The 115343-nt window shown below is 63.4% G+C and carries 106 protein-coding genes (2 of these 106 running past the window's edge); 52 read left to right on the top strand and 54 right to left on the bottom strand.

Going from position 1 to position 115343, the window contains the following annotated elements; all coding sequences use genetic code 11:
- The 8 genes from CCK88_RS12955 to dgcA form a co-directional block, all read left to right on the top strand.
- A protein-coding gene (locus CCK88_RS12955) for a GNAT family N-acetyltransferase (protein WP_086471950.1) crosses the window boundary here: on the top strand, positions 1-156 show its final stretch. Its footprint begins 336 nt before the window's first position; 156 of the gene's 492 nt are visible here — the last part of the coding sequence; its start codon lies off the left edge, out of view; its stop codon occupies positions 154-156.
- Positions 156-1178, top strand: a complete 1023-nt coding sequence (locus CCK88_RS12960; RefSeq protein WP_086471032.1) for a glycoside hydrolase family 3 N-terminal domain-containing protein — start codon at positions 156-158, stop codon at positions 1176-1178. The genes CCK88_RS12955 and CCK88_RS12960 overlap by 1 nt, the downstream gene beginning before the upstream one ends.
- 35 nt (positions 1179-1213) lie before the next feature.
- Positions 1214-2884: an ABC transporter substrate-binding protein gene (locus CCK88_RS12965; protein WP_425290637.1), complete on the top strand. Its 1671-nt coding sequence runs from the start codon at positions 1214-1216 to the stop codon at positions 2882-2884.
- Positions 2885-3081: 197 nt separating this feature from the next.
- On the top strand, positions 3082-4059 hold the full coding sequence (locus CCK88_RS12970; protein WP_086471034.1) for an ABC transporter permease: 978 nt from the start codon (positions 3082-3084) through the stop codon (positions 4057-4059).
- A gap of 13 nt (positions 4060-4072) precedes the next feature.
- Positions 4073-4951, top strand: coding sequence for an ABC transporter permease (locus CCK88_RS12975; protein WP_086471951.1), 879 nt, complete (start codon positions 4073-4075; stop codon positions 4949-4951).
- Positions 4948-5766 (top strand): ABC transporter ATP-binding protein, encoded by an 819-nt coding sequence (locus tag CCK88_RS12980; protein ID WP_086471035.1) that lies wholly within the window; start codon positions 4948-4950, stop codon positions 5764-5766. The genes CCK88_RS12975 and CCK88_RS12980 overlap by 4 nt, the downstream gene beginning before the upstream one ends.
- Entirely contained in the window at positions 5763-6668 is a 906-nt protein-coding gene (locus tag CCK88_RS12985; RefSeq protein ID WP_086471036.1) for an ABC transporter ATP-binding protein, read from the top strand. The genes CCK88_RS12980 and CCK88_RS12985 overlap by 4 nt, the downstream gene beginning before the upstream one ends.
- A 3-nt stretch (positions 6669-6671) precedes the next feature.
- Positions 6672-7658: an N-acetyl-D-Glu racemase DgcA gene (gene dgcA, locus CCK88_RS12990; protein WP_086471037.1), complete on the top strand. Its 987-nt coding sequence runs from the start codon at positions 6672-6674 to the stop codon at positions 7656-7658.
- A gap of 127 nt (positions 7659-7785) precedes the next feature.
- Here dgcA and CCK88_RS12995 read toward each other — a convergent pair whose 3' ends face one another.
- Positions 7786-8637 (bottom strand): MurR/RpiR family transcriptional regulator, encoded by an 852-nt coding sequence (locus CCK88_RS12995; RefSeq protein WP_086471952.1) that lies wholly within the window; start codon positions 8635-8637, stop codon positions 7786-7788.
- Positions 8638-8889: 252 nt separating this feature from the next.
- On the opposite strand from CCK88_RS12995, the gene CCK88_RS13000 reads away from it, so the two are divergent.
- From CCK88_RS13000 to CCK88_RS13060, 13 genes are all read left to right on the top strand, one after another.
- On the top strand, positions 8890-10404 hold the full coding sequence (locus CCK88_RS13000; RefSeq protein ID WP_086471038.1) for an ABC transporter substrate-binding protein: 1515 nt from the start codon (positions 8890-8892) through the stop codon (positions 10402-10404).
- A 58-nt stretch (positions 10405-10462) separates the two neighbouring features.
- Positions 10463-11422 (top strand): ABC transporter permease, encoded by a 960-nt coding sequence (locus tag CCK88_RS13005; protein ID WP_086471039.1) that lies wholly within the window; start codon positions 10463-10465, stop codon positions 11420-11422.
- The gene (locus CCK88_RS13010) at positions 11422-12264 is read left to right on the top strand and encodes an ABC transporter permease (protein WP_086471040.1); all 843 of its coding nucleotides are present in this window, start codon (positions 11422-11424) and stop codon (positions 12262-12264) included. The genes CCK88_RS13005 and CCK88_RS13010 overlap by 1 nt, the downstream gene beginning before the upstream one ends.
- A complete protein-coding gene (locus CCK88_RS13015; RefSeq protein ID WP_086471041.1) occupies positions 12261-13991 on the top strand; it encodes an ABC transporter ATP-binding protein in 1731 nt (576 codons plus the stop codon). The genes CCK88_RS13010 and CCK88_RS13015 overlap by 4 nt, the downstream gene beginning before the upstream one ends.
- Positions 13988-14980, top strand: a complete 993-nt coding sequence (locus CCK88_RS13020; RefSeq protein WP_086471042.1) for a serine hydrolase domain-containing protein — start codon at positions 13988-13990, stop codon at positions 14978-14980. Before CCK88_RS13015 ends, CCK88_RS13020 begins: the two co-directional genes overlap by 4 nt.
- A gap of 10 nt (positions 14981-14990) precedes the next feature.
- Positions 14991-16109, top strand: a complete 1119-nt coding sequence (locus CCK88_RS13025) for an anhydro-N-acetylmuramic acid kinase (protein ID WP_086471953.1) — start codon at positions 14991-14993, stop codon at positions 16107-16109.
- 4 nt (positions 16110-16113) lie between these two features.
- The gene (locus CCK88_RS13030) at positions 16114-16545 is read left to right on the top strand and encodes a GNAT family N-acetyltransferase (RefSeq protein WP_086471043.1); all 432 of its coding nucleotides are present in this window, start codon (positions 16114-16116) and stop codon (positions 16543-16545) included.
- Between the two features lie 188 nt (positions 16546-16733).
- Positions 16734-17762: a sulfate ABC transporter substrate-binding protein gene (locus tag CCK88_RS13035; protein WP_086471044.1), complete on the top strand. Its 1029-nt coding sequence runs from the start codon at positions 16734-16736 to the stop codon at positions 17760-17762.
- Positions 17763-17833: 71 nt separating this feature from the next.
- Positions 17834-18052: a hypothetical protein gene (locus tag CCK88_RS13040; RefSeq protein WP_086471045.1), complete on the top strand. Its 219-nt coding sequence runs from the start codon at positions 17834-17836 to the stop codon at positions 18050-18052.
- On the top strand, positions 18049-18642 hold the full coding sequence (locus CCK88_RS13045) for an RBBP9/YdeN family alpha/beta hydrolase (protein ID WP_086471046.1): 594 nt from the start codon (positions 18049-18051) through the stop codon (positions 18640-18642). Before CCK88_RS13040 ends, CCK88_RS13045 begins: the two co-directional genes overlap by 4 nt.
- 234 nt (positions 18643-18876) lie before the next feature.
- A complete protein-coding gene (gene cysT / locus CCK88_RS13050; protein WP_086471047.1) occupies positions 18877-19722 on the top strand; it encodes a sulfate ABC transporter permease subunit CysT in 846 nt (281 codons plus the stop codon).
- 40 nt (positions 19723-19762) lie between these two features.
- Entirely contained in the window at positions 19763-20581 is an 819-nt protein-coding gene (cysW, locus tag CCK88_RS13055; protein ID WP_425290638.1) for a sulfate ABC transporter permease subunit CysW, read from the top strand.
- Positions 20582-20592: 11 nt separating this feature from the next.
- Positions 20593-21630 (top strand): sulfate/molybdate ABC transporter ATP-binding protein, encoded by a 1038-nt coding sequence (locus CCK88_RS13060; RefSeq protein ID WP_086471049.1) that lies wholly within the window; start codon positions 20593-20595, stop codon positions 21628-21630.
- Here CCK88_RS13060 and CCK88_RS13065 read toward each other — a convergent pair.
- From CCK88_RS13065 to coxB, 3 genes are read right to left on the bottom strand one after another with little or no spacing between them, the layout of a single operon-like run.
- Entirely contained in the window at positions 21627-21941 is a 315-nt protein-coding gene (locus tag CCK88_RS13065; RefSeq protein WP_086471050.1) for a hypothetical protein, read from the bottom strand. The two genes, CCK88_RS13060 and CCK88_RS13065, sit on opposite strands and share 4 nt — an antisense overlap.
- Entirely contained in the window at positions 21938-24442 is a 2505-nt protein-coding gene (ctaD, locus tag CCK88_RS13070) for a cytochrome c oxidase subunit I (RefSeq protein WP_086471051.1), read from the bottom strand. The genes CCK88_RS13065 and ctaD overlap by 4 nt, the downstream gene beginning before the upstream one ends.
- The gene (gene coxB, locus CCK88_RS13075) at positions 24439-25098 is read right to left on the bottom strand and encodes a cytochrome c oxidase subunit II (RefSeq protein WP_086471954.1); all 660 of its coding nucleotides are present in this window, start codon (positions 25096-25098) and stop codon (positions 24439-24441) included. The genes ctaD and coxB overlap by 4 nt, the downstream gene beginning before the upstream one ends.
- Before the next feature lie 15 nt (positions 25099-25113).
- Here coxB and CCK88_RS13080 point away from each other — a divergent pair, with 15 nt between their 5' ends.
- Entirely contained in the window at positions 25114-25668 is a 555-nt protein-coding gene (locus tag CCK88_RS13080) for a DUF2231 domain-containing protein (RefSeq protein ID WP_244557524.1), read from the top strand.
- On the opposite strand, the gene CCK88_RS13085 is transcribed toward CCK88_RS13080, so the two are convergent.
- The 4 genes from CCK88_RS13085 to CCK88_RS13100 form a co-directional block, all read right to left on the bottom strand.
- Positions 25649-26149, bottom strand: a complete 501-nt coding sequence (locus tag CCK88_RS13085) for a CopD family protein (protein ID WP_244557525.1) — start codon at positions 26147-26149, stop codon at positions 25649-25651. The two genes, CCK88_RS13080 and CCK88_RS13085, sit on opposite strands and share 20 nt — an antisense overlap.
- Positions 26146-26898 (bottom strand): cytochrome c oxidase assembly protein, encoded by a 753-nt coding sequence (locus CCK88_RS13090; RefSeq protein WP_244557526.1) that lies wholly within the window; start codon positions 26896-26898, stop codon positions 26146-26148. Before CCK88_RS13090 ends, CCK88_RS13085 begins: the two co-directional genes overlap by 4 nt.
- A gap of 61 nt (positions 26899-26959) precedes the next feature.
- Positions 26960-29572: a membrane-bound PQQ-dependent dehydrogenase, glucose/quinate/shikimate family gene (locus CCK88_RS13095; protein WP_244557527.1), complete on the bottom strand. Its 2613-nt coding sequence runs from the start codon at positions 29570-29572 to the stop codon at positions 26960-26962.
- A 79-nt stretch (positions 29573-29651) separates the two neighbouring features.
- Positions 29652-30665: a DNA topoisomerase IB gene (locus CCK88_RS13100; protein ID WP_086471053.1), complete on the bottom strand. Its 1014-nt coding sequence runs from the start codon at positions 30663-30665 to the stop codon at positions 29652-29654.
- Positions 30666-30820: 155 nt separating this feature from the next.
- Here CCK88_RS13100 and ku point away from each other — a divergent pair, with 155 nt between their 5' ends.
- Together ku and ligD are read left to right on the top strand one after the other, a co-directional pair.
- Positions 30821-31717, top strand: coding sequence for a non-homologous end joining protein Ku (gene ku, locus CCK88_RS13105; RefSeq protein WP_086471054.1), 897 nt, complete (start codon positions 30821-30823; stop codon positions 31715-31717).
- A gap of 67 nt (positions 31718-31784) precedes the next feature.
- Positions 31785-34328: a DNA ligase D gene (ligD, locus tag CCK88_RS13110; protein ID WP_086471055.1), complete on the top strand. Its 2544-nt coding sequence runs from the start codon at positions 31785-31787 to the stop codon at positions 34326-34328.
- Between the two features lie 38 nt (positions 34329-34366).
- Here the strand turns inward: ligD and CCK88_RS13115 are convergent, their stop codons facing one another.
- From CCK88_RS13115 to CCK88_RS13135, 5 genes are all read right to left on the bottom strand, one after another.
- Positions 34367-34978, bottom strand: a complete 612-nt coding sequence (locus CCK88_RS13115; protein WP_086471056.1) for a DJ-1/PfpI family protein — start codon at positions 34976-34978, stop codon at positions 34367-34369.
- A gap of 61 nt (positions 34979-35039) precedes the next feature.
- Complete coding sequence (locus CCK88_RS13120; RefSeq protein ID WP_086471958.1) at positions 35040-35945, bottom strand: substrate-binding domain-containing protein; 906 nt, start codon at positions 35943-35945, stop codon at positions 35040-35042.
- 101 nt (positions 35946-36046) lie between these two features.
- Complete coding sequence (locus CCK88_RS13125; RefSeq protein ID WP_086471057.1) at positions 36047-37042, bottom strand: ABC transporter permease; 996 nt, start codon at positions 37040-37042, stop codon at positions 36047-36049.
- Positions 37043-38587 carry a sugar ABC transporter ATP-binding protein gene (locus tag CCK88_RS13130; protein ID WP_244557528.1) on the bottom strand — a complete coding sequence of 515 codons (1545 nt, stop codon included), beginning with the start codon at positions 38585-38587 and terminating at the stop codon, positions 37043-37045.
- An 11-nt stretch (positions 38588-38598) separates the two neighbouring features.
- Entirely contained in the window at positions 38599-39303 is a 705-nt protein-coding gene (locus tag CCK88_RS13135; RefSeq protein WP_086471059.1) for a GntR family transcriptional regulator, read from the bottom strand.
- A 75-nt stretch (positions 39304-39378) separates the two neighbouring features.
- Between CCK88_RS13135 and CCK88_RS13140 the strand changes: the two genes are divergently transcribed.
- The 4 genes from CCK88_RS13140 to CCK88_RS13155 are packed head-to-tail and all read left to right on the top strand — an operon-like array spanning position 39379 to position 43918.
- Positions 39379-40422, top strand: a complete 1044-nt coding sequence (locus CCK88_RS13140) for an Ldh family oxidoreductase (protein ID WP_086471060.1) — start codon at positions 39379-39381, stop codon at positions 40420-40422.
- Positions 40419-41636 (top strand): iron-containing alcohol dehydrogenase, encoded by a 1218-nt coding sequence (locus CCK88_RS13145; protein WP_086471061.1) that lies wholly within the window; start codon positions 40419-40421, stop codon positions 41634-41636. The genes CCK88_RS13140 and CCK88_RS13145 overlap by 4 nt, the downstream gene beginning before the upstream one ends.
- An 18-nt stretch (positions 41637-41654) precedes the next feature.
- Positions 41655-43127 carry an NAD-dependent succinate-semialdehyde dehydrogenase gene (locus CCK88_RS13150; protein ID WP_086471062.1) on the top strand — a complete coding sequence of 491 codons (1473 nt, stop codon included), beginning with the start codon at positions 41655-41657 and terminating at the stop codon, positions 43125-43127.
- On the top strand, positions 43127-43918 hold the full coding sequence (locus CCK88_RS13155; RefSeq protein ID WP_086471063.1) for an alpha/beta hydrolase: 792 nt from the start codon (positions 43127-43129) through the stop codon (positions 43916-43918). Before CCK88_RS13150 ends, CCK88_RS13155 begins: the two co-directional genes overlap by 1 nt.
- A gap of 6 nt (positions 43919-43924) precedes the next feature.
- Here CCK88_RS13155 and CCK88_RS13160 read toward each other — a convergent pair whose 3' ends face one another.
- The gene (locus CCK88_RS13160; RefSeq protein ID WP_140048987.1) at positions 43925-45565 is read right to left on the bottom strand and encodes an ABC transporter permease; all 1641 of its coding nucleotides are present in this window, start codon (positions 45563-45565) and stop codon (positions 43925-43927) included.
- 5 nt (positions 45566-45570) lie between these two features.
- Positions 45571-46626, bottom strand: coding sequence for an ABC transporter ATP-binding protein (locus CCK88_RS13165; RefSeq protein ID WP_086471065.1), 1056 nt, complete (start codon positions 46624-46626; stop codon positions 45571-45573).
- A gap of 125 nt (positions 46627-46751) precedes the next feature.
- Here CCK88_RS13165 and CCK88_RS13170 point away from each other — a divergent pair, with 125 nt between their 5' ends.
- The 3 genes from CCK88_RS13170 to CCK88_RS13180 are packed head-to-tail and all read left to right on the top strand — an operon-like array spanning position 46752 to position 49618.
- Positions 46752-47744, top strand: coding sequence for an extracellular solute-binding protein (locus tag CCK88_RS13170; RefSeq protein WP_086471066.1), 993 nt, complete (start codon positions 46752-46754; stop codon positions 47742-47744).
- Between the two features lie 42 nt (positions 47745-47786).
- Positions 47787-48803, top strand: coding sequence for a protein phosphatase 2C domain-containing protein (locus CCK88_RS13175; protein ID WP_086471067.1), 1017 nt, complete (start codon positions 47787-47789; stop codon positions 48801-48803).
- Positions 48800-49618 carry a DeoR/GlpR family DNA-binding transcription regulator gene (locus CCK88_RS13180; RefSeq protein WP_086471068.1) on the top strand — a complete coding sequence of 273 codons (819 nt, stop codon included), beginning with the start codon at positions 48800-48802 and terminating at the stop codon, positions 49616-49618. The genes CCK88_RS13175 and CCK88_RS13180 overlap by 4 nt, the downstream gene beginning before the upstream one ends.
- Here the strand turns inward: CCK88_RS13180 and CCK88_RS13185 are convergent.
- The 8 genes from CCK88_RS13185 to CCK88_RS13220 form a co-directional block, all read right to left on the bottom strand.
- Entirely contained in the window at positions 49615-50619 is a 1005-nt protein-coding gene (locus tag CCK88_RS13185) for an N-acetylglucosamine-6-phosphate deacetylase (protein ID WP_086471069.1), read from the bottom strand. The genes CCK88_RS13180 and CCK88_RS13185 overlap by 4 nt on opposite strands.
- A complete protein-coding gene (locus CCK88_RS13190; protein ID WP_086471070.1) occupies positions 50616-51350 on the bottom strand; it encodes a glucosamine-6-phosphate deaminase in 735 nt (244 codons plus the stop codon). Before CCK88_RS13190 ends, CCK88_RS13185 begins: the two co-directional genes overlap by 4 nt.
- A 191-nt stretch (positions 51351-51541) precedes the next feature.
- Positions 51542-52993, bottom strand: a complete 1452-nt coding sequence (locus CCK88_RS13195) for an aldehyde dehydrogenase (RefSeq protein ID WP_086471071.1) — start codon at positions 52991-52993, stop codon at positions 51542-51544.
- 21 nt (positions 52994-53014) lie between these two features.
- Positions 53015-53731, bottom strand: a complete 717-nt coding sequence (locus CCK88_RS13200) for an ABC transporter ATP-binding protein (protein WP_086471072.1) — start codon at positions 53729-53731, stop codon at positions 53015-53017.
- Complete coding sequence (locus tag CCK88_RS13205) at positions 53724-54452, bottom strand: ABC transporter ATP-binding protein (RefSeq protein WP_086471073.1); 729 nt, start codon at positions 54450-54452, stop codon at positions 53724-53726. The genes CCK88_RS13200 and CCK88_RS13205 overlap by 8 nt, the downstream gene beginning before the upstream one ends.
- Positions 54449-55381, bottom strand: a complete 933-nt coding sequence (locus tag CCK88_RS13210; RefSeq protein WP_086471074.1) for a branched-chain amino acid ABC transporter permease — start codon at positions 55379-55381, stop codon at positions 54449-54451. The genes CCK88_RS13205 and CCK88_RS13210 overlap by 4 nt, the downstream gene beginning before the upstream one ends.
- Positions 55378-56253 (bottom strand): branched-chain amino acid ABC transporter permease, encoded by an 876-nt coding sequence (locus CCK88_RS13215; RefSeq protein WP_086471075.1) that lies wholly within the window; start codon positions 56251-56253, stop codon positions 55378-55380. Before CCK88_RS13215 ends, CCK88_RS13210 begins: the two co-directional genes overlap by 4 nt.
- Positions 56254-56360: 107 nt before the next feature.
- Entirely contained in the window at positions 56361-57590 is a 1230-nt protein-coding gene (locus CCK88_RS13220; RefSeq protein ID WP_086471076.1) for an amino acid ABC transporter substrate-binding protein, read from the bottom strand.
- A 151-nt stretch (positions 57591-57741) separates the two neighbouring features.
- On the opposite strand from CCK88_RS13220, the gene CCK88_RS13225 reads away from it, so the two are divergent.
- On the top strand, positions 57742-58635 hold the full coding sequence (locus CCK88_RS13225; RefSeq protein ID WP_244557529.1) for a helix-turn-helix domain-containing protein: 894 nt from the start codon (positions 57742-57744) through the stop codon (positions 58633-58635).
- 40 nt (positions 58636-58675) lie between these two features.
- Here the strand turns inward: CCK88_RS13225 and CCK88_RS13230 are convergent, their stop codons facing one another.
- From CCK88_RS13230 to CCK88_RS13265, 8 genes are read right to left on the bottom strand one after another with little or no spacing between them, the layout of a single operon-like run.
- A complete protein-coding gene (locus CCK88_RS13230; protein WP_086471078.1) occupies positions 58676-59635 on the bottom strand; it encodes an ABC transporter substrate-binding protein in 960 nt (319 codons plus the stop codon).
- Between the two features lie 43 nt (positions 59636-59678).
- Positions 59679-60587: a sucrase ferredoxin gene (locus CCK88_RS13235; RefSeq protein WP_086471079.1), complete on the bottom strand. Its 909-nt coding sequence runs from the start codon at positions 60585-60587 to the stop codon at positions 59679-59681.
- A complete protein-coding gene (locus CCK88_RS13240; protein WP_086471080.1) occupies positions 60587-61561 on the bottom strand; it encodes an ABC transporter substrate-binding protein in 975 nt (324 codons plus the stop codon). The genes CCK88_RS13235 and CCK88_RS13240 overlap by 1 nt, the downstream gene beginning before the upstream one ends.
- 14 nt (positions 61562-61575) lie before the next feature.
- A complete protein-coding gene (locus CCK88_RS13245) occupies positions 61576-62634 on the bottom strand; it encodes a FecCD family ABC transporter permease (RefSeq protein WP_086471959.1) in 1059 nt (352 codons plus the stop codon).
- An 8-nt stretch (positions 62635-62642) separates the two neighbouring features.
- Entirely contained in the window at positions 62643-63665 is a 1023-nt protein-coding gene (locus tag CCK88_RS13250; RefSeq protein ID WP_086471081.1) for a FecCD family ABC transporter permease, read from the bottom strand.
- The gene (locus CCK88_RS13255; protein ID WP_086471082.1) at positions 63662-64468 is read right to left on the bottom strand and encodes an ABC transporter ATP-binding protein; all 807 of its coding nucleotides are present in this window, start codon (positions 64466-64468) and stop codon (positions 63662-63664) included. Before CCK88_RS13255 ends, CCK88_RS13250 begins: the two co-directional genes overlap by 4 nt.
- A gap of 16 nt (positions 64469-64484) precedes the next feature.
- Positions 64485-65387 (bottom strand): ABC transporter substrate-binding protein, encoded by a 903-nt coding sequence (locus tag CCK88_RS13260; protein WP_244557530.1) that lies wholly within the window; start codon positions 65385-65387, stop codon positions 64485-64487.
- Positions 65388-65399: 12 nt separating this feature from the next.
- The gene (locus CCK88_RS13265; protein WP_244557531.1) at positions 65400-66320 is read right to left on the bottom strand and encodes an ABC transporter substrate-binding protein; all 921 of its coding nucleotides are present in this window, start codon (positions 66318-66320) and stop codon (positions 65400-65402) included.
- Positions 66321-66451: 131 nt separating this feature from the next.
- Here CCK88_RS13265 and CCK88_RS13270 point away from each other — a divergent pair, with 131 nt between their 5' ends.
- From CCK88_RS13270 to CCK88_RS13280, 3 genes are read left to right on the top strand one after another with little or no spacing between them, the layout of a single operon-like run.
- Positions 66452-67474: a FecCD family ABC transporter permease gene (locus CCK88_RS13270; protein WP_244557532.1), complete on the top strand. Its 1023-nt coding sequence runs from the start codon at positions 66452-66454 to the stop codon at positions 67472-67474.
- Positions 67471-68511 carry a FecCD family ABC transporter permease gene (locus CCK88_RS13275; RefSeq protein ID WP_244557533.1) on the top strand — a complete coding sequence of 347 codons (1041 nt, stop codon included), beginning with the start codon at positions 67471-67473 and terminating at the stop codon, positions 68509-68511. The genes CCK88_RS13270 and CCK88_RS13275 overlap by 4 nt, the downstream gene beginning before the upstream one ends.
- Positions 68504-69310, top strand: a complete 807-nt coding sequence (locus tag CCK88_RS13280; protein WP_086471083.1) for an ABC transporter ATP-binding protein — start codon at positions 68504-68506, stop codon at positions 69308-69310. Before CCK88_RS13275 ends, CCK88_RS13280 begins: the two co-directional genes overlap by 8 nt.
- A gap of 9 nt (positions 69311-69319) precedes the next feature.
- Here the strand turns inward: CCK88_RS13280 and CCK88_RS13285 are convergent, their stop codons facing one another.
- From CCK88_RS13285 to CCK88_RS13310, 6 genes are all read right to left on the bottom strand, one after another.
- A complete protein-coding gene (locus tag CCK88_RS13285; RefSeq protein ID WP_086471084.1) occupies positions 69320-69877 on the bottom strand; it encodes a hypothetical protein in 558 nt (185 codons plus the stop codon).
- A 69-nt stretch (positions 69878-69946) separates the two neighbouring features.
- Positions 69947-71077: a substrate-binding domain-containing protein gene (locus CCK88_RS13290; protein WP_244557534.1), complete on the bottom strand. Its 1131-nt coding sequence runs from the start codon at positions 71075-71077 to the stop codon at positions 69947-69949.
- Between the two features lie 53 nt (positions 71078-71130).
- The gene (locus CCK88_RS13295; protein WP_086471085.1) at positions 71131-72117 is read right to left on the bottom strand and encodes an ABC transporter permease; all 987 of its coding nucleotides are present in this window, start codon (positions 72115-72117) and stop codon (positions 71131-71133) included.
- Complete coding sequence (locus tag CCK88_RS13300; RefSeq protein ID WP_086471086.1) at positions 72114-73097, bottom strand: ABC transporter permease; 984 nt, start codon at positions 73095-73097, stop codon at positions 72114-72116. The genes CCK88_RS13295 and CCK88_RS13300 overlap by 4 nt, the downstream gene beginning before the upstream one ends.
- On the bottom strand, positions 73094-74605 hold the full coding sequence (locus CCK88_RS13305) for a sugar ABC transporter ATP-binding protein (protein WP_086471087.1): 1512 nt from the start codon (positions 74603-74605) through the stop codon (positions 73094-73096). The genes CCK88_RS13300 and CCK88_RS13305 overlap by 4 nt, the downstream gene beginning before the upstream one ends.
- On the bottom strand, positions 74602-75468 hold the full coding sequence (locus tag CCK88_RS13310) for a sugar phosphate isomerase/epimerase family protein (RefSeq protein WP_086471088.1): 867 nt from the start codon (positions 75466-75468) through the stop codon (positions 74602-74604). The genes CCK88_RS13305 and CCK88_RS13310 overlap by 4 nt, the downstream gene beginning before the upstream one ends.
- A gap of 291 nt (positions 75469-75759) precedes the next feature.
- Here CCK88_RS13310 and CCK88_RS13315 point away from each other — a divergent pair, with 291 nt between their 5' ends.
- Entirely contained in the window at positions 75760-76776 is a 1017-nt protein-coding gene (locus CCK88_RS13315) for a helix-turn-helix transcriptional regulator (protein ID WP_170926489.1), read from the top strand.
- 19 nt (positions 76777-76795) lie between these two features.
- Here the strand turns inward: CCK88_RS13315 and CCK88_RS13320 are convergent, their stop codons facing one another.
- The 9 genes from CCK88_RS13320 to CCK88_RS13360 form a co-directional block, all read right to left on the bottom strand.
- Positions 76796-77536: a TIGR02186 family protein gene (locus tag CCK88_RS13320; RefSeq protein ID WP_086471090.1), complete on the bottom strand. Its 741-nt coding sequence runs from the start codon at positions 77534-77536 to the stop codon at positions 76796-76798.
- Positions 77536-78468 carry a sulfite exporter TauE/SafE family protein gene (locus CCK88_RS13325; protein WP_086471091.1) on the bottom strand — a complete coding sequence of 311 codons (933 nt, stop codon included), beginning with the start codon at positions 78466-78468 and terminating at the stop codon, positions 77536-77538. The genes CCK88_RS13320 and CCK88_RS13325 overlap by 1 nt, the downstream gene beginning before the upstream one ends.
- A gap of 93 nt (positions 78469-78561) precedes the next feature.
- Complete coding sequence (locus CCK88_RS13330; RefSeq protein WP_086471092.1) at positions 78562-79491, bottom strand: formylglycine-generating enzyme family protein; 930 nt, start codon at positions 79489-79491, stop codon at positions 78562-78564.
- Positions 79492-79557: 66 nt separating this feature from the next.
- Positions 79558-81105 (bottom strand): sulfatase family protein, encoded by a 1548-nt coding sequence (locus CCK88_RS13335; RefSeq protein ID WP_086471093.1) that lies wholly within the window; start codon positions 81103-81105, stop codon positions 79558-79560.
- A 22-nt stretch (positions 81106-81127) separates the two neighbouring features.
- Entirely contained in the window at positions 81128-82909 is a 1782-nt protein-coding gene (locus CCK88_RS13340; protein ID WP_086471094.1) for a sulfatase family protein, read from the bottom strand.
- Positions 82910-82913: 4 nt separating this feature from the next.
- Entirely contained in the window at positions 82914-83729 is an 816-nt protein-coding gene (locus tag CCK88_RS13345; protein WP_086471095.1) for an ATP-binding cassette domain-containing protein, read from the bottom strand.
- Positions 83726-85486, bottom strand: a complete 1761-nt coding sequence (locus CCK88_RS13350; RefSeq protein ID WP_086471096.1) for a dipeptide/oligopeptide/nickel ABC transporter permease/ATP-binding protein — start codon at positions 85484-85486, stop codon at positions 83726-83728. The genes CCK88_RS13345 and CCK88_RS13350 overlap by 4 nt, the downstream gene beginning before the upstream one ends.
- Positions 85486-86424, bottom strand: a complete 939-nt coding sequence (locus tag CCK88_RS13355; RefSeq protein WP_086471097.1) for an ABC transporter permease — start codon at positions 86422-86424, stop codon at positions 85486-85488. The genes CCK88_RS13350 and CCK88_RS13355 overlap by 1 nt, the downstream gene beginning before the upstream one ends.
- A 325-nt stretch (positions 86425-86749) precedes the next feature.
- Entirely contained in the window at positions 86750-88261 is a 1512-nt protein-coding gene (locus tag CCK88_RS13360; RefSeq protein ID WP_086471098.1) for an ABC transporter substrate-binding protein, read from the bottom strand.
- 190 nt (positions 88262-88451) lie between these two features.
- On the opposite strand from CCK88_RS13360, the gene CCK88_RS13365 reads away from it, so the two are divergent.
- The 7 genes from CCK88_RS13365 to CCK88_RS13395 all read left to right on the top strand — a co-directional run bounded on the left by CCK88_RS13365 (position 88452) and on the right by CCK88_RS13395 (position 96325).
- Entirely contained in the window at positions 88452-89372 is a 921-nt protein-coding gene (locus CCK88_RS13365) for a LysR family transcriptional regulator (RefSeq protein ID WP_086471099.1), read from the top strand.
- A gap of 79 nt (positions 89373-89451) precedes the next feature.
- Positions 89452-90360, top strand: coding sequence for a siderophore ABC transporter substrate-binding protein (locus CCK88_RS13370; RefSeq protein ID WP_086471100.1), 909 nt, complete (start codon positions 89452-89454; stop codon positions 90358-90360).
- 53 nt (positions 90361-90413) lie between these two features.
- Positions 90414-91373, top strand: a complete 960-nt coding sequence (locus CCK88_RS13375; RefSeq protein ID WP_086471101.1) for an ABC transporter permease — start codon at positions 90414-90416, stop codon at positions 91371-91373.
- Positions 91366-92373: an iron chelate uptake ABC transporter family permease subunit gene (locus CCK88_RS13380; protein WP_086471102.1), complete on the top strand. Its 1008-nt coding sequence runs from the start codon at positions 91366-91368 to the stop codon at positions 92371-92373. The genes CCK88_RS13375 and CCK88_RS13380 overlap by 8 nt, the downstream gene beginning before the upstream one ends.
- On the top strand, positions 92370-93128 hold the full coding sequence (locus tag CCK88_RS13385; RefSeq protein WP_086471103.1) for an iron ABC transporter ATP-binding protein: 759 nt from the start codon (positions 92370-92372) through the stop codon (positions 93126-93128). The genes CCK88_RS13380 and CCK88_RS13385 overlap by 4 nt, the downstream gene beginning before the upstream one ends.
- Positions 93129-93137: 9 nt before the next feature.
- The gene (locus CCK88_RS13390) at positions 93138-93926 is read left to right on the top strand and encodes a siderophore-interacting protein (RefSeq protein WP_086471104.1); all 789 of its coding nucleotides are present in this window, start codon (positions 93138-93140) and stop codon (positions 93924-93926) included.
- A 104-nt stretch (positions 93927-94030) separates the two neighbouring features.
- Entirely contained in the window at positions 94031-96325 is a 2295-nt protein-coding gene (locus CCK88_RS13395) for a glycoside hydrolase family 15 protein (RefSeq protein ID WP_086471105.1), read from the top strand.
- On the opposite strand, the gene CCK88_RS13400 is transcribed toward CCK88_RS13395, so the two are convergent.
- Genes CCK88_RS13400 through gnd form a run of 3 tightly spaced genes read right to left on the bottom strand, consistent with a single transcriptional unit; the run spans position 96322 to position 99387 of the window.
- On the bottom strand, positions 96322-96996 hold the full coding sequence (locus CCK88_RS13400) for an ROK family protein (protein WP_086471106.1): 675 nt from the start codon (positions 96994-96996) through the stop codon (positions 96322-96324). The two genes, CCK88_RS13395 and CCK88_RS13400, sit on opposite strands and share 4 nt — an antisense overlap.
- 2 nt (positions 96997-96998) lie before the next feature.
- Complete coding sequence (gene zwf / locus CCK88_RS13405; RefSeq protein ID WP_086471107.1) at positions 96999-98375, bottom strand: glucose-6-phosphate dehydrogenase; 1377 nt, start codon at positions 98373-98375, stop codon at positions 96999-97001.
- A 10-nt stretch (positions 98376-98385) separates the two neighbouring features.
- On the bottom strand, positions 98386-99387 hold the full coding sequence (gene gnd / locus CCK88_RS13410; protein ID WP_086471108.1) for a phosphogluconate dehydrogenase (NAD(+)-dependent, decarboxylating): 1002 nt from the start codon (positions 99385-99387) through the stop codon (positions 98386-98388).
- 233 nt (positions 99388-99620) lie between these two features.
- On the opposite strand from gnd, the gene CCK88_RS13415 reads away from it, so the two are divergent.
- From CCK88_RS13415 to CCK88_RS13450, 8 genes are all read left to right on the top strand, one after another.
- Positions 99621-100595, top strand: a complete 975-nt coding sequence (locus tag CCK88_RS13415; protein WP_086471109.1) for a tripartite tricarboxylate transporter substrate binding protein — start codon at positions 99621-99623, stop codon at positions 100593-100595.
- Between the two features lie 71 nt (positions 100596-100666).
- Complete coding sequence (locus tag CCK88_RS13420) at positions 100667-101125, top strand: tripartite tricarboxylate transporter TctB family protein (protein ID WP_086471110.1); 459 nt, start codon at positions 100667-100669, stop codon at positions 101123-101125.
- A 9-nt stretch (positions 101126-101134) separates the two neighbouring features.
- A complete protein-coding gene (locus CCK88_RS13425; RefSeq protein WP_210189949.1) occupies positions 101135-102637 on the top strand; it encodes a tripartite tricarboxylate transporter permease in 1503 nt (500 codons plus the stop codon).
- The gene (locus CCK88_RS13430) at positions 102634-103326 is read left to right on the top strand and encodes a GntR family transcriptional regulator (RefSeq protein WP_086471112.1); all 693 of its coding nucleotides are present in this window, start codon (positions 102634-102636) and stop codon (positions 103324-103326) included. The genes CCK88_RS13425 and CCK88_RS13430 overlap by 4 nt, the downstream gene beginning before the upstream one ends.
- A gap of 66 nt (positions 103327-103392) precedes the next feature.
- Positions 103393-104256: an isocitrate lyase/PEP mutase family protein gene (locus CCK88_RS13435; RefSeq protein WP_086471113.1), complete on the top strand. Its 864-nt coding sequence runs from the start codon at positions 103393-103395 to the stop codon at positions 104254-104256.
- 5 nt (positions 104257-104261) lie between these two features.
- Positions 104262-105257, top strand: coding sequence for a C-terminal binding protein (locus CCK88_RS13440; RefSeq protein ID WP_086471114.1), 996 nt, complete (start codon positions 104262-104264; stop codon positions 105255-105257).
- Between the two features lie 5 nt (positions 105258-105262).
- Complete coding sequence (locus CCK88_RS13445; protein WP_086471115.1) at positions 105263-106081, top strand: SDR family NAD(P)-dependent oxidoreductase; 819 nt, start codon at positions 105263-105265, stop codon at positions 106079-106081.
- A gap of 10 nt (positions 106082-106091) precedes the next feature.
- Positions 106092-107993, top strand: a complete 1902-nt coding sequence (locus CCK88_RS13450) for a bifunctional sugar phosphate isomerase/epimerase/4-hydroxyphenylpyruvate dioxygenase family protein (protein ID WP_086471116.1) — start codon at positions 106092-106094, stop codon at positions 107991-107993.
- A gap of 71 nt (positions 107994-108064) precedes the next feature.
- On the opposite strand, the gene CCK88_RS13455 is transcribed toward CCK88_RS13450, so the two are convergent.
- From CCK88_RS13455 to CCK88_RS13475, 5 genes are all read right to left on the bottom strand, one after another.
- On the bottom strand, positions 108065-109594 hold the full coding sequence (locus tag CCK88_RS13455) for a tripartite tricarboxylate transporter permease (protein ID WP_086471117.1): 1530 nt from the start codon (positions 109592-109594) through the stop codon (positions 108065-108067).
- A gap of 13 nt (positions 109595-109607) precedes the next feature.
- Positions 109608-110057 carry a tripartite tricarboxylate transporter TctB family protein gene (locus CCK88_RS13460; RefSeq protein WP_086471965.1) on the bottom strand — a complete coding sequence of 150 codons (450 nt, stop codon included), beginning with the start codon at positions 110055-110057 and terminating at the stop codon, positions 109608-109610.
- Positions 110058-110143: 86 nt separating this feature from the next.
- Positions 110144-111115, bottom strand: a complete 972-nt coding sequence (locus CCK88_RS13465; RefSeq protein WP_086471118.1) for a tripartite tricarboxylate transporter substrate-binding protein — start codon at positions 111113-111115, stop codon at positions 110144-110146.
- A 183-nt stretch (positions 111116-111298) separates the two neighbouring features.
- A complete protein-coding gene (locus CCK88_RS13470; protein WP_086471119.1) occupies positions 111299-112660 on the bottom strand; it encodes a sigma-54-dependent transcriptional regulator in 1362 nt (453 codons plus the stop codon).
- The gene (locus tag CCK88_RS13475; RefSeq protein WP_086471120.1) at positions 112657-114480 is read right to left on the bottom strand and encodes a sensor histidine kinase; all 1824 of its coding nucleotides are present in this window, start codon (positions 114478-114480) and stop codon (positions 112657-112659) included. The genes CCK88_RS13470 and CCK88_RS13475 overlap by 4 nt, the downstream gene beginning before the upstream one ends.
- A gap of 188 nt (positions 114481-114668) precedes the next feature.
- Between CCK88_RS13475 and CCK88_RS13480 the strand changes: the two genes are divergently transcribed.
- Positions 114669-115343 carry the 5' portion of an ABC transporter permease gene (locus CCK88_RS13480; RefSeq protein ID WP_086471121.1) on the top strand. 243 nt of this gene lie beyond the right edge of the window, so the window shows 675 of its 918 coding nt (coding positions 1-675); its start codon is at positions 114669-114671; the stop codon falls past the right edge of the window.

Raw genomic sequence — 115343 nt, forward strand, 5'->3', positions numbered from 1 at the left:
ATGAAGGCGCACGGATACGCCTATGCGGTCATCGGCTCGGCCGGACCGGTCGATTTCTACGTCAAGGCAGCCGGCGCCCTGCCCATCCCCTCCGACAAGGAAGACATCTACCAGGGCCTGTTGCGCATCACGCCCAAGACCGAGGACCAGCCCTGATGTCGTCAACGCCGCTCGCCCTTTTCGTCGGCATGCCGGGACATGAACTGTCCCCGTCCGAGATCGCCTTCTTCCGCGATGCCAATCCCTTCGGGCTCTTCCTCTTCAAGCGCAATCTCGACAATCCCGAGCAGATCAGGCGCCTCGTCGGCCAGTTCAAGGAAGCTGTCGGCCGCGCCGAAGCCCCTGTGTACATCGATCAGGAAGGCGGCCGCGTGCAGCGGCTCGACAATGGCAACTGGCCGCTTTACCGCCCGCTCGGCGATTTCGGTGCGCTGGCGCGCAAGGATCTCGAGACCGGCAAGCGCGCGCTGCGCCTGTCCTCGCTGGCCATGGGTTCGATGCTGTCCGATCTCGGCCTTGGCAGCGGTACGACGCCGGTCGTCGATCTTGCCCGCCCCGGCACGCACAATGTCATCGGCAACCGCTCCTTCGGCGACGATCCGGAGCTGGTGACCACGCTCGGGCGCGTCGTCGTCGAGGCCATGCTGGAGGTTGGGTCGATGCCGATCTTCAAGCACATTCCCGGCTATGGCCGCGTCAACGTCGATCCGCATTTCCACTGTCCGGTCGTCGATGCCAGTGTCGAGGATATGGCGGGCAGCGACTTCAGGCCTTTCGTCGCATTGCGCGACGCCCCCTGGGCCATGGTTGCGCATCTCATCTTCTCGCAGATCGATGCCGAGCGGCCGGCCTCGGTTTCGCCGGTCGTCTACAAGATGATCCGCCGGGACCTCGGCTTCGACGGCATCCTGATCAGCGACTGCCTCACCATGGAGGCCCTTGCGGGAACCTGGCCGGAGCGCGTCACCGCGTGCCTCGATGCCGGATATGACATTGCCCTTCATAGCCAGGGCGATCTGGCCGCCAGCGAAGCAGCCGCACGGGCGGCACGCCCGCTGACCAGTGACAGCCTCGCGCGCATTGACCGCGCCGAAAAGCGCCTGGGCACCACTCGTGTCGATGTGCAGGCCCTGCATGCCGAGGTCGAGCAGATTTTCAGGGAGAACGGCTTTGCCTGAGGGCATCGCCCATAACAAGGAGAGATATTGAAATGATCAGAATGTCATGGATTGCAGCCGCATCCGTGCTCGCGCTCATGGCGGCATCGCCGGCCCAGGCGCAGGAGACCAGCGGCAATGTGCTGACCCTGGTGTCGGAGCAGACCACCACGTTCGTGCGCAATTTCAACCCGTTCGGGCAGACGTCGGCACGCTACACCACGCTCGATTTCATGTACGAGCCGCTGGTCGTGTTCAACCGCCTCAAGGGCAATGAGCCGAACTACCGGCTGGCGGAAAGCTACGAGCTGGCCGACGACCTGATGTCGATCACCTTCGTGCTGCGCGAGGGCCTCAAGTGGTCCGACGGCGAAGACCTCAATGCCGACGACGTGGTCTTCACCTATGACTATATCGCCAAGAACCCGGCACTGGATTTCATTTCCGTTTCGGCGCTCCTGGATTCGGTCGAGAAGGTCGACGACCGCACCGTCACCTTCCACCTCAAGGAAGCCAATTCGCTGATTGCCAACACGATTGTCGGCATGCCCATCGTGCCCGAGCATGTCTGGGCCGATGTCGCCGATCCGGTGACCTTCGCCAACGAGAACCCCGTCGGTTCGGGCCCCATGACCGAGATCACGCGCTTCACGCCGCAGGTCTACGAGCAGTGCCGCAACCCGCATTACTGGGACGCGGAAAACCTCAAGGTCGACTGCCTGCGCATGCCGCAGCTGGCCGACAATCCGCAGGTCCTGTCGGCTCTGGCCGATGGCTCGCTCGATTGGGCCACGAGCTTCATCCCCGACATCGACAACACGTTCGTCGCCAAGGATCCGGAGCATCACAAGTACTGGTTCACGCCTTCTAGCCTGGTCTCGCTGCAGCTCAGCATGATCACGCCCGACGAGAACAACCGCAAGGCATTCACAGACGTCAACTTCCGTCGTGCGCTGTCCATGCTGATCGATCGCCAGACCATCGTCGACATCGCGGGCTACGGCTATCCGCTGGTCAATGACGATCCGGCGGCCCTGGGCGAACTCTATGCCTCCTTCGCCAATCCAGAAGCCAAGGCGCAGTTCGGCCAATATGCGAGCTTCGACCTCGAAGCCGGCATGGCCGCGCTTGACGAGGCCGGCTATGTCGACGCCGATGGCGACGGCTTCCGCGACAATCCCGATGGTACGCCCATCGTCATCGATTTCATGGTGCCCAATGGCTGGACCGACTGGATCGATGCGGTGCAGATCGCCATGGAAACGCTGACCGAAGCCGGTCTCAACATCTCCATGAGCACGCCCGAAGCTGCCGTCTGGACGTCGAGCCTGATCGCGGGCGAGTACTCCATGACCCTCAACGCCCTGGCGTCGGCGGCCGACCCGTACTTCCCCTATATCCGCTCGTTCAACCCGAACGATTTCGGCAAGTCGCGCTTCACCGCCCCGCACTGGGAAAATGCCGAGCTCAGCGAATTGCTGGCCCAGTACACCCAGACCAAGGATGCGGCCGAAGCCAAGACGATCATGGATCAGGCTCAGCTCATCGTGGCCGAGAACCTGCCGATCATCCCGATCTACAACAGCCCGTCCTTCTACCAGTACAATACCAGCCGCTTCACCGGTTGGGCAGACGCCGAGAACCCCAAATATTCGCCCGTCGTCTCCAACGCCAACCCGGCACGCCTGCTGCAGCTGCTCGATCTCGACCCGGTTGCGGCCGAGTAAATACCCAACCGGAGGAGCGCGTGCTGCGCTCCTCCATTCTGGTCGCTCGACCACAGAGCAACCACCACCACCGACAGTCATCCCGGCGAAGGCCGGGATCCATCCTGAGATCTCAAGGTGGACCCCGGCCTGCGCCGGGGTGACAATTGGGGACTGAACGCCTTCGCTGTTCTCACTTGCCCCGGGAGAATTCCACCATGGCCTTTTTGCTACGGCGACTGGCGTTCTACCTCGCGGCCTTCCTTGTGGCCGCGACCATCAATTTCTTTCTGCCGCGCCTTATGCCGGGCGATCCCATCCAGATCATGTTCGCCAGCGCCGGTTCGGAGCTGAGCCTTGAAAACCTCAACGCGCTCAAGCTCACCTTCGGCTTCATCGATGCGCCGCTGCACGAGCAGTATTTCGCCTATCTCAAGAGCGTCTTCACCGGTGATCTCGGGCGCTCCATCAAGTTCTTTCCGCTGCCCGTCACCGAACTGCTCGGGCGCGCCCTGATCTGGACCCTGGGCCTGATGGGCATTGCCACGGTCATCAGCTTCACCCTCGGCAGCCTGCTCGGCGTGTTCGCCGCATGGCGCCGCGGGCGCCTCGTCGACTCGGTGATTTCTCTGGGCGCGATCTTTTCGAGTTCGGTGCCGGCGGTCGTCGTGTCACTGATCATGCTCTTTGTTTTCGGCTATACCTTGCGCTGGTTCCCCAATGGCTATGCCGCCAACCCGCTGATCGATCCGGCCTGGAACTGGCAGTATATTTCCAGCGTGATCTACCACGGCACCCTGCCCCTGCTGACTTTGGTCTTCGTGCTGACCGGCGGCTTTGCCGTGACCATGCGCAACAACATGATCAATCTCCTGGGCGAAGACTATATCGTCATGGCGCGCGCCAAGGGCCTTTCGGACAACAATGTCATGCTCTGGTATGCCGCGCGCAACGCCCTGCTGCCGACGGTTTCGAGCCTTGCCATCGCCATCGGCACCATCCTCGGCGGCTCGCTCGTCACCGAGGTGGTGTTCAACTATCCGGGGCTGGGCAACACGCTCTACCAGGCGATCATCGCCCGCGACTATCCGGTCATCCAGGGGCAGCTGCTGATCATGACCGCCGCCATGCTCGTTTCCAATTTCGTGGTCGACCTCAGCTACGTGCTGCTCGATCCGCGGCTCAAGAAGGCCTGATGCGATGAAGCTCCTGAGCCAGCTCCTTCACAACAAGAAGGCCCTTGTCGGCCTCATCATCCTCACCATCATCGTGCTGGTGGCGATCTTCGCGCCGCTGCTGACCGAATACAGCCCCACCCGCCGCGTCGGCCGTCCACACCAGGCGCCGAGCTGGGATCACTGGTTGGGCACGACGCGCCTCGGCCACGACGTGTTCTCCCGCCTCGTACACGGCGCCCGCGTTTCGCTCGCGGTGGGCTTCGGCGCGGGGCTCATGATCACGGTCATCGGCACCGTTCTGGGTGTCATCGCCGGCTACAAGGGCGGCGTGGTCGACGAGGTCATCAACTTTTTCACCAACATGGTGCTGGTGGTTCCCAACCTGCCCCTGCTGCTGGTTCTGGCGGCCTTCATCGGCCAGGCGAGCCCGCTGGTCATCGCCATCATCCTCGGGCTGACCTCTTGGGCATGGGGCGTGCGCGTCACTCGGTCCGAAACGTTATCCATTCGTCAGCGAGATTTCGTCAAAAGCGCAGAAATGTTGGGAGAACCAGCATGGAGGATCATGCTTTTCGAAATTTTTCCGAATTTGATCTCCATCGTGGGCATCAACTTCATCGGCTCGGTGATCTTCGCAGTGATCACCGAAGCGACCCTGGAATTCCTGGGCCTGGGCGATCCCAATACCGTTTCGTGGGGCATCATGCTCTATAATGCGCAGAACGCGGCGGCGCTTTCGGTCGGTGCCTGGTGGGACATCCTGGCCCCCTGTTTTGCCTTGGCATTCCTGGGCCTGGGCCTCGCATTGCTGAACTTCGCCATCGACGAAATCGCCAATCCGCGGCTGCGCACGGGCGGCATGCTCAACCGCTGGACCCGCATGGTTCGCATCGGGGAGGGCAAGCTATGACCACGCCCGTTCTGTCGGTCCGCAATCTCAATATCGACTATGTGGGCGCCGAAACCGATTTCCATGCGGTCAAGGATGTCAGCTTCGACATCGCCCCCGGCGAATTCTTTGGTCTTGCCGGCGAGTCCGGTTGCGGCAAGTCGACAATCGCTTTTGCCGTAAGTCGTCTGCACCGCCCACCGGCGCTGATCCGCACCGGCAGTGAGATCCTCGTCGAGGGTCGCAACGTCCTTGAGCTCTCCGATGATGAGCTCAGGAAATTCCGGTGGCGCGAGGTCGCAATGGTGTTCCAGAGCGCCATGAACTCGCTCAATCCGGTGCTGACCATCGAGGCACAGTTTTACGACGTGCTGCGGGCCCACGGCCCGATCGGCCGCGCCGAGGCACGGGCGCGAGCCACGGAACTCCTCAAGCTCGTCGACATCGCACCGGAACGGCTCGATTCCTACCCGCACCAATGTTCGGGCGGCATGCGCCAGCGTATCGTCATCGCCATCTGCCTTGCCCTCAATCCCAAGCTGCTGATCATGGACGAACCCACGACGGCGCTTGATGTCGTGGTGCAGCGCGAAATCCTGCAGCGCATCGACGTGCTTCGGAAAAAACTGGGCTTCGCCGTCCTGTTCATCACCCATGACCTGGGACTGATGGTGCAGGTCTGCGATCGCATCGGCATCATGCTCGAGGGCGAACTGGTCGAGGTCAACGAAGCGCAGACCATCTATCGCCAGCCCCAGCACCCCTATACCAGAAAGCTCTGGGCCTCGATGCCCAAGCTTCGTGGCGAACAGACCCGCGTGGAGGCTTCGTCATGAGCGATCCCATTCTCGCCCTAGACAATGTCTCGAAAGTCTTCGGTCGCGCCGACAAGCCGGTCTATGCGGCACGCTCGGTGAGCTTTGCCCTCCATCGGGGACGTACATTGGCGCTGGTGGGCGAATCCGGGTCCGGCAAGACCACTGCGGCCCGCCTCATTATGCGCGAATATACGCCCGACGAAGGCCGGCTGATGTTCCGCGGCGCGCCACTGGGCAAGGCCGACGCAAGAGCGCTGCGGGACTACCGATCGTCCGTGCAGATGGTGTTCCAGGATCCATTCGCGTCGCTCAATCCCACCCACACGATCCGCTACCACCTCGAGCGCCCGCTGAAGCTCCATCAAAAAGGGCTCAATTCAGCGCAGCGTCAGACCGCTATCGTGGATTTGCTCGAGCGGGTGAAGCTCGATCCGAAGCTGATCATGCCGAAATTCCCGCACGAGCTTTCGGGGGGGCAGCGGCAGCGCATCTCGATCGCCCGCGCGCTGGCCGTTAATCCGCAGGTGATCGTCGCCGACGAACCGACCTCAATGCTCGATGTGTCGGTGCGGCAGGGCATCCTGAACCTCCTCAACGACATGAAGGCCGAACTCAAGCTTGCCCTGCTCTACATCACCCATGATATCGCCACGGCCCGTTACGTGGCTGACGACATCATGGTCATGTATGCCGGGCAGATCGTGGAATGGGGTGCCGTCGACAAGGTCCTGGATGACCCGCGGCATCCGTATACGCGACTGTTGCTGTCGGCAGTGCCCGATCCCGACCGGCGCTTCGACGATGTGCGGTTTGCCGACGAACTGGGACGGATCGAGGAGATCCGCAAGCAAGCTGCCCTGCCCCAGCCTTCTATAACCGAGGTTGGTGAAAACCACTTCTTCCGGCCTATCCCCGCCTGACCCATGAGCGCTGTTCTTACCGCCGCCATCGAACGTTTCCCCATCGCCGGGAACTTCACCATTGCCCGCGGCAGCAAGACCGAGGCCCTTGTCGTCAGCGTGCGTCTCGAGCGGCACGGGCATATCGGCCGTGGCGAATGCACGCCCTATGCCCGCTATGGCGAAACGCCCGAGACGACGCTGGCAGCGATAGAGGCACTGGCACCGGCGATTGCCGACGGCATGACGCGACAGGACCTGCAATCGGCGCTGCCACCCGGCGCGGCGCGCAATGCGCTCGATTGTGCCTTCTGGGACCTGGAGGCAAAGCAGGCCGGAACGTCCGTTGCCATGCTGGCCGGCATAGCACTGCCAAAGAGGATCGAGACAGCGTTCACGATCAGTCTCGGAACCCCCGATGCCATGGCCGACGCCGCTGCGAAAGTCGCCCACCTGCCGCTGCTCAAGATCAAGCTTGGCGCGGCCGGCGATGCGGAACGGCTTGGCGCGGTGCGTGCCGCCGCTCCCGGGACGCGTCTGGTGGTCGATGCCAATGAAGGCTGGCATGTCGACGATCTCGAGGTGTTGCTCGACATCTGCCGCCATTGCCGCGTCGAACTCGTGGAACAGCCCTTGCCTGCCGGGAGCGATGCCGCCCTTGCCAGCATTGAACACAGCGTCCCCATCTGCGCCGACGAAAGCGTCCACGCGCTGGACGGGCTGGAGGCGCTGGCCGGTCGTTACGACGCGATCAATATCAAGCTCGACAAGACCGGCGGCCTCACCGAAGCGCTCGCGGTCGCAAGTCGCGCCGAGGCACTGGGCCTATCGATCATGGTGGGATGCATGGTCAGCACCTCCCTCTCCATGCTGCCGGCGCGGCTCCTGGCGTCGAGGGCACGTTGGGTCGACCTCGACGGCCCGCTGCTGCTGGCCGAAGACCGGCCAGACGGACTGGTCTACCACGGCGGCGCGATCCAAGCCGGCGCGTCGGCGCTGTGGGGCGGGTAGCACAATTCAACTCCGCTCCGCCCTCGGGCTCGATCCGACGGCCACACAGAACATGCACCGTGTGCCGTTGTGAACTGGTCCTCGGGTCGAGCCCGAGGACGGTATCGAGTTTAAGTAAACTGCGGTTTCACTTCGGATGCGTCACGTCCCTCGTGCGCTTCAGCGCATCCACCGTCTGCTCGTAGCGCTGGCTGGCGACGCCGAGAAACAGGCAATCGACGATAGCCAGTTGCGCGATGCGGCTGACCATGGCCCCGGCGCGCAGGCGGCTTTCGCGCGCGCGACTGATCAGTCGTTCATCGGCGGCCCTGGCGAGCGGCGAATCCGGTGAGCCGGTCAGGGCTACGGTGAGAGCCCCGGCTCCGCGGGCGATATCGAGAAAGCGCACCGTGTCAGCGGTCGCACCGGAATGGGAAAACCCCAAGGCTACCGTGCCAGGCGGCGACAACAGCGCCGCCGTCCACGCCTCGTGCGGATCGGCGAGGAGAAAGGCATTGCGACCGATGCGGAACAGCTTGTGGTGCAGGTCCTGCGCGACGAATTGGCTGGCGCCGATCCCGAACATCAGGATGCGCTCGGCCTTGTCCAAGGCGGCAACGACCCGTTCCAGCGCACCATAGTCGAGGCCGGACACGGTCTCGTCGATGGCGAGGATTTCCAGCGACGCCACCTTGGAGGCCATTTCCTGGAGCGTGTCGGACTGGGCGATCTCCGCGCCCAGCATGAGGTCGGCGCCGAACTGCGCCGCTTCCTTTCCCAGTTCGGTGGCCAATTGCATGCGCAACTGGGCGTAACCGGAAAGGCCCAGAGCGCGGCAGAAGCGAACGACCGACGCCACCGAAGTTCCGCAGCTTTGCGCCAGTTCGGAAATGGTCTTTTCGAGCACGATACGCGGCTGATCGCGGATGACGGTCGCCACGCGCTGCATGGCCGGCGTGAACTTGTCCCCCGATGCTTCGATCGTCGACTGGATGCCCAAACCTGTCCCCTTCCGGCGCTGCGCAGCATCGCCCGCGCGCAATCGGCGCGACCCATACACGAGCCGCGCCGCGAGGCCCATTGAAACAAAAGTTCAGAAGAAGTTTCAACTGTGAAAATTATTGACAGACAACCGCCTGACTTCATAGGTTCGATGGCGAGGCTGGCGTCGGCGGGCGAGGGATCCGCGGAGCGCCAGACGACTTTGGCACGGCTTCAGCAACGCGGCCGGCTCGAACAGTGAGGGAAATTCATGCTCCACATTTCAAAGAAAATTCTTGCGGGCCTTGCGATCGCGACCGCGCTGACCTCGGTCGGCGCCGCCGTTCCCGTTTTTGCTGCGGAACTGCGTATGGCCTGGGCGCAGGACGCTACCGGGCTCGACCCGCATAAGCAGACCGCGTTTCCCTCGCTGCGCCTGCTCGAGCTGATCTACGAGCCGCTGGTACGCCTCGATGCCGACCTGAACGTCGTGCCCGCCATCGCCACGAGCTGGGAATTCGCCGAAGACGCCAAGACGCTCACCTTCATGCTCGACCCCAATGCCAAGTTTACCAATGGCGCGCAGGTCACATCTGCTGACGTCAAGGCATCGTTCGAGCGGCTGCTCGACGAGGAAACCGCCGCCGCCGCGCGGTCGAATTTTCTCTCGATCGAGAGCATCGACACCCCTGACGACACTACCGTTGTGTTCAACCTCTCGACTGCCGACGTACCGATCCTCGTGGCCATGGCGACCATCAACGCCGCCGTGGTTCCAGCGTCGGAAATCGAGGCCGGCACCATAGGCACCGAAGCCATCGGCTCCGGTCCCTTCGTGCTGGAAAGCTGGGAACCCAATTCGCGCGAAGTGCTTAAGTCCAATGCTGACTGGGCCGGTGGCGATCTTGCCATCGATGGCATCACCATCTCCGTGCTGCCCGATGAAACCGCGATCCTCGCCTCGCTCCGCGCCGGCCAGACAGATTTCGCCCTGCTCAACGACCCGCTGGTCGCGACGCTCGTGCCGATGGAAGCGAACCTCGAGCTCAACCGCGTCGGCCAACTGGCCTACAACGTCCTGCAGCTCAATCCCGCCCGTCCGCCGATGGACAATCTCAAGGTTCGCCAGGCCATGAGCTGCGCCATCGACCGCCAGGCCATCATCGACGCGGCGCTGGCCGGCGAAGGCAAGGTTACCGGGCCGCTGACCATGCCGGCCTTTGCCCAGGATCCGGCGGGCCTGTTCTGCTACCAGCAGGATCTCGACATGGCCAAGCAGCTGATGGCCGAGTCCGGCGTCGACGGCTTCACCGCCAAGGTGATCGCCGCCACCGGCGAGCCGCCTGTCGCGGCCTCCGAAGCCCAGGTGCTGCAGGCCCAGCTGGCCGAGATCGGCATCACGCTTGAAATCGAGATGATGGAGCTCAACGTCTACGTCGACACCTGGCTCGCGGGCAATTTCGACATGGCCGTGGCGCAGAACGGTGGTCGTCCGGATCCCTATCCGATGTACAACCGCTACTTCACCAAGGACGGCAACCTGGTGAAGGTCTCGAACTTCACCGACGACGAACTCGACAGCCTGATGAAGCAGGGCCAGGCCGAAACCGATCCGGCCAAGCGTGTGGAAATCTTCCATGCCTTCGAAAACCGGCTCGTCGAGCAGGCACCATGGCTCTGGCTCTCCACCGGCTACAATTACACAGCGCAACTCAAGACGGTGAAGGGCTTCGAATCCTCGCCCACCGGTACGCTGTTCGGCCTCACCAAGGTCAGCGTAGAGTAAGCCTTCCGACCCCGGACCGGCCGTTTCCGGCCGGTCCAACCCCAAGCGGATCGACGTCATGAACTATGTGGTTCAGCGCCTGCTGACCTTTCCCCTGATCCTCCTCGGGGTCTCCATCCTGGTATTCGTTTCGATCCGGCTGGTGCCGGGCGATGCGATCACCGCCATGCTGGGCACCGAGGCAGGCCTCCTGACCCCCGCGCAGCGCGCGGCGCTTTCCGCCTATTTTGGCATCGACCAGCCGGTCTGGTCGCAATATCTGCGCTGGCTCGGCGGTCTGTTCCAGGGCGATCTCGGCATCTCGTCGATCTACGGCAAGCCGGTGCTGACCGTCATTCTCGAGCGTTTTCCGCTTACGCTCCAGTTGTCGCTGATGTCGATGGCGATTTCGCTCAGCGTCGGCATTCCGCTCGGAGTACTCGCCGCCTCCCGCAACGAACGCCCGAGCGACCTCATCGTGAGGGTGCTTGCCATGCTCGGCCAGTCGACCCCGAGCTTCGTGATCGGCATCCTCATCATCTACGTGCTCTCGGTGTTCTTCGGCTTCGTGCCGGCAATGGGCACGTTCACGCCGCTCTTCGTCGATCCGCTGGCCAGCATCAGCCAGCTGATCTTCCCCGCCATCACCCTCGGCTTTGCCTTCGCCGCGTCGGTGACCCGTATTTCGCGCTCGGCCATGCTCGACGTGCTCAGCGACGACTATGTGCGCACCGCCCGCTCCAAGGGGGCATCGCCCCGAAGCGTCATCTGGCGCCACGCCCTGCCCAACGCCCTCATTCCGGTCGTGACGCTATCCGGCGTCGAATTCGGCTATCTCCTGGGTGGCGCCGTGATCGTCGAACAGATTTTCGCGCTGCCCGGCCTCGGGCGGCTGGTGCTCGACGCCATCACGCAGCGCGATTACGCGCTGGTACAGGGCACGATCCTTTTCATCGCCTTCAACTTCCTGGTGGTCAATCTGCTGGTCGACCTCGCCTATGTCGCGCTCGATCCGCGCATCCGGATCGGGAGGCGCTGATGGGCAAGTTGTTCGCCGCGTTGCTCCGCCACCCCTCGGGCCGTATCGGCGTCGTCATCATCGGGCTTTATCTGCTGGCCGCCATTCTCGGCACGGCGGGCCTCACCCCGCATGATCCGCTCAAGCTCTTCGCCATCGACCGGCTCAAGGCGCCCAACGGCACCTACTGGTTCGGCACCGACCTGCTTGGCCGCGATGCCTTCAGCCGCCTCATGGTCGGCATCCGCCAGTCCATGGTCATCGCCTTCGCGTCCGTCGCCATAGCCACGCTCGCCGGCACCATTATCGGGCTGGTCTCGGCCTGGTGGGGTGGCCTCTGGGACGGCCTCTTCATGCGGATCATGGATGTGCTGCTGGCCTTTCCCGCCATCCTGCTGGCGCTGCTGATCATCGCCATCGTCGGCCCCGGCACCGCCACCAGCGTCGCGGCCATCGCCATCGTCTATACGCCGATCTTCGCGCGTGTCGTTCGGGGGCCTGCCCTGTCGCTCAAGCAGCGCGACTTCGTCGACGCCGCCCGCACCTTCGGCAGTTCGCAGGGCTATATTCTCACCCGACACCTGCTGCTCAACCTCGTCGCGCCGCTCGCCGTGCAGGTCACACTGGCCCTCGCTTGGGCGCTGCTCACCGAGGCGGGCCTGAGCTTCCTCGGCCTCGGCACCCAACCGCCGACGCCGTCGCTGGGCTTGATGCTCGCCGAAAGCCGCAATCTCATGCAGCACGCGCCCTGGCTGATGATTTTCCCGGCGGTGACGATCATGCTCGGCATCCTGGGCTTCAATCTCACCGGCGACGCGCTGCGCGACATCCTCGACCCGCGCACCCAGAGGAGAGAGGCATGACCCGCTTGCTCAGCGTCCGCGACCTTCGCGTCGGCTTCGGCCACAACCCCGTGGCCAATGAAGTCGTCAGGGGCATCAGCTTCGATCTCGATGCCGGGCAGACTCTGGCCATCGCCGGGGAGTCAGGCTCGGGCAAGTCGGTGTCGGCTCTTTCGATCAATCGCCTGGTCGATTTCGGCGGGGGTCGCATCACCCAGGGCAGCATCGCGCTGACGCGCGCCGACGGCTCGGTCATCGACGTGGCCAAGGCCGACGAAAAAACCATGCTGGGCATTCGCGGCCGCGATGTCAGTATGATCTTTCAGGAGCCGATGACCTCGCTCAACCCGGTTCACACCGTGGGGGCGCAGATCGAGGAAGCCTTTCGCCTATCCAAGGGCCTGACCGGCGCACAGGCGCACGCCGCCGCTCTCGACGTGCTGCAGCGCGTGCGCATTCCCGATGCCGAATCGCGTCTGGGCTATTATCCGCATCAGCTTTCGGGCGGCATGCGCCAGCGCATCATGATCGCCATGGCGCTGGCCGCCAGCCCGCGCCTGCTGATCGCCGATGAACCGACCACCGCGCTCGATGTCACCGTGCAGGCGCAGATCATGGCGCTGCTTGCCGAACTGCGTGCGGAAACCGGCATGGCGATGATCTTCATCACGCACGATATCGGCCTCGTTGCCGGCATCGCAGATCGCATCATGGTGATGCAGAATGGCGTGGCCGTGGAGCAGGGCGAGGCCGACAGCGTGCTCGATCATCCGCAGCACGACTATACCAGGCACCTGCTGCGCGCCGTGCCGCATTTCACCTCCGGCAAGGCCGTGCGGGAGGATGATGGCGCGCCTGCCATGCGCGAGCCTATCGTCAAGGTCGAGGATCTGGTCGTCCGCTTTCCTGTGGGCAAGGCCTGGTTCAAACCCAAGGGCGCCATCCATGCGGTGGAGGGCGTCAGCTTCGATCTCGTACCCGGCGAGACACTCGCCATCGTGGGCGAAAGCGGCTGCGGCAAATCGACGACGGCACGCGCGCTTCTAGGGCTCAACAGCATCACGCGGGGGCAGATCGTTGCCGGCTCCGGCCATTCACGGCGTCCAGTGCAGATGGTGTTTCAGGACCCCTTCGCGTCGCTCAATCCGCGGCTCAATGTCGAGGCGCTCCTCGCCGAACCCGCGCTGGCCAACGGTCAACGGCTCGATGCGGCCTTACGCAAACGCATGGCATTCCTGCTTGATCGCGTCGGCCTGCCGCAGGACGCGCTGGCCCGCTACCCGCACCAGTTCTCCGGCGGCCAGCGGCAACGCCTCTGCATCGCGCGCGCTCTGATGCTCAATCCCGACGTCGTGGTTCTCGACGAAGCCGTGTCGGCCCTCGATGTGTCGGTGCAGGCCAAGGTTCTCGACCTGCTGATCGACCTGCAACGCGAATTCGGTCTTGCCTATCTCTTCATCTCGCATGACATGGCGGTGGTCGAACGCATAGCGCATCGCATCGCCGTGATGTTTGCCGGTCAAATTGTGGAAATGGGAGATGCCCGCGCGCTCCTCTCCGACCCGCAGCACAGCTACACCCAGCGCCTGATTGCCGCCGTCCCGGCCGTCGAGCGGCGACGTCAGCATTTTACCGTCGATATGACGCAGGTCCCCTCGCTGGTCCGACCCCCCGGCTATGAACCGCCAGAGGCCCGCTGGCGCGACGCCGGCGCAGACCATCGCGTGCGTCTGGAGGAAACGGCATGACCGACGTTCAATCCATGCTCGAGCGTGCCTTCGCGCCCCTTGCCACGTCCATCGATGCGGGCCGCATACCGGGCGGCGTTCTGGGCGTCGTCGATCGCGACGGCAACCGCGCTGTTCGCGCGATGGGCCAGGCGCAGACCGAACCCACCAGCCGCCCGATGACCGAAGAGACCTGGTTCGACCTTGCCTCCCTCACCAAGGTACTGTTCACCACCGAGCGCATCCTGAAGCTGGCGGCGAGCGGCCGCATCGATCTCGACGCGCCGCTGATTTCGGTGATCCCCGACTACCGGCACTACAATCTCGACAATTGGGAGCGCAAGGTCACCTTCCGCCAGTGCCTGGGGCACCAGACGCCCTATCCGGCGGTGTTTCCGCTCTATACCTACGGGCGCGACCCGGACCTCCTGCGCACATTCCTGCTGCAACACGAATTCCCGGCCGGTCCGGCCGTCTATTCCGACATCAACTTCATCCTTCTGGGCATCGCCCTCGAGCGCATCGAGGGCAGGTGGATCCGGCAGATGGACGCCGGCGAAGGGTTTGCTTGGTCGGCCGACCCCGACCATTCCGCCGCCACCGAGGACTGCTACTGGCGTCACCGTGTGCTGGTCGGCGAGGTGCATGACGACAACTGCTCGGCGCTCGAAGGGGCTGGGCATGCGGGCCTGTTCGGCACTGTTTCGAGCGTTCTCGATTTCGCCCGGGACAAGCTCGCCACCGCCGGCCCCGAGGCGCTGATCCGCACCCCGCTTTCGGCTCGCCGCACGCATGGATGGGAGCGCCCCTACGAGGGATGGTCCGGCGGTGAACAGTGCTCGGCGGCGACCATCGGCCATACCGGCTTTACCGGCACCGGGCTGTGGCTGGACTTCGAGCGCGGTCACGCCTGGACGCTGCTGACCAACCGGGTGCATCCAACGCGCCATTTCGACAGCGGCATCCTGCCGCTGCGTCGGGCCGTGGGTGACGCCATCAATGCCATATGAGGAGACGACCATGGAGCCGATCTGGGCCATTGGGCTGATGACGGGCACGGTGCTCGACGGAAACATCGACGTGGCTCTGCTGCGCACCGACGGCGAAACGGTCGAAGGTTTCGGCGCCTATACCCTTGCCCCCTATCCACAATCGATCCGTGACACGCTCGAAGAAACACTGGCGCAGGCGCGGCGCTGGAATTTCGACGGGGCTGAACCTGCCATCTTCGCGGAGGCCGAGGACGCGCTGACCCGCGCCCAGTCCGCTGCCGTACTCGACCTCGTGTCGCAGGCGGGTCTCACGCCCAAGGATATTGGCATCATCGGATTTCACGGCCAGTCGGTATTGCATCGCGCTCCGCAGCCGGGACGGATCGGGGCAACCCGGCAACTCGGCAATGGCAGGCTGATGCACGCGATCACTGGCATCAAGGTCGCCTTCGATTTCCGTTCGGCCGATGTCCGGGCCGGCGGTCAGGGCGCTCCGCTGGCCGCGCTGTACCACCAGGCGCTGCTGCGCAAGATCGGCGCCACCGACGGCAAGACGGCCGTGCTCAACCTGGGCGGCGTCGCCAATGTCACCTTCTGGGATGGCGCCGACACGCTCGTGGCCTTCGACACCGGTCCGGCCAACGCGCCGATCAACGACTTCGTCAAGGCGCTCGGCCTTGGGGATATGGACATGAACGGCCAGATGGCCCTGCGCGGCACGGTCGATGAGGAGCGGCTCGCCCGCCTTCTCACCCATCCATACCTGTCGGCCGCCTATCCCAAGTCGCTCGACCGCTTCGACTTCCTTGCGACCATGGCCGAAGGCCTCGGGGCGGAGGATGGCGCGGCCACGTTGACGGCCTTCACCGCGGGCGCCGTCGGAAAGGCACTTGATCTCCTGCCGCAGCGACCGGAGCGGTTGGTCGTCTGCGGTGGCGGCCGGCACAATCCGGCGATCATGGCCATGCTGGCAACCAGGGCGAAGGTCGAAGCGGTGCCTGCCGAGACCGTTGGCTGGCGTGGCGACGCCATCGAGGCGGAATGCTTCGCATTCCTCGCCGTGCGCGTCCTGCGCGGCATGCCGATCAGCTTCCCCACCACCACCGGCGCGCCGCATCCGCTGACCGGCGGCATTCTGGCGGCGTGATCCGATGGGCGACGTGACCATCGAAGTCACCGACACGCCCGCACAGGGTGATCTCGACTTCATCGGCACGTCGCTTGCCGCATTCAACGACGCCGATGTCGGGGCATCCGATCGGCGGCCCCTGGCAGTGCTCATTCGCGATCCCGATGGCGCGCTCGTTGCGGGAATATCGGGCTACACCGCCTGGGGCTGGCTTTACGTGCAATGGCTGTTCGTGGCCGAAAGCCAACGCGGGCAAGGGCTGGCCGCACAAATGCTCGATGCCGCAGAGGACGAAGCGCGCAGGCGCGGTTGCCGCGGAGCCTATATCGACACGTTCAATCCCTCTGCCCTCAAGGTCTATGAGCGCGCGGGATACACGATCTTCGGCCAGTTGCCGGATTTTCCAACGGGACGAACACGCAGCTTCCTCAGCAAGGCTCTCGCGCCGGCTTGATGGACTGGCCATTCAGCGCAAAGAAAATAGCGAAAACAGCTCTTCAGCAGAACGGCATTATGTCGTGAACGCAGGATCGTGACTTTCCAGCAAAAATATTTCCCACCTATAGTTTGCTGCGCAAGTCAGAACCTTTTCAATCACGACCGAATTGATAGGGTTTAGTCATCATTCACCGGGAGGTTCCGATGAAACGGACTGCCAAGATCCTTGCCTACACAGCCCTCGCAGCCTCGCTGGCCGTCGGCTTCTCCGTCACTGCCCACGCGCAGGACAAGACGCTCATAAACGTCTCCTACGATCCGACCCGCGAACTCTATCGCGAATACAACGACGCCTTTGTCAAACACTGGCAAGAGACAAAGGGCGAAAGCGTCGCCATCCAGGTCACGCATGGCGGCTCGGGCTCGCAGGCACGCACCGTCATCGACGGGCTCGAAGCCGATGTCGTGACCCTGGCGCTCGAAAGTGACATCAACGCCATTTCGGACGCCAATCCCGCGCTCATTCCGGCCGACTGGCGCGGTACGCTCGAAAACAACAACGCGCCCTACACCTCGACCATCGTCTTTCTCGTGCGCAAGGGTAACCCCAAGGGCATCCAGGACTGGGGCGACCTGGTCGACGAGGGCGTCGAGGTGATCACGCCAAATCCCAAAACCTCGGGCGGCGCGCGCTGGAATTTCCTTGCCGCCTGGGCCTGGGCCCGCGAAGCCAATGGCGGCGATGAGGCCAAGGCGCAGGAATATGTTGCCAATCTCTTCAAGCATGTGCCGGTGCTCGATACCGGCGCGCGCGGTTCCACCACCACGTTCGTGCAGCGCGGCATCGGCGACGTCCTGCTCGCCTGGGAGAATGAAGCCTATCTCGCCCTCGAGGAACTCGGCCCCGACGCGTTCGACATCGTCACGCCGTCGATTTCGATCCTCGCTGAACCGCCGGTGGCGCTCGTTCCGGGCAATGCCGAGCGCAAGGGCAACCTTGAAGTGGCGCAGGCCTATCTCGAATACCTTTATTCGGATGAAGGCCAGGCCATCGCGGCAAAGCACTACTACCGCCCGTTCAAGCCCGAAGCCGCCGCTCCCGAGGACATTGCCCGCTTCGGCGACGTAAACCTTGTCACCATCGAGGACTTCGGTGGCTGGCGCGAGGCACAGCCGAAGTACTTTGGCGACGGCGGCGTGTTCGACCAGATCTACGCCGGTCCTACCCAGTAAGTCCCAATGCCGCGGCCGGTCCCAAAGACCGGCCGCATCTGTTTCGAGCCTCTGGAAACCACGAGGACAACATGGTGCATTTCTTCGGCATTCTCACGCCCGGCCCACTGAAGCGCCAGGCTGCGGACGAGGCCCCTCACAAGGCGAACTTCTTCGGCGGCATTCCGGACATCGCAGCCGGTGCCGTCCCCATGACCCGCGCCGAGCAGGATGCGTGCTATCTCGGCGGCAAGGGCCCCGAACCCGACAGGGCTGCCGAAGACGCCACCAGTCCCGCGGCAGACCAATGACCCGCCCTTTCCTCATCATTCCCGGGCTCAACGGATCGGGCGACGGACACTGGCAGCGCCACTGGCTCGCCGATCATGACGACGCTTATCTGGTCGAGCAGTCCGACTGGTCCAACCCGACCGCGGGTCGCTGGATGCACCGGCTGGAACAGGCTGTCATCGCCCATCCCGGGGCCCTGCTCGTTGCCCATAGTCTGGGCACCATTCTCGTTGCGCGGCTTGCTGCCAGTTCGGTCGCGCCACTGGTGGGCGGCGCGCTTCTCGTGGCGCCGGCCGATATCGAGCGGACGTCCGAGCTCCACGCCCGCACATACGAGTTCGGGACCATCCCGACGGAGCGACTGCCATTCCCGGCGCTGGTCGTCGCCAGCCGCGACGACATGTATATGAGCCTCGACAAGGCCCGCCGCGTTGCCCAGGCCTGGCACAGTCCGGTGGTGGATATCGGCCAGGCCGGGCATATTAATGTCGCGAGCGGTTTCGGGCGCTGGCCCGACGGGTACGCCCTGGCGCAGCAGGTGGCGGTCAAGGCCGAGCGCTGGCAGAGGCCGCGCCTGCAACGCCAAGCCCTCGTCCAAAATTACGGGTAAGCCCGGCCGGCAGAATTTTCGCTTGCACAGCCTTGACGCCCGTCCAACGCAACATTTCGTGGGGTGACAGCGCACTGCAAAGAATGATTTTCTACCCGCACCAAAAATCTTGACCGCTGGCCTCCTTGAGATACCCGACTATCTGGCTAGTGTTAGCGCACGTTATCCAAGGCCGAAACTGATGTTCCGACCCCACTATTCCATGCCCGAGAAAATCCGCCTCCGGAGGCATGCATGAAGCCATTTGGCCGCTTCCGCCAGCCGAGCGTCATCCCGGGATTCGGCCTCACCTTCGGCTTCACCATCGCCTATTTTTCGCTGATCATCCTCGTGCCGATGATTGCGCTGGTCATCCGCTCGACGGGCCTCGGGTGGAACGGATTCTGGGCCGCCGCACTTGACCCGCGCGTAGTCGCGGCCCTGCGGACCAGCTTCTCCACGGCATTGATCGCCGCCGCAATCAACGTGGTGTTCGGCACGCTGATCGCCTGGGTGCTGGTACGCTACCGGTTCCCGGGCCGCCGCGTCTTCGACGCCATGGTCGACCTGCCCTTCGCCCTGCCCACGGCCGTGGCCGGCATCGCGCTTACCGCCATCTATGCGCCCAACGGCTTTATCGGCCAGCTGGTCGCCCCGCTCGGCTGGCGCATCGCCTACACGCCGATCGGCATCACCATCGCCATGGTGTTCATCGGCCTGCCGTTCGTGGTGCGCACCATCCAGCCCATTCTCGAAGAAACCAGCAAGGAGGTCGAGGAAGTCTCGGCCACGCTGGGCGCCAATCGCTTCCAGACGATTTCGCGGGTGCTGCTGCCAAGCCTGGCCCCGGCCATCCTGACCGGCTTCGCGCTCGCCTTTGCCAGGGCCGTCGGCGAATATGGCTCGGTGATCTTCATCGCCGGCAACATTCCCTTCGTGTCCGAAATCGCGCCGCTGCTGATCGTCATCCGGCTCGAGGAATTCAACTATGCCGGGGCCGCCGTCATCGCCACGGTGATGCTGGCGATTTCCTTCGCCATGCTGTTCGTCATCAATCTGATCCAGGCCTGGAGCCGCCGGAGGTATGGCTATGGCAGCTGAGATCGCTCACCGTCGCCTGAATTCCCCCACCAACGAGCCCATGTGGGTGCGCGTGCTGTTGATCGCCATCGGTCTCGCCTTCATGGCGCTGTTCCTGGTGCTGCCGCTGGTGGCGGTTTTTTCAGAGGCGTTCCGCCAGGGCATCGGCGCATTCTGGGCGAGCCTGCAGAGCCCTGATGCCCTCTCCGCCATCCGGCTGACCCTTCTGGTCGCGGCCATTGCCGTGCCGCTCAACGTCGTCTTCGGCATTGCGGCGTCCTGGGCCATCGCCAAGTTCGAATTCAAGGGCAAGGCCTTCCTCATCACCCTGATCGACCTGCCGTTCTCGGTCTCGCCTGTCATATCGGGCCTTGTCTACGTGCTGCTGTTCAGCGCCGGCAGCGTGCTTGGCCCCTTTCTCAAGTCCTACGGCATCGAGATCCTCTTTGCCGTGCCGGGCATCGTGCTGGCGACCATTTTCGTCACCTTCCCCTTTGTCGCGCGCGAGCTCATCCCGCTGATGCAGGACCAGGGCACGGGCGACGAGGAGGCAGCGCTCTCGCTCGGCGCTTCGGGCTGGCAGACGTTCTGGCGGGTGACCCTGCCCAACATCAAGTGGGGCCTCCTCTACGGCGTCTTGCTCTGCAATGCCCGCGCCATGGGCGAGTTCGGCGCCGTGGCCGTGGTTTCGGGCAAGATCCGCGGCCAGACGACGACCATGCCGCTGCAAGTCGAAATGTTCTACAACGAATATCAGGGGACGGCGGCTTTCGCGCTCGCATCGCTGCTGGCATTGCTCGCCCTGGTGACACTGGTTCTCAAGACCGCGCTCGAATGGCGTTTCAGCGAAGAGCTGGCCGCCACCGGCCGTGGCCACTGACAGGATAAACGATGGAAGTACGCGTTCAGAATGTGCGCAAGGAGTTCGACCGGTTCCCGGCCCTCCATGACGTGTCGCTCGACATCCGCTCGGGCGAGCTGATTGCGCTGCTTGGGCCGTCGGGTTCGGGCAAGACGACGCTGCTGCGCCTGATCGCCGGCCTCGAGCGGCCGACCGCGGGCCGCATCTTCTTCGGGGACACCGACGCTTCGGAAAAGAGCGTGCAGGAGCGCAACATCGGCTTCGTGTTCCAGCACTATGCCCTGTTCCGCCATATGACGATCCTCGAAAACGTCTCCTTCGGCCTCAAGGTCCGCCCGCGCTCGACGCGGCCCCCAGCCGGGGAAATCCGCCGCCGCGCCATGGAACTGCTCGATCTCGTGCAGCTTGCCGGCCTCGAGAAGCGCTATCCCAGCCAGCTCTCGGGCGGCCAGCGCCAGCGCGTCGCGCTTGCTCGTGCACTGGCCATCGAACCCGGCGTGCTGCTGCTCGATGAACCCTTCGGCGCCCTCGATGCGCAGGTGCGTCGCGAGCTGCGCAAGTGGCTTCGCGAAATTCACGACCGCACCGGTCACACCACAGTGTTCGTGACCCACGACCAGGAAGAGGCTCTTGAACTCGCAGACCGCCTCTGCGTCATGAGCCAGGGCCGGATCGAGCAGGTCGGTTCGCCCGACAGCGTGTACGACGATCCGAGCTCGCCCTTCGTCTTCGGTTTTATCGGCGAGTCCTCGGAATTGCCGGTTCACCTCGAGAACGGTGACGTCTGGGTCGGCGATCGTCCCATCGGCATTTCGCAGCCAGGCACCGTCGCAGGGCAACAGCGCCTGTTTTTCCGTCCACACGATATCGAGCTGGTTGAAGGTGGTGCCGCCCTGGCCGGTGTCGTCGCGTCGAGCCGTCGCGTCGGCGGGACACGCCGGGTCGAACTCGACATCGGCGGCGCCGCGCATCGGGTCGAGATCGACCTGCCGTTCGATCATCCAGCCGGCGAGCGGACCCAGATCGCCTTCCGGCCAAAGCGCTGGCGGCTGTTCCCCGCAGCCTAGACGCAGAGGCTGACGAAGGTCAGCGGCAGGACAAGCGCGAGCACGCCTGCGGCCAGCGCCGCGCGATTGGCCCATAGCGCGGCCACGGCCAGGGTCGTGGCGGGTTCCCCATCGGCCGCCGGCCGCCGCCACGCCAGCCAGGCCATCGGCACGAGGCTCGCCATGCCGGCGGCGATCAGGATCAGCCGGTGCTGCGGCCAGCCATAGGCGCAGCCAAGGGCCTGCAGCGCATAGAGCAGCACGAAAGCCACCGACCACACCGTGAAGCCGGCCGCGAGCCAGACCAGAGCTTTTATATCCTGGCGCATCATGCAGCGCCTCCCGCCCGAGCCAGCAGGAAGCCGAGCAGCAGCGCCGGCACGGTAACGCCGACGGCATAGCCGCTCCAGAGCAGTGCCAGCTGCATTTCGGTCTGCCGCCGCGCCGAAACATAGCCCTGCGCGATCCGCCAGGCACCGTGTCCCGAGAGCAGGGCCGCAAGGGCGCAGTGGATGGCGGAATAGGCGAGGAGAACGAAGATCACCGCCTGCCGAGCATGACCTGTAGGCTCGCTGACCGATGCCATCAGCACGATCAGCAGCACCACCGCACCCAGATGCAGCGCCGCAGCTGCGCCGAGCAGGATCATGGCATTGCCGCCCGCAGCATTGCGAGCCCGTGCCGCAAAGCTCAAACCGGCTCCCAATGCGCTCAATATCACCGCCAGGAGGCCAGGCCAGGGCGATAGCTTGAGCGTGCCGATCCCTGACCAATTGGGGGCCACGACCAGAAGAAACAGGCCACCAAACAACAGCGACGAGAACAGCGTGGCGTTCATGACCACGGCAGCCCGATTGGCCAGTACGCTGACATTGTGCGGGCTTTCCACGTCGAGAACCGCACGCTCGCCCATGCCGATATCGACGGGACCGAAATCCTTCTTCTGGCCGATCGTCGTGGGCCAGAACAGGAAAAGCACCAATGTGGCCAGCGCCCCGAACGGCGCCAGCCAGTATTGCCCGAACAGCATGGCGAGAAAGAAACTCGCGGTTGCGATCGCTGTCCAGAGCGGCAGGTAGGTCCGGCGCGGCAAGACGATCACGTGCTCGGGCGCGCCGGTCACCATGTCGACGCCCATGGTTTCCTGGTCCTCGTTGCGGACGAAGCCGAGATAGCCTCTGCCGCCGGCCAGAACCGGCCCGATGCTTGCTGGCTCCAGCGCGTCGGCGCGAGTGTCGATCCGGGGGATGGCGGCGAAGTTGTAGCTTGGCGGCGGGGTCGGCGTGGCCCATTCGAGCGTCTGCGCCTGCCAGGGATCGCGGCGGAACCAGCGGCCGAAGCGGAACTGCAGGATGATGTCGGCAAGGACGAGGCAAAAGCCCATCGTCAGGATGAAGCCGCCAACCGACGACAGCAGGTTCAGCCAGTCCCAGCCCCAGTTGGAGGGATAGGTCGAAATGCGCCGCGGCATCCCCATGAGGCCGGTGAGGTGCATGAGGAAGAATGTGAGGTTGAAGCCCACGAGGATCAGCCAGAAGGCGGGCACCGACAGGCGGTAGAGGCTCTGGCGGCCGGATATGTGCGGCATCCAGTGATAAATGCCGGCAAGCATGGGAAAGACGAAGCCTCCCACCAGCACATAGTGCAGGTGCGCAACGACGAAATAGCTGTCATGGGCCTGGGTGTTGAACGGCACCATGGCCAGCATCACCCCGGTCAGGCCGCCGATCACGAAGACGAAGAAGAAGCCGAACACGTAGAGCATGGGGATATCCCAGCGTGGCCTGCCCGAGGCCAGCGTCCCCAGCCAGGCGAATATCTGCACCGCGGTCGGAATCGCCACCAGGGCGCTGGCGGCCGAGAAGAAGGCGAGGGCCAGATGCGGGATACCCACCGTGAACATGTGATGGACCCAAAGGCCGAAGGAGAGGAAGCCCATGGCGACGATGGCTGCGATGATCGCGCGGTAGCCCAGGATCTGCCTTTGCGCGAAGACCGGGATGATGGTCGACAACGCGCCGGCGGCGGGCAGGAAGATGATGTAGACCTCCGGGTGGCCGAACAGCCAGAAGAGGTGCTGCCAGAGCAGCGGATCGCCCCCGCGGGTCGGATCGAAGAACGGCAGGTCGAAGGCCCGCTCGAGTTCGAGCAGGATCGATCCCAGGATCAGCGGCGGGAAGCCGACGATCATCATCCCTGATGTCACCAGCATGTACCAGCCCATCAGCGGCATGCGCGCCAGCGACATGCCCGGCGCGCGCATCTTGAGGATGGACACGAAGATCTCGATGGCGGCCGTTACTGCGGAAATCTCGACGAAGGTTATGCCGAGCAGCCACACATCGGCATTGATACCGGGTGTGTAGGGGCGCGAGGAGAGCGGGGTGTACATAAACCACCCGCTGTCCGGGGCCACGCCAGCGAGCATCGCCACGATCAGGATGGTGCCGCCGAACAGGTAGCACCAGAAGCCGTAGGCAGTGAGCCGTGGGAACGCCATATCGCGTGCGCCCAACATCTTGGGCAGCATGTAGATGACAAAACCCTCGAACATCGGAATGGCGAAGAGGAACATCATCACCGTGCCGTGCATGGTGAAGATCTGGTTGTAGATTTCCGGGCCGATGAAGGCGCTGTTTGGGGTCGCCAGCTGCGCCCGGATCAGCATGGACAGAAAACCGCCAATGGCAAAAAAGGTGAGCGCCACCACCATGAAGCGCTTGCCCAGAACCGTGTGGTTGACACTCGACAGGCGACCGATGCCGGGCGGGGTCATCCACACGCGCTCGAGCGCCTTGTGGAGGCGGATGGAGGAGAGAGGCGCGTCGCTCATCGGCCGGCCTCCATCAATGCGGCAAAGTCATCGGGAGCATGAGCCTCGACACGGAATTGCATGCCGTCATGTCCCTCCCCGCAATATTCGGCGCATTGGCCCCAATAGATGCCGGGCGCGTCGGCCTCGAGGCGGATGACATTGGTGCGTCCGGGGATGGCGTCGATCTTGCCTCCGAGACGCGGAATCCAGAACGCATGGATGACGTCTTCGGCCGTCACGGCGATGTCGACGGGCTCGCCCGCTGGAATGTGCAGTGTCTGGCCATCCATCGGCGTGCCGTCGGGAAAGCCGAACTGCCAGGACCAGCGTTGCGCATGCGCTTGCAAGCGCATGGGCGCGTCGCCCTTGGGCAAAAGCTGCTCTCCCAGCACCAGTGCGGTGCCCGTGAGCAGGACGAGCACGGGGATCGGCAGCACCAGCCCGCCACCAATAATCCACTGTGCCGGCGTGATGCGGGAGACCCAGCCAGTGCGCAGGTATGCCAGCGCGAACATGGTCATCACGAGGGCAAAGAGCAGTACCGATCCGGCCAGCATGACCCACCACAAGGTGGCCAGATTGGCGGCGCGCGGACCTGCCGGATCGAGGGTCGACAGCTCCCCGGTGCAACCGGCCAGCAGGAGCGGCGTTGCACACAGTGCAACGAACCTCATACAAGGGCCGGATACATGGGTGAAACGACGCGGCAGAACGAAGAAGCCGAAATGGCGCTCGAGGAGGGCCAGGAAGCCAGCGCCGATCATCCCAATCCGCACATTCGCGAAGTTGCCGAACAGGATATCGGCTCGGCCATTGCGGTCGCCGGCCATCCGGTCCACGCCATGTTGGTGCATTTCCCCATTGCGTTCGTCATTTCGACGCTGGGCATCGACATCTTCTACTGGTTCACCGGCGACCCGTTCTGGTTGCAGGTGGGCACATGGTCGGCAGGAGCAGCCTTCGTCTTCGGGGTTCTGGCTGCGATCGTTGGCACGCTCGAACTCTTGGCCGTACCAGGCATTCGCGTTCGCGTCGCCAGCTGGAACCATGCCATTGCGGCCATGGTCATGCTCGCGATCGTCGGCGCAAATGCGGGCCTCAGGATGTTCTGGCCGGAAACTGTCCTGCCCAACGGCTTGATGCTGTCGGTGCTGGGCAGCATGGCGGCGGGCTTCGCCGGCTGGCATGGAGGCAAGCTGATTTTCGATCACGGTGTCGGCCTCCTCATATCATCCAAGCAATGAACGGTTGGGCGATCTCGCCCAGCCGTCCTGGCGCGAAGAAGTCGGCTAAGAGCTCCGGCCATTCGATGCGCGGCTTTGCCAGCACGAGAAAAAGGATGGAACTGATGGTCAGAAGCGTCAGCGGCACGACCGTCAGCATTCGCCACAGCGGATAACTGCGATCGGGCTCGAACAGCTTGAGCACCATGAGGCCGGAAAAGATATGAATGCCGGTCAGCACGGCGACGCCGAGCAACTTGGCGGAGAACCAGTTCTCGTATGTGCCCATCATGAAGATCAGCGCCGTACCCGAGCCGATGGCCACGAACGCCGCAGGCGACATGATGACGACGTAGAGAAACCGGGCGAAAGCGTGCAGCTTGTGCAAGGCGTCGCCCTCCAGCCCGCCACGCTGCCGATAAAGAAACGGCAGGGCGATCAGGCCGGCGGACCAAAGTGCGATTGTGGCGACATGAATGAACTTGAGCCAGGTGACGATCAATCCAGCGCCTCCCGCCGGGGCAGGACAGCCTCCAGCAGGCGCCAGAGCGCCAGTACCAGCAGCGGCAGGTTGGCCGGCACCCACATGATCAGCCCGGCCAGCTGCTGGTCTTCGGACGGCGAGAACCCAAAGGCCATGGTGGTGCCCAGGTGAGGGACATAGAGTGCGCGGGGGGCAAAAACCAGCAGCGCACCGAGCATGCCCATCTGCATCGCAGAGGACAGGGCGCCGAGCCCGGCGCCGAGCGGTCGCGGATCGCGCAGCAGCGCCATCCACAAGGCGGTGAAACTTGCCAGCAAGCTGAGCTGCATGGCCCAATAGACGGCGGGATGACCGAAGGCCGCGGTGTAGAAGTCCGGCGCGTGCCAGAGCCACAGGGCCGCCGTCGAGACGATCAATGCGGGCAGCATCGGTACTCGTTTTGCCCACGCAGGTGGCAGCGCCCAGGCCAGGAGCGGCGCCACGATCATGGTGAGAACGACATGGTGTCCTACGCGCGCGGAAAATAGCGCCACCGTCAATGCGCAGATCGGAGAGATGAAAAGCACTGCCGAAATGAGCCATGCCCCAGCAAATCCGGCCTGTTGCCGCCTTGTGGCGCGGCGCAGCCCCAGCGCCACGGCAATTGCCAGCACCGCAAAGGCCAGCAGCAGGAGCGGGTCGAGGTTCCACCGTCCCAGCAGAGTGTCGAGCGTCGGCGGGGAGCCGCAATAGCTCATGTCGAAGGAAAAGGCTGACGCTTCGTCCATTTCCATCCTGTCTCAAATGATGAGACGGAGGCGCAGACGCGCGCCTCCGTCATGATCCGGGCTAGGGCTGCGCGGTTTCCGGCGCACCCACCGATGCGGCGGGAAGCGCATAGGCGATGAAATAATCGCCGATCGCAGTCTCCATGAAGTCGTGACCACCGGCATTGATGACGACGATCTGCCGTCCCTGTGCCTCATAGGTCATCGGCGTCGCCTGGCCGCCGGCCGGCAGTTCGACCTGCCAGACGGTTTCGCCGGTATCGACATCGATGGCGCGGAGCAGGTCATCGGTCGCCGCGGCGATGAAGAACAGGCCCGATGCCGTGATCACCCCGCCACCATTGTTGGGCGTGCCGATGTCGATCGGCAGCATGGACGGAATGCCGAACGGACCATTCTTGCGGGCCGTGCCGAAGGGACGATCCCAGATGATCTCGCGCGTGTTGAGATCGATGGCGGCGATTCCGCCATAGGGCGGCTCCTTGCAGAGCATGCCGGTGAAGGGAACCCGCCAGCCCGCATTGACGCGTATGCCATAGGGCGCGCCGGCCTGCGGGCTCAGCGACCCGTGCGAGCCGCCACCGGCTTCGGAGTCGTAGTTGGGATCGGTGATCGGCAGCACGCCGGCAGCGTCGACCTCCTCGCGAGGCACCAGCTGGTTGTAGTTGGGCATGTTGTTGTAGTTGGTGATCATCAGGCCGTTGACCGGATCGATCGCCACGCCACCCCAGTCGACACCGCCATTATAGCCGGGAAACTGGATCCAGGGCCGGTCCACCGTCGGCGGCGTATAGACGCCGTCATAGGCCGCCTGCCGGAACTGGATGCGGCACCACAGCTGGTCGAGCGGCGTCGTGCCCCACATGTCCGCCTCGGTGAGGTCAGGCTTGAGCAGGTTGGGGAAGTCGGTGACGAAGGGCTGCGTCGGCGACAGGCGCTCGGGCTCGACACCGCCCTGCGGGGCCGGACGCTCCTCGATCGTCACCAGCGGCTCGCCGGTTTCGCGGTTGAGGATATAGAACTGGGCCTGCTTGGACGGCATGATGATGGCCGGCACCGGGCCGTTCTCGGTCGGGAAGTCGACCAGCGTACCCTGCCCGCCCAGGTCATAGTCCCAGATGTCGTAGTGGACGGTCTGGTAGTGCCAAGCCACTTCGCCGGTTTCGACGTCGAGCGCGACGATGGCGGTGGAATAGGTATTCTCCGCCTCGGATCGGTCGCCGCCCCAATAGTCCACGGCCGAATTGCCCATGGGCAGGTAAACCATGCCCAGCTCGTCATCGCCGGAAGCGATGGTCCAGACATTGGGTGTGCCGGGCGTATAGATTTCGCCTTCCGGCGGCAGGCCGGTTTCGCCGGGGCGACCCATGTCCCAGGCCCAGTCCATCTGGCCGGTCACCGCGTTATAGCCCCGGATGACGCCCGATGGCGCTTCGCGGGTCTGGCCATCGCTGACCTGGCTGCCAACGACCAGCACGTCGCGCACCAGGGTTGGCGGAGAGGTCGGGGCGTAGAAGCCCGGCGCGCTGTCGCCGATACCTTCCATGAGATTGACGATGCCGCCATTGCCGAAGTCGGGGCAGAGCTGGCCGGTCTCGGTATCGAGCGCGATCATGCGCGCATCGTGGGTCAGATTGACCACCCGCGTGGCGCAGAGCGCATTGGTCTCGGCCGTCGGATCCTCGAAGTAGACGAGGCCGCGGCACGACGCATTATAGCCGATGGCGTCGACCGGCGTTTGCGGATCGTAGGTCCAGAACTCGGCGCCGGTCGCTGCGTCAAGCGCCGAAATCTTGTTCAGCGCCGAGCACAGGTAGAGCCGGTCGCCCACCTTGACGGGCGTGTTCTGATTGCCGAAGGGCTCGTCGTTCTCGGGCAGGTCGCCGGTGCGGAACTCCCAGATCTTTTCGAGCTCGCCGACATTGTCCTTGCTGATCTGGTCAAGCGGCGAATAGCGCAGCGCTGCGTGCGTGCCGCCATAAGCCGGCCAGTCGACACCGGTTTCGAGCGCGACATAGGTCGGTCCTGTATCGACGGGTTCGGCCGGCGCGGCCTCCGTGTCGGCAGGGGGCGTCGCCGATGTCGCCTGCGGTGCCGCTGGCGTTTGCCCGGCCTGTTGTGCGGGCTCTGCTGCCGGCGCTGCGGGCGCTTCCGTCTCAGGCGCGGCCGCCGGGGTGCCGGGCTCGACCGCGTCCGGTGGGCTCTGCTCCTGCGCGAAGCTGCTTTCGACGCCGTGGTTGGCGACGGTGATGGTCCCGATCGCGCCGGCTATGGTGACGATGGCCGCCGCCGCACCGCTGCCAATGCGGCGGATCGAGCCGCGCAGGACCGGCAGCGTGGAGAGGACCAGAACAAGGACGACCGTCGGCGCCACGAGGCGCGGAACCTGAGCCCAGCCATTGAGGCCAGCTTCCCACAGCGCCCAGACCACGGTTGCGCCATAGGTCACGAGATAGACCCAGAGCGCATTGATGTCGCGACGGAACAGGAACCAGGCGGTGAGGAGCAGGCCAAGGCCCGCAGGCAGGTAATAGAAAGAGCCGCCGAGAATGATGAGCCAGGCGCCGCCCGCCGCAATCGGCAGGCCGAAGATCAGCAGAATGACCCCGACAAGCATGGTCCACCAAAACCCGAATCCCCTGTGGTCTGGGCGCGACATTGCGTGCTCGGTCATTCTGCCTCCAATCTGGTGCTTACCCCCGTGAACGCCCAAATGCGGACACAGTTCCGAACCGAGTGCGGCATAATCGAAATTAGTGGGTCTGGCGCTTGAGGAACGCGACGGTCTCCACTTCATCCTCATCCATGCCGTCGACTGCCTTGAGGCGTCCCGAACGCCGCAACTCGCCGTCTTGCCAGCTCCTGGGAATGGCGGGGTGGATATAGGATTGGCGGCACACGGTTCGGGTATTGCCAAGCTTGGCCGCGACCTGATCGATCAGCGCGTTCATGGCGCGGGCCTGTGCGGTCTTGGTCTCGGGCAGTTCGGCGTCGGCGAACAGGCCGAAGGCCCGCACCGTTCCGGCCCAGGTCCGGAAGTGCTTCGCGGTGAAATCGGGACCCGCGAAAGCCGCAAGATAGTCGTTCACATCGCGCGAGCTGATCGAACAGTAGTGACCTTCGTCCTCATATTTGAACAGGTGCTGCCCCGGCAGCTCCTGGAGCGATTTGAGGATATTGGCGATGCGGCGGTCCGCCATCTGCAGGCGCCATTCCTTGCCCGATTTGCCCTTGAACTGGAACTGCAGCTTGTGGCCGGTAATCTCGACATGGCGTCGCCTGAGCGTCGTGAGGCCGAAGCTTTTGTTATCCCGGGCATAGGCCGGGTTGCCGATGCGGATGAGGCTGTTGTCGAGCAGCCAGACGACGGAGGCGACCACCCGTTCATAGCCCAGCGTCCGGCGGCGGAGGTCGCGCTGCACCTGTTCGCGCAAGCCCGGCAGTGCGGCCGCGAAGGCAGGAAGGGTCTCGAACTTGGTGGCGCTGCGCTGCTCCGTCCATTCGGCGTGGTAGCGATACTGCTTGCGGCCCTTTTCGTCGCGGCCGGTCGCCTGGATATGCCCGCAGGCATCGCGGCAGATCCACACGTCGGTCCAGGCAGGCGGAATGGCGAGCGCCTTGATACGTGCAAGCTCGCTGGCGTCGGGCCTGCTGCCGTCGGGCGCGGTGTAGGAAAAGCCGGTTCCCTTGCGCTGCCGGTGCCAGCCCGGATCGACGTCGCAGGAAAAGGCCAGCGTCGGCGCCGGGCCCATTTCGTCGGCCCGCATTCTGTCCAGAACTATCCTTGCCAGATGCATGATCTCGCCTCTTGTCGTCGCTGCAATGACGAGGTGGCGCCAAGCGTTCCGTTTGCGCGCAAAGGTGAACGGAACGGCGTGCGGGTCGCGGCGTTGAGTCGCCAAACTCAGCGGAGGTACCGTTCATGCCCGCATCGCGTCCGATCTGGAAAGGCCAGCTGCGCCTTTCTCTCGTGTCCATCCCGGTTGAGCTTTTCAGCGCCGCAAAGACTGGAGCCAAGCCCAGCTTCCGGCAGATCCATGAGCCGACGGGCAAGCCGATCCACTACGAAAAGGTGGTCGCCGGAGTTGGGCCAGTCGACAAGGACGAGATCATCAAGGGCTTCGAATACGAGAAGGGCGACTATGTCCTCCTCACCGATGACGAGATCGACGCCGTTCGCCTCGAGACCCGCAAGACACTCGAGCTGACCCAGTTCGTGGGCGCCTGCGCGATCGACCCGATCTACTACGACAAGTCCTATTTCGTCGTGCCGACCGATGAACTGGCCGAGGACGCCTTCCGGGTGATCCGGGATGCCCTGCGCAAGACGCAGAAGGTCGGGCTCGGCCAGCTCGCCATGCGCGGCAAGGAGTACCTTGCGGCCATCAAGCCCAGCGGCACCGGTCTTATGCTCGAGACGCTGCACTACGAAGATGAAATCCGCAAATCCGATCCGTTTTTCTCGCAGATATCGAACAAGAAGGCCGAGCCTGACCTTCTCGAAGTCGCCACGGCGCTGATCGAGAAGAAGACCGCCGCCTTCGATGCCAAGGCCTTCAAGGACCACTACCAAGCAGCCCTGCACGAGCTGATCCAGCGAAAGATGAAGAACAAGGGCCGCAAGATCACCGCCGATGACAGCGACGAGCCCAAGCGCCCAAGCGGCTCCAATGTCGTCGACCTCATGGCGGCGCTCAAGGAAAGCCTCGAGGGCGGCAAGACCAGTCCCAGCGCGCGTCGCAAGCCAGCCGAGAAGAAGGCGCCCGCCAAGGCAACGGCTAAGAAAACAACGACCACAGCACGCAAGAAAGCGAGCTGACGATGACGTCCTGGCTCCCGAATTTGGCATGTGACACGCTGCTGCGGGTTGGACGGGGCCAACTCACATGAAGACCACCCCAGGCGACCTTCTGAAGGACTACAAAGCCAAGCGAAACTTTGCCAAGACGCAGGAGCCCGCTGGCGCCGAACCGAAATCGGGCAGTGGACGCGGCAGCTTCGTGGTTCAGAAGCACGACGCGACCCGCCTCCACTACGACTTCCGGCTCGAGCTCGACGGCGTGCTCAAAAGCTGGGCCGTCACCAAGGGGCCGTCCAACAACCCGGGCGATAAGCGTCTTGCCGTGCGGGTCGAGGACCACCCGCTCGAATACGGTGGTTTCGAAGGCACTATCCCCGAAGGCGAGTATGGCGGCGGCACCGTCATGCTTTGGGACCGCGGCACCTGGGAGCCGATTGGGGATCCACACGAGGGGCTCGAAAGCGGCGACCTCAAGTTCCGCCTATTCGGCGAGAGGATGAAGGGCGAATATGTCCTCGTGCATATGAAGGGGCGGGACACCAAGCGCCGGTCCGGCCCGGACCGGGAGAACTGGCTGCTCATCAAGCATCGCGACAGCTATGCCCGTGACAAGGACACGCTCACCACCCGGTTTACCCGCTCGGTCGATACCGGCCGCGACCTCAAGCAGATCGCAGCCGGCGCCGAGGCGCAGAAAAAGAGCAAGACCCAGCCCGATGCGGTCTGGCACTCTGACGCGGAAGAGGCCGAAAAGGCTGACCAGAAGACGCGGATCATCGAGAGCGCGAAGAAAGGCGCTGCCCCCGCCTTCCGTCCCGTTCAACTGGCAACACTGGTCGACAGCGTCCCGGCCGGCGACGGCTGGGCCTTCGAGATGAAGTATGATGGCTACAGGTGCCTTGCCGCGATCAAGGGACAGAGCGTTCGCCTTTATACCCGCAATGGCCTCGACTGGACCGAACAGTTCGGGGCGCTGGTCGAGCCTCTACAGAAGCTCAAGCTCGGCTCAGCGGTGATCGATGGCGAAATCTGCGCCTTCGACGCCAAGGGGCGGACCGACTTCACCACCCTCAAGAACGTGCTATCCGGGGGCGGGCGGCTCGAATATTTCGCCTTCGACCTTCTGGAGCTGGACGGCAAGGACCTCGCCAAAAGGCCGCTGATCGAACGCAAGGCGGCGCTCGAAAAGCTGCTCGGCAAATCGGCGCGCCAGGATCCGGTCCAATATTCGTCGCACGTCACCGGACACGGCCAGAAAGTGTTCGAAGCCCTGTGCCGCGATGGCCACGAAGGTGTCATCGCCAAGCGTCTCGCCGACCCCTATCGCGGCGATCGGACCCGCAGCTGGCTCAAGATCAAGTGTCTTAAGCGCCAGGAATTCGTCATCGGCGGCTGGTCGCCCTCCACCAAGCGCCGCGGTTTCGCCTCGCTCCTTCTCGGCGTCTGGGAAGATGGCAAGCTGCTCTATCGCGGACGCGTCGGCACGGGATTTTCCCAGGATGTCATGCTGGACCTCGACGCGCGCCTCAAGACCCTGGCGCGGAAGACCAACCCCTTCGAAGCCGTGCCGCGCGAGCGCGCGCGCGGCGTTCACTGGGTCAAGCCCGAGCTGGTTGCCGAGATCGCCTATACCGAACTGACCGGCGACGACATTCTCAGGCACCCGTCATTTCTGGGGCTGCGAGAGGACAAGCCCTCAAAGGAGGTGAAGATGGAAAAGGCCCGCCCCCCTGACAGCGGCGTATCCATTACCGACGAAGAGGGCGAAGAGGTCGCCGAACGCGTCGGGGTTCGCCTTACCTCGCCTCATCGCGTGGTGTTTCCCGATCAGGGGGTCACCAAGGCGCAACTCGTCGATTACTATTCCGAGGTGGTCGAGGCCATGTTGCCCCATGTCGGAAACCGCCCGCTGAGCCTCGTGCGCTGTCCGCAGGGGCGCACCAAGCACTGCTTCTTCCAAAAACACGATACCGGCGGTTTTCCCGATCAGTTGCTGTCGCGCGCCATTGCGGAAAAGGATGGCGAGAAGAAAGACTATTTCCACGTCGAGGATCTGGCGGGCCTCGTGGCCGGAACGCAGATGAACGTGCTCGAATGGCACATCTGGGGATCGCGCTTCGATGACGTCGAAAAGCCAGACCGGCTGGTCTTCGACATCGATCCGGACGAGGCACTGGACTTTTCGGCCATTACCAGCGCGGCCATCGACATTCGCGATCGGCTGGCAGACCTGGGCCTCAAGAGTTTCCCGATGGTGTCGGGGGGCAAGGGCATCCATGTGATCGTGCCGCTCAAGCCGCAGGCCGAGTGGCCGGCGGCCAAAACCTTCTGCAAGGATTTCGCCCAGGCCATGGCCGACGACGAACCCGATCGCTTCACCGCCAACATTTCGAAGGCGCGACGCAAGGGCCGGCTGTTCATCGACTATTTGCGCAACGAGCGCGGTTCGACCGCGATCAGTCCGTGGTCGGTGCGCTCGCGCGGGGGCGCTCCGGTGGCCGTGCCGGTGGAGTGGGACGAGGTGCCCGGGCTCAAGTCGGCCAACGGGTTTTCGCTGGCGGCCGCGGCTGAACGGGCCAAGGACAAGACCTGGTCAAACTATTTCCGGCTCAGGCAGGTCCTCAAATGAGGGCCGGACCCTGATAGGTCCGGCCATCGGTCGATCGATCAAGCAGCCTTTTCGCTGACGTCGCCGCTGTGGCGGATTTCTGTGCCGAGTACCTTGAGGCATTCCCGGATAAAGGCCGCCAGCGCCGTCCAGCCCTTGGCCGAGACCATGGTGCCGTCGACATAGGCTTCGGTCGGCGAGAGGTCGATATAGGTACCGCCAGCCAGCGTCACTTCCGGCTCGCAGGCGCCGAGCGCCGCGACCTTCTTGCCGCGCACCACGCCGTCGACGGCGATGAGGATCTGCACGCCGTGGCAGATCGTGAAGATCGGCTTCTTGGTTTCGTGGAAGTGGCGGACCATGGCCTGCACGCGCTTGTCGGTGCGGATATATTCCGGGCCGCGACCGCCGGCGGCATAGACCGCGTCATATTCTTCGAGACGCACTTCGCTGAAGGTTTTGTTGATCAGCGCGTAGTGGCCCATCTTTTCGGTATAGGTCTGGTGACCTTCGAAATCGTGCAGCGAGGTGGCGATCACGTCGCCGGCCTTCTTGTCCGGGCAGACGACATGCACGGTGTGGCCCACCGCTTCCATGGCCTGCTGGTAGACGTAGATTTCGTATTCCTCGGTGAATTCACCGCACAGCATGAGGATTTTTTTGCCAGGCATTCTCGGGTCTCCAAACGAACGATAGGGGTTGGACCGCGCCGGGGCGCGGTCCATTAAGCGATCAGAACGGGGAATCGGGGAAGTAATATTCTTCCGCATTGTCCTTGGTGATCAGCGGGGCGTCGAGCTTGACGGTGCCGCGCACCGGCGCCTGGCCGTTGAACTGGGCGGCGGTCATGTAGATGGCCGTCTTGATCATGGACGGCGGATAGGGCGTCTCGATCGGCGTCATGGGGTCGCCGGCCATGACCTTTTCGATGATTTCCTTCATGCCGTTGCCGCCGAGCGCATACTTGATCTCGGTGCGGCCGGACTGTTCGATGGCTTCGAGCACGCCGAGCAGCATGTCGTCGTCATTGGCCCAGACCGCGTCGATATGCGGGTACTTGGCCAGGTAGTCCTGCATCAGGCTGAAGGCCTCGTCGCTGTTCCAGTTGGCATACTGGATATCGAGGATCTTGATGTCGGAGCCTTCGAGACCTTCCTGGAAGCCCTGGATACGCTCGTCGTCGATCACGGTCGGAATGCCGCGCAGTACGACCACGTCACCCTTGCCGCCGAGGTTGTCGACGAGGAACTTGGCCGTGGTCGAGCCCACGGCGATATTGTCGCCGGCAACGTAGAGGTCCTGGATTTCCGGATCGGTGAGGCCGCGATCGACCACCGTGATGAAGGTGCCCGCGTCGGCAACCGACTGCACCGGGCCGGTCAGTTCGTCCGACGAGAACGGCAGGATGACGAGCGCATCGAGATTGCCGGCGGCGGTGAGGTCTTCGAGGGCGCTCACCTGCGCGGCAGCCGAAGGCGAGGTCTTGACGATGACTTCGATATTGGGGAACGCCGCCTGGATTTCCTCGGCGGCCTTTTGTGCGTGGTAGACCACGCCGCCCGTCCAGCCGTGGGTCGCTGCGGGAACCGAGACGGCGATGGTCCGGGTTTCCTGGGCGAAGGCAGGAACGGCGAGCATCAGGCTCGTCAGCGCGGTGGCGGCAAACAGATTACGATTCAATGGTATTTCCTCCCAGAAATGAAATGGACCTGAAGCATTGTGCAGGCCGTGAGGTCCGGTCACGGCTGCTTTGAGAACCTCTGTACGAGCATGGCGATGATGATGATCACGCCCTGCACCGCAGCGACGAGGTATTCGGAGATGAAGTTCGAGAGCACCATGAGGTTGGCGATCATCTCGAGGATGACGGCGCCGGCCACGGTGCCCCAGATGCGACCCTTGCCGCCGCGCAGGGCGGTGCCGCCGATGACGACGGCGGTGATCACCTGCAGCTCCCAGAGCTGGCCGGTGGTCGGCGTGGCGGCGCCGAGGCGGGGCACGTAGCAGATGGCGGCGATGGCGACGCAGATGCCCTGGATGACGAAGGCGATGGTGCGGATGCGGCCCACCGAGATGCCGGAGAAGCGCGCGACTTCCTCGTTGGCGCCCACGGCGGCGCAGCGGCGGCCGAACTTGGTCTTGTAGAGGATGAAGGCGCCCACCAGGGCCACGGCGATCGATACCAGAATGGGGATCGGAATGCCCACGAATGTGCCGTAGTAGACGGGCCGGAACGGCTCGCGCAGGCTGCGGTCGAGCGGAATGTTGCCGCCGTCGGACATGAAGGTGATGAGGGCGCGGAAAATGCCCATCGTTCCGAGCGTCACGATGAAAGGCTCGATCTTGCCCACGGTGACGATGAGGCCGTTGAACAGCCCGCAGAGCGCTCCCACGCACAGCACCAGCGCCATGCCGGCGATGATGGCATTGCCGCCCATGCTGGGCACCATGGCGTTCATGAACATGATCATGATGCCGGTGACGAAGGCCGTCATCGATCCCACGGAAAGGTCGAGGCCGCCCGAGGATATGACGAAGGTGGCGCCTACCGCGATGATGGCGATGAAGGCCGAGCGCGTCACCACATTGGTGATGTTGGTGGGGGCCAGGAAGTCGGGATTGATGAGAACGCCGACCATGACCAGGATGGCCAGGGCGATGAAGGGACCGATATCGACCCAGTTGATGCGCTGGAGCAAAGGCTCGCGCGATGGTGTCGCCGCGATGTCGCTCATTTAGTGATGTCCTCCTGCCGCGGCGTTCGGTCCGCCGCTTGTGGCCGCCAGAACGACGGCTTCTTCGGTGATCGCCTCGTCGGCGAATTCGGCAACGATCCGCCCTGCCCGCATCACCAGGATGCGGTCGCACAGGCCCACCAGTTCCTGCAGCTCCGACGAGATGACGATGCAGGCCTTTCCGGCCCGGATCAGCGCGTCGATGAAGGCGTAGATCTGGCTCTTGTTGCCGATGTCGATGCCGCGCGTCGGTTCGTCGATGATGACGACCTTGGGATCGAGCATCATGATCTTGGCTAGGAGCAGCTTCTGCTGATTGCCGCCGGACAATTGCCCGGCCTCGAGGCGTTTGGAGCGCACCCGGATATCGTATTCGTCGACGGCCCGGTCGAGCTCGCGCTGCTCGAGCCCCTGTTCGAGATAGGGCTTGCGATAAAGGCGCGAGAGCGCCGTGAGCACCAGGTTCGGCGCCAGCCTTTCGCGCAGCAGCAGGCCCTTGCCCTTGCGATCTTCGGTGAGGTAGCCGATGCCTGCCTCGACTCCGTCGGCAACCGAGCCGATCCGGACGAGCTTGCCGCCTACCCGCACCTGACTAACCTTGGCCGGGCGCAGGCCCAGCAACCCCTCGAACAGTTCCGTGCGGCCGGCGCCGATCATGCCACCAAGACCCAGCACTTCGCCGGGGCGGGCCACGAGCGAGGCGTCCTCGACGAAACCGGGAACGCTCAGATGTTCGATCTCCAGCACCGGTTCCTCCGAAGAGGGGCCGCGCTTGGCGGGATAGAGCATAGCGAGCTCGCGCCCGACCATCAGCCGCGCCATGTCTTCCTGGGACACGTCCACCGCGTCATAGGTGCCGATCATCTTGCCGTCCCGCAGCACGGTGATGCGGTCGGCCAGCGCCTCGACCTCGTTGAGCCGGTGCGAGATGTAGAGAATTGCGACGCCGCGATCGCGCAGCCCGCGCACGATGCCGAGCAGGGTGTCGACTTCGGTCGTGGTCAGCACGGCGGTCGGTTCGTCGAAAATCACCAGCCGGTGTTCTTCCAGCAGCGCCCGCGCGATCTGCACCAGCTGGCGTTGGGCGATGGGAAGACTGCGCACCAGCGCCCGTGGCGAGGCTGTGCAACCCAGTGCGGCGAGCTTTTGGCTGGCGATGCGCTCCATGCTGCGGTCGTCGACCACCCCATTGCGCGTCATTTCGCGGCCGAGAAACAGGTTTTCGACGACAGTGAGGCCGTCAGCGAGCAGGATTTCCTGGTGCACCAGGGCGATTCCCGCATGCTCAGCCGCAGCCGGGTTGACGAATTCGACCTCTTCACCGGCCAGCCGGATGCTGCCTTCGGTGGGCTTCACGTGTCCGGAAATCAGCCGCATCAGCGTCGACTTCCCGGCCCCGTTCTCCCCGATGATGGCGTGGATTTCGCCCGGGCGGATATCGAGATTGACGTCGGACAGAACCCGCACCGAACCATAGGCCTTGCCCAGTCCGGACAGCTGCATCAGCGGTGCCGCATGCCCTGGCGATACCTGTTCGTCGATCATCTCGCCCGCGCTCATTCGTCAAAGACCGGCAGCAGGCGGTCGCGCGACCGCTCGATGTGGATGCGCATCGCCTTTTGCGCGGCATCGGCATCGCGCGCCTCGAAAGCGGCGATGATTGCTTCGTGCTCGGCCAGCGCTTCCTCTGTCACCCGGGAGTGGAACATCAGGCGGAAAATGTGAAAATGCACATGCTGGTGGTTGAGCGTGTCACGGATCAGCTGATTGCCGGCCACCTGCATGATCATGTCGTGGAAGACGGCGTCCTGGCGCGCGAACTGCGAATAGCGGGCGCGCTCGTCGCCGCTCTTGGCGCGACGCCCCATGACGCCGGCCGCCTCGGTGAGTTCGGCAACCGAATCCGGGGTCAGCATAGCCACTGCACGGCGCGCGGCATCGGGTTCGAGCAAGAGACGCAGTTCGTAAAGGTCGGCGAACTGCTTGGACGTGATCTGCGGCGCGGCGCTGTAGCCGACCAGATGGGTCTTGTTGACCAGCCCTTCGGCCTCGAGGCGGCTCAGCGCCTCGCGGATGGGCGTCTGGGACACGCGCAATTCGCGTGCCAGATTGTCGACGGTGATGCGCGATCCCGGGGCAATCTTGAGCGCCATCAACTGCGAGAACACAGTTTCATAGACCTCGGTGGCGAGGCTGTGGCGCTGGATTGCACCGACCGGTTCGGCGCTACCATTCTGGGCTGTCGGAAGCTCTCTGGCCATCTTTCCCCCTTGACAATGACTACTGGCTAACACGATGTTGCGACCGACGCAATACGATATCCTATAGGATTTCCGATGAAGGTTTTGGCCGGTGAGGCAATGGGGGTGGCGGAAGGCCTGCTGATCGCAGCGGGCACGCCGGAAGCCCATGCATGCATTCAGGCCGACCACCTTCTCGAAGCTGAGCTGCGCGGTCATCCCTCGCATGGATTGCAGCGACTGCCACGCCTTTTAGACCGTATCGCAAAGGGCCTCGCCGATCCGCGCACCCGTGGCGCCGCCTCCTGGAACCGCTCGGGTGAACTGCATGTCGATGGGCGACAGGGGCTCGGCCCCGTTGTCGCCCATGCGGCCATCGACGCTCTGGTCGAACGGGTTGGCGCCAGCGGCATTGCCTTTGCCGCGATCCGGAACGCCAACCATCTGGGCATGCTTGCCGGTTATGTCGATCGCATCGCCCGGACGGGGCAGATTGGCATGGCCCTGTCCACCAGCGAGGCGCTGGTTCATCCGCATGGGGGCACGCGCGCCATGCTGGGCACCAATCCCATCGCGATCGGCATTCCGACCGGTGCGGAGCCTTTTGTGCTCGACCTCGCCACGAGCCGGGTATCCATGGGCAAGATCCATGATCATGCGATGCGCGGTGCGCCCCTGCCTGACGGCTGGGCGCTCGACGCAGAGGGCAAGCCGACGACCGATGCGGACCTGGCCAAGCTTGGGTCCATCGCGCCCTTCGGCGGCGCCAAGGGCTATGGCCTGGGCCTGGCCTTCGAATTGCTGGTGGCAAGTCTGGCCGGCTCGGCCTTCGCCCCTCAGGTCCATGGCACGCTCGATGCCACCCATCCCGTCAACAAGGGCGATCTGTTCATCGTCATCGACCCCGCCCAATCGCCTTTCGGCGCAAGCGGCATCGGCGCCTATCTCGATCTGCTGCGATCCAGCCCGCCCGCTGACGCGGCCAGCCCGGTCTCCGTGCCGGGCGATCGCGCACGGGCCAGGCGCCAGAACGCTCTCGAGGCCGGTTTCGACATCAACGACCGCCTCTGGTCCGATTTGACCGACCGCCTCGCCTCTTCATCATCGACACCGCTCGCCATCCGGGAACTCCAGACATGAGTCTATTCGCTGCCCTCAGACTGCCGCGCGAGGTGCTCTTCGGCACCGGACAGAGGCACGCCCTCGGCAAGGTCGCATCAGGCCTCGGCAAGCGCGCCCTGGTCTGCACCGATGCCCGCCTCGCTGGCGAAACCGTGTTCACCGACATGGTCGCGCTGCTTCGAAGCGAAGGAATAGACGTCCTCGTGGATGCGAGCGTGGAACCGGACGTGCCGCGCGATTCCTGCAACCGCGTCGCCGCGGGTGCACGCGCGTTCGGCCCCGATCTCGTCATCGGCATAGGCGGCGGCTCCTGCCTCGACCTCGCCAAGACGGTCGCGCTCTTGCTGCGTCATGGTGGTTCGCCGGAGAATTATTATGGCGAGGGCAAGGTGCCGGGTCCGATCCTTCCGGTCATCGCGGTGCCGACCACGGCCGGCACCGGTTCGGAAGTCACACCCGTTGCCGTGCTGTCCGATCCCGATCGTGCCATGAAGATCGGCATCTCGAGCGCCCACCTCATTCCGGCGGCGGCCATCTGCGATCCAGAGCTGACCGTGACCTGTCCGGCGGGCCTGACTGCCATAGCCGGCGCCGACGCGCTCACCCATGCGATCGAGGCCTTCACGGCCACCCGTCGCCAGCCGACCCCGCTTCTCGCGCAGGAGCGCGTCTTCCTGGGCAAGAGCGCCCTTACCGATCATTTTGCCCTGCTCGCCATCGAACTTCTGGGCCGCAGCCTCGAACGCGCCTGGCGGACCGGAAGCGATCTCGACGCCCGCGCCGACGTCATGATGGGAGCCTTATGCGCCGGCATGGCGTTCGGCACGGCCGGCACGGCCGCGGCCCACGCCATTCAGTATCCGATCGGCACCCTGACCCACACGGCACATGGTCTGGGCGTGGCGTGCATGTTGCCCTATGTCATGACGTACAATCGCTCGCATGCGCTACCGGAAATGGCGGCAATCGGGCGAGCGCTAGGAGCCACCGGGAACGACGAGACAATACTGGCGGATGCGGCGATCGAGCGGGTCCGGGCGTTGTTCGAGCGGATCGGTATTCCTCCGACGCTCGGCGCCCTCGGACTTGAGGAGGCCAAGCTGGACTGGACCTGCGAGCAGGCCATGACCATTGCCCGGCTCATCAACAACAATCCGCGGCCCATCGACGCCGCCGCCATGAAACGCCTGGTCAGCGCCGCCTATACCGGCATGCTGAACACTGCGTCCTGATCACGAAGGAACTCGACAATGAGTCAAGCACACGCCATCCCGCTCGCCAATGACAGCCTCAACTGCAGCCGCTTCGCCAAGGGGCTCTACATTGGTGGCAAATGGATCGCCGGATCGGGCATATCGGTCGTCGATCCGTCGACCGAGGCGGTACTGGCCGAAGTTGCCGATGCCGGAGAGGCCGATGCGCGCGCGGCAGTTGATGCTGCCGAAGCCGCCGCACCGGGCTGGCGCGCGACACCGCCGCGCCAGCGGGCGGAAATCCTGCTCCGCTGTCACAAGTTGATGCTTGAGCGGCTCGATGAACTGGCGACGCTGATCTCGCTCGAAAACGGCAAGGCCCTGTCCGATGCACGTGGCGAAGTCACCTACGCCGCCGAGTTCTTCCGCTGGTATGCCGAGGAGGCTGTACGGATTTCGGGCGAGTATCGCATGGCGCCCTCGGGCAGCAATCGCATCCTCGTCGACATGGAGCCGATCGGCATTGCCGTGCTGATCACGCCCTGGAATTTCCCGGCCGCCATGGCCACCCGGAAGATCGCGCCCGCGCTGGCGGCCGGCTGCACGGTCGTGCTCAAGCCCGCGAGCGAAACGCCGCTGACGGCCTATGCCCTGGCCGATCTCTATGCCGAAGCCGGCGTGCCGGCAGGCGTCGTCAACGTCATCACCACCAGCCGCCCCGGCCCGGTGACGGCCACCATGCTCAACGATGCGCGAGTGCGCAAACTCTCCTTCACCGGTTCGACCGGCGTTGGCCGGACGCTTCTCGCCGAGGCGGCAAAGACCGTTCTCAGTTGCTCCATGGAGCTGGGTGGAAACGCGCCCTTCGTGGTCTTCGATGATGCCGATCTTGACGCGGCGCTCGATGGCGCCATGGTCGCCAAGATGCGCAATGCCGGCGAAGCCTGTACCGCGGCCAACCGCTTCATTGTCCAGGATGGCATCTACGACCGGTTTGCCGAGGCGCTGAGCCAGCGCATGGCGGCGCTTCGCGTCGGCCCCGGCACAGATCCGGCTACCTCTTGCGGACCGATGATCACCCGGAAGGCCGTCGACAAGATCGAGACCCTCGTGGCCGACGCCACTGCCAAGGGTGCGCGCGTGCTGGTGGGCGGCAAGCGGCCTGAGGGCAAGGGCTTCTTCTACCCGCCAACCGTCCTGGCAGACGTGTCGCCGGGCGCCGACATGGCGCGGGACGAGATCTTCGGGCCGGTGGCGCCGCTTTATCGCTTCACCACCGAGGACGAAGCGGTGCGCCTTGCCAACGACACCGAATACGGCCTTGCCGCCTATGTCTTTACCACCGACCTCAAGCGTGGTCTTGGCGTGGCGGGGCGGATCGAGGCGGGCATGGTGGCCCTCAACCGCGGTCTGGTGTCCGATCCGGCAGCGCCATTCGGCGGGGTCAAGCAGAGCGGTCTCGGTCGTGAGGGCGGCGTGCACGGCATCGCCGAGTTCATGGAGCCCAAATACATCGCGACCTCGTTCTGATGGTCGACCTTTTTCGCACCCGCGACCACGTCCCCGAGTTCGAGGACTACGTCGCCCAGTATGCGCAACGCAGTGCCCAAACGCGGTCACGGCTGCGGGCGGACCTCGACGTCGCCTATGGCGCGGGTGCGGATGAGCGGCTGGACCTGTTCTTCCCGCCACGGCTCGACGGCCCCGCGCCGGTGCATCTCTTCGTCCACGGCGGCTACTGGCGCATGTTCGGCAAGGGCGATTTTTCGTTCGTCGCCGATACGGTCACGGCCGCCGGAGCCATTGCGGCGGTGATGGACTATTCGCTGATGCCGGCGGTGCGGATGGAGACCATCGTCGCCCAGGTCAAGAGCGCCGCGCGCTGGCTCGTCGCCAATGCGGGATCGTTCGGCGGCGAGGGGGCGAGGCTCTCCATGTCCGGGCACTCGGCCGGCGCGCATCTGTGCGCCACGCTGCTCGCCGATGCCGGGGCGCCGCGCCCCAGGGGTTGCCTGCTGCTCAGCGGCGTCTACGACATCGCGCCGCTGCGCCAGTCGTTCCTCGATCCGCTGATCGGCATCACGGCGGCGGAGGCGGCGGCGTTTTCCCCGCTGCATCTGCCGATCGACACCACCGCCGACATCCGCATCCTCGTCGGCGAGCGGGAAACGGCGCCGTTCCACGACCAGGCGGCCGCGCTTGCGGCACGGCTCGGTCGGCCGGTGCAAACCATTGCCGGGGCCGACCACATGAGCGTGGCGCTCGACCTCGGCAATCCCGATACGAGCGTCGGCAGGGCTCTCGCCGCGCTCTGCGGTTGACTGCCCCTAGAGCAGCGCCTGCTCGTTGCGTCCCATGAAGCGGAAGGCGAGGTACACCGCGCAGCCGCTGAGCAGCAACAGCACCGTCGAGAGGGCGGCGGCCACGCCGAAATCGCCATCGAGGATCAGCAGGTAGATGCGCACCGGCATGGTCATCGTGCTGCCCACATAGAGCACCAGCGAGGACGACAGCTCGTTGATTGCGGTGACGAAGCTCAGCATCCCGCCGGCGATGATGCCCGGCACGATCAGCGGCACGGTGATCCGCAGGAAGGCCTGGAACGGGCTGTAGCCGAGCGAGATGGCCGCCTCTTCCATGCTGGGCGAGATCTGGCGCAGCGACGAAGCCGTGGTCCGCACCGTGTAGGGCAAGCGGCGGATGAAGATCGACAGCACGATGATCGCCGCCGTGCCGGTCAGCACGATCGGGCCGGTATTGAAGGCCGCGATGAAGGCGATGCCGATGACGATGCCGGGCATCACGTAGGGCACCATGAAGGCGCCGTCGAGCAGCGCCGTGTTGAAATTGGTGCGCCGCGCCACGAGCACGCCCACGATCGTCCCCACGACCACGATCAGCGCCACGGCGGCGAAGGAGAAGGTGAGCGAATTGCGCACCACGTCGCCCAGGCCGAACAGGATGCGCTCGTAGCTCTGCAGCGCGAAGCCGTCCTGGAACACCGGGCCGCTGGTCTTGCGGAACGAGTAGATCACCGAAATGATCACCGGCAGCGCGCCGCAGAGGCCGATGAAATACACGGCGAAATGCGCGAGCACATTGCGCCACCCCTTGAGCTGGATGCGCACCGGCTTGTTGATCATGTTGCCGTGGTAGACGTTGCGGCGCGACATGTAGCGCTGCAGCAGCACGAAGAGCATGGAAACGAGGATCAGCACGACGCTGATCGTGGTCGCCATCGACATGTTCGAGCCCACTTCGGCGGCGTAGAGCGTGAAAGCTTCGGTGGCGAGCACGTTATAGCCGCGGCCGAGCAGGCGCGGCGTGCCGAAATCGGCGATGGCATGGATCAGCGCCAGGAGGCCGCCGGCGGTCAGCGCGGGAAACACCATGGGGAAGGAGATTTTCATGGTGCGCTGCCAGGGCGTCAGCCCCAGGCCTTCCGCGGCTTCCTCGAGCGAACGGTTGACGTTGCTCAGCGCCCCGGAGACCATCAGGTACACATAGGGGTAGAACTTGAGCGAGAAGACGATGAGGATGCCGCCGACCCCGTAGATCGGCGGCATGTTGATGCCGAAGTCGCGCAGGAAACCGCGCACAACGCCCCCGGCGCCGAACAGCACGATCCACGAATAGGCCCCGATAAAGGGCGGCGAGACCAGCGCCAGGATGGCGAGCAGCGATACGAACTTGCCGCCGCGAATGACGAAGCGCGACACGCAGAAGGCCATGATCGAGCCGAGCAGCAACGCGCCGATGAGCCCGCCGAAGCCGACTACCAGCGTGTTGACGAAGGCCTGCAGGAAGCGCGGTTCGCCCAGGAATTTGAGATAGTTGGCGAAGGTGAAGTTGCCGCTCTGGTCGTAGAGGCTGGAGACCAGCACCGAGCCGACCGGAATGAACAGCAGCACGAACAGCATGATCCAGGTGAGGATCATGGCGACGGTCCAGAAATTGAAGCGTGGCATGGCGATCACCCTGCGATGCGGGCGCCGTCGGCGCCGAAGGCCATGGGCGCATTGCGCGGGATGACGACCGTCACGGCCTCACCGGCTTCGCGGGTCGCCGCCATGCCCGGATTGGCGATCTGCACCACCAGCAGGCCGGCAGGGGTGTCCACCTGCACATGCGCTTCGCGCCCGAGATAGGTGTATTTCGTCACCGTGCCTGCCAGCGTCGCGCCCTGTGCGCCATCGCCCCCGGGTCCGGTCAGCAGCAGGTGCTCCGGGCGCGCCGCCCAGGTTGCCGCAGCCGGCGCCTTGAGGTCCAGCGTGGCCAGCATGGCGTCGAGCGCCGGGCCGGGGGTGAACACGTTGATCGTCCCCACGAACTCGGCGACGAAACGGGTCTGCGGATTGCCGTAGATTTCCTGCGGCGTACCCACCTGTTCGATGCGCCCGGCATTCATCACGCAGATGCGGTCCGAAATGGCCAGAGCCTCTTCCTGGTCGTGCGTCACATAAATGGTTGCGATATCCACCTGCTTCTGGATATCGCGGATTTCCTCGCGCAGCTCGATGCGCAGTTTGGCGTCGAGGTTGGACAGCGGCTCATCCATGAGCAGCAGGCGCGGATTGATGACCATGGCACGCGCAAGGCCGATACGCTGCTGCTGGCCACCCGACATGGCGGCCGGCAGGCGCTCGGCCATCGCGCCGAGGCGAACCGCCTCGAGAGCCTGCGTAACCCGCGTCTTGATCTCGGCGGCCGGCACTTTGCGGGGCTTCAGCCCGAAGGCAACATTGTCGAACACGCTCAGGTGCGGAAACACCGCATAATCCTGGAACACCATGCCGATGTCGCGCTGGTGCGGCGGCACGGCGCGCAGGTTGGCGCCATCGAGGGTAATGCTGCCCGAGGTGAGGTCGTTGAAGCCGGCGATGGCGCGCAACAGCGTGGTCTTGCCACATCCGCTGGGTCCGAGCAGCGTGAAGAATTCCCCCCGCTCGATCGAAACCGACACCCCGTTCAAAGCCATGAATGTTGGCCCGAACTGCTTGGTTGCGTCGGCGACCGTCAAATAGCTCATGCCGTTTTCTCCCTCATCCCTTTGGCTCTAAGACACCCCACAAACTTTCGTATTGCAACATATTTCCGCGTAGTTCAGGATAAAATCGATCTCGCAATGATCGTAATCGAAAAGGGAGGATTCGAATGAACATTCGCAAACGTACATTTCTCGCTCTGTCGGCGGCGGCGCTGATCGCCTCGACCAGCATGACGTCGCTGGCCCTGGCGCAGGATGGCTCCGTGGTCATCTACACCGCGCACAAGTCGTCCATCGTCGATACACTTCTGCCCATCTTCGAGCAGGAAACCGGCCTCAAGGCCGAAGTGGTCAAGCTCGGTTCGGGTGACATCGCCAAGCGCGTGCAGGCCGAAGCCGGCGCCCCGGCGGCAGACGTCATCTGGTCGATTTCGGGCAGCCAGCTCACCGAGCTCGAAGACCTGCTCGAACCCTACACCCCGCCCGAGGCCGACCAGATCGATCCGCAATTCGTCAAGGACGATTCCTGGACGCCATACACCGCCGTGGTCTACGTGCTAGCCGTCAATACCGACCTGCAGCCGATCGACACCGCGCCCAAGACCTGGGCCGAACTGGCCGATCCGAAGTGGGCTGGCCAGATCGCCAGCGCCCGTGCCGATGGTTCGGGCTCGGCCATGCAGCAGCTCCAGACGGTGCTCACCGTCTTTGGTGACGAAGGCTGGGACAAGTATGCCGAGATCGCCAAGAACTTCGTGTTCGCCGACTCGTCGGGCGCCGTGCCGCGCTTCGTGGCCGATGGTGAAACCTCGATGGGCCTGACGCTCGAGGATAACGCTCTCGAATACGTCCAGGGCGGTGCACCGATTTCGATCGTGCATCTTGCCGATGGCACGGCCGCGACGCCCGATGGCGTTGCTCTGGTCAAGGGCAGCCCCAATCCAGAAGGCGGCAAGGCCTTCATCGATTGGGCCATGTCCAAGTCCACCCAGGAAAAGCTGGCCATGGATATCGGCCGCCGCTCCGTGCGTCTGGACGTCGCCGGTCCGGCCGGCACGCCGAACCTCGCCGACCTCACCCTGGTCAACGTCAAGCCCCTGAGCGACTTCGGCGGTGCCGAGGAAGTGCTCGCGAAGTGGCGGACCGCGATCGGCGAATAAGCCGAAACCGGTTCAACGACAGAAACACCAGAGCAGGACCATATGAGGCAGCTTGAAGCATTTTCGCTGGGCAAGAAGTTCGGCCATCCGGAGACCAACGAAGATAGCCTCGTGGTCATGCCAAACCTCGGTTACGCCGTCATCGACGGCGTGACCGACCGCAATGGCACACGCTATGGCGGCATGCTGTCGGGGCAGTTCGCCTCGCGCACCGTGCAGCGCGCCATCGAAACCTTCCTCCTGGCCCAAGGCCGGGCGGATGCCGAAGATCGGCAATTCCAGGGCGGCGAACACTTCGTCGACTATCTGGGCAAGGCCATCCACGCCGGTTACGTGGCCAATGGCGCTCTGGACGCCGTGGAGAAAGACTGGAAGCTGCGCGGTGGCTGCACCGTGATGGCCGCCCTCATCATCGGCGACCGGCTGGAAGTCGTCGCGGTCGGCGATAGTGGCATCCGCATCAACGGCCACGACACGCTGCAAGTACTCAAGCCACTCGACGACGTCACCGCCATCCTGCGCCGGGAAACCTGGCGCTTCTTCGAGGCGCAAGGCAAATCCATCGACGAGTGCGATCGTCTTGCCGCCTCGATGACCTGGCAGGGTACGCGCAACCAGCCCGCCGGTAGCATCACGGCCGACGATGCCCTCATCGCTGCCATCGAGGATCGGGCCATGGCGGCGTGCCGGCAACACCTGCCGCACGTGCCGGATGCCGAATTGCTGCTGCTTGTCCAGCACGGCATTTCCCATGGCCAGGGCAAGTTCCAGAACGTCACCGAACCGGTGCTGGGCTATGGGGGCATCGACGGCTTCGACGTCCCTTCCCGCTATGTTGAAACCCGCAGCTACGCACTGGCAGACATCGAGACAATCGAGCTATTCTCCGATGGCTATTTCAAGCCGGGAGCCGGCTTCGGCGTCGCCTCGTGGGAAGCAGCATTCCAGGAGGTGGAAGCCGAAGACTTCCACAAGATCGGGCGCTACATGAGCACCAAGGGCACGACCCCCACGCAATTGACCGACGACCGCACCTATCTCGGCGTGCGGTTGAAATGAGCGGCGAGATCGCGCCGCGCCTCGGCGGCGGGGTGGAACCGGCCGCCCCCGATACCGGGCGCGCGGCCGACCGTCGTCAGGCGATCCTGCATGCCGTGCGCACCAACGGCGCCGCATCGGTCGCCGAGCTCGCCGCCCGGTTCGACGTCACCTACCAGACGATCAGGCGCGACCTGCGCACTCTCGAAGAGCAAGGCCTGCTGCAAAAGGGTTTTGGCGGGGCCTTCGCCTCACCGGGCGTGGCCCATCACACCCTCGACGAGCGTCACGCCATTCAGATGACCGTCAAGCGTCAGTTGGTGCTGGCCCTCGAGGAATTTCTAGTGCCCGGCGCCACCATCTTCGTGGGTCTGGGGACGACGTTCGACAGTCTCCACGAAGTGTTGGCCCGTCATCCCGGCGTGCTGATCGCCACGCCCAATCTTGAAGTGGCCCATTCCTGCGCGCTCAAGACCGACGCAACCGTCTATGTCTATGGCGGCTATGTCCGCAACAAGGACTCCTCGGTCCTGACCCTCGCCGATGAGAGCCGCCAGCGCTTCAAGTTCGACGTTGCGGTCATAGGTGCCAGCGCCATCGACCGCGATGGCACGGTTCAGGAATTCGATCCGATGGAAGTCGACCTCGTCCGCACCATCCTCCCTCAGGCGCGGCAGGTGATCCTCGTCGCGCATGACGAGAAATTCGAAAAACGTGCCCCGCATGTGGTGACGCAGATGAGCCACGTAGATGTGCTGATCACCAATGGCGATCCCGCCGGGCGGTTCGACACCGCATCGGCGCTGGCCTCGACGCGGGTGATCGCGCTCCCTTAAGCGGCTGGCAGTCGTTCGATCGTTGGCGTCATGTCGGAGGCCCATCGCACCCGACCGCTCTCCATGACGATCCCGTGGTGTCGCATGCTGTCTGCAAGCGCGCGGCGCGGCGCCTTCGAAGCCATGGCAAGCGCCGTTTCCGCCTCGAGGCCAGCCCAGGCCATCGTGTTGCGCACCGCGTCGTCGAGACACAGGGCCGATCCGGCCAGCATGGTCTTTCCCGGCTGGACCATGGCACCACTCGACGTGCGTTCCACGGGTATGCCCGCGAATGTGTAGACACCAGGGTCCGCGGCCGCACCGAGCACCGCGTCGGTGACGAGAATGCACTTGTCCGCGCCCTTGATCCGGATCATGGCCGCCAGCGCGTCCGGCGACATGTGGTGACCATCGGCGATAAGACACGCCGCAAGGCGGGGCTCGGACAGTTGTGCGAGGAGCGTGTTCTCGAGCTTGGGCAAGGAGTGCGGCAACCCGTTGCCGAGATGGGTCGACATCGTCAGGCCCGCATCGGCGGCAGCGCTCACTTGCGCAAAGTTGGCCGCCGAATGGGCCATGGCGAGTGTCTTGCCCCGTCGCCGCATCGCGGCGATGAAATCTCCCGCCCCTTTTCGCTCGGGCGCCAGCGTCACAAGCAGGATCGGCCGCGAGAGACCATCCTCGATACGCGCGATAACCGCCGCATCGGGGTCGGTCATCGCCGCTTGCGGGTGGCAACCGGAATAGCCGTCCCCGGCATTCAGAAACGGCCCTTCCAGATGATAGCCGGGCACCATGGCCGGACCCAGCCGGCTCGAGCGCACGGCATGGTCGAGTGCCGCGAAACGCTCGGCAAGCTCATCGGGGAAAGCCGTGATGATCGTTGGCAGGCATTGCGTCACGCCCGAGACGAGCATGGCTTCGAGCGCCAGGTCGAGCTTGGCCGGGGTCAGGGACGGATCATTGAAATCCACCCCGGCATAGCCGTTGACCTGCAGGTCGGAGAGGCCGTCACTGATCATTCGAGCATGCTCGCCGAGGCCCGATCAAGATGCAGCGTCGCATTGGGGTGCCGCTGCAGGATCGATGCCGGATGGAGCGGCGACACCGGCTGCTGCACGGCCTGGCGGACCGCGAGGGCCTTGCGCTGGTCGGGCACGCTGAGCACGATCTTTCGCGACTTCATGATCTGCCGGATGCTCATCGAGATCGCCCGAGCGGGAACGGCCTCGATACTGTCGAACCACCCTTCCCCGAACTGCTGTTGCCGGCATGCCGCGTCGAGGTCGACCACGATATAGGGATCCTCGATGGCAAAGTCGGCCGGGGGGTCGTTGAAGGCCAGGTGGCAGTTCTCGCCGATGCCGGCGAAACACACGTCGACCGTTTCGTCCGCGAGGCGGGCATTGAGCCGCGCCACTTCTTCCCCGAGATCGGCCGCATCGCCGCCGACTTCCACGAACTCCCGCAAGCCTTTCACCCGGTCGACGAAGCGCGTGCGCAGATAGCCGCGGAAGCTCGCCCTGTGCGTTGCCGGCAGGCCGACATATTCATCGAGGTGGAAAGCCGCCACGCGGCTCCAGTCGATGTCGTGGCCGACCAGTGCGTCGAGCATGGCGAACTGGCTGGCGCCAGTGGCGACGATGATGGTGGCCTGGCCCGCACGTGCAATGGCGTGGTTGATGGCGGCGGCGCCGTCCTCCGCGGCGTGCCGACCCAGTTCGTCGCCATTCTCGTGTATCTTCAGTTCCATGCCATACCTCGACCAATCGTTGTCCGATTGTGCATCACGTCGAGGACCGAGGCAAAGTAGCCGGTCACCTTTTCCCCGTTAGCGGCCGGTTAGCAAATTGGCCCTGGCGCTGCGCCAGATGCTAACCGCGTGTTAGCAAATTGCCTGGATACGAGGGCCGGTCCGTGAGACCGGCCTTCGCTGGTATCAGGTCAGATCGGGTAGTGGATGTGGCCATCTTGGACGGTGACCCAGCGCAGTTCGGTGAACTCGGCGATACCCCAGTTGCCGCCAAAACGTCCGTATCCAGAAGCCTTTACGCCGCCGAAGGGCATCTGCGCCTCGTCGTGGACCGTGGGGCCGTTGACGTGGCAGATGCCGCTTTCGATGCGCCGCGCCACTGCCAGTGCCCGGTTCACGTCCTTGCCGAAAACCGCAGCCGACAAGCCATATTCGGTGTCATTGGCCACCCGAACCGCCTCGTCGACCGAGCCGACCCGGACCACGGTAACGACCGGGCCGAAGGACTCTTCGCCATAGATGCGCATCGACGGCGTGACCTTGTCGAGCAGGGTTGCGTCCATGATCGTGCCATCGATGCGCCCGCCGGCGGCCAGCACGGCACCCTTGCCCGTGGCGTCCTTGATCAGTTGTTCGAGACGCTGGGCAGCGCTGGCATCGACCACCGAACCGAGCGGCGTATCGCCCTTGGTCGGATCGCCGGCCACCAGCGTCCTGGCCTTGGCAGAAAGCTTGTCGACGAAGGCGTCGGCGATCGTATCGAGCACGACGATACGCTCGGTGGACATGCATATCTGGCCTTGGTTCATGTAGGCACCGAATGCGGCGGCGGCCACAGCTTCGTCGAGATCGGCGTCGTCGAGGACCACGAACGGAGCCTTGCCGCCCAGTTCGAGCAGGGCGGGCTTGAGGTGGCGCCCGGCCTTTTCAGCAATGATACGGCCGACGCGGGTTGAGCCGGTGAAATTAACCCGGCGCACCGCCGGGTGGGCGATCAGGGCTTCGACGATTTCGCCGGCATCGTCGGGTGAGTTGGACACGGCATTGAGCGCTCCCTTTGGCAATCCGGCTTCGAGCAGGGCCTCGACGATCAGCCGGTGCGTGCGCGGGCAGAGCTCCGACGTCTTCATGACGACGGTGTTACCGCAGGCGAGCGGCGTGGCGAGCGAGCGGACGCCAAGAATGACGGGAGCATTCCACGGCGCCATGGAAAGCACGACACCCGCAGGCTGCCTCACGGCCATGGCCAGGCTACCCGGGCGGTTGGAGGGAATGATCTCGCCCTTGATCTGAGTTACGAGGCTGGCCGCCTCGCGAAGCATGTCAGCGGCTAGCATCGTGTTGAACATGGCCCAACCGGCCGTTGCACCGATCTCTGCGCCCATGGCCTCGACGAACTGAGGGCCCTTGCTTTCGAGTATATCCGCCGCCTTGAGCAAAACCTTGCGCCGCTCCTTGGGGGCGGTCCTGGACCATTCCGGGAAGGCCGCTGCTGCGGCGTCGGCCGCACGCTGCGCATCTTCGACCGTTGCCGCGGCAGCGCGGGTCGCCACTTCGCCGGATATTGGATTGCGGCGTTCGAAGACCGCACCACCGGTGGCCTTTTGGTCTTCGTTGGCAATGAGCAAGCCGAGTTGATCCATCGCGAATTCTCCTCTCGAGTGTCAGGCGGTCGAGCCGCCAAGGAAGGCCTGTTGCACTGCCGTATCGGTCTTGAGAGCTTCGGCAGTGTCCGCACCCACGATCCGGCCGGCTTCCATGAGATAGCCGCGGTCGGAGATGGACAGGGAAATCGATACGTTCTGCTCGACGAGCAACAGCGCGACGCCGGTCTGCTGCACGCGCTTGAGTGCCGCGAACAGTTCCGTCACCACGATTGGGGCAAGGCCAAGGCTGGGCTCGTCAAGCATGAGATATTTCGGATTGCTCATCAGGGCGCGGCCGATGGCAACCATCTGCTGCTCGCCACCGGACATAGTGCGCACCATCTGGCGCTTGCGCTCCGCCAAACGGGGGAAGAGATCGTAAATGAGCGCGTGCCGGTCTGCCTCGGTGGCGCGGGCTCGCCGGGGATTCGCGCCCAGCATCAGGTTTTCCTCGACGGTCAGATCGCCGAAAACCCCGCGACCCTCAGGAACAAGGGCAATGCCGGTTTCGGGAATGTCATGTGCCGGCAGCCCGATGAGAGATTTCCCATCGAGCATGACCCGGGAGCCCGCCTCGGGCGTCACGAGCCCGGCTATGGCCTTGAGCAGCGACGACTTGCCCGCGCCGTTGGCGCCCAGGATGACGACGGTCTCGCCTTCGGAGATGCCGACGGAGATATTTTCCAGCGCACGATGTCGTCCATAGAGCAGCGACAGGTTGGCGATTTCAAGCATTGCCGTCTCCGAGATAGGCCGCGATGACGCCAGCATCGCTGAGGACATCAGCAGTCGGCCCATCGGCAATCTTGGAGCCAACGTTCATGACCACTGAGCGCGTGCACAGTGCACGGACGGCCTCCATGATGTGCTCGACCAGCACGATCGTCATGCCGCTCTGGCGCAGCGACAGGATCAGATCAATGCCGACGCGCAGCTCTGTCGGATTGAGACCGGAAAGCCACTCGTCCAGCAGCAGCAACCGGGGTTCCGACGCCAGAGCACGCGCCAGTTCCATGCGCTTTTGATCGATGTATGTGAGTTCGTCGGCATGCTCGTCTCCGCGCCCGCCGAGCCCGACCCGGTCCAGCAAGACCTCTGCCTGGTCGCGAGCGCCGCGTCCCCAGAGCGGCTGGGGGCGGAAAGCGAGAGCGGCGATAATGTTTTCGGCCACGCTTAGCGATGGGAGTATCTTGACCAGCTGGAATGTCCGGGAGACGCCCTTGTGTGCGATCCCGTTCGGCGGCAGACCTGAGATGATGTCCCCCTCCAGCGCGACGGTGCCGCTGGTGGCCTGCAAGGCGCCCGAGATCATGTTCAGCAGCGTGGTCTTGCCGGATCCGTTGGGGCCAAGCAGCGCGACGATTTCCCCTGCGTTGACAGAGAAACTCACCTTGTTGACGGCCGTGAGGCCGCCGAACTGCTTGGTGAGCGCGGTTATATCGAGCAGTTGGGTCACGACCGTAGCTCCCGACTGCGGAAACGACGCATCACGTCTTCTCCCAGCGAGAGGATGCCGCGCGGCACGACGAAGACGATGGCGATGAACATGAGGCCCAGAATGATCGAATAATGATTGGGAAAGTTGGCGCTCAGCCATTCGAACAACAGGAAGAGAGGCACGGCGCCGAGCACAGGTCCCCACAACCGGTTTGCACCACCCAGCAGTGCCATGATGACCGTGAGGAAAGACACGGTTGGATTGAAGACGATGGCTGGCTCGATATAGGTCCATCGCGGTGCCTGGATGGCCCCGACAAGCGTGATGATTGTTGCGCTCACGGCGAAAAGTGACAGCTTGACCCGCGAGATATCGATGCCGATGTGGCTGGCGACAGTTTCATCGTCGCCGATCACCTTGAGGGCGAGCCCGATACGCGAGCGGGCGATCCACCAGCCGATACCCAAGGTCACGGCTGCGAGTGCCAGGAGCTGCCAGTAGATCTGCTCGGCGGTAATCGGCAGGAAGATATAGCGACCCAGGGTGCCGGTGACGTTGACCTCGTACCAAGTCACCAACTGGCGAATGAGTTCAGCGAGGCCGAACGTGAAAATTACGAAATAGACCCCGGCCAACCGTAGTGTCGCAAGTCCGACGACGAGAGCGACCACAAGGCCGATCAGTCCGGCGACAAGCAGCACCAGCGGATAGGGCAGCGTTTCGGACAGGACGGCGACGGTGTAAGCGCCGATGCCGAAGAACGCGACGGTTGCGAGTGAGATGTAACGGGTCGGGCCCGAGAACAAAGCCCAGGCGCTGGCAAGCACCACGTAGCCAGTCATTCCTAGAAGCAGGCCAACGCCATAGGCGCCGAGTTGCGTGGGCAGAAAGGCGAGAGCGGCAAGCGCAAGGGCAATCAGGCCAAAGCCGATGGTGGTGCGGGTCATCGACCGGCCGCCTTTCCGAAGAGTCCGGACGGTTTCCAGAGCAGGATCACGAGGAAGATGACGTAAGTGGAAGCAAGCGTGAGGCCAGGATCGACATAAGTCGCGACCAGCGTTTCGACGACGCCCAGCAGAAGGCCTGCCACCAGCGCACCCATAAGATTGCCGAGCCCGCCCATGATCACGATGACCAGCGCCTTCATGGTGAAAACCACGCCCATAGACGCATTGAAGGTCTGATACATCGAGACCATCACTCCGCCCGATGCGGCAAGCATGGTGCCGAGCGCAAAGGCAAAGCGAGCCGTGCGATTGACGTTGATCCCCACCAGCGGCGCTGACTTCGGCGCGACAGCGATGGCGCGCACCGTTGTGCCCCAGCGCGTCCGCGTCAGCACCAGGAAGAGCGTCGCGCCAATGACCACGGCCAGCACGAAGGCAAGGAGGCGATTTGCAGCGATGTTGGCGCCGAAAATGTTCACGCCAAAGTTGAGATAGTTGTAGCTCGTGTAGTTGGACCCGAAGGTGATGAGCATCACACCCTGGATGACGAAGAGCAGGCCGAAGGTCGCCAGTATCGAGTCCACTTCCAGCGTGCCGCTCTTGGCCGATCGCCGCACCAGCGGCTGCATCATGATGCCGTAGATAAGGTAGCCGAAAGCGAAGGCGGCGGGCAGCACGATGATCATGCCCATCAGTGGATTGATGCCGAAGGTCGAAAACAGGAGGAAAGCGGCGAAGGCCGCAAAGATCGTCACCTCGCCATAGGCCAGGTTCATGATGCGCGAGATGCCGTATTGAAGCGTCAGGCCCATGGCGACAAGCGCGTACGTGCCGCCAAGCACCAAACCTGAAATAAGCGCCGTCAGCAGCATGGGGAAGATGTTCCTTGGCCGGAATGCAATGAAGAAATCACGAGCAGTATGATCTCAGATCAAGGTGGCTCCCCCGCCGCAGATGGGAAGGCGGAGGAGCAACGCGGTTACTGGGCCTGCCAGGTCTGCTTGGGCAGGACGATGGCGCTGGCGCCCTCACGTTCCGAAGGCTCGATGGCAACGAATACGCCATTCTGCCACTGGCCGGTCCACCAGAGATCACGAAGCTGGTTATCTTCGAGCCTGGTTTCCCCCAGGATGGTGGTGAAGGTGCCGCTCGAGAGCTCCTCGGCCACGGCATCGCGGTCGAGACCCACCCGCTTGATGGCTTCCTCAAGCATTTCGAGACCGGCGTAGGTCATCTGCGAGGCCCAGAAGTCCGGTGCCTGGCCGATGAAGTCGGTGTGGCGCTGCCGGTAGTCCATCAGGGCCTGGTTGGAGGTATCGATACCGCCGAGGCTGAGGATGCCTTCGGTATTTTCACCATTGGCCGCCAGGTAGGTTGGGAACGGCGTGCCGACACCGAGGTAGAAGACATCGGGATTGTACGACGCGACCTGGGCCTGCTGCGTCAGCGCAAAGGTATCGGGCGGATAGGAAAAGGCGACAAAGCTGTCCGCACCGGAGGCCTGCGCCTCGTTGATCATCGGCGAGAAATCGGTGGTCCCGGGAGGATAGGTGCGATCCATCACGATATTGAGGCCGGCCTCTGCAAACGTCGCGCGCGCGGCGTTGACAAGGTCGATACCAAAGCCGTCCGCAACAGAAATGATAGCCACATCGCCGTTGATCTCGCCTGACGCATGGGCAGCAGCGAGAACTTCGGACAGCGCGCCGGCGTAGTCGGCGCCGCCGCCCAGAAGCCAGAAACTGCGCGTCCAGCGCTCGGCAAATTCAGGAGCCTTGTCGGTAACGGCAGCCGAGGCAATCAGTGGGTAGCCGAAGCGATCGAGAAGAGGCGCAACCGCGAGATTGAAGCCCGTGCCCCATGGCGAGAGAACGAAATCGACCTGGTCCTGGGTGACCAGCCGCTCAACGGCGCGGACGACTTCTTCGGCCGAGGAGCGGTCATCGTATTCGACCACTTCGATGGGCAGGCGCGTACCATCGGGCAGTTCCAGACCGCCTGCCTCGTTTACCTCATGCACCCAAAGCTTGTAGTTGGGGATCGTTGTAATGCCGGCGCCGCCAGCATTGCCGCCTGTCATGGATACGGCATAGCCGATCTTGACCGACGTACGATCCTGCGCGGAAACCGCGGAGAGACTGGTGCTAGCCAATAGCGTTGCGGCAGCACATAGCGTCTGCAGGGCGAGCCTGCGGGAAACGAGTGTCATTGGTTCCTCCTGTGCCCCTGAGCGGGCATCGAGGCGCCATGGGATCTTTATCCTCTTGGGCGCTTGAGACAGACCGTAACGCAGCACCCCTGCATACAGAAATAGACTATTTACGGAGAAACTTGTACTTTTGCTGCCTAGAGGATTTTTGATGAGATCGATGGAGCGGAGGGGGACCGATAGAGCCCATCTCGACCTGGCGATCGAGGTCGAGAGCCAGGCGATCGCGACAACGCTGGACGTGTCGGAATGGACGCTGCTGGGACGGCGCAATCGCATTTTCGTGCTGCCAGCAGGGACAGGGACGATCAACTATGCGGGCGAAGTTACCGCCATCCAATCACCGACCCTGGTCTGGATCCCGACAGGGAAACCAGCACAGCTGACCTTGCAGGCTGGTTCGCGCGGAGCATGGCTTGCCATTTCGGACGCGCTTCTGGGGCAGGTCGCCCTGCCCGGCAACATTGCCGAAGACATCAGACGGCTGTCGCAGCAGCCGCAGCTGGGCACTCGCATCGAGCGCGACCTTGCGGGGCGTCTCATCACCCTCTTTGCGACCATGGAAAGTGAATTGCGCGACAATCGTGCTGGTGCCCAGGAGATGGTGCGCCACCAGCTGGCGATCGTGTCGATCCTGCTCTGGCGCAGCTCGGACATCAGTGCCACAGCGCGCCAACCAGCACCGCGGGCTCTGGTCAACAATTTTCTGCGCCTTGTCGATCAGCAAATGCGTGGACACTGGTCCGTTGCCGACTACGCCCGCTATCTCGGTGTCAGCGTCGACCGGCTCAATACCGCTGTCATGCGCGCCACGGGCCAGTCGCCACTGGCGCTTATCCACGGCCGACTGATGAGTGAGGCACGGCAGATGCTGGAAAATTCCGGCATGCACATTGCCGAGATCGCACTGTCGCTGGGCTTCGACGATCCGGCATATTTTTCGCGCTTCTTCAAAAGGCTCAGTGGTCGCTCGCCTCGGCAATACCGGCTCGAGGCGATCAGAAGCCACGTGGACAGCGCCGGATCGTTCGCTGCCTGGCCGTGACGGCGATACTGGCCGCGCCCGGACGCGGCCAGTATCAACCTCAACGCGGGAGTGGGACGAAGTCCCTGCCCGAGATTTGCGAGATCAGCATGTAGGTGAGCACCCCAAGCCCATAGAACGAGGCGGCCGATGCTTCCTCGCGCGGGATGATGATGAGCTGGTTCTCGCGGCAGGCATGCAGGAACTCACAGAAGTTGGGTAGCGCCGCTTCGAGAGCGTCGCGCGCATCTTCCGGCGTCTGCAGAGCATCCGTGCGATAGGTGGCGAACACGAAATCGGCGTCGAATTCAGGCATGGTTTCAGCGCTGAATTCGGCGCTCTGATTGGCAGCAATGGCCTCGACGCGGTCCGGGAATGTGAAGCCCGCGTCCCGCATGACTTTGCCGAGGGCGCCATAGGTATGCTCGATATAGAGCTTGCCGTCATTGGCCTGGATGACGCTGGCACTCACAGAACCGGGTTCGATCAGGCGACGAATCTGTTCGATCTGACCATCGTAGCGGGTTTTGAGGATAGCAAGACGGTCCTGGGTGCCGGTGAGGTCGGACAGCACCTCGAAGATTGCAAAGGGTTCGCGCACCGTATCATCAAGCACGACGGTGGGGGCAATCGCCTGCAGTTGCTCCACATCGGCAGTCTGCCAGGCAGTGGTCAGGATAATGTCGGGCTCGAGCGCGGCCACGGCCTCAACGTCTGCCGGCAGGTTACCGACGAACTGGATCTCGGAATTGTCGAAGTCGACGCCGGTCAGCACCTTGCTGGACCGGATGAACGGGACGCCCTGCTCCGTCGTGCGGCCGTGGCTGCCAATCGGCATGACGCCGAGTTCGATCAGCGGAACGGTCAGCGACAGGTCGTGCAGAGACACGATGCGCTTCGGAGCGACGGGGATTTCGACCGTGCGACCTGCGTCATCGGTGAAGGTGCGCGTTTCTTGCGCCAGCGCAGGCGTGACAAGCACTGCCACGGCAAACAGTATGGAAGACAGCAGGCGTTTCATTGTTCTCTCCAGGGATCGGATCAGGTGGGGCCTGAAGCTCGGTTCAGTGGGTCTGCTCAACGGTGACGGTCTCGAGGCACCAGCGCAGGGTGTTCTGCCCCTCGCCCTCGACGATGGAGCTGCAATTGCCCTGCACGAAAAATTCCCGTGCCTGCATGTGAACGGCGAGCCGGGTGCCGGCAACCTCGGCGCCGAGGGTCAGGCGCGAACCAGCGACAGGATCTGCAGGAATATCGCCTTCCAGATGTACGGCATCGGCGGGGCTGCCGTGCTCGGTCGCCCAGTTCAGCGCCGCCAGCTCCGCGACCTGAACCGGCTCGGGCATATCGGTCCGGCCCTTGTAGGTCGGCAGATAGAGCCGACCCTTCCCGAGGGCCACGAGAAAGGCGCCGGCGTGGTCGGCTGTCATCCGTCCATATCGCTGGCGCTGCGGCATCACGACGATGGATGCAGCGAAGCGGCAACCGCCGATATGGGTGCATTGGACGATATGGAATTGTCCCGGGTCGGCGGCGGCGACCAGGGCCTTGTAGGTGGAAAAGCCGTGTCGGGCGCAGCAGGCATCGCGTCGGCTGTCCGTGCAGCACAGAATGACCTGACGCGGGTCGTGGCGTCCGGCGAACAGTTCTCCATCGGCATAGGCACGGATCGCTGCAACCAACTCGGCTTCGTCATCGAAGTTGGCGACGACGCCTTCGGGCAAGGCATGGAGCGTCGCGAGGGACCCCTCGGCCTCGACTTTGTCGATCAGCGCCACATGCAGGCCGGACTGGGCTGCATCATGGATCGCCTCACTGAGCGCGGGCGACATGTCGGCCGACTCCCAACGCGGCCTACGCCACTTGCCGCGCGGCCAGGCCAGCATCAAAGCCCGCTCCGGCGCGTCGCCTGTTCCCGCGAGCGGTTCGCCCCTCTCGCGGCACAAATCCGTGCAGAAGACATGCTTGCCCATTACGGAGCTTCGGTAAAAGGCGTGAAGGGCCGGCCGGCGACATTGTTTTCGACGAGTTCCAGAGCAAGCTCGAGGCCGGTCATGGTGCTGCCGAACGTCGGTCCTGGCAGGAGGATCATCTGGCCATTCTGGCAGGCGGTCAGCGCCTGGCACCAGCCGGGCGCAAACTTCTCGTAGGCAGCGCGGATCGCGTCAGGCGTGGCATCGGGCTGCTGGCGGTAGAACCCGAAGATGAAATCGGCGTCCAGTTCCTGGATGAGTTCCGCGCTCCACGAAACCTGCGTCTCGGCGATTTCTGAAACGGCCTTGGGCTGGCTGAAGCCCAGATCGCCCAGGACCTGAGTGATCGCACCCAGATTGGCGCGGTACACCCAAAGTTCCTCGCCGTCGGGGAACATGAACGTGGTCGTTGCAGAGATCGAAGCGGTATCGCCGATGAACCCCCTGGTTCGTTCGATATTGCTCTGGTAGCGCGCGAAACGGGCTTCGAAGTCGCCGGCCTTGCCGCTGACGTCTGCAAGGGTTCGAAGAGTCTCGACGAGCCCCAGTGCGCCATTGTCGATCACCAGCGTGGGCGCAATCTTCTGAAGCTGCTCGACAACAGCCGGATCGGTGTAGGTGCCGCCGATGATGAGGTCGGGATCAAGCGCGGCGATAGCCTCGATATCGATCTGATTGAAGAGACCTACGAACTTGATGTCCGTGTTGGAGAAGTCGACACCCAGCGTATCCATCCCTCCGCGCATGAAGGTCTTGCCTTCTTCATCGAGGCGTCCGGCGCTGCCGACCACCGGAGCTCCAAGTTCGAGCAAAGGCAGGGCGACGATCTGGTCGTTGAGAGCCACGATACGCTGCGGAGCGGACGGGATGTCGAAGGTACCGTTTGCGGCGGTGATCGAGCGGGTGTCGTTCGCGAATGCGGGGACTACAGCAAGCCCAGCGAGGGCGGCTATGACGAAAAAGAGGCGACGCATGAGTTAACTCCGGGTCAGGATGGATTGCTGGGTCGGCTGCGGACAAGCAGGATCACGAACACGGGGACGCCAATAAGCGCCGTGATCACGCCGGCCGGAAGCTGGATAGGGGCAAAGGCTGCGCGACCGATGAGGTCGGCCACCATCACGAGAAGCGCTCCCGTGAGCGCAACCAGCAGCAGGTGGAGGCCCATCCCCGAGGGGGCAAGCCGACGCGCAGAGTGGGGCGCGATGAGGCCGACAAAGCCAAGCGGACCAACCACCGACGTCGCGATAGCGGCGCATCCGACGGCTACGGCCAGTTCGATATTGCGCACTGCAGCGACCCGAACACCAAGGCCCGTCGCTGCCGCTTCGCCAAAGCGCAGAGCGCTCATCGACCGGCTTATGACCAGAAGCATTGGCAGCAGCACGGCGCCCCAGATGAGGAGGGTGCAGACGTCGTTCCAGTTTGCGGCGTTGATCGATCCGGCAAGCCAATTGAGCGCAGACATGGCGCGGTCGATTTCGCCATAGGTCAGGAGGGCCGATGTAATCGACGAGATGAAGGCAGAGAGGCCGATGCCCATGAGGATGAAGCGAATGGCGCTGCCGCCATTGTGCGTCCTGGACAACCCACGGATCACAAGCGCAACCAGGATGGAACCCAAGAAAGCCGCCCATGGGCGCCAGGTCATGACGAGGTCGGGGAAAAGAACGGTGAGCGTCACGACCGCAAGGGCAGCACCCTGGCTGACGCCGACAAGAGAAGGATCAGCCAGGCTGTTGCGCGTCACATTCTGCAGCGCGGCACCCGAGAGCGCCATCATTGCGCCTGCAAGGGCAGCGACCAGGGTGCGCGGAAACCGGAACTCCCAGACGACGTTGTCGATGGCGCGGGAAATGGTCACGCCGCGCAGTGTTTCCCATACCTGGTCGAGGGCAACGCCATAGGTCCCGGTGCCGAGGCTGATGGCCGACACCGCAAGAAGCAGGAGCGCGAGGATTGCCAGAACCACCAGCGCCCGCAATGGCATGCGTAGCGCCAGAAGTTCACCCCGGCTTCGGACAGTCCAATGACGGGCTGGCGACATGGACGTCATCACCGTGTTCTCCGGCGAACAAGGTGGACGAACAGCGGTGCACCGATCATGGCTGTGATGATGCCGGTGGAGATTTCACGCGGCGGAATAGCGATGCGCGCGACGATGTCGACCGACAAAAGATAGATGGCGCCCGTCAGCGCCGCATAGGGCACGATCCACCGATAATCGGAGCCGACGTAAAGGCGGACGACGTGCGGGATCACTAGGCCGATGAAGCCGAGCGGCCCGGCCAGCGCCACCGAGCATGCGGTGAGGACAACCACAACGGCGAGGAGTTGCGCCTTGAGCGCCGCGGTCCGGACACCCAGGGCCTGAGCAACTTCGTCGCCCATGGCGAGGACGGTGACGCGCGGCGCCAGCAGAATGCCGGCGACGAGAGCTATGGCCATGGGCGGGCCAACGTAGACAAGGAGCGTGATGTCGCGGCCGGCAAGGCCGCCGGTAAGCCAGACCCTCAGGTTCTCGAACGTATCCTGGTTAAGCAGGTGCACTACGGAGGTGACAGCTGCAAGAAAGGCACTGACCGATGCGCCGGCCAGGGTCATACTGAGTGGCGTTGCGCCACCGGGCGCAAGCCGCGCGATGACATAGACGATGATTGCTGCGCCCAGAGCACCAGCCATTGCAATCCAGGGCGTCAAGGCCATGACGGTGATGCCGAATACCGAGGTTGCTAAAACGACCGCGAAGGCTGCGCCAGTGGTCAGTCCAAGGAGCGCGGGATCGGCCAGCGGGTTGCGCGTCACGCCCTGCATTATTGCCCCGGCAAGCGACAGGCCCGCGCCGACGACGAGCGCAAAAACAGCACGGGGCAGGCGCAGATTGACCACGATCGCATGATCGAAAACGTTGGGGTCGAACCGCGTCAGCGCCTCGAACACCGTGACTACGGACAGCGGCTTGGCGCCGACGCCGATATGGAGTGCGAAGGCCAGGCCCGCCACAGCCAGCAGTACCGGCAGACCGATCCAGGCGCGAACGCGGTGGCGCACCACTGGCGGCATGGTCATCTGGTTCATTGTGCGGCCTCGGCCACGCGACGGCGCCCGCCATTGGGAACGCAGACCAGACGTCCACTTGCCGGATCGCGCAGGATCGACGCGTCGAGATCGAAAACTTCCTTGAGGCGTTCGGCGGTAAAGGTCTCGTCGGGAGTACCAGCGGAGACAATGCGGCCCGCCTTCATCATAACGAGGTAGTCGGCATAGGCGGCGGCGAGACTGAGCTCGTGCAGCACCACGACGAGCGTCCGTCCCTGCTCGTGCGCAAGGCTGGCAAGCAGATCCATGAGATCGACCTGAACCTTGAGGTCGAGAAAGGTGGTGGGCTCATCGAGCAGCACAAGTTTGGTGTCCTGCGCCAGCACCATGGCGATCCAGCATCGCTGCCGCTGCCCGCCAGACAGCGTATCCACGGCGCGGTCGGCAAAATCGGCGATGCCGGCCACCGACATGGCAGCGTTCACCGCGTCCTCATCCTTGCGGGACCACTGCCGCAAAAGGGCCTGATGCGGGTAACGACCCTGCGCAACAAGTTCGCGCACGATCAGACCTTCGGGCGCGACCGGACCTTGCGGCAGGAGACCAAGTTGCGCCGCGACGGTGCGCGTGGGCAAGCGATGGAGGTCCTTGCCGTCCAGCAGGACGTGCCCACCGGTGGGAGACAGGATACGGGCCATGGTCTTGAGCAAGGTCGACTTGCCCGAGCCATTGGCGCCGATCAGCGCCGTGACCTGACCGTCAGGGACGATCAGATCGACGGCGTCCAGCACTGTCACATCGGCATAGCCGGCCCGGATGTTCTGTGCTTCGAGCCGGCTCATGCCCACCTCCCCAGGATCAGCGCGTCGACGCCAGACCGTAGATGCGCTCGATGTCGTCGAGCATCAGGTGCGCCGCGTAGATGCCGCCCGCTGTGTTCCAGACGATCTCGCTGACGCGCTGTGCCTTGCCGGCCCTGACGCCTTCGAGGTTGAGCCAGAGCGGATCGTTGAGCCATTCGTCCAGATTGGCCGTAGCTTCATCGGCGTTGAGATCGTCGGAGAAGTAGAAAATCCGGTCGCCTTCCATCTCAGGAATGCGTTCCGTGGTCACTTCCTCGGCGAACTCGTTCTTGTCCTGTGCAGCGGCGCGCTTGAAGCCGATCTGGCCGAGCGCCAGCCCGGCGAACGTGTCCTTGTAGTAGATGCGGGTGCGATTGGGCGCAAAGCGCACCAGCGATATCTCTTCGTTCACCGCATCACCGAGGGCATCATGCAAGCGCTGCGTGCGGTCGATGAACCCGGTCACTGCGGCCTTGCCTGCATCTGACTGGCCGATGGTGTCGGCATAGAACTGGAGGTTTTTCTGCCAGTCGCCGCCGATGGTTTCCGTCATGACGGTCGGGGCAATGGCCGAAAGCTGCGGGTAGATGCTCTCCTGACGCACCTTGGTGCCCAGGATCAGGTCGGGCTCGAGGGTAGCGAGGATTTCCAGGTTCACCGCAAGCTCGGTGCCCAGGTTGACCGTGTCGGCGAGCGGCTCTGCGATGTGATCATACCAGGGGTCGCCGCTCCAGCTCTGGACGGCACCGACCGGGGTCACGCCAAGAAAAAGCAGAGCCTCGGTGCCTTCGTTGGTCAGAATAACAACGCGCTGCGGGTTATCCGGCACCTCGGTGACGCCCATGGCGTGGGTCACTTCGCGCGCCTGAGCGGATGTCGCGAGCACGGCCGCGAAAGCTAGGGTGATGAGGGTACGCAAGCTGAAAACTCCTTAGCGCGTGGTCGCAAGGCCGTAGATGGCCTCGACATCGTCGAGCAGCAGATTGGCAGCGATGATGCCGCCGGCCGTGTTCCAGATCGCGTCGGAAACCGCGTGCACCTTGCCCGACTTGACCACTGCCAGGTTCTGCCAGAGTGGATCGGCGAGCCAATCGGCTGCCTGAGTTTCGCCCTCGCCATTGCCTGTCTCATAGGTGAAATAGATCAGGCGATCGCCTTCGAATTCGGGGATGCGTTCCTTGGTGATTTCCTCGGCGAACTCGTCCTTGTCCTGAGACGCGGGACGGTGGAATCCGAGCTCGGAAAGGATCAGCCCCGAGAAGCTGTCCTTGAACATGATGCGGGTCTGCGCGGCCATGAAGCGCGCGATCGAAATCTGCTCCTCGCGAGCGCTGCCCAGGGCCTCCGACACCGCGGCAACGCGAGCGTCGAACGCTTCGAGCTGAGCCTTGCCTTCGGCGCCGACACCTGCAGCATCGGTATAGAGCGCCATGTTGATTTTCCAGTCGCCGCGCAGGCGCTCGGAAATGACCGTCGGCGCGATGGCGGACAGTTGCTCGTAGATCGCTTCATGGCGCTGCTTGTTGCCCAGGATGAGATCGGGCTCGAGCGACACCAGCACTTCGAGATTGACGGCGGATTCTTCGCCCAGAACCGTCACGTCGGCCATTTCAGAGGCGATGTGATCGTACCAGGGATCGCCCAGCCAAGACTTGACCGCCCCCACCGGCGTGATCCCCACCGACAGCAGCGCTTCGGTGCCTTCGTTGGTCAAAACCACGATGCGCTGCGGATGATCCGGAACATCTGTCACGCCCATGGCGTGGGTGATTTCACGGGCAGAAACCGGCGCGGCGGCTAGAACCAGGGCCGACAGCAACGCGATGCCGGAAACGACGGAACGAGATTTCAAGATTACCCCCAGAAGCTAGCCGTGGATTGGCCTAGCCGACGGCGCCGGCTAACTTGACAATCAGGCTCAGAAATCGGATGGCTTTTCACCAGAGTTTAATCTGACTGTCAACATCATGTATTGGAGGCGCGTTGGCATCCCTGGCCGCAGCCTTGCCCCACACTTCGCAACGGATCAGCAGACGCGCGACCACCTATGCGGTGCTGCTAGTCGCGCTCGCCCTGGCATGGCTGGCGAGCATGATGCTGGGCTACAAGATTTATTCGTTCGACGAAGTGTGGCGGGCCCTCTTCTCCCATGACGGTACCGAGACTGCGACGGTGATCGCCGGCCTGCGACTGCCGCGTGCGCTGATCGCGCCGCTGGCGGGCGCTGCGCTGGGGATGGCCGGGGTGATGGTCCAGACACTGTCGCGCAATCGCATCGCTTCGCCTGATACGCTCGGGCTCAATGCCGGCGCTTCACTCGCCGTGGTCGTCGCAACGGTCGCGTTCGGGGTGCAATCGCTGGTCGGATTGTCGCTGGCTGCAGCGGTGGGAGCGATGGCAGCCAGCGTGATCGTGTTCGGCGTGGCCGCCGGCGCGGGTGGCCTTTCACCCCTCAAGATCGTGCTCGTCGGCGTAACATTCGCGAGCCTGGCGCATGCCGTGGTCGAGATCATTCTCACGAGCAACGAAGCCCAGTTGCAGCAATTGCTGTTCTGGTTGAGTGGCGCATTCGTCGATCGCCCGATTTCCTTGTTTTTCAACGGCCTGCCGGTGGTCCTGGTCGGCGCCGCCCTGGCCTTCGCGCTCTGCACCGCGCTCGACGCGCTACAGGCTGACGACGCGACAGCTGCGAGCCTTGGCGTGCCCTTGACCCTGGTCCGCGGCGTTGCCTTTCTTGCGGTCTCGCTGCTCACCGGTGCCGCCGTTTCCATGGCTGGACCGGTCGCCTTTGTCGGGCTGGTTGTGCCACATGTCGCCCGCCGCCTCGTCGGCCTGAGACACCGGCACCAGCTGGCAGCTGCAGCCTTGGCGGGCGCGATCTATGCCACGCTTGCCGATGTCGTTACCCGGTTCGTGATCTACCCGGTCGAAGCGCCTGTCGGAGCCATCACAGCCGTGGTCGGGGCGGTCGCCCTGCTCGTCTTGCTGAAGCGGAGGCTTGCGTGACCGACATTGCGGCCAGGCTGCCCCGTCATGCCCTTCCGCAGAGCGCGATAGCACTCGTCGTGCTCGGCGTCTTCGTTCTGCTTTTCCTGGCAGGCATCGGCTTTGGCTCGACCTGGATCCCGCTTGAAACCGTCGCCCAGGTGCTCCTTGGCGGTGGAGAGAAAACCGAAAAGCTCGTCGTCCTGCAGTTGCGCCTGCCGCGCGTCGCGGCTGCAGCGATCTCAGGCGGCGCCATTGCCTTTGCGGGATATCTCCTGCAGCGCATCACCCGCAACGAACTGGCCTCACCCGGCGTGCTGGGGGTTGTCGATGGCGCCGCGCTGGGTGTCGTCCTGTTCATGGCCATATTTGCCAGCGAAACCAACTCACTGACGGTGTCGGTCGCCTGGCAACCGCTCGCTGCCGCCCTTGGTGCGATCGCCGCGGTGAGCCTCGTCTTCATCCTTTCCGGTCGCCAAGCCTCCTCGGCAATCCGTCTCCTGCTGTTCGGGATTGCCGTTGCGGCCGTCTGCAAGGCGCTTACCACCATCTTCATGCTGGCCGGGCCGATCTATCAGGCATCGCAGGCCGCGCGCTGGCTGGCCGGCTCGGTCAACACGATCAACGTTATGGAAATCCAGCTGATGCTGCTGGTGCTGGTGCCGACCGGCCTCATAGCGCTGATCGCGGCACGGCATCTTCCTCCTGCCGACCTTGACGACACATCGTCCCGATCCATCGGGCTCAACCTGCCACTTTATCGGGTGGCAATCTTCTTCCTGGCAGCACTCCTTACCGCCGGTGCCGTCGCCTTTGCCGGTGGTGTCAGTTTCATCGGCCTGATGGCGCCGCACCTGGCGCGGCTTCTGGTTGGTCGTGCGCGGGGGGCCGGCATCCTGGTCTCGATTCTCCTCGGAGCAATCATCCTGATCGGCGCGGACCTATTGGTCCGGGTGGCCTTCGCTCCGATGGAAGTTCCTGCCGGAACTGTGACGGCCGTGATCGGCGCCCCCTACTTTCTTTATCTGCTGATGCGCAAGGATCGAAGCAATGGATGACCTGCTGGCGCGGCGCATAGATGTGCAGGAGCTGACGCTCGGTTATGGCGAGGACGTCATTCTCGATGCGCTGAGCCTGCCCATTCCCAGCGGTCAGATCACCGTTCTGGCGGGGCCCAATGGCTGCGGCAAGTCAACGTTGCTGCGCGCGATCCGGCGTCTGCATGCTCCCCAATCGGGCAAAGTGCTGCTCGATGCGGAAGATATTTCCAAGCTCAACGGCAAGGCCTTGGGCCGGCGGATCGGCCTATTGGCGCAAAGCCCCTCAGCTCCGCAGGACATGACGGTGGAAGAACTGGTTCGGCTCGGCCGCTACCCTCACCAGGCAATGCTGCAGCCCTGGAGCCCGCGCGATGACGCGGCTGTCGCCTCGGCGATGGAGGGCACGACGGTTACCGCGTTGCGCGGACGGCGGGTCGGCTCGCTGTCTGGCGGGCAACTGCAGCGCGCCTGGATCGCGATGATCCTGGCGCAGGAGACCGACGTCATCTGCCTCGACGAGCCGGTCAACCATCTCGACATGGCGCATCAGCTCGACTGCCTTGAGCTGGTCAGCAAGCTCAACCGAGATCAGGGCCGCACCGTTGTGCTGGTTCTTCACGACCTCAATCTCGCGGCGCGCTACGCCGACCAGCTGGTGTTCCTGTCCGGTGGCAAGATTGCCAAACGCGGTACGCCCGAGGAGCTCATGCGTCCCGACCTTATCGAGTCCGTCTTCGACGTGACGGCAACGATCATCACCGACCCGGTCTATGGCCGGCCGCTTTGCGTTCCGCTCGGACGCGCAAAGCCGGAGTGACTCGAGGCCTTAGCCCAGACTGTCCCGGAAATCGTTAAGGTCGGCATCGACCGATGACGGAGCGTCGATCCAAGGGATCATCGGCAGGCCCGTGGCCGGATCGCGATCCGGGATAGGCAGCATCATGATGCGCTTGGCAGCGTCACGGTGCCCGGCTTCATCGAGCAGCGCCTGTTGGACATTGTCCCAATCGCGACCATCGGGATAACCGCCGACCATTTGAATGTCATCGGAATTTCCGGTCATGCAGTGGCTGACGCCGGCCGGCAGGACGATTATGTCGCCGGCCTCTACCCGAACCGTGGTTCCGCCGTCCCCGAACAGCACTACGTCCATCCAGCCTCGGGCGCAGCCCAGGCACTCATGCGTGGTCGAGTGGAAGTGGTGATAGGTGTAGATGCCGGGATATCGCCAGTTGTTGAGCCAGCCGTGTTGACGAAGCCGAGACTGGACCGCTTGTTCACCGCCACCGGGGACGGCGTTGCGATGCACCAAAACTGGAAAGCGGCTGTTGGGCAGCATGGGCCCAGGTCTGGACCAGAGCTGCTCGGTAGTGATGTCTGACATGACACGCTCCTCTCGCGCCAAAGCAAAACGGGGCGCCCGTGGGCGCCCCCAGTCCTCGTTGGGAAGGACTTACTTGGTACCGCCCCAGGCTTCGGGGTAGCTCGGCATGTCTTCACAGCCGCACATCGCGTAGTGGAGCGGCGGCATGGATTCGTTGATGTACTGGTCCAGGACTTCCTGGGTGATGGCCGGCTGCGGCAGTACCCATTCCGGACCCGGCACCTGCTCGCCCTTGAGTGTCATCACCGCGGCGATGACCGCGGTACGCCACTGGTAGGTCGGGTAGGTCGGGGCGATACCCTTGAAGCCAAGGTCGCGCCACTTCTGCAGATAATCCTGCTGGTCTTCGCCGGTGACGACCGGAATATCCACGCCCTGGTCCTCGAAGGCTTCGACGGCAGCCACGGCAGTGGCACCGGCGTCCATCCAGACGGCATCGATCGTGCCGCGCTGCAGGTAGTCTTCGACGATGGACTTGGTCTTGGCATTGTCACCATCGGTGAATTCTTCGCCAAGAATTTCAAGACCGGCTTCGGCGAACATGTTGCGCGCTCCGGAAGCACGCGTTTCCAGCACGTCGACACCGGGCAGGATGCGCAGCATCAGCACCTTGCCGCCCGCAGGGACGTTGGCGATAATGTGGTCCGCCGCCTGAATACCGAAACCGTAACCGCCGACCGGGTGCACGAAGGTCACCGGACAATCGGTGGTGACGCCACGGTCGAACACGATCACCGGAAGGCCGGTGGCGCAGGCTTTTTCGACAGCTGGGGTGAGGGCAGCGGTGGAGTTGGGCGACACGATCAGGACGTCGCAGTCACCACCGGCGAGCAGGTCGTCGATGTCGGCGATCTGCTTGTCGTCGGACCCTTCGGCGTCGACATGGGTGAAGGTGCCGATTTCGGGGTGCAGCTTCACTTCCTCGGTCATGTCGGTGTAGCCGACCACACGCCAGGGATTGTTGACGCCGGCATTGGAGAAGCACACGGTCCAGGGTGCTTCCTTCTTGAATTCCGCGGTGTCGACCATGGCGTCACCGGCGTACTGAAGATAGGGCTGATCTGCCGCACCATTGAAGGTGGCGGTCAGCTGTTCGCGCTGCTTGGCAAATTCGGCCGGGTCGTCGAAATTCGGCGCCTGGGCCGCCGCCGACCCGGTCATCAGACCGAGAATGGCGAAGGTCATGATAGTCTTGTTCACGTCTTCCTCCCGTTGAAAACCTAAATTGGGCGGCTTGTGCCGTCCGGCATCGCTCATCGGCCCGATCGCTTGCGTTGGTAGGTAGCAAGCGCGACCGCTCCGATGAGAATGAGCCCCTGCACGACCAGGCGAACCGGCTGCGCCAGTCCAAGCAGATTGAGCAGGGTGAAGATGGCTTCGAGCGCCAGGGCGCCGGCAATTGTGGCCGGCACCGAGCCTCGTCCGCCAAGCAGTTGAGCGCCACCGATGACGGCAGCGGTAATGGCCTGCAATTCAAACCCTGAACCGATATCGACCGATACGCCGGCGCGACCGCCCAGGATGACGCCCGCCAGCACCGCCGTCAGCGCGGAGACGATAAAGGCCGAAATACGGACTCGCGCCACCGGCACACCGGCGAGGCGCGCGGCTTGCGGGTTGTCACCCACGGCGTGCAGCATCCGGCCAAAGTTGGTGCGATGCATTCCCCACCAGAGAATGAGCCCGAAGCCGACAAGACACAGGACCGCTATGGGCAGGATGGCAATGACCGGGACATCGGCAATGTTGTAGCGACCGAAGAAGCGGAACGTATCCGGCAGATAGCCGCGCGGGGCGCCGCCGGACCACATGAAGGCGACACCATTGAGCGTGATCATCATGCCCAGTGTGGCGATCAGCGAGGGCACCTTGAGATAGCTGACGACAAGACCGTTCACGAGGCCGATGACGGCGCCGATGCCGAGCATCAAAGGGATGATCCAATAGGTCGAATTGGGATCGTTGCTGGCCAGCATCGAGGAGCCGATGACGGTGAGCGTCATGATCGACCCCACGGAAAGGTCGAAGCCGCCCGAGACGATAACATAGAGTGCGCCGGCCGACAGGATGGCCAGGGCGGTGACACGCTTGAGGAAGTTCATGTAGCCGGTGGGCTCGCCGAAAGCCGGATTCATGATGATGATCGCGATGATCAACGCGACGACAAGCACGTAGACGGGGTTGATTTGCAGCCAGTTGCGCCGGGTCGGCTCGGGGCGGGCAATGGTCTGGTCGGTCATGCTACCGGCCTTTGCGAACGGGCGGCGTAGAAGGCAACCGCGGCGACGATGATGATGCCGCGCAGCACCTGTTTGACGAAGGCGTCCACGCCGGCCACGTTGAAGATGGAGTCGATGAGCGAGAAGATGATGACGCCCGCCATCGTCCCCCAGATGCCGCCGCGTCCACCGGCCAGGACCGTGCCGCCGATGACGACGACAGCGATGGACTCGAGATCATAGACGCCTTCGGCGCCGATCCAGGGCGCGCCGGAGCGGAGGCGCGAGGCGAGATAGATGCCGGCGATGGCGGCGCAGAGCGAGCAGATGACGTGGGCACCGACGACGACGCGCGCCGTCTTGATGCCGGCAAGGCGTGCCGCATCCTTGTTGCCACCGACCGAATAGACATCGGAGCCAAAACGCGTGAATTTGAGGACGAACCAGGCGAGCCCGGCGAGGGCAAACATGAAGATCAGTGAATACGGCACGATGCCCCAGGAGCCATAGGCGAAGATCTGGAACTCGGCAGGAACGTTCCCCGCGAAATTGTTGTAGTAGTAGGACAGCACGCCCTGGATGATCAGCGACATGCCGAGCGTGGCGATCAGCGGATTGACCTCGAGCTTGGCGATGACGAGGCCATTGACCAGCCCGACCGCCGCGCCGAGCACAAGGACTGCCGCAACAGCCGGCAGCATCATGGCGGGGTCGCCATTCATCACCACCGAGGTGACTACAGCCGAAGCCGAAATGACGCTGGCGACGCTGAGGTCGATCGAGGCCACGAGGATGGCAAAGGTCTGGCCGATGGCCGTGATCCCGAGTGTGATCGAGCGGCCGAGAATGGCGATAAGGTTTTCGAGTGTCAGGAAGCGCGTCTGGCCGAGCGCGATCACGAGGACTACGTAGATCAGGATCGCGGCAGCCAGAAGGATGCTGGAAGCATGGCGGTCGAACCGGAAGCGGCGCGGCGGCGTGGGCAGGGAAGCCTCGGTCATGCCGCGACCTCCGTTTCGCCCGTGGCTGCGAGCATCAGCTCGGCTTCCGTTGCCGAGCGGCCGAATTCGCCGACGATCCGGCCTTCCCGCATGACGAGGATGCGGTCCGAGGCGCCGAGGATTTCAGGCAGATCGGACGAAACCATCATCACGGCCGTGCCGGCACGCGCCAGGTCGCGCATCAGGTGGTAGATGCTGGCCTTGGCGTCGACATCGATGCCACGGGTCGGCTCTATGAAGATCAGCACCTTGGGCTTGAGCGCCAGCCAACGGGCAACGATTGCTTTCTGCTGATTGCCGCCCGACAGGAACCGCATCTCCTGCTCGTAGGACGGCGCACGCACCTTCATCTGGTCGAGCAGCGCATTCATGCCATGGAGATCGGTGAAGCGATTACTATCCTTGCCGCCCCACAGCCGGGCAAAAGCCCGCGCCGTCAGCATGCCGTTGTCCCGAACCGATTGCATCAGCACGAGCGCACTGGCCTTGCGATCTCCCGGCAGCATGCCGATCCCGGCCCGTATCGCGTCGCGCGGCGAATTGAGCTGGACCGTTTGACCGTCGAGCGTCATGGTTCCAGACGTGAACGGCCTAGCGCCGAACAGCGCCATGGCCAGAGCCGTCCGCCCTGCCCCCTGCAGTCCGGCAAAACCGACGATTTCGCCTGCGTGCAACTGAAGATTTATGTCGCGCAGCGCGCTGTTTGTGCCCGCAGCAACCGAAAGGACCGGCCTGCCGATCTCGGCCGGGGTTGCCGGCTCGGGATAATATTCCGAGATATCGCGACCGACCATGGCACGCACGACGACATCGGGCGCAGGCACGTGGTCGAAGGCCGCGGCAACCTCGCCGTCCTTGATGACCGTGACACGATCCGCCACCCGCGTGACTTCGCGCATGCGATGCGTGATGTAGACTATGGCCGTACCCGAGGCACGCAATTGCTCGACGAGACCGAACAGCACCTCGCATTCCGACTCATTGAGCGCCGCGGTCGGCTCGTCCATGACGATGACCTTGGCATTGAGCGAAATCGCCTTGGCGATCTCGACCATCTGCTGGCTTGCGACATCGAGGTCCGCAACCAGGGTATCCGGCTCGATCCGGTGTCGGCCGCCGAAGAACGCCAGCACGCGTCGCGTCTCTTCGACCATGGCGCGGTTGTCGACGAGCCCGTTGCGCAGCGGCTCGCGGCCGAGGAACAGGTTCTGCGCCACGGTGCGCTCGGGCAGCAGGGAAAATTCCTGGTAGATGACAGAAATGCCAGCCAGCAGCGCCTGCTGCGGGTGACTGAAGTGCTGTGCAGTGCCGTCTATCAATACCTCGCCACTATCGGGACGATAGACGCCCGACAGGATCTTTATCAGCGTCGACTTGCCCGCGCCGTTCTCCCCGCAAAGCGCATGCACCTCGCCACGCCCGCAGGCGAAGGACACGCCACGCAGCGCCTTCACGCCCGGAAAGGACTTGGTGATCTCGCGCATCTCTATGACGGGCGTGCCGGTCATGCAGCCAGCTCCCGTCCCGCTGCGTCCCAGGTACGGCGTATGAAATCGGCGCTTTCGGCAAAGAGCGTCTCATAGTCCGGGAACAGCGGACGCCAGACGCGCGTCGCCGCCGCGATTGCCGGCAGGCCGGCACCGAAGGCTTCGAGCGTCACCCAGCCGTCGTAACCGGAGCGACGCACGGCACCCATGATGGCGGTGAAGTCGATGTGCCCGCGCCCCGGAATGCCGCGATCGTTTTCCGAGATATGGACCACGCCCACATGCGGGGAAACGATCTCGTAGGCCTCGACCTGATCCCGGTCTTCGATGTTGGCGTGGAAGGTGTCGTACATGATCCGGCACGCCGGATGATCCACCCGCCGGGCGTAGTCGCGACACTGGGCCGTGGTGTTGAGGAAATAGGTCTCGAAACGGTTGAGATGCTCAAGGCTGAGATAGATGCCGTTGCGCTCGGCCCGCTCGGCGAGAGCATGGTGCACCTCGGCCCCGTAGGACAGTTCGCTTTCCGTCGGTCCGGTTCCGGTGAAATGTCCGATCGGCGCATGGATCGGCCCGCCGACACTTTGCGCCCCCAGCGCGATCGCACAATCAAGCGCCCAATCGAGATGCTGTCGACCACGGGCGCGGATGTCGGCGTCATCGGCAATAGGGCTTACGTCCGGGCCAGGGACGATCGAGGTAGTGCAGCGCTCAAGGCCAATGGCGTCCAGTTCGCGGGCGAGCCAGGCGTAATGCGCTGCGTCACCCGACAGTACGGGCACCTCGACACCATCATAGCCGAGCGCCTTGATCTGCCGGATAGCCGGCAAATGCTCCACAGTCACAAAATCGGTCAAGCACAGCAGATTGATGCCGAGCTTCATGCCTCACCCCTCGCCAGACTGCCGCGACGAAACCCCGCTGAGGTACGTGCAACAAAAATTGCAATCGATACCATCGGCAAAATTCGAACGCCGCCATTGCCGGCCTTCACCACTTATCCTCCGTCGCCCGCGAAGTCCTGGTCGATAGCATTATTCGCTATTCTGGTTGACTTGCGGGCACTCGCCTCACTAGCGTGACGGCCAGAAGCGAACGTAACGATCATTGCGCAGCTTGGCACGCGCCGCGTTCGAATGCGTACAGTGGTAGAATTTATACAACCGGAGCAGCAGATGAACGCAGAGGCTCGTATCGCGGCCGTATCGAGACCGGCCGTGTTCACCGAACCGGGCGCCCTGCTCTATGCCGGCAATTGCTCTGATCTCTACAAGGCGTCGATCGAGGGCAAGGTGACGCTCAATGCCTGGACGCGACGCAAGTATCCAGGAACCCCGCTTGGCGATGCGCTGCCGCAAGTTCTCTCCGTCGGCGGCTGGGACGCAGCGCGATCGCAGGACTGGGGGCTCAAGGAGCACTGCAACGAGGGCGTAAAGATCGCCTATCTGGCGCGTGGCAGCATGGTGCTGAAAGTCGATGGCCAGCGCCACGAGCTGACCGAGGGACAGATGTTCGTGGTGCGCCCCTGGCAGCTGCACCAGTTCGGGGACCCGCACGTTTCGGCCAGCCAGATCATCTGGGTACTGTTCGATGTCGGCGTGCGGCGGCCGCATGAGGATTGGCTCTGGCCCGACTGGATGGCCTGGCCCGAGCGCGACACGGCGCGCCTCACAACCCTGCTCTCGCGCAACGAACAGCATGTGCTGACGGCGAGCCGAGATGTCGCCCGCAGCTTCCACGAGATCGGCGAGTTGGTCGCCGCCGGCGACATTGCGGGCAGTGAAACGCGCCTGCGGCTGTTGATTTCGCTAATGCTGCTGCAATTCACCGAGCAGCTCGAACATCAGGCGCCGATGTTGGACGAGGACCTGGCGAGCTCCAAGCGGACGGTCCAGATTTTCCTCGATCGGCTGACGCATGCCCTCGACGAACAATGGACGCTGGACAACATGGCCGCGGAATGCGGGCTGTCGCGAACACAATTCTCCCAACACTGCCAGTCCCTTACGAACATGACGCCGGTACGCTATCTCCAGATGGTGCGTCTGGAGGCAGCCAAGAAGTGGCTGGCGGAAAGAGCAACGGCCTCGGTGACCGACATCGCCTTTGAAGCCGGGTTTACGTCGAGCCAATATTTCGCCACCTGCTTCAAACGTCGCTTTGGGCTGACGCCGCAGGAATGCAGAGGCTGATCGACGCCAGCCGCGTTGATCAACGACGGAACAGCACACCGCCCAGCCAACCGGTGCCGAGCGCAATGAGGATCGTCACGAGGCCATAAAGCGGCGGATTCGAGCGCGCCACGTCAGCAACGTAGCGCTCGAATCCCTGCGTGCGAACTGTGAACCGCGTCGTACTATCGGCTACGCGCTCCCCACCGGCATAGACGAAGGCGCGTGCAAGATAGAGACCATTGGTGGCGTTCGACGCGATTGGAACGCGCACCGAAAAGGCGGTGGAAGACAGCATGACGACACCCCTATCTGAAACCGAAAATCTGCCCCGCGCTTGCATCAAACGGACCAGTTCTCCGTCAAAGTCGGGCGCAAAAACGTCTTCGCGCAGGGATTTGGCAAGAGCCGTCGGATCGAACACCGACAGTCCGGACAGGCCTAATTGCTCAAGCGGACTGCTGGAGAAAATCCCGTAGTAGCTCGGAACGCGTTCATAGGTCGCCGACTGCGCGTTGAGCACCAGCCCGAACTGGCGCGTTTTTTCGCGCACTACCCAATCCGATGACGGCCCCTGGACAACCACAACGACGGAATAGCTCTGACCTTCTGGCGGCGGCGTCTCGACCGTCCCGAAGAGTGTGACAGCCTGTCCACGAAAGTTGGAATGTACGGCAACAACCGGATCGGAATTTGTCATGACCACCTCGACCTCGGCGGACACCCGGCCTGGATTGAGAGCGATGAACCCGAGCACGAGCATCCAGATCAGCGTGCGCATCAACCTTCTCCAAAGCCGAGCTGGGTCAGGGTGAACGGGTCTGCCGGGGCGATCAGCAGGCCGAGGCCGAAACGGAAGGCAATGGCGAGGATAAGCATTGCAAGGAGGATTCTCAGCCTCTCTCCCGGCAAATGCTGACCGGCCGATGCGCCGAACTGCGCTCCGGCGACACTGCCCACCATGAGACAGAAGGCGAGGAGGGTGTCGACGGACTGCGTCTGGATCGCGTGGAGGAAACAGGTCATAGCCATGACGGCCAAGAGATGAAGTAGCGAGGTGCCGACCACCACCTTGCCGGGTACGCGCAGGATGTAAACGAGTGCGGGGACGAGCACGAAACCCCCGCCGATGCCGAGCAAGGCACCGATGATGCCTATGGAAAATCCGATCAAAACAACCGGGATCACCGAGATGTAGAGTTGGGACTTGCGGAAGCGTGTTCGCAGCGGCAGACGCTGTACCCAAGGTGCCTGTCCCGGCAACCGCCGCCTGACAACGGTTTTTTCGTTTTGGCGCTTGAACAGGGTACGCGCGGCTTCCACGAACATCAGCGCGCCGACGGATCCGAGCAGAACCAGGTATCCAAGCGAAAGAAACAGATCCAGCTGTCCCAACGCACTGAGGATACCGAATATCCATACACCCAGCGCCGAGCCGAACACGCCGCCGAGGACAAGATACCCCCCCATCTTGGTGTCCATGGCGCCACGCCTGAAGTAGGATAGCGCACCAGATGTCGAGGAGGCGACGACTTGAGCCGTCACCGACGCGACGGCGACCGGAGCAGGAACACCAGCAAACAACAGCATGGGCGTCAGCAAAAATCCGCCGCCGACACCGAACAGTCCCGAGATAAAACCAATCGCAGCTCCAATTCCCAAAAGGAAGAAGAGGTCGACAGATAATTCGGCGATGGGCAGGTAGATCGGCATAAATCTGCCAGTTCAAAACGTTGGCTCGCGGCGCAACAGTGCGACGCGGAAAGGATAGTGTGGCGAGCAGCAGCGGCGGGTCAGGCCGCGCGGTCAGAGATCGTAGGCGACGCGAAAACCGGCATTGCTTGCGGCGCTATCGGGGGACAGCGCCATACGCGCCGCTATGCGATAACGGTAACAGTATGAAATGTGACAGAGGAACGAGCCGCCCTTGAGAACTTTCTCGGAATGCTCAAGCGCCTGCGCATTGCGAAGACGTGCCTGCTTCGAGAGTGACCGCACCTTGAAGGCGTCGGCAGTCCATTCCCAGACATTGCCGGCCATGTTGTAGAAACCGAGCGAGTTGGGCTCGAAACTCCGGGCAGGAGCCGTGCGTTCGTGGCCATCCGCAAGCGTATTCCGGTGCGGGAACTGGCCCTGCCAGATGTTGGCATGGATGGCTTCGTCATCTGGTTCGGCTTCGCCCCACGGAAAGCGACGATCCTGGGCGCCGCCGCGCGCCGCATGTTCCCATTCCGCCTCAGTCGGCAACCTTCCGCCCACCCAGGCGGCAAAGGCCTTCGCGTCGGTCCATGAGACCTGGGTGACGGGGTGATCCAGCCGATCGTCAATATTGCTCCCAGGTCCTTCCGGATGGCGCCAATGAGCGCCATCGACGCGGTGCCACCAAGGAAGGCGCGATCCAACGGCCGAGGCGGCCGAAAGATGGGCGGAATCGCCAAAGAAGACGGACGTCCAGCCGAATTGCTCGGCTTCGGAGACATAGCCGGTCGCCTCGACAAAGGATGCGAAGCGCTCAACCGTCACGGTTTCCGCCTCGAGACCGAAGTCCGCAAGGGTAATCGCGCGTTTGGGGCCCTCCCCGTCCTGGGCGATTTCCGGGGTGTCGGTACCGACAAACGTCCGACCGCCGCGCACCCGGATCACCCCGGATGGCGAACCGCCGCGGCTGAACCCGGCAGCAGCGTCAGCGGATGCGATGACTGCCAATCCGCGCGACGAACCGCAGCACGAGCTCATCGGGCCACCCTCGATGCTGGTCCATTGGCAACGGTGCCTATGCGAAGCGACATTTCACTGCGTCCTTCAGGCCGTGAGACCAGCCAGCACCGTTGTGCTGTCATGCTCGGGCACGTCGCCGATCTCTGCCATCTTGGCGTCGAGCTTGGCGAGCATGTCCCGAAAAATCCCGGAATAGGCAGCATGTGCCGCGACGTTGGTCAGTTCGTGCGGGTCCTTTTCGCAATCGAAAAGCTCCCACTCCGGTGGCGCTCCATTGGGACGGGCGCCCAGAATGCCCAAGTCGTCATTGTACCAGTAGATCAGCTTGTAGCGGCCGTCCCGCACACCGTAGTGGGCCCAAGCTTCGTGGATGTCGTCATTGTGCATCCAATACCGGTGGTAGGTAAGCTGCTCCCAATCGTCGGGCGTCCTGCCTTCAAGGACTGCGCGCATTGATCGTCCCTGCATGTAGCTCGGGACTGGCAGGCCGGCGTAATCGAGGAAAGTCGGAGCGAAATCGACGTTGCAGGAAATGTCGGCACTGACGGATCCGGCTTTGATTGCAGCAGGATAGCGGACGAGGAAGGGCATCTGCAGCGACTCCTCGTACATGAAGCGCTTGTCGAACCAGCCGTGTTCGCCGAGGAAGAAACCCTGGTCGGAGGTGTAGATGACGATCGTGTTCTCGGTCAGACCCTTTTCATCGAGATAGTCGAGAAGCCGTCCAACGTTCTCGTCGATGGATTGTACCGTGCGCAGATAGCGCTTCATATAGCGCTGGAACTTGAACTCGGCGAATTTCTGCGGGTCGTCGAATGTGAAGTTCTCGCCGGTTTCCGAGCATATGACCGTGATGGTCTGACCGGGCAGAAGTTCGGGCACCTTGCGCATGAACGGAATGAAATCAAGCATGAGCGGCCCGACTTTTTCTGCGGGGCCAGAAGGGGTTACGAGACCCAGGTCCTCGTAATTCATGTCCGAGCGGATGCGCATTTTTGCGGCGGCTGCGGCGGCGGCACGGTTGGAATAGTCGTCGTTGAAGGTCTCGGGCAGAGGAATATCCTCGTTGGCCCAGAGGTGGTTGTACTTGGGATGCGGCTCGAAATTGCGATGCGGCGCCTTGTGGTGGCACATCAGGAAGAACGGCTGGTCCCCAGATTTCTCAATGAAATCAAGGCTCATATCGGTGATGATGTCGGTGGCGTAGCCCGGTATGCGGCGGCGGGAATTGTCGGGGAAAATGAACTTTGGATCCCAGTAGTCGCCCTGCCCGGGCACCACCGCCCAATCATCGAAACCGGTGGGATTATGCGCCGGACCCTCGCCCATATGCCACTTGCCGAACATGCCCGTACGATAACCGCCCCTGCGCAAGTGCTTGGCAACATTGGGCAATCGATTGTCGATCTCGGTGTAGAGGGTGGTGACGCAGTTTACGTGGTTGTACGTGCCGGTGAGGATCGCGGCGCGGCTGGGTGTGCAGATGGAATTGGTGACGTAAGTGGCGTCGTGGCGCATGCCTTCGTTCGCCAGACGGTCAAGGTTAGGCGTGTTGTTCAGACCGGCACCGTAGGCGGAAATCGCCCGTGCAGCATGGTCGTCGCTCATGATAAAAATGATATTAGGCCGCATGATAAAGTCCTGTAATCGCTAGCTATTCGGCCGGCATGAGGGATTGGAGCGAGGCTTCGATCTGGTCGAGACGGGACTTGTCCAAATGCGGAACCATGCCCGCGATTTCGAGCAACGTCTTGTCGTTGAAGATGGGGGGTACGGCCTGTCCGCCGAGGGCGGGGAGAGCATCCACAATTATGCACCGCACATCCGAATTTGTTAGCAGACTGTTAACATCAACAGTCGCAATCACGGCATCCCGCGCGAAATCGTGGACGGTCGGCCCGCGACGCTGGCCGCGCTCGATCTGGGGCCACTGTTTCTCGATCAGCAAGTGCGATTCTGTGACGGGTCCCGTCTCGGGAAGGCCGAGGCGATCGTATTGGCTGGGTGGCGCATCGTTTTCGCGCAGCAGCCCGACCAGCAGCTCGGCCATGCGCAGTTCGAGCGCATCGTCTCGGAGCGGCGTGGTCTGGCCCGGATCGGCCTCGAGATCATAGAGCAACGTCCCGAACTCGTTTGGCCCGCGCATGGTCCAGCCAGGCATCCGCATGACCGGAGCACCTTTGGTGAAGGAGAAGCCCGGGACAAGTTCTGCCCCCTCAAACTCCTTGGGCTCGAAGCGCGAGCGCATGTGGGTCGGCATCAGGGTGTGCTCGAGGAGCGGCTGGTTGGCCGCATCGGCCGCGGCGCGCATATAGACGTATCGGCCGTCGGTGACGCTGACGTGGCCGCCGAAGATGCCGAAGAGGCCGCCTTCGCGCACCGGCACATCACGGGCAACGGCATCCTTGAGAGGCTTACCCAGCATATCCGCGGACCGCTCGATGCCGAAGAAGTCGAGTATCGTCGGTGCGATGTCGATGGTCTGCACCAGGGCATCGCGGCGCTCACCGGCAACGCCCGAGCGCGGATCCCAGACGAAGAAGGGCGTGTGGATGGTCTCGTCGTACCAGGGCATGACCGACTTGCCCCACCAGCCGCGCTCGCCCAGCATATAGCCGTGGTCGGTGCAGACGACGAGAAGGGTGTCGTCCCACATGTTCTTCTCGTCCATGAGGTCGAGCACGCGGCCCAGATTGGCGTCGCACATGGAGAGCAGCGCGAGGTAACGCAGCCTGGCGTTTTCGACCGTGCTCTCGCCTTCGGTGACGCGGGCATAAGGGGGCCAGTCGAAGTCCTCGCCATTGCCCAGCGGGCTCTCGGGGTAGAGCCGGTGATACTGGTCGTAACTGAAGAAGGGCTCGTGCGGATCGAAAGTCTCGAGCTGCAACATCCAGTTGTCGGAAGCGGCATTGGTCTCGATGAATTCGAGCCCGGCATCGAAGGTCCGCGTCTGAGGATGTTCTGCCTCGTCCTCAAGATAGGTCCGATTGATCGCATCCTGGTTGTGCATGCGGTAGAGGATGTCCTTGAGACGCTTGTTGTCGGTCCGGCCGACGACGCCTTTCCAGAGATCACCTTCCTGACCGCGGAAGAACTCATAGCTCGAATAGCGGTTGTGGTAGGTGGCGCCGCCATCTTCCCAGTAGTGCTGATGATCGGTGACGAGGTGGGTGTAGACGCCGTTCTTGCCGAGAATTTCCGGCATGGAATCGTCGAAAGGCTCGATCGGCCCCCAGGAGCGATGAAGGAAGTTGTAGCGGCCGGTGTGCATCTCGCGGCGCGCCGGCATGCAGGGCATGGAGCCGGCGTAGCAGCGATCAAAGGTGGCGGTGCGGCTGGCGAGCCGGGAAAAATTCGGCGCGTGCGCCTCGGCATAGCCATAAGGCGGCAGCATGCGCCGGTTGAGGCTGTCGAACATGACGATGATGGCGCGCATGGAACTAGGCTCCGGAATTCAGGGCGCGGAGGGCGGCGCGGCGATCGGCCTGACGCACCGGATCGGCGACGGGCGCGGCCAGCAGGAGGCGCCGGGTGTAGTCGTGTTGCGGGTTTGCGGTGACCTGATCGCAATCGCCGAACTCGACGATCTCGCCACCGCGCATGACCGCGACGCGATGGCTGATGTGGCGAACGACCGACAGATCGTGACTGACAAAGAGGTACGCCACGCCTGTGCGATCCTGAATCTCGACGAAGAGATCGAGGACGCGTTGCTGGGTAGAGAGATCGAGAGCAGAAACAGGTTCGTCACAGACGATCAGATGCGGGGAGAGGGCCAGCGCCCGGGCGATGGCCACGCGCTGGCGCTGACCACCGGAAAACTCGCGAGGGTAGCGATAGGCGGCATCAGACGGCAACGCCACCTGATCGAGCAGGGTACGGACGCGCGCCCGTGCCTCGTCGACGCTTGCCTGGCGACGGGCGACGATCGGCTCGACGAGGATATCCTCGATGGTCATCGAAGGGTTGAGGGAGGTGTAGGGATCCTGGAACACGGCCTGGATGGCTGCCGCATTGCCCTTGCGGTCGCGCGGTGCAACGCCGGCAATATCCTGCCCTTCGAACAGGATGCGTCCCGAACTCACAGGCCCGATACCGAGGATGGCGCGACCCAGCGTGGTCTTGCCCGATCCGCTTTCGCCCACAAGGCCCACGGTTTCGCCGGGCCGAACGGTGAGATTGACGTTCTTGAGGACGTGGTGGGCCCCAAACCTGGTGTTCACATCAATGCACTGAACGATGACATCGTCGCTCATGCCGAAACTTCCTTGAGCGTGCGGGGACGATAGGTGCGGGGCGTCACGTCATCGAGCACGGCACTGAGCAGCATGCGGGTATAGTCGTGCTGAGGATGGGCAAAGAGGGACTGGACCTCTGCCGTTTCCACCACTTGCCCATCTTTCATGACGGAGACGCGGTGACAGATGTCGGCAACGACCCCAAAATTGTGGGTGACAAGGATGACCGACATACCCATTTCCGCCTGCAGATCGCGCAGCAGTTCGAGGACTTCAGCCTGAACCGTCACGTCGAGCGCCGTGGTCGGCTCATCGGCGATCAGCAGATCGGGATTGCAGGATATCGACCGTGCGATCAGCACGCGCTGCGCCATGCCCCCGGACACCTGGTGGGGATAGGCGTTAAAGGTGCGCTTGGGATCGGGCATGCCGACCTTGGCAAGCAATTCGAGAGCCCGTGCCTTGGCCTCGGAGCGGGACATGCCGAGCACGGTCATCATCGGTTCGGTGAGCTGGAAACCGATGCGGAAGGCCGGATCGAGATTGCTCATCGGCTCCTGCGGCACGTAGGCGATGTGCTTGCCCCGCAGCTTCTGCATTTCGCTTTCGGGCAGGTTGGCAATATCGCGGCCGTCGAACCAGATCGACCCCGAGAGTATGCGACCACCGGTCGAGAGCAGGCCGAGGACGGAAAAGGCCGTCTGGGTCTTGCCCGATCCGCTTTCTCCGACGAGCCCCAGCACCTCGCCGCGCCGAAGCTGTAGCGAGACGCCTTTGACCACCTCGGTCCAGCCCGACTTGCCGGGATAGCCGACGACGAGGTCGCGGATGTCGAGAAGAATGTCGGTGTCGACCGGGGCTGCGCCGGCTGGCCGCGATACCACCTTGGGCATGCTGGCGGCCGATGCCGGGCGATTGCCCTGTTGCAAGCGGTCGCGGATGGCGTTGGCGAGCAGGACAAAGGACGCCACGGTGATGGAGATGGCGAGGCCGGGCCAGAGGATGGCCGTGGGCACCACGAACATGTTGGCAAAGGCATCCTGCAGCATGCCACCCCATGTGGGGACGGACGGATCGCCCAGGCCGAGAAATTCGAGACCGGCCTGGATGACGATGGAGATGCCGGCAACGATGGACGTCTGGATGATCACCGGTGCACGAATGACGAGCAGGATATGGCGGGCGATGATGCGCATGTCGGACAGGCCGGAGACGCGCGCCGCATCGACATAGAGTTCGTGCTTGACGCCGTTCACCAGATTGCGCGTCAGGCGGTAGAAACCGGGCGAGAGCATGATGCCAAAGATGACCATGGACACCTGGATGGACGAGCCGAGCGACTGGTAGAATGCCAAGAGTACGATCAGCGCCGGCAGGGCCATGAGGCCATCGGCAATCCAGCTCATGACCACCTCGCGGCGGCCGCCGAAATAGCCCGCAAAAAGCCCGGCCGTGACGCCAATGGCAGCAGCAACGGTGAGCGCGATCAGCGCACCGAGCAGCGTGTTGCGGGCGCCGAACACGAGACGACTGAAAATGTCGCGACCAGACCCATCGCCACCGAGAAGGTAGCCGTCGCCGGGCGGCGCGTTGATCTTGAAAATCTGCAGATCATCGGGCGCAAACGGGGCGATCAGTGGCGCGAATACCGCGGTGAGGATCACGACCGTGAGCAAGACGGCCGCGACGAGGCCGAGTGGATTGGTGAGCACAGAGAGGACGATGCTCTCGCGGCCTGAGGCGGCCGGTGCCGGAGCGGGCGTTGCAGCGGACATCAGAGACGCACCTTCGGGTTGACCCAGGCATTGGCCAGGTCGATGGCGATATTCACGATGACGACGAGGACGATCATGGTGACAACGACGCCCATAAGAATTGGGATATCGCCGGACAGCGCGGCCTGCACCGTTATCGAGCCGAGGCCGGGAATGGCAAAAACGCGCTCGATGATGGCCGCGCCGCCGAGGAGCCCGATGAACTGCAGCGACAGCACGGTCAGCGCTGCGGGCATGGCATTGCGCAAGGCGTGACGGAAGAGCACCGAAGAGGGCTTGATGCCCCCTGCCCGAAGCGTGCGCACGTAATCCTGACGCAGGGCATCGATCATGGCGCCACGCACCTGCTGGGAGGCGGATGCGATGCCAGAGAGCACCAGTGCGCCGACCGGAAGGGCCAGCGAGGCCAGCCAGCCCACGGGAGACGTGGTAATATCGGTATAGCCAGTGGCCGGCAGCCAGCGCAGGTTGAGCGCGAAGATGACCACCAGGATGAGACCAAGCCAGAAATTGGGCAGCGAAAAGCCGATGACGCTGATGACCTGAATGATGCGATCGGCCCAACCGCCGCGGACCGCGGCCATGATGCCCAGGAGCGAGGAAACAAGGCCGATGATCACGGTTGCAAGGATCACCATGGACAAGGTGACCGGCAGCCGGCCGGACAGGATGCGCGCCACGCTTTCGCCCAGCGTCCAGGACTGACCCAGATCGCCTCGAACGGCCCCGGACACCCAAGAGAAATACTGCTCGTGCAGCGGACGATCGATGCCGAGCTTCTGTTCGAGCGCCACGATCTGCTCGGTCGTGGCATTGTCGCCCAGAATGTTCTGCGCGACGTTGTCGGCACCGCCAAAGACCATGACGAAGGTGAGCGTGGTCACAAGAGCCAGGAGGACAACGCTCGAGAGCAGGCGCTTGAAGACGTAACTAAGCATGACAATTCGCCCCTGGCCGCAGCCGAAGCATCTCGCCACGGGCGACAGATGCGCCCTGGCCTCGCATGATCATGGGAAGTCCTCCGTCGCGCCGGCGCCATTCGGCTCGCCGGTCTTAAGTGCTGGATAGCAAGGAAAGCGATACGCAGATAATGCAAAAAGCCGCGACTGCGATAAGCCAAACGCATTGCTGTATGGGTCGCCACAAACGCCCTGAGCGCTTATGGCTGCTCCCGAGCGCAGGAGGCGGCAAATACGGACCAAGGGCAAACAAGAAAGGGCGGCCCTTGCGGACCGCCCTTCGGGCACGACAGGTCTGGGAGGACTATTCGGCCTTGGAGTAGTTGCGGATGGGCGGCATCACATTGGTGCTTTGCATCTCGACAACGGTTTCCTTGTTGGTGAGGTAGATGGTGTCGCGGCGATACATGGGCGCGTAGAAGGCATTGTCGACCATGTAGCGGTTGATGTCCTGATAAAGGGCAAGCTGAGCGTCACCGGTGGCGTATTGCGCCTTGTCGAGCAGCTCCAGAAGACCCTGATCGGCCACCTTGGAGGTGTTCCAGGGCGATTCCGGATAGCCGAACTTGCGGAATTCCGACCACGTCCCCTGATAGCCGAACTGAAAGACATAGGCCGGGAATTTGCCCGAGCGCAGTTCCGGAATGGTGGCGTTGGGCGCGATCTTTTCCCACTTCACCGTGACGCCGACATCGTTGAGGTACTTCTGGATGATCGGGTTGAACGAGGCAAAGGTGGCGATATCGGGCAGCATGATCTCGAAGCCATCGGGATAGCCAGCTTCGGCCAGCAACGCCTTTGCCGCTTCGGGATCGTAGGGATAGACGTCGTCCAGCTCGGACAGATAGGCCTCGCTGGCGGCGGGGAATATCTGGTCCGTGAGACGGCCGTAGCCGAGTTCGACAAATTCCAGGATGGACTTGCCGTCGAAGGCCATGTTGAGGGCCTGGCGCACCTTGGGATCGGCGAGGGCCGGCACGATCTTGCCTTCGCGATCGGCCATGATGAAGCCGAACCAGTCCACATCGATCCGATTGACCACGAGGCCGTTGGCCTCGGCATCGGCGACGGCGCGGGCCTCACTGGAACCGGCATCGACCTGACCGGACTTGAGCGCATTGAGGCGCGCGACCTGATCGTTGATCGGGGTGATGGTGACGCGGTCGAACGGGAAGGCTTCCGCATTCCAGTAGTCCGGATTGCGGTTGTAGACATACTGCTGGCCGAGACGGGAATTGGCGGCATCGTAAACATAGGGGCCGGAGCCGATCGGCGCGCCGGCAGCCGATTCCACGCCCAGCGTCGCAGGAGAGGCCATGGCGCCACCGACGACGGAAAGGTTTTCGAGAAGGCTGGGATCGGGTTCGCCCAGGGTCAGCTTGACCTGGGTGGGGGACACGACTTCAATCTCGGACACGGCCGCGACCATGAAGCTGTTCTGGCCAGCGCCGTTCTTGAGATATTCGAGGTTGGCCTTGACGGCCTCGGCATCGAAGGGCGTGCCATCGGTGAACGTGACGCCTTCGCGCAGGGTCAGCGTCAGCACGCTGTTATCGGCATTGTAAGACCATTCGGATGCCAGATTGGGGCCCAGATCGCCATTGGGCTCGCGCACCAGCAGCGTATCGAATACCGGGGACCAGTACTGCATCTGATTGCCGATCAGCAGCTGGGCGCGATCGAAGCTGTTATTGTCCAGCACCGCAGCAAGGGCCAGCGTGTCGGCATCGTTGGCGACCTGGGCCATCACTCCCGGCGATGCACCAAGCAGCATGACGGCTGCCAGCAAGGTTGCCAGAACGGACTTCTTCTTCATGTCTTCCTCCCGCGCGGCCAAGCTCGGACCAGCGCCTATGCAGCGTTCCATGCGCTGCTCAGCGGTGGGCGTAGCAGTGGACACCCAAGTTTGAAAATGCAAAGAGGCGCCCTAGCTATGCAGCAAAGTTATCGCTAGCGTTCCGAACGGGACTAAATCGATACAGGCGCCAGCGCGGGATAGGCACGTCATGCTTGACCAGATCACCCATCTGTTTCGCCTCAGGACCATCCTCGAAGAAGGCAGCCTGCGCCGGGCTTCGGAGAAGCTCAACGTCACCCAGCCGGCGCTGTCGCGCTCGCTGGCGCAGCTGGAAAGCTATTTCGGGCAGCAACTGGTGGAGCGCCACGCACGGGGCGTGAAGGCGACGGCCTTCGGCGAGCGGGTGCTGTCGATCTCGAACCGGATCGAGCGCTACTGGGAAATCGCCGAGCACGAGCTGCGCTCGGAAGTCACCCAGAAGAAGACTCTGATCCGGATCGGGGGCGGACCGATCTGGCGATCAGGAATTCTGGCCGGCGTGCTGAGCCAGCTGCAGCAGCAGTTTCCCGGGCTGGTGATCGAATTCTCGACGCTGACCTATACGCGCACGGCGCAGCAGCTGCGCGAGGGTCAGCTGGATGTCGCTTTCACCGGACTGGCGCTGGCGGAGGGGCATGGCCTGGAGCGCGTTCGCCTGACCGAGGTCACCAACCGCGTGATCGCGCGGGAAGACCATCCCGTATTCGCGGCAGCTGAACGCACGGGCACGTTCGATAGCCGGATGCTGCTTGACTATCCCTGGATCGTTTATTCGGAACTGCCCGCCTACCGGGAAATCACCGAGCATGCGGTGGTGCAGCATCTGGGAAGGACGCCCGACGTCGCTTTCGTCTGCCAGAACCTCCTCTCGGTGCTGACGATCCTGCAACAGAGCCAGGCGCTGAGCGTGCTGCCGGCGATGGCGATCGGTGCGGTCAGTGCACCGCGGCTCAAGCCCATTCCCCTGCTGCTGGAAGGGAACACGGTTGACGTGGGCATGATCTTTCGCCGGGAACTCATGGATTGGGAGCCGGTCAAGGTTTTGGCCGCGCTGTGCGAGGCGCATTTCGGCGCCGCCGATCCCGTCTGACGCCTGCGGCAAATTATAAGTTGACTCGATAAGTCTGATTATCTTAAGGCACCCCTCATATAACAGGAGTGTCTTTGTCATGAAATCCAGTCTGTTCGCCGCCATTGCCGCATTTGCCTTGGCGATGCCGCTTGCCCAGGCGCAAGAAATCACCGTGTCGCACGCGCAGGGCGAGACGGTGCTGCCGGGTGTTCCGGAGACGGTGCTCGTGCAGGACTGGGCGACCTTCGACAATCTTCATGCGCTTGATGTGAGCGTGGCGGGCGTACCGTCCTCCAACGTTCCCGGCTACCTGGCCGATGCCGTACCGGCGGACGCGCTGCAGATCGGATCGCTGTTCGAGCCGGATTTCGAGGGCATTGCCGCATCGGAAGCCGACGTCTATTTCGTGAGCGCCCGCTCGGCCGCCGCCTATCCGACCGCCAAGGACATCCTCCCCACCGTTGACATGTCGCTGGCCGACAATTCCGACATCGTGGGCGGCATCAAGTCCAACCTCACCAAGCTCGGCGAGATCTTCGGCAAGCAGGACAAGGCTGCCGAACTCAACGCGGCGCTCGACGCCAAGGTGGCCGAGGTGAAGGCCGCGGCCGAAGGCAAGGGCAACGCCCTGGTGCTGGTGACCAATGCGGGCAATGTCGGTGTCTATGGGCCGGACAGCCGCGTCGCCTGGATCCACAATCAGGTGGGCATCCCCTCGGCCTTGGCGGATGTGAAGGACGGCGACCACGGCGGCGACGGCGTGTCGTTCGAATTCATCCTCGAAACCAATCCGGACTGGCTGTTCGTGGTCGATCGCGATGCCGGGACCGGCGAATCGCAGGGCGCCGCCGCCGCGCTTCTCGACAATGAGCTGGTGAACCAGACCAAGGCCGCGCAGAACGGGCACATCGTCTATCTCGATCCGCAGGCCGCCTACATCACCATGCACGGCTATAGCGGCGTCATGCTGCTGCTCGACCAGGTGCTTGCAGGCCTCAACGCCTAAGGACAACCGGCATCCCCGGCTGCGGCCGGGGATGCGTCTGCCGGAAATTTGCCGTGCGTCCTCTCCTCTTCGCTATCCTCCTCACCGTCGCCCTGGCGGTCATCAGCCTGTTCGTGGGTGTGAGCGACGTGTCGCTCGCCGGCCTTTTTTCAGCCGACGCGGCGGACCGGCCGATGCAGGTGCTGCTGATCAGCCGCATTCCCCGGACCCTCGCCATCGTGCTGGCGGGTAGTTCTCTCGCCATCGCCGGCCTCGTCATGCAGATGATCGTGCGCAACCGCTTCGTCGAGCCATCGACCGCCGGCACGACAGAGGCGGCGAGCCTGGGTTTTCTGGTTGCGACGCTGGCTTTTCCGGGTTGGCCGCTGATGGGCAAGATGCTGATCTCGGCCGCATTTGCCCTGGCCGGAACGGCGCTGTTCCTGCGCATCCTGCGCGCCGTGCCTCTGCGCGACGTGATGCTGGTGCCCCTGGTGGGCATCATGCTGGGTGGCATCGTTGGCGCCGTCACCAGCTTCTTTGCCTACCGCTATGAACTCCTGCCCTCGCTGCTGGCATGGAACATGGGCGATTTCTCGGGGATCCTGCGCGGTCGGTACGAGCTTCTCTGGATCGGCCTCGGGTGCGGGATGCTGGCCTATATCGCCGCGGACCGCTTCACAGTTGCAGGCATGGGACGCGATTTCAACACCAATCTGGGTCTCAACTACAAGCGCGCCATGGTGCTCGGGCTCGTGGTGGTTTCCCTGATCAGCGCCGTCGTTCTGGTGACGGCGGGCTCCATCCCCTTCCTGGGACTGATTGTGCCCAATCTCGTCAGCCTTACGGTCGGCGACAATATGCGGCGAACCGTGCCGTGGGTGGCCGTGGGCGGGGCCGCCTTCGTGCTGGCCTGCGACATTGTCGGGCGCCTCGTGCGCTTTCCCTACGAAATTCCGATCAGTGTGGTCGTCGGTGTCGTCGGCGCCGCCGTGTTCCTGTCGCTGCTGCTGAGGACCCGTCGCCATGCTTGAGCGCGCATCGAGCATCGCCATACCGACGACGCCGGCCCATTCGCGCCGGTTCTCGCAACCAGTGATCGTCATCAGCGTGCTCGCGGTTCTGGCACTGATCTCTGTCATCTGCTTCATGACCCTGGGAGCCAAGGGGAGCTGGAGCTTCATCCTCCCGTTCCGGGGCCGAAAACTGCTGGCGCTGTGTCTCGTGGCTTACTCTGTGGCGGTATCGACAGTGCTGTTCCAGACCGTCACCAACAACCGCATCCTGACCCCTTCGATCATGGGGTTCGATGCGCTCTATGTGCTGCTCAAGACCATGCTGGTGTTCTTTCTGGGTGCCGGCGCCCTGGCGGGCATCGATGCGCAGTGGCAGTTCGGCGTGGAAGTGGTGTTGATGGTGGTGTTTTCGGCGCTGCTATTCCGCTGGCTGTTTCTGGGGGAAGAACGCTCCCTGACCCTGCTGGTGCTGGTCGGCATCGTCTTCGGCATTCTGTTCCGCAGCTTCAGCCAGTTCATGCAGCGCATGCTCGATCCCAACGCCTTCCAGGTGCTGCAGGATAGTTTCTTTGCCAGTTTCGCGACGGTGGATACGACATTACTGGCGATTGCTTGCGTGGTAACGGCGCTTGCAAGCCTTATGGCGCTGCGCATCGGGCACACGTTTGACGTGCTTGGCCTCGGCCGCAACCATGCCATCAACCTCGGGGTCGATTATCGCCGCACGGTGGTGACGATCCTCATGCTGGTCTCGGTGCTCGTGGCGGTATCGACTGCGCTGGTCGGGCCGATCACGTTTTTCGGCCTGTTGGTGGCGACGCTGGCACACAGCCTCGTGGGCAACAGTCGCCACGTCTACGTGCTGCCGGCCGCGGTGCTGCTGGCCATAACCTGCCTGGTCGGCGGGCAGACGATCCTGGAACGCCTGTTCGCCTTCGACACAGCTCTCTCGATCATTATCGAGTTCCTCGGCGGCATCGTGTTCATCACCCTCGTTTTGCGAAAGGCTGCGCGATGATCGTTGCCCATGATGTTACCAAAACCTATGGCGACACGCGCGTGGTCGACGGCGTCACCGCCACTCTGCCCAAGGGCGGCATCACTGCCATCATTGGCCCGAACGGCGCCGGCAAATCGACATTTCTCTCGATGATCAGCCGCCTCATGGGCATGGATAGCGGCACGGTCATGGTCGACGGGCTCGATGTGACGCGCACGCCCAGCGACGTGCTGGCGAAACGCCTGTCCATTCTGCGGCAGGACAACCACATGACCGCTCGCCTGACGATACGTGACCTGGTCGGCTTCGGACGCTACCCGCATAGCAAGGGACGGCTGACCCTCGATGACCGCGACCATATCGACATGGCACTCGGCTATCTCAACCTGCACGAGCTGGCTGACCGCTTCCTCGACGAATTGTCCGGGGGCCAGCGCCAGCGCGCATTCGTCGCCATGGTGCTGTGCCAGGACACGGACTATGTGCTTCTCGACGAACCGCTCAACAATCTCGACCTGCGCCACGCCGTGGGCATGATGAAGCAGCTGCGACGCGCTGCGCGCGAGCTGAACAAGACCATCGTCCTGGTGCTGCACGACATCAATTTCGCATCGGTCTATGCCAACCATATCGTCTGCATGAAAAATGGACTGGTGGCCCATGCCGGACCGCCGCAAGACATCATCACCAGCGACGTGCTTTCGGCAGTCTATGAAACGCCCGTCAGGGTGGAAATCGTCGATGGCGATCGCATCGGCATCTATTACGAATAGGAGAACGGCATGGATCGACCCATTGCCCAGCGGATCCGTCACGAGCTCAAATTCCGGCTCGCCGAAGTGGTCAGCAATGAGCGCCTGACGCCGCACGTGGTTCGGATCACCTTCACCGATCCGAGCTTTTCGGACTTTCCTTCGCTGGCCTACGACGACCACGTGAAGCTGTTCTTTCCGCCCGAAGGGACGGAGCCGAGCCTGCCCGTGCCGGGACCAAATGGCCTCGACTGGCCGGAAGGCATGCCAAAACCGGAAGGCCGGGACTACACGCCACGCCGCTTCGACGCGGCGCGCCGCGAGGTGGTCATCGACTTCGTTGTGCATGACGGCGGCGTGGCCGCTGCCTGGGCCGAGAGGGCGAAACCCGGCGATCGCCTCGGCATCGGCGGCCCGCGTGCATCCTTCGTGATCCCCGACAACCTGCAACACTACGTACTGATCGGCGATGAAACGGCCCTGCCCGCGATCGGCCGCCGGATCGAGGAACTGCCTGGCACCGCGACGGTCAGGGCCTTCATGGAAATCGCCGACGAGCGGGAGCGGCAGTCTTTCGACACTGCGGCCAGAGTGGAGATCACCTGGGTGGAGCGTGCGAAAGGGCAATCGCTGATCGAGGTGGTGCAGGCGGCTGCCGATCCCGAACCGGAAAGCTATATCTTCATCGCAGGAGAGGCATCGATGTCGACCATGTTGCGCGACGCCTTCGTGCAGCGCGGGCATGATCCGGAGTTGATCAAGGCCGCCGGATACTGGCGGCGGGGCGAGGCCGACTTCGACGACGGTCACGCGCATTGACCCGTGAATAACAGCAGTCGCGCCGATGTGCGGGATGGCGCTGGAACCAAGCGCCATCCCGCGGCATCTTCCCTGCTGAGAAGTCTTCAGCGTCGAAATGCCAAATGAGCGAACCACTGCCGCCCGGCGCCCCGGGCCTTGATCCCACATGGTCTTCCAGCGACAAGGACATGATCACGACCGGGCTCGGCGCGAGCCGTGTCTGGGCAACGCTCGGTCATGGCATCGTCAACGAGGTCTACTGGCCCTCGACAGGCCGCCCGCAGATACGCGATCTCGGCTTCATCATCGCGCACAAGGGCGGCTGGACCGAGCTCAAGCGCGCCGACACTTATCTCTTTTCGCTGCCAAAGCCCTATATCCCGCTCCCCACCGTCGTTCACGAGAGCGCCCATTACCGGCTCGAACTCGAAATCCTGCCGCACCCGCTGCGCGATTGCCTCCTGATCCGCTACGCGCTTTCGGGCGAAGATGCGCGGCTTTACGTGCTCCTTGCACCCCATCTCGATGGCGCGCGCGAGAATGATGCGGTGGCCGGCAAGGATCTTTCGGCGAGCCACAATGCCACGGCGCTCTGCCTCCGCGCCGATGGCGGATTTTTGCGCACCAGCGCCGGCTTTGTCGGTACCTCCGATGGCTGGCAGGATTTTTCCGCCAATGGCGGCATGACCTGGACTTTTCCCGAGGCCAAGGGCGGCAATGTCGCGCTGATGGGCGAACTCGCCTCGGACAATGGCGTGCTCGCGCTCGGCTTTTCCGAAACGCCGGAAGGCGCGCGCACGCTTGCCCGGTCGAGCCTCGCCGACTCCTACGATGAAAGCCGCGATATCTTCATGAAGAGCTGGGAGGATTGGGCCCAGCACCTGCGCATCCCCTATGCCTCCCCCGAGCTCGAAGAAGCCGCCCGCCGTTCGGCCATGGTCATCAAATGCCATGAAGACCGCACCTATGCCGGCGCCATGGTCGCGAGCCTTTCGGTGCCCTGGGGCTCAAGCCACGACGATGCCGGCGGCTACCACCTGGTCTGGACACGCGACACGGTGGAAGCCGCCTTCGCGCTCATCACCGTTGGCCTCTACGAAGATGCCGGCCGCACGCTCGATTATCTCATCGGCACCCAGGCCGAGGACGGCAGCTGGGCGCAGAATTACTTCCCTGATGGCCGCGGCTATTGGAGCGGCAAGCAAATGGACGAGGTGGCGCTCCCGGTCATGCTCGCCGCAAAACTCCGTGCCGTCGGCCACCTGACCAATTCTCCGCCCGAAGAAGAAATGGTGCGCAGCGCCATTCGCTTCATTGTCCGCAATGGCCCGATGAGCGATCAGGATCGCTGGGAAGAAAACGCCGGCGCCAGCCCCTTTACCCTTGCCATGCTGATCGTCGCGCTCGTCGTCTCGGCCGATTACTTCACCGGCGAAGATCGCGACTATATCCTCTCCCTCGCCGACAGCTGGAACGAGCGCATCGAGGATTGGACCTATTCGGTCGATGGCCATCTCTGCGCCGGTCTGGACCTCCCCGGCTATTACATCCGCCTCGGGCCCCGAGCGGTCGATGGCGGCATCGACGGCATCATCAGCCGACGCAATGTGCAGCATGGCGAAACACCGGCCGGCGATCTCATCGGCCTCGAATTTTTATACCTTGTCCGCACCGGCCTTCGCGCTGCGGATGATCGGCGTATTGTCGACACGGTCAAACTGATCGACGCCAAGCTGCGCGCCGAACTCCCCACCGGTATTGCCTACTATCGTTACAATGGCGACGGCTATGGCGAGCACGAAGACGGCACGCCCTTCGACGGTCTCGGCGTCGGTCGCCCATGGCCGCTGCTGGCCGGCGAACGCGGACACTATGCGGCGCTGAGTGGCGAAGACCCCATGCCCTATCTCAATTCCATGCTGCGCATGGTGGGCAAGGGCGGCCTCATTCCCGAACAGGTCTGGGATGGCGAAGCCATGCCCGAACACGGCCTCGCCCCCGGCGAACCCTCAGGCAGCGCCATGCCCCTCGTCTGGGCCCATGGCGAACTTTTAAAACTCTTGGCCACGCAGACGACCGGTCGCCCGGCCGAGCTCTTCGACGTCATCGCCTCCCGCTACGCGGGCAAGCGCCCATCGGCCACGATGTGGCACTGGCGGGAGTCGAGCCCATTCGCAGCCATCGTGAAAGGCAAAGCCATCTCCATCGAAGCCTGCGACCCGTTCACCCTACATTTCGGCCTCGACGGCTGGGAGCATGCGGAAGACAAAGACTCCGTCCCCAACGGCCTCGGCATGCATTGCGTGCTGTTCACCGCTGCTGATCTTGAAGGTCACAAGACCTTGAATTTCACCTTCCGCAATGGCGATGGGGAATGGAAGGACAAGGATTTTTCGCTTGGGCTTGGAGTGGACTAAACCACCAGCTTCTCATCCGTCCAAAGCGCAAACCCGCCCTTGAACGCATTGGCATTATCCCCGCGCCGTGCCTTGGGCGGCAGGTCATCCAGCGCGTCGACATTGCCGCCACCGATGACCACATAGTCCGGTTGCAGCGCCGCGGTCAGCGTCTCGACCGCCTCGAACACATGGTGCTTCCACTTCTTGTGGCCGCGTTTTTGCAGGCTCGCTTCGCCGAGATAGTCCTCATAGGTGCGGCCCTTTTTGTAGGGCAGATGCGCCAGTTCCATGGGCTGCGCCACATTGTCGACGATCATTGCCGCCCCAAGCCCGGTGCCGAGCCCCAGAAACAGCATGCGACCGCCATCGTAGCTGCCGATCGCCTGCATGAGCGCGTCGTTGATGATCCGCACCGGCTTGCCGAACCGCTTTTCGAAATCGAACCCAACCCAGCCCCGCGCAAGATTATGCGGTTCGGCCAGTATCTTGTTGTGCACTACCGGCCCGGGATAGCCCATGGCGATCACATCGAAATCTAGCCCCTCCCACAGTGTCCGCAAATCCGTCGCCATGGTCTCGGCATTCATCGTCGGACCTGACGCCACCTTGCGCACCTGGCCTCCGGTATTGGCCATGATCTTGACGTGCGAGCCGCCGATATCGACGGCGAGAACCTTTTTGTCTGCCATGATCAAGCCTCCGGATCCACCCAGCCACCGGGCGGTTCAAACCCTTTCATCGCCGCCTTTGGTCCCCAGGTGCGTGGCTTGTAGCGCGCCGGAGCCTCGGGATCGTCAAGGATGGGGTCGAAAATCCGCCAGGCCAGTTCCGCCGCATCCTGCCGCGTAAAAAGCTGCCGCTTGCCCGCCATGGCGTCGCCGATCAGCCGCTCATAGGGCATCATGTCGTCGGTCGTATCGTCGAGCGCGGTCAGTTCCACCGCCTCGCCGACCATGTCGCCACCCGCTTTCTTCCGCCGGACGCCGATCCCCGTCACCACCTCCGGCCCGAGCCGAAAGCGCACATAATTGGCCTGATCCTTTGGAAAGCCATCGAAGACCGCGATCGGCGGCCTGCGGAAGCGCACGATGACCTCCGTCGCCTTGACCGGCAATTCCTTGCCGGCGCGGATATAAAAGGGCACGCCTTCCCAGCGCCAGGTATCGACCGCAAAGCGCAGCGCCGCAAACGTCTCGCGCGAGGATTTTGGCGCCACGCCCGGCTCATCGAGATAGCCGTCGAACTGGCCGCGCACGACGTCTTCTTTCTTGAGCGGCCGAATGGCCTTCAGAACCTGCACCTTCTCGTCGCTGAGATCATCGGATTCGCCATTGACCGGCGGCTCGACGGCGAGCAGCAGCAGGACATTGAGGAGGTGGTTCTGCACCACGTCGCGAATGGCCCCGACCTCGTCATAGAATTTGCCGCGGCCCTTGATGCCAAAATCCTCGGCCATGGTGACCTGGACACTCTCGACATAATTGCGGTTCCAGATCGGCTCGATGAACGCATTGGCGAAGCGGATATAAAGCAGATTCTGGATCGCCTCCTTGCCGAGGAAATGGTCGATGCGAAACACCGCATCTTCCTCGAAGACCTTGTGGAGCGTCGCATTGAGCGCCTGCGCGGTGGCCAGATCACGGCCAAATGGCTTTTCCACCATCAGCCGCGCCCCCTTGGCGATCCCCGCCGCCTCCAGTCCATCTGCCACCGTGCCGAAGAGCGAGGGTGGGATGGCGAGATAATAGAGCGGATGCTTGTGCGTCCCCAAAGCCGCGCGCAGCTTTTCGAAGGTCGCGGCCTGCTTATAATCCCCCGACACATAATGCATCAGGCCCATCAGCTTGCCGAACACCGCCTCGTCCACCGTGCCAAATTGCCTGGTTACTGCGTCGCGGGCCCGCTCGGCCAACTGATCTTGGCTCCAGTCGTCGAGCGCCACCCCGACAACAGGTTTATCGAGATGCCCGCGCCGCACCATCTGGTAGAGCGAGGGCAGGATCATCTTGTGGGCGAGATCGCCCGTCGCGCCGAAGACGACGAGGGCATCCGAGGAAGTCCTGCGCATCTTTGCCTCCTCAGTGCTTTTCGCTGTGGCCGCCAAAGGCGTAGCGCATGGCCGAAATCAGCTTGTTGGCATATTCGTCGGCATCGCGCGAAGCGAAGCGTCCGAAGAGCGCCGAGGACAAAACCGGCGCCGGCACCCCGGTCTCGACCGCCGCGCGCAGCGTCCAGCGGCCTTCCCCGGAATCGGAAACCTTGCCGCCGAAATTGGTCAATTCCGGATCGGTTTTCAGTGTCGACGCCGTCAGGTCGAGCAGCCACGAACTGATGACGCTTGCATGCCGCCAGACTTCGGCGACCCCCCCGACCTCGATATCGAACTGATAATATTGCGGATCGTGGAGCGGCGCCGTCTCGGCATCCGCCGCGCGCGCTTCGCTGCCCGCATCGGCTGCCTTCAGGATATTGAGCCCCTCCGCGTAGGCCGCCATTAGCCCATATTCGATGCCATTGTGCACCATCTTGACGAAGTGCCCCGCGCCGCTGGCCCCACAATGGAGATATCCGAGCGGCGCCGTATCGCCCGACCCCGCCTCTGCCCCACTGCCATCCTTGCCCGGAGCAAGCGAAGCAAAGATCGGCTCGAGCCGGTCAAAACTCTCCTTGGGTCCGCCGATCATCAGGCAATAGCCGCGTTCCAGCCCCCAGACCCCGCCGCTCGTGCCCACATCGACAAAGCTGATGTTTTTCGCCGCGAACTCGCGCCCCAGATCCACCGCATCGCGATAATAGGAATTGCCGCCGTCAATGATGGTATCGCCGGGCTCGAGCTGTTCTGCGACCTCGCGTGCGACCTTGCCGGTGATCGCCGCCGGCAGCATCAGCCAGACAGCGCGGGGCTTTTGCAGCTTGCCGATCATCTCGGCCATCGAGCTTGCGCCCACCGCGCCTTCCTTGACGAGCGCGGCGACATTGTACCGGCTCACGTCATAAACGACGCATTCGTGCCCCGCCTTGATCAGCCGCCGCACCATGTTGGCGCCCATGCGGCCAAGGCCCACCATCGCTATCTGCATTTCATGCTCCCGCTTCTGACGCTTTGAGGGCCGCGATGGGGAACGCGACCTGCACACCCTAAACGCCAATGATCCCTTCGGTCGTTGCATGGCAAATCCGCGGAATTGCAGTGGTATCACCGCCCAGACTGACGAAAACGGATCAGTCGTTGACACAGCAGCTCTGATGTATACAGTGTCCTGCATACATCGAAGACGTCAACGAGGCGCACGGTGTGCACATTGGAGGAACAATGACATTCTCTCGTTTGGTCGCCGCGACGCTCGTCGCGGCCGGCGCACTTTCGGCCGCGCCTGCCCTTGCGCAGGACTACCCAACCAAGCCCGTAACCATCATCGTCCCCTGGGGCGCTGGCGGCGGCACCGACGCCACAGCGCGTTTGATCGCAACCCTGCTGGAAAACGATCTCGGCGTGCCTGTGCCGGTAGAAAACCGCACCGGCGGCTCCGGCGTGGTTGGTCACTCGGCCATCGCAAATGCCCGGCCCGATGGCTACACGATCGGTATCGCTACGCTTGAAATCGGCGGCATGCACTATCAGGGCCTGACAGACATCGACTACACGGCCTTCACGCCGATCGGGCTCTACAACGCCGATCCGGCCGCCATTTTCGTGCGTACAGATGGGCCTTATGCCGACGCGACGGCGCTGATCGACGCCATCAAGGCCAGCAGCGACCGTGAGCTCAAGGCGTCCGGCTCGGCCCAGGGCGGCGTCAACCACCTCGCCGTCGCCGGCATGCTCAATGCCCTCGACATTCCGGTCGCACGCGTCGCCTGGGTTCCGTCCGAGGGCGCTGCCCCCGGCCTTCAGGATCTGGCTGCCGGCGGCGTCAACTTCGCCACTGCCTCCCTGCCCGAAGGCCAGGCGCTGATGGATGCGGGCCGTATCAAGCCCATCGCCATCTTCGCAGCGGAACGCAGCGCGGCAGCTCCCGACCTGCCCACCTTCGCCGAAGTCACGGGCGTCGATTTCGCCATGGGCTCCTGGCGCGGCATCGTTGCCCCGGCCGGCGTGGACGCCGCCATCGTCGAAAAGCTGCAGACCGCCATCGGCGAAGTCGTGCAGGACCCCGACTATGTGAGCTTCATGCAGGCACGCGGCTACGCGATGCAGTGGACCCCAGGGGCCGAGTTCGGCGAGTTCCTCGCCAATTCCGACGCCCAGATGGGTGCGACCCTCGAGGCCGTCGGCCTCGCCCGCTAAATGACGCACGGAGCCGCCTGCTTGCGGGCGGCTCCAAAGCCTTACCTTGCCCAAGCCGGCAGGAGCATTCCATGCGCATCCATGACACGCTGATCGGCGCCTTTTTCCTGCTGCTCGGCAGCTACATCATTTTCGAAGCCGTCCGCTTCCCCGCCATGCCTGGCCAGGCCATCGGCCCTGGCACATTTCCGATGGTCTTCGGTGCGGTTTTCCTCGTCGGCGGCCTGATCGTGGGCCGCAGCGGCCTTGCACAGGGCTTCTCGCGACTGGTCGAAATCAACGACGGCTGGCGTCACGCTGACCGCGCCATCGCTGCAGCCGTCGCCGTCCTTGGCACCCTGTTGTTCGCCGTGTTCTTCGAGCAGATCGGCTTCATTTTCGGCGCCATTGCGCTGATGCTCGTGCTGTACGTCCTGCTCGGCCATCGCAACTGGCTCTGGCTCGCCGTTCCCTTTGTTTTCGTCGGCGTGGTCTACTACGCCATGGCGCGGCTGCTCCTCGTGCCGCTGCCCACCGGCCCGCTGTTCTAGGAGCCAATGATGGACGTCATCCTTTCCGCATTGCCGCTGGTCTTCAATCCCTTCACCCTGATGGTGATCTTCGCCTGCGCCCTGTTCGGCATGTTCATCGGCGCAGTGCCGGGGCTGTCCGCGACCATGGCCACCGCCATGCTGGTTCCGATCACCTTCTACATGGACCCGGTGCCCGCGGTCGGCGCGATCGTCGCGATGTCGGCAATGGCCATCTTCGCCTCTGACATCCCCGCTGCCCTGATCCGCATTCCCGGCACTGCCGCATCGGCTGCCTATGTGGACGACCTCTACCGCCTGACGCAGAAGAACAAGCCGGGCCTCGGCCTCGGCATCTGTGTCGTGACCTCAGCCATCGGCGGGGTATTCGGCAGCCTCGTCCTGATGCTCGCAGCACCGCAACTGGCAGAAGTCTCGCTGAACTTCACGTCGTTCGAGTTCTTCTGGCTCGCGCTTCTGGGGCTCAGCGCCGCCGTGATGCTGGGCTCGGGCTCGATCGTCAAAAGCCTGATGGCGCTTTGCCTGGGGCTGATGGTGGCTTCGGTGGGGCTTGATGGTTCGTCGGGCTACCCACGCTTCACCTATGGTCAGCAATCGCTGCTGAGCGGAATTTCGTTCATTCCTGCACTCATCGGTTTCTTCGCGGTGCCCGAAATCATCCGGGCGATCGTGCACCGCGACCAGAACTACCAGCCCAAGACGATTTCGAAGGTCAGCGAACTGTTCGAGGGTCTGGGCAAGACGCTCTGGCAGTTCCGGATGAACATCATGCGCGGCAATCTGGTGGGCACGGTGGTGGGCATTCTTCCAGGCGCCGGCTCGGACGTTGCCGCCTGGATCAGCTACGCGATTTCCAAGCGCTTTTCCAAGCACCCCGAACGCTATAGCAAGGGCAATCCCGAGGGGCTCGTAGACGCCGGTGCCGCCAACAATTCTGCCCTCAGCGGCGCCTATGTTCCTGCCATGGTATTCGGCATTCCCGGCGACTCCATCACCGCGATCGTCATCGGCGTGCTTTACGTCAAGGGCCTCAATCCCGGGCCGATGGTGTTCATCAACAACGCGGTCGAGATCAACGCCATCTTCATCGTGTTCATCCTCGCCAACCTGCTGATGATCCCGCTGGGCATCCTCGCCATCATGATGGCCGCGCCGCTGCTGCGCGTGTCCAAGACCGCGCTGGCGCCGATGATCCTCTGCTTTGCCATCGTCGGGTCGTTCTCGATCGACCTGTCGGCCACCTCGATCATCATCATGATCGTCGTGGGTGTGTTCGCCTACCTTATGGAGGAGAACGGCTTTCCCGTGGCGCCGGCGGTGCTGGGGCTGGTGATGGGAACGCTGGTCGAAACCAATCTCATCACGTCGCTGATCAAGAGCGACAACAATCCCCTCGAGTTCTTCGAGCGGCCCATCGCCGGTGTCCTGGGCGTCATGACCCTGTCGCTCTGGCTGATCCCGCCGATCATCAAGCTCTATCGCAAGTCGCGCATGCAGGGAGCCACGCCATGAAGCAGATGCGCCTCGAACAGCCTAAGTCCCTTGCCGAAATGGTGGCCGTGCGCCTCCGCCAGGCCATTATCGACGGCGAGATCGGCCTGGGCGAAAGCATAGCCGAGGAGAAGCTGGCCGAAAGCTTCGGGGTCAGCCGGACACCGGTACGCGACGCCCTCATCCAGCTCGAACAACAGGGGCTTGTGGTCATCCAGCCCAAGCGCGGCAGCTTCGTATTCAGCCCCACGGCCGAAGATGTCACCTTCATCTGCGAATATCGCAAGATGATTGAAGTGCACGCCATGAAGTTCGCGCTGGGACGCAACAAGGGCGAGCTGATGGCGCGCATAAGCGACGTTACGGCGGCCATGGGCGCTGCCATGCAGAGCCATGACGCCGTGAGCTACGGAAAGCTCGATACCGACTTCCACCAGGCGTTCGTCGACTGCTCCGACAACCCCTATGTCCAGGATGCGTACCAACTTGTTTCAGGGCGGATCGCGGCGCTGCGAACGCATCTGACGCGGCCGATCGAACACCTGCGGCAATTGTCGTTCACCGAGCACCAGAAACTGGTCGAGCTCGTTGCCGCCGAAGACATCGACGGCTTCGGCCGCCTGATGGATGCCCATGTCGACAGAACCGGCGAAATCTACGTGGTCGCCCTCACCGGAGCCGGTGAGGACAACGACCAGGTTTCCGCCTGACGCTCCCGGGCGCGATCAATCTTCACCGCACCGGATAGCGTCTTCCCCTCCAAGACCGGACTTTTCATGAACCAAGCTGCAAAACTCAAAAACCGCCTTACACAGCCAGGGATCGTCATGGCGCCCGGAGCGCTCGATTCCATCAGCGCACGCCTCGTGGAACGCGCGGGCTTCGAGGCCATCTACATGACAGGATTCGGTGCAACGGCGAGCCGTATCGGCATGCCCGATATCGGCCTTTTGACACAGACGGAAATGACCGAGCACGCGCGCAACATGGTGCGCGCCACCTCGGTACCGGTCATCGCCGATGCCGATACCGGCTACGGCGGCCCGTCCAACATTCACCGGACGGTGCGTGAATATATCCAGGCGGGCGTCGCGGCGATCCATCTCGAAGACCAGGTGGCGCCCAAGCGGTGCGGCCAGATGGCCGGCATACGGCTGATGGATCTCGATGAAAGCGTGCTGCGGCTCAAGGCAGCCATCGAGTCGCGCGAAAACGACGACCTGCTGATCATCGGCCGGACCGATGCCATGCCGGCGGTGGGCGCCGAAGAAGCGATCCGCCGGGCGCATGCCTATCAGGATGCCGGTGTGGATCTCGTCTTCGTCGACGGCATCAAGAAGATTGCCGAGGTGGAAGCCGTGGCAAAGGCCGTCAAGGGGCCCAAGGTCGTTTCCATCGTCGATGGCAACGAGACCACGGCGCTGACCGCAAGAGACCTCGAAGAGCTCGGCTTCTCGCTCGTGTTCTATGCCGTCACGGGGCTCTTCACGGCGACGCGCGCCATGGCCGATGCATTCGCCAATCTCAAGCGCAACGGCACGCCGGCCAATGCGGCCGCCCAACACACCTATGCCGAGTTTGCCGACATCGTCGGCATCGGTTTCCACCAGTCACTCGATGACCGCTACGGGGCCCAGTAGATTTCATGACGTATCGCATCGTTCTTACCGACTACGAGTTTCCCGACCTTGCACCCGAGCGCGAGGTGCTCGCAGAGGCCGGGCTCGAACTCACCGCCTGCCAGGCCAAGAGCGAGGATGAACTCATCGCGGCCTGCGCCGGCGCCGACGCGGTCATCAACCAGTACGCGCAGCTGACGCCGCGGGTGATCCGTTCGCTCGACAAGTGCCGGATCATCTCCCGATACGGCATCGGCCTCAACACCATCGACGTTCCCACCGCCACGGAACTCGGCATCTATATCGGCAACGTGCCGGACGGATCGCTCGAAGAGGTGTCAGACCATGCGATCGCGCTGATGCTGTCGGTCGCCCGCGGCCTCGGCAAGTTCGATCGCGCTGTCAAATCCGGGCTGTGGGACTATACGGTCGTCAAGCCCCTCTACCGTCTGCGCGGGCGTACGCTTGGCCTTCTCAGTTTCGGCAATATTGCCCAGCGGGTGGCCATCAAGATGGCCGGTTTCGGACTGCGGATCATCGCGCACGATCCTTACGGCAATCCCGCGCGGGCGAAGGAACTGGGCGTCGAGCTGGTGGATCTCGACACCCTTTGCCGCGAGTCCGATTTCCTCTCCGTGCATGTGCCGCTGGTCGCCGAAACGCACCACATTCTTTCGACCGCGCAGTTTGCGCTGATGAAGCCGAGCGCGATCGTCGTGAATACGGCGCGCGGTCCGGTCATCGACGAGGCGGCCCTGGTGGCGGCGCTGCAGGACGGCCGGCTGGCCGGCGCGGGACTCGACGTATTCGAACAGGAACCGGTGGCCAAGGACCATCCCTTGCTCGGGATGGACAATGTGGTGCTGTCGTCTCACGCGGCCTGGTATTCGGAGGATTCCGAATATGAAATCCGCACCAAGACGGCGCGGAACGTGGTGGATGTCATGCAGGGTCGGCTGCCGACCTACCTCGCCAATCCAGCCGTGCGTGACCTGGCGCGCGGGCCGGTCGCGGCGGAGTAGGCCGGATGACCGACCGCTCGCTCGACGGACTGACGGCGCTGGTCACCGGCGCCGTCGGGGGTATCGGACAAGCCACTGTGCTTGAACTGGCCGCGCATGGCGCCAATGTGGTTCTGGCCGACCTCGCCGATGCCGAGGACCTGGCATCCGGCATTGCCGCCCGACATGGGGTCGCTGCGCTTGCGGTGCGGATGGACGTCACCGACGAGAGCAGCATCGCCACTGCGCGCGACCTCGTCGCGGCCCGCTTCGGCAGGGCCGACATCGTGGTCAACAATGCGGGCATCATGCAGCGCCTCAGCGCCGATCACCACACATTGCCGGCCAGCGATTTCACGCGGATGCTGGCAGTCCACGTGGCTGGCTCCGCACAGGTCTCGGCCGCATTTCTTCCGGCCATGCGGGACAATCGCTTCGGCCGGATCATCAATCTCTCCTCGGTTATCGGCCATGTGGGCCTTGGACGGCGGACAGCCTATTCGACCGCGAAGGCGGCCATTGGCGGCCTGACCCGCGGGCTCGCACTCGAAAATGCGCGCTGGGGCGTCACCGTCAACGCCATTGCACCGGGCTATGTGATGACCGACGTGCTGCGCGCCAAGATCGCGGCCGGCACGCTGGATTACGACCGTTTCGCAGAGCGATCCGCCGTCGGCCGCTGGGCCACACCGGACGAAATCGCGCGCGTCATCCGTTTTCTCGCAGAACCCGGTTCGGGCTTCATCACCGGGGTCGACTGGCTCGTGGATGGCGGGTTCTCCATCAATGGCAATCCGGGCGAGGACGTGGGCCCGATCGTGCCGTTCGAGGCTATACAGGGATAGGATAGCGCGCATGAAGACCTCCATCGCCACTGTCTCGATCAGTGGAGACCTGCGCGAAAAGCTGGACGCCATAGCCGGTGCCGGATTTCATGGCGTGGAAATCTTCGAAAACGACTTCCTGATCTACGACGCGTCGCCGCGTGAGGTCGGGCGCATGGTTCGCGACGCCGGCCTGGCGCTCACCCTGTTCCAGCCATTCCGCGATTTCGAGGGCATGCCCGAGCCGTTCAGGCAACGCGCCTTCGACCGTGCCGAGCGCAAGTTCGACATCATGGGCGAACTGGGCGCGGACCTCATGCTGATCTGTTCGAGCACGTCCCAGGTTGCCCTGGGCGGCATCGATCGCATCGCCAACGACTTTGCGGAACTGGGTGAGCGCGCGGCAAAACGTGGCCTGCGCGTCGGATACGAGGCATTGGCATGGGGCCGCCACGTCAGCGACCACCGGGACGCCTGGGAGGTGGTGCGCCGAGCCGATCACGCCAATATCGGACTGGTGCTCGACAGCTTCCACACGCTGTCACGCCGGATCGACGTCAACTCCATCCGTGCCATTCCGGCCGACAAGATCTTCATCGTGCAGCTGGCCGACGCGCCGGACTTCGACATGGACCTGCTCTACTGGAGCCGCCACTTCCGGAACATGCCCGGAGAGGGCGACCTGCCAGTCGTCGATTTCATGCGCGCGGTATCGGCGACGGGCTATGACGGGGTGATCTCGCTCGAGATCTTCAATGACCAGTTCAGGGCCGCCGACAGCCGGGCCGTCGCAGTGGACGGCCAGCGGTCGCTGCTCAATCTGATGGACCAGGTGCAGCGCGCCGAACCGCAGCTCGCGATCAACCTGCCCGCCATTGCGCCACCGGTAGAGGTGGAGCGCGTCGAGTTCGTGGAGTTCACGGCCGACCGCCATGCCGCCGAGCCGCTGGTCGCCATGCTCGGCGCGATGGGTTTCCGCCACACCGGCCAGCATCGCAGCAAGGACGTCGCGCGCTACGAGCAGGGCGGGATCTCGGTCGTCGTCAACAGCGACAGTCGCGGCCTCGCCCATCGGACCTTCCAGACCCGTGGTCTCAGCGCCTACGCCTTTGGCGTCCGGGTGCCAGATGCCGCGGCGGCGCTCGATCGTGCCGTGGCCCTTGGCGCAAAACCGTTCACGCAGAACCTTAAGAGCGATGACCTGAACCTGCCCGCAGTGAAAGGGGTCGGGGGCGGCCTCGTCTACTTCTTCGATGACAGCGAGGCGCTGGCGAAGGTGTGGGACACCGAGTTCGTTGCGCTGGGCAGTCCCGAACCGATTGCCGATGCCGGGCTGGGGCGGTTCGACCATATCGCCCAGTCCATGCCCTATGACGAGATGCTGCGCTGGCTGCTGTTTTATTCGTCCACCCTCAAGGTGGAGAAAACCCCACTCGTCGACATCATCGACCCCTCTGGACTGGTGCGTAGCCAGGTGGTTCAGAACGATGACCGAAGCCTCCGCATCACGATGAACGGGGCAGAAAATCCGGCGACCGTGGCTGGGCAATTCCTGGCCGAGACGCTGGGCGCGGGCATTCAGCACCTCGCCTTTGCCAGCGACGACATCTTCGCCACCGCCGAAATCCTCCAGAGCCGGGGCTTCGTTCCGCTGCAGATTTCGCCCAACTACTATGAGGATCTTGAAGCGCGCTTCGGCCTCGACCCCGATTTCGTGGCCCGCCTCAAGCGCCATCAGATCATGTATGACGAAGATGCCGGGGGGCGTTACCTCCAGCTCTACAGCCCGATCCTGAGCGGCGGCTTCTTCTTCGAGATCGTCGAGCGTCAGGGATATGACGGGTATGGCGCAGCCAATGCCATTTTCCGCATTGCGGCGCAGCGCCGCCTCGTTGGCTCCCGCGCCATGCAGTCAGGACGCGCCGCGACCTGACCGAGGCCTTCCCAGATCGTCGCGACACAAGATACCCGCGCCGGTCGGGCGCGGGTGTCAACTTGGGCGGATCAGCGCGCCGGGTTTTCAGCGAGCGCCTGGGCCGACAGTTTCGACCGCCGGTTGCGAATGGCGGAATAGACGGTCCAGACCAGAAGCGCGGCAGTGATGGCCAGCACCGTCGCCGAGATCGGGCGATCGATGAAGGTCGAGAAATTGCCCCGCGACATCAGCATGGACCGGCGGAAATGTTCTTCCATGAGCGGCCCTAGGACGAAGCCCAGCAGGAGCGGCGCAGCCGGCCAGTCGAAGATGCGCATCAGGTATCCGAGCATACCGAAACAGACGACCAGCCACACATCGAAGGCTGAATTGCTGACCGTGTATGTGCCGATGCAGATGAACATCAGAACAGCTGGATAGAGCAAGTGATAGGGGATCATCAGCAGCCGCACCCATACCCCGATCAGCGGCACGTTGAGGATGACCAGCATCAGATTGCCGATCCAGAAGCTCATGATCAGCCCCCAGAACAGCGCCGGCTGTTCGGACACGAGGCTCGGTCCGGGGGAGATGCCGTGGATCATCAGGGCACCCAGCATCAGGGCCATGGTCGGGCTGCCGGGAATGCCGAGTGACAGCGTGGGAATAAAGGATGTCTGATCGGCCGAGTTGTTCGACGATTCGGGCGCCATGATGCCTTCGATGGCGCCCTTGCCGAACCGCTCGGGCTCGCGGGCGACACGCTTTTCGACCGCATAGGACATGAAGGCTGCAACCGATGGGCCCGTGCCCGGCAGCGTGCCGAAGAAGGCGCCGATGCCCGAGCCACGAGCCATGGGTGCCCACGAGCGCCGAACATCGTCCTTTGTTGGCTTCATGGCCTTGAACTTGACGCTTGCAGGATCGATGTCGCCGACCTTGATCTTGCGCACCGAGCCGATGATTTCGGCGACGCCGAATATGCCCATGGCAAGCGCCACCAGATTGATTGCGTCGGTCAGTTCGAGAATGCCGAAGGAGAAACGCGGCGTGCCGGTATAGATATCGGCGCCCACCGTGCCGCACATGATGCCAAGAACGACCATGGCGAGCCCCTTGACCGCCGACCCCTCGGATATGGTCGAGGCGGCCACGAGACCCAGGATCATCAGCGAGAAGTATTCGGCCGAGCCGAATTGCAGCGCATAGGATGCGATCACCGGTGCGAACATCATGAGCAGCATGATGCCGATGGAGCCGCCGATAAAGGACGCCACGGTGGTCATCAGGAGGGCAACGCCACCCCTGCCCTGCCGGGCCATGGGATAGCCATCGAGACAGGTCACGGCATTGGCGGGAGAGCCGGGAATGTTGAGCAGGATCGAGGCGGTATTTCCGCCATAGCTCGACCCGTACCAGATGCCGGCGAGCATGATGAGCGCCGTCGTGGGATCGAGATAGAAGGTGAGCGGAAACAGCAACGACATGGCGGCCAGGTGGCCGATGCCGGGAATGACGCCGACCAACGTTCCCAGGAACACGCCTAGAAAGCAGTAAAGCAAGTTCTGCCAGGTCAGGGCGGTGTCGAGACCGAGCGCAATATTGGAAAATATATCCATGGGAATGCCCCTCCTAGAAGGGCCAGCGGAACATCGGGATCGGCAAGCCCAGCCCGACGCTGAAGATCAGCCAGGACATGAGGCAGAGCGACCCGGTGAGAATGATCAGGCTGACCGGACGGATCTTGAGTTCGGCGAGCGATGAGATCACGACCACGGCGATAACAGCAGGAAGCAGGCCAAGCGGACGCACCATGAGGGCAAAGGCGGCCACGCCGCTGAGTACAAAGATCGGCGTCCAGATACGGATTTCGGGCATGACGCCCGGTCGGAAAAATGCAGGCACGGCCTGCATGATGCCAAAGCCGGCGAGAATGATGCCGAGCGCCACCGGAAACATGCCCGGGCCCATGCGGTTGATGGAGCCCAGTTCATAATTGGCGAAGGCGTATCCGGAGAAGGCGAGCCCGACGAGGATCAGCAGGGCTCCGCCCATGATGTCCCGATAATCACGCGACAGCATGCACATGCTCCTTTGAGAGGATGCGGTATGACGGATGGAAAGGAAAGGAAACCGGGGCGCCCCGAATGGAAGCGCCCCGGTGGAGATCAGTTGGCGTAGACGCCGGCCGCTTCGATGATCGGCCGCCACAGGTCGATCTCGCTGCGCACCTTGGCTTCCAGTGCCTCGGAGGTGGCGTCCTCGGCAGAGGACGGGCTCGTGCCCAGATCGGCGAAGCGCTCGATGACGGTGGGGTCGGCGAGGGCAACCTGGAGGGCTTCGGAAAGCCGGGCAACGATTGCCTCGTCGGTGCCGGATGGCGCGTATAGGCCATGCCAGATCGAGACGCCGAACTCGGGCAGTCCGCCTTCCGCGGTCGTCGGCAGGTCGGGGAGACTGTCGAGGCGTTCCGGGACGGTCACAGCAAAGGCCTTGATCGAGCCGTCACGGATCTGGGTGGTGGTGTTGGTGGTCTGGTCGCACATCAGATCGACCTGGCCGCCCATGAGATCGGTCACGGCCGGACCGGTGCCCTGGTAGGGAATGGGCGTAAGCTGGGTGTCGATGGCATTCATGAACAGCAGGCCGCAAAGGTGGCTCGCCGCGCCGATGCCGGCATTGGCGTAGAGCACCGCCTCGCCTTCGGTCTTGGCCCACTCGATGACCTCCTCGAGCGAATTCTGCTCGAGGTCCGAACGGCCGACGAAGACCATGGGCACTTCGGTCACCAGCCCGACATATTCGAAGTCTTCGGTCGCGCTGTAGGGAAGCTCACGATAGAGCGTCTCGGCAGTGGCCATACCGATGTGGTGCAGCAGCAGCGTATAGCCATTGGCTTCTGCCTGGGCCACGCGGGCGGCACCCAGGGTGCCACCGGCACCGCCGACATTCTCGACGACGATGTTCTGGCCCAGATCTTCGCTCATGGCGCGAGCGACGAGGCGCGTCACCGTATCGGTGGGGCCGCCGGCCGCGAAGGGAACGACGATGGTGATGGGCTGGGTCGGGTAGGACTGAGCAAAGGCAGTGGTGCCTGCGAGAGCGGCCAGACCTGCGGCGAGAACGAGCGGCTTGATCATGAAAACGGAACTCCTCCGGTTTTGCGTTAGGCCTTCTTTGGGCCCGGTGCCGCATCAACCCCGAGGTCCACCGGCCCTGACAACCGGCATCGGGCAGCGCCAAGCGCTTTTTCATGACCCTGTTCCGACAAATGGGTCGATTAGGTAACATCGGCCTGCAGCCATGGGTCGGAAACGACCCAATCAGGCCTCGCTTGATCCGTCATCGACAAAGCCACGACGCTCGAGGCCATGGCGACGCATCTTCATGTAGAGCGCCTTTCGGGACAGCCCGAGGGATTCGTAGACCGGCTTGACCCTTCCCCCATGGGCTGCAAGGGCGTTTGCTATGATGGCCTTTTCGGCCGCCGCCATGCGCTCGGAAAGGCTCGCACTGCTGTTTTCAGCCACTACCGGTCCGGTCTCGGAGGAGAGCCCGAGGCCAAGCCCGAAACGGTCTGCGGCATTGCGCAGCTCGCGGACATTGCCACGCCAATCGCGTTCGGCCACTGCGGCCAGAACCTGCGGCGAGACGTCCACCGGTTCGCGGCGATACCGCGCGGCGGCCTCTCCGACAAGCTTGAGAAACAACATGGGGATGTCCTCGGCGCGTTGCGACAAAGCCGGGATGCGCAGGGTGATGACATTGAGCCGGTAAAGCAGTTCAGCCATAAAACGACCGGCGACAACTTCATCCTCGAGGTCGACCTTGCTGGTGGCGATGAAGCGCACATCGAGCGGAAAGGCCTCGCTGGTGCCCAGACGCGTGATGGCACGCTCCTCGAACACGCGCAGAAGCTTGGCCTGCACATCGACCGGCATGGCGCCAATGTCGTCGAGCAGAATGGTGCCGCCGCGCGCCAGCTCGAACTTGCCGAAGCGGGCCCGCAGTGCTCCCGGAAACGCGCCGGCTTCATGCCCGAACAATTCGCTTTCGATCAACCCGGAGGGAAGCGCCGCGCAATTTATGGCGACGAAGGGCTTGCCAGCGCGCCCGGACAGATCGTGCAGCGCGCGCGCCGCGACTTCCTTGCCGACACCCACGTCGCCCACGATCAGTACGTCGGCATCGGTCGGCCCAACGGCGCGCAATTTATGGCGAAGGTCGATCATCGCCGAAGATCGGCCGGTCAGGCGCTGCTCGAGGTCGTCGGGATGTCCGGCCGCTGCGCGGAGGATGCGATTTTCCAGCACCAACCGCCGCCGATCCATGGCACGGGCGCTGATATCGGACAGGTCGGTGTTGGAGAAAGGCTTCTCGACGAAGTCGTAGGCGCCTTCGCGGATGGCACGGACCGCCAGCTGCACGTCGCCGTGGCCAGTCACGAGGATCACCGGAATATCGGGATCGAGATCGCGGATGCGGGCCATCAGCGTCATGCCGTCCATGCCCGGCATGCGGATATCGGAAACGACGATGCCGTTGAACCCGAAGCCGACGCGATGCAGCGCCTCCTCGGCATTTTCGAGGCTGCGCACGGCAAAGCCGGCGAGCTCAAGCGCTAGCGCGGTGGCGATCCGCATTTCCTCGTCGTCCTCGACGAGCAGAATTTCGCCTTGCTTCATTGCGCGGGCTCCAGTTCTCGACTTTCGGCAGGCTCGAGCAGGATCGTGAACACCGCGCCACCGGCAGGGGCATTGCGCACGGTAAGGTCGCCGCCGAAATCCTTGACGATATTGTAGGAGATCGACAATCCGAGGCCCAAGCCGCGCCCGACGCCCTTGGTGGAAAAGAACGGATCGAAAATGCGGTCGATGACGCCGGCCGGGACGCCTGGACCGGTATCGGCGACCGTCAACGCGATCCTCCCGTCCAGCTGGCGCGCGGCAATGGCGACTTCACGCTTTTCGCGTCCCTCGATGGCATCGAAGGCGTTAGACAGGATATTGACCAGCACCTGCTGCAGGCGCACCGATCCGGCCTGAGCCAACGGGCAGTCGGCAAGGTCAGTGGTGACAACGATGACCTGGTCTCGCACTCGCCAGTCGAGGATGGCCAGCGCGTCCGCGACGATCGGGTCGAGGTCTACCGGGCGCAATTGCTCACCCGGCTTGCGCGCGAAATTGGACAGGTGCCGGCTGATCGTCGTCATCTTTTCGGTCAGGCCGCCGATACGCTCGACATACTGGCGCACCTCGCCGGTGCGATCGCGATCGATCATCACCAGCGCGCTGTCGGCATAGGAACGGACGGCGGCAAGTGGCTGGTTGAATTCATGGGACAGCGCTGCCGACATCTGGCCCAGCGCGGCGAGCTTGCCGGCCTGCACCAGATCGGCTTGGGTCTTGCGGAGTTTCTCCTCGGCATTGCGCCGCTCCACCACTTCGGCCTCGAGACGGCTATTGGCGAGGCCGAGATCGGTCGTCCGTTCGGCCACGCGCCGCTCCAGTTGTTCGCGGGCCTCGGCCTGCATGGCCAGCCGTTCGGCAAGCCGCATGCGGCGCTGCATCCAGACGATGACACCCATGGTGACGACTGCCATAGCCGAGAGCAGAAGCAGTGTGGTGATCAGCGCTTCAGCGCGCGCGGGCGACGCATCGAGGAGCACGCGGACGGTCCAGCCGGCTTCGGGCATGGGCTGGGATACGCTAAGATATTCCGGCGCAGGATCGCCATCGAGAAAGGACAAGAGGCTATGCCCCTGCTTCGTCCTCGTCAGCGCCGCCGGAAGTTCGACGAGTTCTGCATCGGCATAACGACGGGTCTGCCCGGTGCGATCGAGCCTCTCCTGGGTCAGGGGTTCGAGAGAGGCGAACAGCCATTCGCTTCGCCCAGACATGAAGATGATGCCTTCCGGATCGGACACGATGATCTCGGTATCGCCCGAGCGCCAGCTGTTCTCGATGGCGTCGATATCGACCTTGATGGCGAGGACGCCATCGATCCTGTCCGCGTTGATGATCGGTGCGCTGAAGTAATAGCCCCGCCTCAGCGATGTCGTGCCCAGCGCGAAGAAACTGCCGTCGCGCCCTGCGATGGCGTCGGTGAAATATGGACGATAATCGAAGGTCTCGCCGATGAAGGAGGCCTCGGATGCGTGGTTGGACGCCGCGATGGTCGTGCCATCTCCGGTCATGACGTAGATGTCGGACGCCTCGAGCAGATCACTCGTCGCCTCGAGGTAGGCATTGGCTGAGACGATCTTGTCGGCATCGCCAGGATTGGCGGCGAGGTCCCTGATGTCCTGTAGCTCCGCCAGCAGTTGCGGGAGCTTGCGATAGCGATCCAGCTGGCCCTGCAGTGCCGAGACGGCCAATCCCAGCGTGTCGTCGGCGCGTGAGGCCGCCTGGTTGAAATAGATTTCGGTGAGCATGCGGAACGACACAGTCGCGACCGGGACTGCCAGAACCAGGCACATCAGGGCCACCCAATAGGGCGCCCGCATTCCGAATATCGACCTTCGCACCAGGTCCGTCACCTCGCGGCAATTGCAGAGATTCCCGGAATGCCCGCAAACGCGGCACAGGGCAACCCGCACTGGCAACTTAGCCGATCCACATCACTCCGCGGAGTCATCAGTAAACTGTTGACAGTTTTCAGAGTTGTCCTAATCTGGCGACCTGGAGGGCGAGAATGATTGGTTTTATAGCGGCGCGACTTGGCTGGGCCCTCCTGACGCTCGCCGCCATCCTGACCTTCGTGTTCTTCCTTGCTCGCCTCACCGGGGATCCTGTCCGCCTGATGCTGCCGGACCAGGCGACGCAGGCCGATGTCGATGCGATGCGCGAGTATCTCGGCCTCAACCGGCCAATGATCGAACAATACTGGGACTTCATGGTCAGTGCCGCGCAAGGCGACCTGGGCAATTCCATCCGGCAGCAGCGTCCCGCCCTCGACCTCGTGCTCGAGCGCCTGCCGGCAACCCTGGAGCTAGCGATCAGCGCCTTTGTGATCGGTTTTTCGCTGGCGCTGATCCTTGCGGCTGTCGGGGAAGTCTCAGGCAGCAGGCGGCTCAAGAATGTCCTGCTCTGGGCCGCCACCATCCGCCAGGCGATCCCACCCTACCTCTTCGGCATCCTGCTGATCCTGCTGCTGTCGGTGAACATGGCGCTGCTGCCCGCCATCGGGCGCAATTCGCTGGCGAGCTACGTGATCCCCGTCATCACCATGGCGACGTTCGAGGTCGCCCTTTACCTGCGGCTCTTCAACACGTTCTTCGACGAACTTCGTAGCAACGACTGGGTGCGCACCGCACGGGCGCGCGGCGTCGGACGCCTGCGGCTCGTCATGCGCCACCTGTTGCCCAAT

Source organism: Devosia lucknowensis (assembly GCF_900177655.1).
GTDB lineage: Bacteria > Pseudomonadota > Alphaproteobacteria > Rhizobiales > Devosiaceae > Devosia > Devosia lucknowensis.

Coding starts and splice junctions, on each gene's coding strand:
- CCK88_RS12960 (WP_086471032.1), top strand. CDS start 156: ATGTCGTCAACGCCGCTCGCCCTTTTCGTCGGCATGCCGGGACATGAA.
- CCK88_RS12970 (WP_086471034.1), top strand. CDS start 3,082: ATGGCCTTTTTGCTACGGCGACTGGCGTTCTACCTCGCGGCCTTCCTT.
- CCK88_RS12980 (WP_086471035.1), top strand. CDS start 4,948: ATGACCACGCCCGTTCTGTCGGTCCGCAATCTCAATATCGACTATGTG.
- CCK88_RS12985 (WP_086471036.1), top strand. CDS start 5,763: ATGAGCGATCCCATTCTCGCCCTAGACAATGTCTCGAAAGTCTTCGGT.
- dgcA (WP_086471037.1), top strand. CDS start 6,672: ATGAGCGCTGTTCTTACCGCCGCCATCGAACGTTTCCCCATCGCCGGG.
- CCK88_RS13000 (WP_086471038.1), top strand. CDS start 8,890: ATGCTCCACATTTCAAAGAAAATTCTTGCGGGCCTTGCGATCGCGACC.
- CCK88_RS13005 (WP_086471039.1), top strand. CDS start 10,463: ATGAACTATGTGGTTCAGCGCCTGCTGACCTTTCCCCTGATCCTCCTC.
- CCK88_RS13010 (WP_086471040.1), top strand. CDS start 11,422: ATGGGCAAGTTGTTCGCCGCGTTGCTCCGCCACCCCTCGGGCCGTATC.
- CCK88_RS13015 (WP_086471041.1), top strand. CDS start 12,261: ATGACCCGCTTGCTCAGCGTCCGCGACCTTCGCGTCGGCTTCGGCCAC.
- CCK88_RS13020 (WP_086471042.1), top strand. CDS start 13,988: ATGACCGACGTTCAATCCATGCTCGAGCGTGCCTTCGCGCCCCTTGCC.
- CCK88_RS13025 (WP_086471953.1), top strand. CDS start 14,991: ATGGAGCCGATCTGGGCCATTGGGCTGATGACGGGCACGGTGCTCGAC.
- CCK88_RS13030 (WP_086471043.1), top strand. CDS start 16,114: ATGGGCGACGTGACCATCGAAGTCACCGACACGCCCGCACAGGGTGAT.
- CCK88_RS13035 (WP_086471044.1), top strand. CDS start 16,734: ATGAAACGGACTGCCAAGATCCTTGCCTACACAGCCCTCGCAGCCTCG.
- CCK88_RS13040 (WP_086471045.1), top strand. CDS start 17,834: ATGGTGCATTTCTTCGGCATTCTCACGCCCGGCCCACTGAAGCGCCAG.
- CCK88_RS13045 (WP_086471046.1), top strand. CDS start 18,049: ATGACCCGCCCTTTCCTCATCATTCCCGGGCTCAACGGATCGGGCGAC.
- cysT (WP_086471047.1), top strand. CDS start 18,877: ATGAAGCCATTTGGCCGCTTCCGCCAGCCGAGCGTCATCCCGGGATTC.
- cysW (WP_425290638.1), top strand. CDS start 19,763: ATGTGGGTGCGCGTGCTGTTGATCGCCATCGGTCTCGCCTTCATGGCG.
- CCK88_RS13060 (WP_086471049.1), top strand. CDS start 20,593: ATGGAAGTACGCGTTCAGAATGTGCGCAAGGAGTTCGACCGGTTCCCG.
- CCK88_RS13065 (WP_086471050.1), bottom strand. CDS start 21,941: ATGATGCGCCAGGATATAAAAGCTCTGGTCTGGCTCGCGGCCGGCTTC.
- ctaD (WP_086471051.1), bottom strand. CDS start 24,442: ATGAGCGACGCGCCTCTCTCCTCCATCCGCCTCCACAAGGCGCTCGAG.
- coxB (WP_086471954.1), bottom strand. CDS start 25,098: ATGAGGTTCGTTGCACTGTGTGCAACGCCGCTCCTGCTGGCCGGTTGC.
- CCK88_RS13080 (WP_244557524.1), top strand. CDS start 25,114: ATGGGTGAAACGACGCGGCAGAACGAAGAAGCCGAAATGGCGCTCGAG.
- CCK88_RS13090 (WP_244557526.1), bottom strand. CDS start 26,898: ATGGACGAAGCGTCAGCCTTTTCCTTCGACATGAGCTATTGCGGCTCC.
- CCK88_RS13095 (WP_244557527.1), bottom strand. CDS start 29,572: ATGACCGAGCACGCAATGTCGCGCCCAGACCACAGGGGATTCGGGTTT.
- CCK88_RS13100 (WP_086471053.1), bottom strand. CDS start 30,665: ATGCGGGCCGACGAAATGGGCCCGGCGCCGACGCTGGCCTTTTCCTGC.
- ku (WP_086471054.1), top strand. CDS start 30,821: ATGCCCGCATCGCGTCCGATCTGGAAAGGCCAGCTGCGCCTTTCTCTC.
- ligD (WP_086471055.1), top strand. CDS start 31,785: ATGAAGACCACCCCAGGCGACCTTCTGAAGGACTACAAAGCCAAGCGA.
- CCK88_RS13115 (WP_086471056.1), bottom strand. CDS start 34,978: ATGCCTGGCAAAAAAATCCTCATGCTGTGCGGTGAATTCACCGAGGAA.
- CCK88_RS13120 (WP_086471958.1), bottom strand. CDS start 35,945: ATGCTCGCCGTTCCTGCCTTCGCCCAGGAAACCCGGACCATCGCCGTC.
- CCK88_RS13125 (WP_086471057.1), bottom strand. CDS start 37,042: ATGAGCGACATCGCGGCGACACCATCGCGCGAGCCTTTGCTCCAGCGC.
- CCK88_RS13130 (WP_244557528.1), bottom strand. CDS start 38,587: ATGATCGACGAACAGGTATCGCCAGGGCATGCGGCACCGCTGATGCAG.
- CCK88_RS13135 (WP_086471059.1), bottom strand. CDS start 39,303: ATGGCCAGAGAGCTTCCGACAGCCCAGAATGGTAGCGCCGAACCGGTC.
- CCK88_RS13140 (WP_086471060.1), top strand. CDS start 39,379: ATGAAGGTTTTGGCCGGTGAGGCAATGGGGGTGGCGGAAGGCCTGCTG.
- CCK88_RS13145 (WP_086471061.1), top strand. CDS start 40,419: ATGAGTCTATTCGCTGCCCTCAGACTGCCGCGCGAGGTGCTCTTCGGC.
- CCK88_RS13150 (WP_086471062.1), top strand. CDS start 41,655: ATGAGTCAAGCACACGCCATCCCGCTCGCCAATGACAGCCTCAACTGC.
- CCK88_RS13155 (WP_086471063.1), top strand. CDS start 43,127: ATGGTCGACCTTTTTCGCACCCGCGACCACGTCCCCGAGTTCGAGGAC.
- CCK88_RS13160 (WP_140048987.1), bottom strand. CDS start 45,565: ATGCCACGCTTCAATTTCTGGACCGTCGCCATGATCCTCACCTGGATC.
- CCK88_RS13165 (WP_086471065.1), bottom strand. CDS start 46,626: ATGAGCTATTTGACGGTCGCCGACGCAACCAAGCAGTTCGGGCCAACA.
- CCK88_RS13170 (WP_086471066.1), top strand. CDS start 46,752: ATGAACATTCGCAAACGTACATTTCTCGCTCTGTCGGCGGCGGCGCTG.
- CCK88_RS13175 (WP_086471067.1), top strand. CDS start 47,787: ATGAGGCAGCTTGAAGCATTTTCGCTGGGCAAGAAGTTCGGCCATCCG.
- CCK88_RS13180 (WP_086471068.1), top strand. CDS start 48,800: ATGAGCGGCGAGATCGCGCCGCGCCTCGGCGGCGGGGTGGAACCGGCC.
- CCK88_RS13185 (WP_086471069.1), bottom strand. CDS start 50,619: ATGATCAGTGACGGCCTCTCCGACCTGCAGGTCAACGGCTATGCCGGG.
- CCK88_RS13190 (WP_086471070.1), bottom strand. CDS start 51,350: ATGGAACTGAAGATACACGAGAATGGCGACGAACTGGGTCGGCACGCC.
- CCK88_RS13195 (WP_086471071.1), bottom strand. CDS start 52,993: ATGGATCAACTCGGCTTGCTCATTGCCAACGAAGACCAAAAGGCCACC.
- CCK88_RS13200 (WP_086471072.1), bottom strand. CDS start 53,731: ATGCTTGAAATCGCCAACCTGTCGCTGCTCTATGGACGACATCGTGCG.
- CCK88_RS13210 (WP_086471074.1), bottom strand. CDS start 55,381: ATGACCCGCACCACCATCGGCTTTGGCCTGATTGCCCTTGCGCTTGCC.
- CCK88_RS13215 (WP_086471075.1), bottom strand. CDS start 56,253: ATGCTGCTGACGGCGCTTATTTCAGGTTTGGTGCTTGGCGGCACGTAC.
- CCK88_RS13220 (WP_086471076.1), bottom strand. CDS start 57,590: ATGACACTCGTTTCCCGCAGGCTCGCCCTGCAGACGCTATGTGCTGCC.
- CCK88_RS13225 (WP_244557529.1), top strand. CDS start 57,742: ATGAGATCGATGGAGCGGAGGGGGACCGATAGAGCCCATCTCGACCTG.
- CCK88_RS13230 (WP_086471078.1), bottom strand. CDS start 59,635: ATGAAACGCCTGCTGTCTTCCATACTGTTTGCCGTGGCAGTGCTTGTC.
- CCK88_RS13235 (WP_086471079.1), bottom strand. CDS start 60,587: ATGGGCAAGCATGTCTTCTGCACGGATTTGTGCCGCGAGAGGGGCGAA.
- CCK88_RS13240 (WP_086471080.1), bottom strand. CDS start 61,561: ATGCGTCGCCTCTTTTTCGTCATAGCCGCCCTCGCTGGGCTTGCTGTA.
- CCK88_RS13245 (WP_086471959.1), bottom strand. CDS start 62,634: ATGTCGCCAGCCCGTCATTGGACTGTCCGAAGCCGGGGTGAACTTCTG.
- CCK88_RS13250 (WP_086471081.1), bottom strand. CDS start 63,665: ATGAACCAGATGACCATGCCGCCAGTGGTGCGCCACCGCGTTCGCGCC.
- CCK88_RS13255 (WP_086471082.1), bottom strand. CDS start 64,468: ATGAGCCGGCTCGAAGCACAGAACATCCGGGCCGGCTATGCCGATGTG.
- CCK88_RS13280 (WP_086471083.1), top strand. CDS start 68,504: ATGGATGACCTGCTGGCGCGGCGCATAGATGTGCAGGAGCTGACGCTC.
- CCK88_RS13285 (WP_086471084.1), bottom strand. CDS start 69,877: ATGTCAGACATCACTACCGAGCAGCTCTGGTCCAGACCTGGGCCCATG.
- CCK88_RS13295 (WP_086471085.1), bottom strand. CDS start 72,117: ATGACCGACCAGACCATTGCCCGCCCCGAGCCGACCCGGCGCAACTGG.
- CCK88_RS13300 (WP_086471086.1), bottom strand. CDS start 73,097: ATGACCGAGGCTTCCCTGCCCACGCCGCCGCGCCGCTTCCGGTTCGAC.
- CCK88_RS13305 (WP_086471087.1), bottom strand. CDS start 74,605: ATGACCGGCACGCCCGTCATAGAGATGCGCGAGATCACCAAGTCCTTT.
- CCK88_RS13310 (WP_086471088.1), bottom strand. CDS start 75,468: ATGAAGCTCGGCATCAATCTGCTGTGCTTGACCGATTTTGTGACTGTG.
- CCK88_RS13315 (WP_170926489.1), top strand. CDS start 75,760: ATGAACGCAGAGGCTCGTATCGCGGCCGTATCGAGACCGGCCGTGTTC.
- CCK88_RS13320 (WP_086471090.1), bottom strand. CDS start 77,536: ATGCGCACGCTGATCTGGATGCTCGTGCTCGGGTTCATCGCTCTCAAT.
- CCK88_RS13325 (WP_086471091.1), bottom strand. CDS start 78,468: ATGCCGATCTACCTGCCCATCGCCGAATTATCTGTCGACCTCTTCTTC.
- CCK88_RS13330 (WP_086471092.1), bottom strand. CDS start 79,491: ATGAGCTCGTGCTGCGGTTCGTCGCGCGGATTGGCAGTCATCGCATCC.
- CCK88_RS13335 (WP_086471093.1), bottom strand. CDS start 81,105: ATGCGGCCTAATATCATTTTTATCATGAGCGACGACCATGCTGCACGG.
- CCK88_RS13340 (WP_086471094.1), bottom strand. CDS start 82,909: ATGCGCGCCATCATCGTCATGTTCGACAGCCTCAACCGGCGCATGCTG.
- CCK88_RS13345 (WP_086471095.1), bottom strand. CDS start 83,729: ATGAGCGACGATGTCATCGTTCAGTGCATTGATGTGAACACCAGGTTT.
- CCK88_RS13350 (WP_086471096.1), bottom strand. CDS start 85,486: ATGTCCGCTGCAACGCCCGCTCCGGCACCGGCCGCCTCAGGCCGCGAG.
- CCK88_RS13355 (WP_086471097.1), bottom strand. CDS start 86,424: ATGCTTAGTTACGTCTTCAAGCGCCTGCTCTCGAGCGTTGTCCTCCTG.
- CCK88_RS13360 (WP_086471098.1), bottom strand. CDS start 88,261: ATGAAGAAGAAGTCCGTTCTGGCAACCTTGCTGGCAGCCGTCATGCTG.
- CCK88_RS13365 (WP_086471099.1), top strand. CDS start 88,452: ATGCTTGACCAGATCACCCATCTGTTTCGCCTCAGGACCATCCTCGAA.
- CCK88_RS13370 (WP_086471100.1), top strand. CDS start 89,452: ATGAAATCCAGTCTGTTCGCCGCCATTGCCGCATTTGCCTTGGCGATG.
- CCK88_RS13380 (WP_086471102.1), top strand. CDS start 91,366: ATGCTTGAGCGCGCATCGAGCATCGCCATACCGACGACGCCGGCCCAT.
- CCK88_RS13385 (WP_086471103.1), top strand. CDS start 92,370: ATGATCGTTGCCCATGATGTTACCAAAACCTATGGCGACACGCGCGTG.
- CCK88_RS13390 (WP_086471104.1), top strand. CDS start 93,138: ATGGATCGACCCATTGCCCAGCGGATCCGTCACGAGCTCAAATTCCGG.
- CCK88_RS13395 (WP_086471105.1), top strand. CDS start 94,031: ATGAGCGAACCACTGCCGCCCGGCGCCCCGGGCCTTGATCCCACATGG.
- CCK88_RS13400 (WP_086471106.1), bottom strand. CDS start 96,996: ATGGCAGACAAAAAGGTTCTCGCCGTCGATATCGGCGGCTCGCACGTC.
- zwf (WP_086471107.1), bottom strand. CDS start 98,375: ATGCGCAGGACTTCCTCGGATGCCCTCGTCGTCTTCGGCGCGACGGGC.
- gnd (WP_086471108.1), bottom strand. CDS start 99,387: ATGCAGATAGCGATGGTGGGCCTTGGCCGCATGGGCGCCAACATGGTG.
- CCK88_RS13415 (WP_086471109.1), top strand. CDS start 99,621: ATGACATTCTCTCGTTTGGTCGCCGCGACGCTCGTCGCGGCCGGCGCA.
- CCK88_RS13420 (WP_086471110.1), top strand. CDS start 100,667: ATGCGCATCCATGACACGCTGATCGGCGCCTTTTTCCTGCTGCTCGGC.
- CCK88_RS13425 (WP_210189949.1), top strand. CDS start 101,135: ATGGACGTCATCCTTTCCGCATTGCCGCTGGTCTTCAATCCCTTCACC.
- CCK88_RS13430 (WP_086471112.1), top strand. CDS start 102,634: ATGAAGCAGATGCGCCTCGAACAGCCTAAGTCCCTTGCCGAAATGGTG.
- CCK88_RS13435 (WP_086471113.1), top strand. CDS start 103,393: ATGAACCAAGCTGCAAAACTCAAAAACCGCCTTACACAGCCAGGGATC.
- CCK88_RS13440 (WP_086471114.1), top strand. CDS start 104,262: ATGACGTATCGCATCGTTCTTACCGACTACGAGTTTCCCGACCTTGCA.
- CCK88_RS13445 (WP_086471115.1), top strand. CDS start 105,263: ATGACCGACCGCTCGCTCGACGGACTGACGGCGCTGGTCACCGGCGCC.
- CCK88_RS13450 (WP_086471116.1), top strand. CDS start 106,092: ATGAAGACCTCCATCGCCACTGTCTCGATCAGTGGAGACCTGCGCGAA.
- CCK88_RS13455 (WP_086471117.1), bottom strand. CDS start 109,594: ATGGATATATTTTCCAATATTGCGCTCGGTCTCGACACCGCCCTGACC.
- CCK88_RS13460 (WP_086471965.1), bottom strand. CDS start 110,057: ATGCTGTCGCGTGATTATCGGGACATCATGGGCGGAGCCCTGCTGATC.
- CCK88_RS13465 (WP_086471118.1), bottom strand. CDS start 111,115: ATGATCAAGCCGCTCGTTCTCGCCGCAGGTCTGGCCGCTCTCGCAGGC.
- CCK88_RS13470 (WP_086471119.1), bottom strand. CDS start 112,660: ATGAAGCAAGGCGAAATTCTGCTCGTCGAGGACGACGAGGAAATGCGG.
- CCK88_RS13475 (WP_086471120.1), bottom strand. CDS start 114,480: ATGCGGGCGCCCTATTGGGTGGCCCTGATGTGCCTGGTTCTGGCAGTC.